Source organism: Arthrobacter sp. sptzw42 (genome assembly GCF_059089685.1).
In genome coordinates this window covers 1-113,003 of the sequence record NZ_JBNHEX010000002.1, presented here as the reverse complement: position 1 = coordinate 113,003, position 113,003 = coordinate 1, and the positions used below count along the sequence as shown (strand labels likewise).

General features: G+C 65.2%; 107 protein-coding genes (1 of these 107 running past the window's edge). 46 read left to right on the top strand and 61 right to left on the bottom strand.

The window, feature by feature from the left end; genetic code table 11:
• The 3 genes in view from AC5RT4_RS02590 to AC5RT4_RS02580 are tightly spaced (each overlapping or abutting the next) and all read left to right on the top strand, a layout consistent with a single transcriptional unit that may run on beyond the window.
• Positions 1 to 410 carry the 3' portion of a DUF3099 domain-containing protein gene (locus tag AC5RT4_RS02590; protein ID WP_494040133.1) on the top strand. It extends 28 nt beyond the left edge of the window, so the window shows 410 of its 438 coding nt (coding positions 29-438); the start codon falls outside the window, past its left edge; its stop codon occupies positions 408 to 410.
• Entirely contained in the window at positions 407 to 673 is a 267-nt protein-coding gene (locus tag AC5RT4_RS02585) for a hypothetical protein (protein ID WP_494039658.1), read from the top strand. Before AC5RT4_RS02590 ends, AC5RT4_RS02585 begins: the two co-directional genes overlap by 4 nt.
• Positions 674 to 1,546: an SURF1 family cytochrome oxidase biogenesis protein gene (locus AC5RT4_RS02580; protein ID WP_494104781.1), complete on the top strand. Its 873-nt coding sequence runs from the start codon at positions 674 to 676 to the stop codon at positions 1,544 to 1,546.
• Between the two features lie 11 nt (positions 1,547 to 1,557).
• Here AC5RT4_RS02580 and AC5RT4_RS02575 read toward each other — a convergent pair whose 3' ends face one another.
• Entirely contained in the window at positions 1,558 to 3,156 is a 1,599-nt protein-coding gene (locus AC5RT4_RS02575) for an ABC-F family ATP-binding cassette domain-containing protein (RefSeq protein ID WP_494039656.1), read from the bottom strand.
• Positions 3,157 to 3,370: 214 nt separating this feature from the next.
• Between AC5RT4_RS02575 and AC5RT4_RS02570 the strand changes: the two genes are divergently transcribed.
• The 4 genes from AC5RT4_RS02570 to AC5RT4_RS02555 all read left to right on the top strand — a co-directional run bounded on the left by AC5RT4_RS02570 (position 3,371) and on the right by AC5RT4_RS02555 (position 6,179).
• Positions 3,371 to 3,712: an SRPBCC family protein gene (locus AC5RT4_RS02570; protein ID WP_494104780.1), complete on the top strand. Its 342-nt coding sequence runs from the start codon at positions 3,371 to 3,373 to the stop codon at positions 3,710 to 3,712.
• 244 nt (positions 3,713 to 3,956) lie between these two features.
• The gene (locus tag AC5RT4_RS02565; protein ID WP_494104779.1) at positions 3,957 to 4,733 is read left to right on the top strand and encodes a hypothetical protein; all 777 of its coding nucleotides are present in this window, start codon (positions 3,957 to 3,959) and stop codon (positions 4,731 to 4,733) included.
• A gap of 23 nt (positions 4,734 to 4,756) precedes the next feature.
• Entirely contained in the window at positions 4,757 to 5,464 is a 708-nt protein-coding gene (locus tag AC5RT4_RS02560) for a class F sortase (RefSeq protein WP_494104778.1), read from the top strand.
• Between the two features lie 49 nt (positions 5,465 to 5,513).
• Positions 5,514 to 6,179 carry a hypothetical protein gene (locus tag AC5RT4_RS02555; protein WP_494104777.1) on the top strand — a complete coding sequence of 222 codons (666 nt, stop codon included), beginning with the start codon at positions 5,514 to 5,516 and terminating at the stop codon, positions 6,177 to 6,179.
• Positions 6,180 to 6,369: 190 nt separating this feature from the next.
• On the opposite strand, the gene AC5RT4_RS02550 is transcribed toward AC5RT4_RS02555, so the two are convergent.
• From AC5RT4_RS02550 to AC5RT4_RS02535, 4 genes are all read right to left on the bottom strand, one after another.
• Positions 6,370 to 6,939 carry a dihydrofolate reductase family protein gene (locus tag AC5RT4_RS02550; protein WP_494104776.1) on the bottom strand — a complete coding sequence of 190 codons (570 nt, stop codon included), beginning with the start codon at positions 6,937 to 6,939 and terminating at the stop codon, positions 6,370 to 6,372.
• Positions 6,940 to 7,062: 123 nt separating this feature from the next.
• A complete protein-coding gene (locus AC5RT4_RS02545) occupies positions 7,063 to 8,175 on the bottom strand; it encodes a phosphotransferase (RefSeq protein WP_494104775.1) in 1,113 nt (370 codons plus the stop codon).
• A 583-nt stretch (positions 8,176 to 8,758) separates the two neighbouring features.
• Entirely contained in the window at positions 8,759 to 9,187 is a 429-nt protein-coding gene (gene arr / locus AC5RT4_RS02540; RefSeq protein ID WP_494039649.1) for an NAD(+)--rifampin ADP-ribosyltransferase, read from the bottom strand.
• A 108-nt stretch (positions 9,188 to 9,295) separates the two neighbouring features.
• Positions 9,296 to 9,553 (bottom strand): hypothetical protein, encoded by a 258-nt coding sequence (locus tag AC5RT4_RS02535; RefSeq protein WP_494039648.1) that lies wholly within the window; start codon positions 9,551 to 9,553, stop codon positions 9,296 to 9,298.
• Positions 9,554 to 9,855: 302 nt separating this feature from the next.
• On the opposite strand from AC5RT4_RS02535, the gene AC5RT4_RS02530 reads away from it, so the two are divergent.
• The 9 genes from AC5RT4_RS02530 (at position 9,856) to AC5RT4_RS02490 (ending at position 17,310) form a co-directional block, all read left to right on the top strand.
• Positions 9,856 to 10,377 carry a TetR/AcrR family transcriptional regulator gene (locus AC5RT4_RS02530; protein WP_494104774.1) on the top strand — a complete coding sequence of 174 codons (522 nt, stop codon included), beginning with the start codon at positions 9,856 to 9,858 and terminating at the stop codon, positions 10,375 to 10,377.
• Positions 10,350 to 11,039, top strand: coding sequence for a GAP family protein (locus AC5RT4_RS02525; protein ID WP_494039646.1), 690 nt, complete (start codon positions 10,350 to 10,352; stop codon positions 11,037 to 11,039). Before AC5RT4_RS02530 ends, AC5RT4_RS02525 begins: the two co-directional genes overlap by 28 nt.
• A 252-nt stretch (positions 11,040 to 11,291) precedes the next feature.
• Complete coding sequence (locus tag AC5RT4_RS02520) at positions 11,292 to 11,573, top strand: hypothetical protein (RefSeq protein WP_494104773.1); 282 nt, start codon at positions 11,292 to 11,294, stop codon at positions 11,571 to 11,573.
• 138 nt (positions 11,574 to 11,711) lie between these two features.
• Entirely contained in the window at positions 11,712 to 13,646 is a 1,935-nt protein-coding gene (locus tag AC5RT4_RS02515; RefSeq protein WP_494104772.1) for a bifunctional copper resistance protein CopD/cytochrome c oxidase assembly protein, read from the top strand.
• Between the two features lie 55 nt (positions 13,647 to 13,701).
• Positions 13,702 to 14,766 carry a spore photoproduct lyase family protein gene (locus tag AC5RT4_RS02510; RefSeq protein ID WP_494104771.1) on the top strand — a complete coding sequence of 355 codons (1,065 nt, stop codon included), beginning with the start codon at positions 13,702 to 13,704 and terminating at the stop codon, positions 14,764 to 14,766.
• Between the two features lie 55 nt (positions 14,767 to 14,821).
• Positions 14,822 to 15,628, top strand: coding sequence for a hypothetical protein (locus tag AC5RT4_RS02505; RefSeq protein WP_494104770.1), 807 nt, complete (start codon positions 14,822 to 14,824; stop codon positions 15,626 to 15,628).
• 218 nt (positions 15,629 to 15,846) lie between these two features.
• Positions 15,847 to 16,383, top strand: a complete 537-nt coding sequence (locus AC5RT4_RS02500) for a hypothetical protein (RefSeq protein WP_494104769.1) — start codon at positions 15,847 to 15,849, stop codon at positions 16,381 to 16,383.
• A gap of 244 nt (positions 16,384 to 16,627) precedes the next feature.
• Positions 16,628 to 17,074 (top strand): DUF2975 domain-containing protein, encoded by a 447-nt coding sequence (locus AC5RT4_RS02495; protein WP_494039640.1) that lies wholly within the window; start codon positions 16,628 to 16,630, stop codon positions 17,072 to 17,074.
• Positions 17,074 to 17,310 carry a helix-turn-helix domain-containing protein gene (locus AC5RT4_RS02490; protein ID WP_494039639.1) on the top strand — a complete coding sequence of 79 codons (237 nt, stop codon included), beginning with the start codon at positions 17,074 to 17,076 and terminating at the stop codon, positions 17,308 to 17,310. The genes AC5RT4_RS02495 and AC5RT4_RS02490 overlap by 1 nt, the downstream gene beginning before the upstream one ends.
• A 48-nt stretch (positions 17,311 to 17,358) precedes the next feature.
• On the opposite strand, the gene AC5RT4_RS02485 is transcribed toward AC5RT4_RS02490, so the two are convergent.
• Together AC5RT4_RS02485 and AC5RT4_RS02480 are read right to left on the bottom strand one after the other, a co-directional pair.
• Positions 17,359 to 18,060, bottom strand: a complete 702-nt coding sequence (locus AC5RT4_RS02485) for an LmeA family phospholipid-binding protein (protein ID WP_494039638.1) — start codon at positions 18,058 to 18,060, stop codon at positions 17,359 to 17,361.
• A 20-nt stretch (positions 18,061 to 18,080) separates the two neighbouring features.
• Positions 18,081 to 19,016, bottom strand: coding sequence for a lipid kinase (locus AC5RT4_RS02480; RefSeq protein ID WP_494039637.1), 936 nt, complete (start codon positions 19,014 to 19,016; stop codon positions 18,081 to 18,083).
• Between the two features lie 144 nt (positions 19,017 to 19,160).
• Between AC5RT4_RS02480 and AC5RT4_RS02475 the strand changes: the two genes are divergently transcribed.
• The 4 genes from AC5RT4_RS02475 (at position 19,161) to AC5RT4_RS02460 (ending at position 22,335) form a co-directional block, all read left to right on the top strand.
• The gene (locus AC5RT4_RS02475) at positions 19,161 to 20,186 is read left to right on the top strand and encodes a DUF808 domain-containing protein (protein WP_494039636.1); all 1,026 of its coding nucleotides are present in this window, start codon (positions 19,161 to 19,163) and stop codon (positions 20,184 to 20,186) included.
• A gap of 141 nt (positions 20,187 to 20,327) precedes the next feature.
• Entirely contained in the window at positions 20,328 to 20,972 is a 645-nt protein-coding gene (locus tag AC5RT4_RS02470) for a biotin transporter BioY (protein ID WP_494039635.1), read from the top strand.
• An 11-nt stretch (positions 20,973 to 20,983) separates the two neighbouring features.
• Complete coding sequence (locus AC5RT4_RS02465; protein ID WP_494039634.1) at positions 20,984 to 21,715, top strand: energy-coupling factor ABC transporter ATP-binding protein; 732 nt, start codon at positions 20,984 to 20,986, stop codon at positions 21,713 to 21,715.
• Entirely contained in the window at positions 21,712 to 22,335 is a 624-nt protein-coding gene (locus AC5RT4_RS02460) for an energy-coupling factor transporter transmembrane component T family protein (RefSeq protein WP_494039633.1), read from the top strand. The genes AC5RT4_RS02465 and AC5RT4_RS02460 overlap by 4 nt, the downstream gene beginning before the upstream one ends.
• 11 nt (positions 22,336 to 22,346) lie before the next feature.
• Here the strand turns inward: AC5RT4_RS02460 and AC5RT4_RS02455 are convergent, their stop codons facing one another.
• A complete protein-coding gene (locus tag AC5RT4_RS02455; protein WP_494039632.1) occupies positions 22,347 to 23,525 on the bottom strand; it encodes a thiolase family protein in 1,179 nt (392 codons plus the stop codon).
• Positions 23,515 to 24,921, bottom strand: a complete 1,407-nt coding sequence (locus AC5RT4_RS02450; protein ID WP_494104768.1) for a class I adenylate-forming enzyme family protein — start codon at positions 24,919 to 24,921, stop codon at positions 23,515 to 23,517. The genes AC5RT4_RS02455 and AC5RT4_RS02450 overlap by 11 nt, the downstream gene beginning before the upstream one ends.
• Before the next feature lie 59 nt (positions 24,922 to 24,980).
• On the opposite strand from AC5RT4_RS02450, the gene ypfJ reads away from it, so the two are divergent.
• Positions 24,981 to 25,859: a KPN_02809 family neutral zinc metallopeptidase gene (gene ypfJ, locus AC5RT4_RS02445; protein WP_494039630.1), complete on the top strand. Its 879-nt coding sequence runs from the start codon at positions 24,981 to 24,983 to the stop codon at positions 25,857 to 25,859.
• Between the two features lie 81 nt (positions 25,860 to 25,940).
• Here the strand turns inward: ypfJ and AC5RT4_RS02440 are convergent, their stop codons facing one another.
• The 6 genes from AC5RT4_RS02440 to AC5RT4_RS02415 all read right to left on the bottom strand — a co-directional run bounded on the left by AC5RT4_RS02440 (position 25,941) and on the right by AC5RT4_RS02415 (position 31,119).
• A complete protein-coding gene (locus tag AC5RT4_RS02440; protein ID WP_458778629.1) occupies positions 25,941 to 26,273 on the bottom strand; it encodes a metal-sulfur cluster assembly factor in 333 nt (110 codons plus the stop codon).
• A gap of 9 nt (positions 26,274 to 26,282) precedes the next feature.
• Positions 26,283 to 27,074: a Fe-S cluster assembly ATPase SufC gene (gene sufC, locus AC5RT4_RS02435; RefSeq protein ID WP_494039629.1), complete on the bottom strand. Its 792-nt coding sequence runs from the start codon at positions 27,072 to 27,074 to the stop codon at positions 26,283 to 26,285.
• A gap of 80 nt (positions 27,075 to 27,154) precedes the next feature.
• Complete coding sequence (locus tag AC5RT4_RS02430) at positions 27,155 to 27,514, bottom strand: non-heme iron oxygenase ferredoxin subunit (RefSeq protein WP_494039628.1); 360 nt, start codon at positions 27,512 to 27,514, stop codon at positions 27,155 to 27,157.
• A gap of 22 nt (positions 27,515 to 27,536) precedes the next feature.
• A complete protein-coding gene (sufD, locus tag AC5RT4_RS02425) occupies positions 27,537 to 28,820 on the bottom strand; it encodes a Fe-S cluster assembly protein SufD (RefSeq protein WP_494039627.1) in 1,284 nt (427 codons plus the stop codon).
• Between the two features lie 2 nt (positions 28,821 to 28,822).
• Positions 28,823 to 30,286 (bottom strand): Fe-S cluster assembly protein SufB, encoded by a 1,464-nt coding sequence (gene sufB / locus AC5RT4_RS02420; RefSeq protein ID WP_050055331.1) that lies wholly within the window; start codon positions 30,284 to 30,286, stop codon positions 28,823 to 28,825.
• Positions 30,286 to 31,119, bottom strand: coding sequence for a helix-turn-helix transcriptional regulator (locus AC5RT4_RS02415; RefSeq protein WP_494104767.1), 834 nt, complete (start codon positions 31,117 to 31,119; stop codon positions 30,286 to 30,288). The genes sufB and AC5RT4_RS02415 overlap by 1 nt, the downstream gene beginning before the upstream one ends.
• Before the next feature lie 114 nt (positions 31,120 to 31,233).
• Between AC5RT4_RS02415 and AC5RT4_RS02410 the strand changes: the two genes are divergently transcribed.
• From AC5RT4_RS02410 to AC5RT4_RS02400, 3 genes are all read left to right on the top strand, one after another.
• Positions 31,234 to 32,202, top strand: coding sequence for an ABC transporter ATP-binding protein (locus tag AC5RT4_RS02410; RefSeq protein ID WP_494039625.1), 969 nt, complete (start codon positions 31,234 to 31,236; stop codon positions 32,200 to 32,202).
• Between the two features lie 65 nt (positions 32,203 to 32,267).
• Positions 32,268 to 33,011, top strand: a complete 744-nt coding sequence (locus tag AC5RT4_RS02405) for an ABC transporter permease (RefSeq protein WP_494039624.1) — start codon at positions 32,268 to 32,270, stop codon at positions 33,009 to 33,011.
• A gap of 7 nt (positions 33,012 to 33,018) precedes the next feature.
• On the top strand, positions 33,019 to 33,963 hold the full coding sequence (locus AC5RT4_RS02400; RefSeq protein ID WP_494039623.1) for a COX15/CtaA family protein: 945 nt from the start codon (positions 33,019 to 33,021) through the stop codon (positions 33,961 to 33,963).
• Positions 33,964 to 34,253: 290 nt separating this feature from the next.
• On the opposite strand, the gene AC5RT4_RS02395 is transcribed toward AC5RT4_RS02400, so the two are convergent.
• On the bottom strand, positions 34,254 to 35,213 hold the full coding sequence (locus AC5RT4_RS02395) for a heme o synthase (protein ID WP_494104900.1): 960 nt from the start codon (positions 35,211 to 35,213) through the stop codon (positions 34,254 to 34,256).
• A gap of 512 nt (positions 35,214 to 35,725) precedes the next feature.
• Here AC5RT4_RS02395 and tkt point away from each other — a divergent pair.
• From tkt to pgl, 6 genes are read left to right on the top strand one after another with little or no spacing between them, the layout of a single operon-like run.
• Positions 35,726 to 37,843, top strand: a complete 2,118-nt coding sequence (gene tkt, locus AC5RT4_RS02390) for a transketolase (RefSeq protein WP_494040130.1) — start codon at positions 35,726 to 35,728, stop codon at positions 37,841 to 37,843.
• Between the two features lie 25 nt (positions 37,844 to 37,868).
• A complete protein-coding gene (gene tal / locus AC5RT4_RS02385; protein ID WP_494039622.1) occupies positions 37,869 to 38,984 on the top strand; it encodes a transaldolase in 1,116 nt (371 codons plus the stop codon).
• Positions 38,985 to 38,990: 6 nt separating this feature from the next.
• Entirely contained in the window at positions 38,991 to 40,625 is a 1,635-nt protein-coding gene (locus tag AC5RT4_RS02380) for a glucose-6-phosphate isomerase (RefSeq protein ID WP_494104766.1), read from the top strand.
• Positions 40,626 to 40,639: 14 nt separating this feature from the next.
• On the top strand, positions 40,640 to 42,211 hold the full coding sequence (zwf, locus tag AC5RT4_RS02375; RefSeq protein ID WP_494104765.1) for a glucose-6-phosphate dehydrogenase: 1,572 nt from the start codon (positions 40,640 to 40,642) through the stop codon (positions 42,209 to 42,211).
• Positions 42,208 to 43,149, top strand: a complete 942-nt coding sequence (locus AC5RT4_RS02370; RefSeq protein WP_494104764.1) for a glucose-6-phosphate dehydrogenase assembly protein OpcA — start codon at positions 42,208 to 42,210, stop codon at positions 43,147 to 43,149. The genes zwf and AC5RT4_RS02370 overlap by 4 nt, the downstream gene beginning before the upstream one ends.
• Positions 43,139 to 43,957 (top strand): 6-phosphogluconolactonase, encoded by an 819-nt coding sequence (gene pgl, locus AC5RT4_RS02365; protein WP_494104763.1) that lies wholly within the window; start codon positions 43,139 to 43,141, stop codon positions 43,955 to 43,957. Before AC5RT4_RS02370 ends, pgl begins: the two co-directional genes overlap by 11 nt.
• Here pgl and AC5RT4_RS02360 read toward each other — a convergent pair.
• From AC5RT4_RS02360 to AC5RT4_RS02280, 17 genes are all read right to left on the bottom strand, one after another.
• A complete protein-coding gene (locus AC5RT4_RS02360) occupies positions 43,910 to 44,302 on the bottom strand; it encodes an RNA polymerase-binding protein RbpA (protein ID WP_494104762.1) in 393 nt (130 codons plus the stop codon). The two genes, pgl and AC5RT4_RS02360, sit on opposite strands and share 48 nt — an antisense overlap.
• Before the next feature lie 111 nt (positions 44,303 to 44,413).
• Positions 44,414 to 44,671, bottom strand: a complete 258-nt coding sequence (gene secG / locus AC5RT4_RS02355) for a preprotein translocase subunit SecG (protein WP_494039617.1) — start codon at positions 44,669 to 44,671, stop codon at positions 44,414 to 44,416.
• 49 nt (positions 44,672 to 44,720) lie between these two features.
• Positions 44,721 to 45,536, bottom strand: a complete 816-nt coding sequence (tpiA, locus tag AC5RT4_RS02350; protein ID WP_494104761.1) for a triose-phosphate isomerase — start codon at positions 45,534 to 45,536, stop codon at positions 44,721 to 44,723.
• Between the two features lie 112 nt (positions 45,537 to 45,648).
• Positions 45,649 to 46,875: a phosphoglycerate kinase gene (locus tag AC5RT4_RS02345; protein WP_494039615.1), complete on the bottom strand. Its 1,227-nt coding sequence runs from the start codon at positions 46,873 to 46,875 to the stop codon at positions 45,649 to 45,651.
• Positions 46,876 to 46,885: 10 nt separating this feature from the next.
• Entirely contained in the window at positions 46,886 to 47,896 is a 1,011-nt protein-coding gene (gene gap / locus AC5RT4_RS02340; RefSeq protein WP_494039614.1) for a type I glyceraldehyde-3-phosphate dehydrogenase, read from the bottom strand.
• A gap of 260 nt (positions 47,897 to 48,156) precedes the next feature.
• Positions 48,157 to 48,783, bottom strand: a complete 627-nt coding sequence (locus tag AC5RT4_RS02335; RefSeq protein ID WP_494104760.1) for a superoxide dismutase — start codon at positions 48,781 to 48,783, stop codon at positions 48,157 to 48,159.
• Between the two features lie 99 nt (positions 48,784 to 48,882).
• Positions 48,883 to 49,863, bottom strand: coding sequence for a DNA-binding protein WhiA (gene whiA / locus AC5RT4_RS02330; RefSeq protein WP_015937022.1), 981 nt, complete (start codon positions 49,861 to 49,863; stop codon positions 48,883 to 48,885).
• Between the two features lie 9 nt (positions 49,864 to 49,872).
• Entirely contained in the window at positions 49,873 to 50,889 is a 1,017-nt protein-coding gene (locus AC5RT4_RS02325) for a gluconeogenesis factor YvcK family protein (protein ID WP_494104759.1), read from the bottom strand.
• Complete coding sequence (gene rapZ / locus AC5RT4_RS02320) at positions 50,889 to 51,812, bottom strand: RNase adapter RapZ (RefSeq protein ID WP_494039612.1); 924 nt, start codon at positions 51,810 to 51,812, stop codon at positions 50,889 to 50,891. Before rapZ ends, AC5RT4_RS02325 begins: the two co-directional genes overlap by 1 nt.
• Before the next feature lie 111 nt (positions 51,813 to 51,923).
• A complete protein-coding gene (gene uvrC, locus AC5RT4_RS02315; RefSeq protein ID WP_494039611.1) occupies positions 51,924 to 53,954 on the bottom strand; it encodes an excinuclease ABC subunit UvrC in 2,031 nt (676 codons plus the stop codon).
• Between the two features lie 41 nt (positions 53,955 to 53,995).
• The gene (locus tag AC5RT4_RS02310) at positions 53,996 to 54,664 is read right to left on the bottom strand and encodes a lysophospholipid acyltransferase family protein (RefSeq protein WP_494104758.1); all 669 of its coding nucleotides are present in this window, start codon (positions 54,662 to 54,664) and stop codon (positions 53,996 to 53,998) included.
• A complete protein-coding gene (locus AC5RT4_RS02305) occupies positions 54,651 to 55,364 on the bottom strand; it encodes an HAD hydrolase-like protein (protein WP_494104757.1) in 714 nt (237 codons plus the stop codon). The genes AC5RT4_RS02310 and AC5RT4_RS02305 overlap by 14 nt, the downstream gene beginning before the upstream one ends.
• Positions 55,365 to 55,442: 78 nt before the next feature.
• A complete protein-coding gene (uvrA, locus tag AC5RT4_RS02300; RefSeq protein WP_494039608.1) occupies positions 55,443 to 58,367 on the bottom strand; it encodes an excinuclease ABC subunit UvrA in 2,925 nt (974 codons plus the stop codon).
• Between the two features lie 48 nt (positions 58,368 to 58,415).
• Positions 58,416 to 58,796, bottom strand: a complete 381-nt coding sequence (locus AC5RT4_RS02295; RefSeq protein ID WP_494104756.1) for a GntR family transcriptional regulator — start codon at positions 58,794 to 58,796, stop codon at positions 58,416 to 58,418.
• Positions 58,793 to 60,607: an ABC transporter ATP-binding protein gene (locus tag AC5RT4_RS02290; protein WP_494104755.1), complete on the bottom strand. Its 1,815-nt coding sequence runs from the start codon at positions 60,605 to 60,607 to the stop codon at positions 58,793 to 58,795. Before AC5RT4_RS02290 ends, AC5RT4_RS02295 begins: the two co-directional genes overlap by 4 nt.
• Complete coding sequence (locus tag AC5RT4_RS02285) at positions 60,604 to 62,367, bottom strand: ABC transporter ATP-binding protein (protein ID WP_494104899.1); 1,764 nt, start codon at positions 62,365 to 62,367, stop codon at positions 60,604 to 60,606. Before AC5RT4_RS02285 ends, AC5RT4_RS02290 begins: the two co-directional genes overlap by 4 nt.
• Before the next feature lie 161 nt (positions 62,368 to 62,528).
• Positions 62,529 to 63,308: a trans-aconitate 2-methyltransferase gene (locus AC5RT4_RS02280; RefSeq protein WP_494104754.1), complete on the bottom strand. Its 780-nt coding sequence runs from the start codon at positions 63,306 to 63,308 to the stop codon at positions 62,529 to 62,531.
• Positions 63,309 to 63,402: 94 nt separating this feature from the next.
• Here AC5RT4_RS02280 and AC5RT4_RS02275 point away from each other — a divergent pair, with 94 nt between their 5' ends.
• The 3 genes from AC5RT4_RS02275 (at position 63,403) to AC5RT4_RS02265 (ending at position 67,877) form a co-directional block, all read left to right on the top strand.
• The gene (locus tag AC5RT4_RS02275; RefSeq protein WP_494104753.1) at positions 63,403 to 65,949 is read left to right on the top strand and encodes a DEAD/DEAH box helicase; all 2,547 of its coding nucleotides are present in this window, start codon (positions 63,403 to 63,405) and stop codon (positions 65,947 to 65,949) included.
• Between the two features lie 97 nt (positions 65,950 to 66,046).
• A complete protein-coding gene (locus tag AC5RT4_RS02270) occupies positions 66,047 to 66,547 on the top strand; it encodes a GNAT family N-acetyltransferase (protein ID WP_494039603.1) in 501 nt (166 codons plus the stop codon).
• Positions 66,540 to 67,877 carry an alpha/beta fold hydrolase gene (locus AC5RT4_RS02265; RefSeq protein WP_494104752.1) on the top strand — a complete coding sequence of 446 codons (1,338 nt, stop codon included), beginning with the start codon at positions 66,540 to 66,542 and terminating at the stop codon, positions 67,875 to 67,877. The genes AC5RT4_RS02270 and AC5RT4_RS02265 overlap by 8 nt, the downstream gene beginning before the upstream one ends.
• Before the next feature lie 15 nt (positions 67,878 to 67,892).
• Here the strand turns inward: AC5RT4_RS02265 and AC5RT4_RS02260 are convergent, their stop codons facing one another.
• The 4 genes from AC5RT4_RS02260 to coaE all read right to left on the bottom strand — a co-directional run bounded on the left by AC5RT4_RS02260 (position 67,893) and on the right by coaE (position 74,001).
• A complete protein-coding gene (locus tag AC5RT4_RS02260; protein WP_494104751.1) occupies positions 67,893 to 69,242 on the bottom strand; it encodes an MFS transporter in 1,350 nt (449 codons plus the stop codon).
• A 106-nt stretch (positions 69,243 to 69,348) separates the two neighbouring features.
• Positions 69,349 to 70,377 carry a TerC family protein gene (locus AC5RT4_RS02255; RefSeq protein WP_494039600.1) on the bottom strand — a complete coding sequence of 343 codons (1,029 nt, stop codon included), beginning with the start codon at positions 70,375 to 70,377 and terminating at the stop codon, positions 69,349 to 69,351.
• A gap of 202 nt (positions 70,378 to 70,579) precedes the next feature.
• Positions 70,580 to 72,676, bottom strand: a complete 2,097-nt coding sequence (gene uvrB, locus AC5RT4_RS02250; RefSeq protein WP_494039599.1) for an excinuclease ABC subunit UvrB — start codon at positions 72,674 to 72,676, stop codon at positions 70,580 to 70,582.
• A gap of 104 nt (positions 72,677 to 72,780) precedes the next feature.
• The gene (gene coaE, locus AC5RT4_RS02245) at positions 72,781 to 74,001 is read right to left on the bottom strand and encodes a dephospho-CoA kinase (protein WP_494039598.1); all 1,221 of its coding nucleotides are present in this window, start codon (positions 73,999 to 74,001) and stop codon (positions 72,781 to 72,783) included.
• A gap of 320 nt (positions 74,002 to 74,321) precedes the next feature.
• On the opposite strand from coaE, the gene AC5RT4_RS02240 reads away from it, so the two are divergent.
• Both AC5RT4_RS02240 and AC5RT4_RS02235 read left to right on the top strand, forming a co-directional pair.
• Positions 74,322 to 75,011 carry an IMPACT family protein gene (locus AC5RT4_RS02240; protein ID WP_494104750.1) on the top strand — a complete coding sequence of 230 codons (690 nt, stop codon included), beginning with the start codon at positions 74,322 to 74,324 and terminating at the stop codon, positions 75,009 to 75,011.
• Positions 74,995 to 75,561, top strand: a complete 567-nt coding sequence (locus AC5RT4_RS02235) for a GNAT family N-acetyltransferase (RefSeq protein WP_494104749.1) — start codon at positions 74,995 to 74,997, stop codon at positions 75,559 to 75,561. Before AC5RT4_RS02240 ends, AC5RT4_RS02235 begins: the two co-directional genes overlap by 17 nt.
• 114 nt (positions 75,562 to 75,675) lie before the next feature.
• On the opposite strand, the gene rpsA is transcribed toward AC5RT4_RS02235, so the two are convergent.
• The 3 genes from rpsA to polA form a co-directional block, all read right to left on the bottom strand.
• Complete coding sequence (gene rpsA, locus AC5RT4_RS02230) at positions 75,676 to 77,154, bottom strand: 30S ribosomal protein S1 (protein WP_139029088.1); 1,479 nt, start codon at positions 77,152 to 77,154, stop codon at positions 75,676 to 75,678.
• Positions 77,155 to 77,369: 215 nt separating this feature from the next.
• The gene (locus AC5RT4_RS02225) at positions 77,370 to 78,656 is read right to left on the bottom strand and encodes a GNAT family N-acetyltransferase (protein ID WP_494104898.1); all 1,287 of its coding nucleotides are present in this window, start codon (positions 78,654 to 78,656) and stop codon (positions 77,370 to 77,372) included.
• A gap of 99 nt (positions 78,657 to 78,755) precedes the next feature.
• On the bottom strand, positions 78,756 to 81,398 hold the full coding sequence (gene polA / locus AC5RT4_RS02220) for a DNA polymerase I (RefSeq protein ID WP_494104897.1): 2,643 nt from the start codon (positions 81,396 to 81,398) through the stop codon (positions 78,756 to 78,758).
• 205 nt (positions 81,399 to 81,603) lie between these two features.
• Between polA and AC5RT4_RS02215 the strand changes: the two genes are divergently transcribed.
• Together AC5RT4_RS02215 and AC5RT4_RS02210 are read left to right on the top strand one after the other, a co-directional pair.
• Positions 81,604 to 82,080 carry a hotdog fold thioesterase gene (locus AC5RT4_RS02215; protein WP_494039595.1) on the top strand — a complete coding sequence of 159 codons (477 nt, stop codon included), beginning with the start codon at positions 81,604 to 81,606 and terminating at the stop codon, positions 82,078 to 82,080.
• Between the two features lie 56 nt (positions 82,081 to 82,136).
• A complete protein-coding gene (locus AC5RT4_RS02210; RefSeq protein WP_494104748.1) occupies positions 82,137 to 83,702 on the top strand; it encodes an HNH endonuclease signature motif containing protein in 1,566 nt (521 codons plus the stop codon).
• Between the two features lie 139 nt (positions 83,703 to 83,841).
• On the opposite strand, the gene AC5RT4_RS02205 is transcribed toward AC5RT4_RS02210, so the two are convergent.
• The 6 genes from AC5RT4_RS02205 to AC5RT4_RS02180 all read right to left on the bottom strand — a co-directional run bounded on the left by AC5RT4_RS02205 (position 83,842) and on the right by AC5RT4_RS02180 (position 87,911).
• The gene (locus tag AC5RT4_RS02205) at positions 83,842 to 84,408 is read right to left on the bottom strand and encodes a dihydrofolate reductase family protein (RefSeq protein ID WP_494039593.1); all 567 of its coding nucleotides are present in this window, start codon (positions 84,406 to 84,408) and stop codon (positions 83,842 to 83,844) included.
• Between the two features lie 85 nt (positions 84,409 to 84,493).
• Positions 84,494 to 84,715 carry a hypothetical protein gene (locus tag AC5RT4_RS02200; RefSeq protein WP_494039592.1) on the bottom strand — a complete coding sequence of 74 codons (222 nt, stop codon included), beginning with the start codon at positions 84,713 to 84,715 and terminating at the stop codon, positions 84,494 to 84,496.
• Positions 84,712 to 86,031, bottom strand: coding sequence for an inorganic phosphate transporter (locus AC5RT4_RS02195; RefSeq protein ID WP_494040125.1), 1,320 nt, complete (start codon positions 86,029 to 86,031; stop codon positions 84,712 to 84,714). Before AC5RT4_RS02195 ends, AC5RT4_RS02200 begins: the two co-directional genes overlap by 4 nt.
• Before the next feature lie 152 nt (positions 86,032 to 86,183).
• A complete protein-coding gene (locus tag AC5RT4_RS02190; RefSeq protein WP_494039591.1) occupies positions 86,184 to 86,693 on the bottom strand; it encodes an HAD domain-containing protein in 510 nt (169 codons plus the stop codon).
• A gap of 16 nt (positions 86,694 to 86,709) precedes the next feature.
• A complete protein-coding gene (locus AC5RT4_RS02185) occupies positions 86,710 to 87,393 on the bottom strand; it encodes a hypothetical protein (RefSeq protein ID WP_494039590.1) in 684 nt (227 codons plus the stop codon).
• A gap of 92 nt (positions 87,394 to 87,485) precedes the next feature.
• Complete coding sequence (locus AC5RT4_RS02180) at positions 87,486 to 87,911, bottom strand: VOC family protein (RefSeq protein ID WP_494039589.1); 426 nt, start codon at positions 87,909 to 87,911, stop codon at positions 87,486 to 87,488.
• A 163-nt stretch (positions 87,912 to 88,074) separates the two neighbouring features.
• Between AC5RT4_RS02180 and AC5RT4_RS02175 the strand changes: the two genes are divergently transcribed.
• Positions 88,075 to 88,695 (top strand): L-threonylcarbamoyladenylate synthase, encoded by a 621-nt coding sequence (locus tag AC5RT4_RS02175; protein ID WP_494104747.1) that lies wholly within the window; start codon positions 88,075 to 88,077, stop codon positions 88,693 to 88,695.
• 49 nt (positions 88,696 to 88,744) lie between these two features.
• Here the strand turns inward: AC5RT4_RS02175 and ligD are convergent, their stop codons facing one another.
• Positions 88,745 to 89,767, bottom strand: a complete 1,023-nt coding sequence (ligD, locus tag AC5RT4_RS02170; protein ID WP_494039587.1) for a non-homologous end-joining DNA ligase — start codon at positions 89,765 to 89,767, stop codon at positions 88,745 to 88,747.
• 69 nt (positions 89,768 to 89,836) lie between these two features.
• Here ligD and AC5RT4_RS02165 point away from each other — a divergent pair, with 69 nt between their 5' ends.
• Complete coding sequence (locus tag AC5RT4_RS02165; RefSeq protein ID WP_494039586.1) at positions 89,837 to 90,514, top strand: alpha/beta hydrolase family protein; 678 nt, start codon at positions 89,837 to 89,839, stop codon at positions 90,512 to 90,514.
• Between the two features lie 36 nt (positions 90,515 to 90,550).
• Here the strand turns inward: AC5RT4_RS02165 and AC5RT4_RS02160 are convergent, their stop codons facing one another.
• From AC5RT4_RS02160 to AC5RT4_RS02145, 4 genes are all read right to left on the bottom strand, one after another.
• Positions 90,551 to 90,703 carry a hypothetical protein gene (locus AC5RT4_RS02160; protein WP_494039585.1) on the bottom strand — a complete coding sequence of 51 codons (153 nt, stop codon included), beginning with the start codon at positions 90,701 to 90,703 and terminating at the stop codon, positions 90,551 to 90,553.
• A 151-nt stretch (positions 90,704 to 90,854) separates the two neighbouring features.
• Complete coding sequence (gene hrpB / locus AC5RT4_RS02155) at positions 90,855 to 93,503, bottom strand: ATP-dependent helicase HrpB (protein WP_494039584.1); 2,649 nt, start codon at positions 93,501 to 93,503, stop codon at positions 90,855 to 90,857.
• A 25-nt stretch (positions 93,504 to 93,528) separates the two neighbouring features.
• Positions 93,529 to 94,164: a hypothetical protein gene (locus AC5RT4_RS02150; protein WP_494039583.1), complete on the bottom strand. Its 636-nt coding sequence runs from the start codon at positions 94,162 to 94,164 to the stop codon at positions 93,529 to 93,531.
• A complete protein-coding gene (locus tag AC5RT4_RS02145) occupies positions 94,154 to 94,465 on the bottom strand; it encodes a hypothetical protein (protein ID WP_494039582.1) in 312 nt (103 codons plus the stop codon). Before AC5RT4_RS02145 ends, AC5RT4_RS02150 begins: the two co-directional genes overlap by 11 nt.
• 266 nt (positions 94,466 to 94,731) lie before the next feature.
• Between AC5RT4_RS02145 and AC5RT4_RS02140 the strand changes: the two genes are divergently transcribed.
• Positions 94,732 to 95,145: a CBS domain-containing protein gene (locus AC5RT4_RS02140; RefSeq protein ID WP_494039581.1), complete on the top strand. Its 414-nt coding sequence runs from the start codon at positions 94,732 to 94,734 to the stop codon at positions 95,143 to 95,145.
• A gap of 40 nt (positions 95,146 to 95,185) precedes the next feature.
• On the opposite strand, the gene AC5RT4_RS02135 is transcribed toward AC5RT4_RS02140, so the two are convergent.
• Positions 95,186 to 95,701, bottom strand: coding sequence for a flavin reductase family protein (locus AC5RT4_RS02135; protein ID WP_494039580.1), 516 nt, complete (start codon positions 95,699 to 95,701; stop codon positions 95,186 to 95,188).
• A 261-nt stretch (positions 95,702 to 95,962) separates the two neighbouring features.
• Between AC5RT4_RS02135 and AC5RT4_RS02130 the strand changes: the two genes are divergently transcribed.
• From AC5RT4_RS02130 to AC5RT4_RS02110, 5 genes are all read left to right on the top strand, one after another.
• Positions 95,963 to 96,787, top strand: a complete 825-nt coding sequence (locus AC5RT4_RS02130) for a DUF4397 domain-containing protein (protein WP_494039579.1) — start codon at positions 95,963 to 95,965, stop codon at positions 96,785 to 96,787.
• 160 nt (positions 96,788 to 96,947) lie between these two features.
• Entirely contained in the window at positions 96,948 to 97,691 is a 744-nt protein-coding gene (locus AC5RT4_RS02125) for a class F sortase (protein ID WP_494039578.1), read from the top strand.
• A 140-nt stretch (positions 97,692 to 97,831) separates the two neighbouring features.
• Entirely contained in the window at positions 97,832 to 98,368 is a 537-nt protein-coding gene (locus tag AC5RT4_RS02120) for an RNA polymerase sigma factor (RefSeq protein ID WP_494040124.1), read from the top strand.
• Positions 98,355 to 99,092 (top strand): anti-sigma factor domain-containing protein, encoded by a 738-nt coding sequence (locus tag AC5RT4_RS02115; RefSeq protein WP_494039577.1) that lies wholly within the window; start codon positions 98,355 to 98,357, stop codon positions 99,090 to 99,092. Before AC5RT4_RS02120 ends, AC5RT4_RS02115 begins: the two co-directional genes overlap by 14 nt.
• A 53-nt stretch (positions 99,093 to 99,145) precedes the next feature.
• Positions 99,146 to 100,843: an alkaline phosphatase D family protein gene (locus AC5RT4_RS02110; RefSeq protein ID WP_494039576.1), complete on the top strand. Its 1,698-nt coding sequence runs from the start codon at positions 99,146 to 99,148 to the stop codon at positions 100,841 to 100,843.
• A gap of 19 nt (positions 100,844 to 100,862) precedes the next feature.
• Here the strand turns inward: AC5RT4_RS02110 and AC5RT4_RS02105 are convergent, their stop codons facing one another.
• From AC5RT4_RS02105 to AC5RT4_RS02090, 4 genes are all read right to left on the bottom strand, one after another.
• Entirely contained in the window at positions 100,863 to 103,043 is a 2,181-nt protein-coding gene (locus AC5RT4_RS02105) for an elongation factor G-like protein EF-G2 (RefSeq protein WP_494104746.1), read from the bottom strand.
• Between the two features lie 33 nt (positions 103,044 to 103,076).
• Complete coding sequence (locus AC5RT4_RS02100) at positions 103,077 to 103,502, bottom strand: ChaB family protein (RefSeq protein ID WP_494039574.1); 426 nt, start codon at positions 103,500 to 103,502, stop codon at positions 103,077 to 103,079.
• Between the two features lie 117 nt (positions 103,503 to 103,619).
• Positions 103,620 to 103,793, bottom strand: a complete 174-nt coding sequence (locus tag AC5RT4_RS02095; RefSeq protein ID WP_494039573.1) for a hypothetical protein — start codon at positions 103,791 to 103,793, stop codon at positions 103,620 to 103,622.
• 157 nt (positions 103,794 to 103,950) lie between these two features.
• Positions 103,951 to 104,895, bottom strand: a complete 945-nt coding sequence (locus AC5RT4_RS02090; RefSeq protein WP_494039572.1) for a 5'-3' exonuclease — start codon at positions 104,893 to 104,895, stop codon at positions 103,951 to 103,953.
• 126 nt (positions 104,896 to 105,021) lie between these two features.
• On the opposite strand from AC5RT4_RS02090, the gene AC5RT4_RS02085 reads away from it, so the two are divergent.
• Positions 105,022 to 106,305 (top strand): MFS transporter, encoded by a 1,284-nt coding sequence (locus AC5RT4_RS02085; RefSeq protein ID WP_494104896.1) that lies wholly within the window; start codon positions 105,022 to 105,024, stop codon positions 106,303 to 106,305.
• A 33-nt stretch (positions 106,306 to 106,338) separates the two neighbouring features.
• Here the strand turns inward: AC5RT4_RS02085 and AC5RT4_RS02080 are convergent, their stop codons facing one another.
• The 5 genes from AC5RT4_RS02080 to AC5RT4_RS02060 form a co-directional block, all read right to left on the bottom strand.
• A complete protein-coding gene (locus AC5RT4_RS02080; RefSeq protein ID WP_494104745.1) occupies positions 106,339 to 108,345 on the bottom strand; it encodes a vWA domain-containing protein in 2,007 nt (668 codons plus the stop codon).
• Positions 108,346 to 108,380: 35 nt separating this feature from the next.
• A complete protein-coding gene (locus AC5RT4_RS02075) occupies positions 108,381 to 109,769 on the bottom strand; it encodes a sigma 54-interacting transcriptional regulator (RefSeq protein ID WP_494104744.1) in 1,389 nt (462 codons plus the stop codon).
• Between the two features lie 150 nt (positions 109,770 to 109,919).
• Complete coding sequence (locus AC5RT4_RS02070) at positions 109,920 to 110,615, bottom strand: cyclodeaminase/cyclohydrolase family protein (protein WP_494104743.1); 696 nt, start codon at positions 110,613 to 110,615, stop codon at positions 109,920 to 109,922.
• A gap of 377 nt (positions 110,616 to 110,992) precedes the next feature.
• Entirely contained in the window at positions 110,993 to 111,697 is a 705-nt protein-coding gene (locus AC5RT4_RS02065; protein ID WP_494104742.1) for an AfsR/SARP family transcriptional regulator, read from the bottom strand.
• 194 nt (positions 111,698 to 111,891) lie between these two features.
• A complete protein-coding gene (locus AC5RT4_RS02060) occupies positions 111,892 to 112,782 on the bottom strand; it encodes an SMP-30/gluconolactonase/LRE family protein (protein ID WP_494104741.1) in 891 nt (296 codons plus the stop codon).
• Positions 112,783 to 113,003: the final 221 nt, after the last annotated feature.

Sequence of the window (113,003 nt, the reverse complement as noted above, 5' to 3'; positions counted from 1 at the left end):
CCGTGCCCGGAGAACCGGAGAAGTTTTCCGGTGACGCGGAGGTCCACAGCATCACGGATGCCGGTGCGGCCCATTCTGCGGAGATGCGCCAGCGCATGATTAAGTACGCGCTGGCCATGGGAATTCGCATGGTGTGCCTTGTCATGATCTTTGTTGTGGACGGCTGGTTTAAAATCATCGCGGTGGCCGGGGCAGTGTTCCTCCCGTGGATTGCGGTTGTTATAGCCAACGGTGATGACAAAGCCGAGGCCCACAGTGATTTGCTGTTGGATTCAGCGCCATTGGCCGAGATCGAAAGCCCGCCCGTCCCGTTCGACGACGGTGACCCGGGCAGTGAGGTCCTGCAGGGTGAGCTGATAACCGACGACGACGACGAAGAAACATCCGGACAGGAGCGGAGGGCATCATGAGTATTTTTGACTTCGCTGCAGAATCAGGTCCCACAGCAATGGAAACCGCCGTCTGCTCCCGGAAAGCATGCCGTTCCCAGGCCTCCTGGCAACTTCTATGGAACAACCCCAAGATCCACTCCCCCGAGCGCCGCAAGATTTGGCTGGCCTGCGGAGAGCACCGGGAGTGGCTGGAGGACTACCTGCAGACCCGGGGGCTGTGGAAGGAAACGGTCATTTTCGAGGCTGTTTCCCCTCTCGACTCCCTGGAGCAGGACAACTGAATGTACCGCTTCCTGTTCTCCAGCAAGTGGCTGGGTTATCTTTTGCTGGCCGCCATCTTCGCCTCCGCCTGCGTCTTCCTGGGCCGCTGGCAGATGGACCGCCGGGCAGAGACCCTGGCCGAGATCAACCGTGTTGTCACCAACTACTCGGCAACGCCCATCCCCTTTGCTGATGCCCGTGAACAGTTCAACCGGCTGGACCCCGCGATGGAGTGGACCCAGGTGGAGCTGAAAGGCTCGTACCTCGCCGACGAGCAGCGCGTGGTGCGGAACCGCCCGCTGAATGGGCAGCCGGGATACGAAGTTGTGGTCCCGTTCCGCCTCGCCACGGGAGAAACAGTTGTGATTGACCGGGGGTGGCTTCCCATCGGCAACAGGAATCCCGGCAGCCCTGACTCGGTGCCTGAACCTCCGGCAGGCGAGGTCACCGCCGTCGTCCGCTTGAAGCATCCTGAGCCTGAACTGCAGCGGGGTGCGCCGGAGGGCCAGCTGGCCTCCATCGACCTCGCCGCCTACTCTGCGCAGCTCGGGTATCCCCTGCTCACCGGGGCGTACGGCCAGCTCGCTTCCGAGACGCCCCCCGCTGCGGAAATGCCCCTTCCGTTCCCGAAGCCGTCGACCGAGGAGGGCACGCACCTGTCCTACTCGCTCCAATGGTTTGCGTTTGGCGTGCTGATGTTTGTGGGTTTCGGCTACGCTGCCCGCCAGCAGGCCCGCAACGCCGCAATTGATGCAGAGGACGACGAGTTATCAGTGGGTGCACTCCATTCGGCGGCCGTGTCAGCCCGCCGTCGTCAGCCTGCCCCGCGGAAGCGGAAGAAGGCGACGGCGGAAGAAGAGGAAGACGCCCTGCTGGACGCGCAGGGGTACTGAGCTATCCGGGCCTAAGCCAGGGTTATCAGGTCCAGGTAGTCTTCGTTCCAGTGGTCCTCGATGCCGTCAGGCAGCAGGACAACGCGCTCGGGATTGAGCGCTTCAACCGCTCCCTCGTCGTGGCTGACCAGGACGACGGCGCCGCTGTAGTTCCTCAGGGCGCCCAGGATTTCGGCGCGGCTGGCGGGGTCGAGGTTGTTGGTCGGCTCGTCCAGGAGCAGGACGTTGGCGCTGGAAGCGACGATGGTGGCCAGGGCGAGGCGGGTCTTCTCACCGCCGGACAGGACGCCGGCGGGCTTGTCGACGTCGTCGCCCGAGAACAGGAAGGAGCCCAGGATGCCGCGCACCTCTGCGTCCTTCATGTCGGGAGCGGCGGAACGCATGTTCTCCAGGACGGTGCGGTTCACGTCCAGCGTCTCGTGTTCCTGGGCGTAGTAGCCCACCTTCAGGCCGTGCCCGGCAATCACGTCACCGGTGTCAGGCTGGTCCACGCCCGCCAGCATCCGCAAAAGGGTGGTCTTGCCGGCGCCGTTGAGGCCAAGGATGACCACCTTGGATCCGCGGTCGATGGCGAGGTCCACATCCGTAAAGATTTCCAGCGAACCATAGGACTTGCTAAGGCCCTCAGCCGTGAGCGGAGTCCGGCCGCAGGGCGAGGGATCCGGGAAGCGCAGTGCTGCCACGCGGTCCTGCTCGCGGACGGCCTCCAGGCCGCTGAGCAGCCGCTCCGCGCGCTTGGCCATGTTTTGTGCTGCGACGGCCTTGGTAGCCTTGGCGCGCATCTTGTTAGCCTGGTCAAACAGGACCTGGGCTTTTTTCTCAGCGTTGGCCCGCTCACGCTTGCGGGCGCGTTCGTCCGTTTCGCGCTGCGTGAGGTAACGCTTCCAGTCCATGTTGTAGAAGTCGATCTGCGCGCGGTTGGCGTCCAGCAGGAAGACCTTGTTGACGGTGGCTTCGAGCAGTTCGGTGTCGTGGCTGATCACGATCAGTCCGCCCTGGTGGTTTTTCAGGAAGTCCCGGAGCCAGGCGATGGAATCGGCATCGAGGTGGTTGGTGGGCTCGTCAAGGAGCATGGTCTCGGCGTCCGAGTAGAGGATCCGGGCCAGCTCCACACGGCGCCGCTGGCCACCGGAGAGGGTTTTCAGAGGCTGGTTCAGCAGGCGGTCAGGCAGAGCCAGGTTGGAGCAGATGGCCGCGGCTTCGGCTTCGGCGGCGTACCCGCCGGCTGCCAGGAACTCGGACTCGAGCCGGTCATACCGGTTCATCGCCTTGCGCTGGACCGCGGCGTCCTCGCTGGCCATCTCTTCGTGCGCCAGGCGGAGCTTGCCGACGGCGATGTCCAGGCCGCGCACGGACAGGATGCGGTCGCGTGCGAGCTGCTCCATGTCCGGGGTGCGGGGATCCTGGGGCAGGTAGCCGATCTCGCCGGTGCGCGTGACTTTGCCGGCGGCAGGCAGCCCCTCCCCCGCCAAGACCCGTGTCAGCGTCGTCTTCCCGGCACCATTGCGGCCCACCAGGCCGATCTTGTCTCCCTTGTCAATGCGGAAGCTCACCTGGTCCATCAGGAGCCGGGCGCCGGCGCGCAGTTCAAGATCCTGGACAGTAATCACAGCAGGTAAAGCCTTTCACAGCAGGGATAAGCCGCAGCCCAGAGCGTCTGTGGTGGGCATGGGCGGCAATGGCCGGAGAACGGCCTACTCAAGTCTACCGCCCGCGCCTTCCCCGCAGTACCGGGTACTGCCGGAAGTGCTCTGTCCCGGGTTAGCCAGACGATCAGCGCCAGCCCTGCGATGCGGCAACGAATAACTGGAATACGCTGGCCCAATGGCTGTCTACTTCGAATGCATCACGCGGAGCACGCTGGGCCGGCGGGAATTGTTTGATCTTGCGCGGAGCATCGACGTACACAAGGAATCGATGGCCAGGTCCCGCGAGAAGGCCGTTGCCGGCCTGACAACCGGCCACATCGGCATGGGCGGGGAAGTGACGTGGCGGGGGTGGCACTTCGGCCTTCCGCTCCGGATGACGACCCGGATCACGGAGTTCAATCCCCCCGATTACTTTGCTGATGAGCAGATCAAGGGTCCCTTCCGGCGCTTTCGGCACGAGCACGAGTTCACTGATGACGCCGCCAGGTCAGCGGGAACAGCTAGAGCTAGTCATTAACGCATCCACTTCCAAGACAAAGCGGCCGGCACCTCCTGGCAATCGTGCGCCATAGGGGATGAAGACGGAGAAGCATTACTGCAGTAGTTCGGCTTCGGTTTTGGCATCATCCGCATTTCACCAGGAGCAATGTGCTCCGAGACATATTCGTACCCATCCCGGCGTTGGTCTGCCTCGAAGTACCTGTGACCCCTTTCCCTTGGGGCGCCAACATCACACGCGCGTGTACGAGGAGATTTTTCGAATGAACAAGACACTCCGCTTCATGGCAGTACCTACCCTTGCTTTGGGCGCACTTGCCCTCTCCGGCACCGCAGCCGTTGCCCATGACGGGGCTGATCATTACCAGTCGACCCTGTCCCAGCTCAACGGCAGCGCCGGCTCAGGCACCATCACTGTTGACGTCACGGGAAACCAGGCCCACGTGGTCCTGAACGTTTCGGGTATGCCCGCGACTTTCATGGACGCCCCATACCCGCACGTCCAGCACATCCACGGCGGAGCACAGGGCACCTGCCCTGACCCGTCCGCGGATAAGGACGGTGACCAGGTCATCTCCACCACCGAGGGCGCACCCAACTACGGCGGCATCGTTACCACCCTCTCCACCAGCGGGGACACCAGCCCCGCAGCAGGCCTTGACCTGAAAGTCGCCGGCCAGGGCGCTGCCTACACCGTTGACCGCACGTTCGAACTGAACCCCGAGACCAAGGCAGCCCTAGAAGCCGGCACCGCCGTCGTCGTTGTTCACGGTCTTGACCCCGCCACCCTCAGCCCGGCCGGCGCGGCAGCCAAGTCCGACCTTGTCCCCGAACTTCCCCTGGCCGCTACCTCCCCCGCCCTGTGCGGGACGTTATCCGCCGGACAGATGAAGATGCCTGCGGGCGGGGCTGCTACCGGCGTCACCACCGAAACCGGTACCGACACCGGCGCCCTCGCTATCGGTTCCGGCCTGGCCCTCATGGCCATCGCCGGCGGAGCCTACGTTGTTCGCCGCCGGACCGCCGGCGCAGCAGCCTGACGAGCTGATCGGACCACTTGAACGTGACAAAGTTGAAGCCCGGCCGCCGTGGAGGTCTAGGGGCCTCTACGGCGGGCGGGGTTCTGCTCGCCGTAGCCCTCGCCGGTTGCGCGGGCGGGCCCACTGACACCCCCGGCGCCGGCTCAGCCCCTGCAACCTCCGCCTCATCCCCTGCGGCGCCCACCACTCCTGCAGTTCCGTCCACACCTGCGACAACCCCGGCACCTGCTGGCCCCGTGGCGGCCCCGCCCGCACGGCAGCTTCCCCCGGTCCTGGCCGCTTCGGCTCCGGTCACCCTGACCGTCCCATCCATCGGGGTCCGATCAGACCTTCTCCACCTGGGTCTGGAGGACAACGGCTCCCTGGAAGTACCGGAAGATAGCGGGAGCGGAACACCTGCCAGCTGGTACGACGGCTCACCCACCCCCGGGGAACGCGGCCCTTCAGTCATCCTGGGCCACGTCAACGCCCTGGGCGGGAACAAAGGCGTCTTCGCCGACCTGAGAAAACTCACCCCCGGCGCTGAAATCAACGTCTCCCGGGCCGACGGCAGCACCGCAGTGTTCACCGTGGACCGCGGAGCCCTCTACCCCAAAAACCAGTTCCCCACCCTCGAGGTCTACGGCAACACCGACGCCGCCGAGCTCCGGCTCATCACCTGCGACGGCTACGATGCCGCCACCGGCGAGTTTGATGACAACTACGTCATATACGCCACCCTCAAAGCCTGACCACGCACCGCGCACCGGCATCGCCCGTGACGGCAAGGACGGAAAGAGCATGAAACAGCACACACCTTTACTGGCCCTGCTTGCCCTGGCTGGCCTGCTGCTCTCCGGTTGCGCAACAGCAACAGCAACAGCTACCGGATCCGCTACTGCGCCGTCTGCTGTCTCGGCAGCGTCGGATACTTCACCCGAGGCCGGACCCACCGGCAGTAACGGCGGCGGGCACCATGGGGACGGGCACCACGGGGACGGGTCCTCGTCACCTCGCGCGAGTAAGGCTGACGGGCCCAGTGATGCGGCCCTCATGGTCTGCGGGGACCAGCCAAAGGATCGCCTCACATCCATCCTTGACCTGGACACCGAGCCACACACCATCAACGACTGGGCCGACAGCACCTTCACCTGCACCTACCACCTGGCCGAAGGGGACCTGGTCGTCTCGGTCAGGGAAGCAAAAGACCGGGCCACTGCCCTGAAATACTTTGATGCGATGGAGGCCCTGGCGAAAGACGCGACCCCCATCGAAGGCCTCGCAAACCTGGGATTCCCCGCCTACGAAGCCGCGGCTGGGTCAGCAGCTTTTCAAAAGGACAGCTTCGTACTCCAGGTAGACGCCACCGACCTTCCCTCGACCCTGGGCCCGGACAGTATTACCCGGAATGCGCTGGCTTACCAGCTCTCCACCACCATCCTCGCCTGCTGGATCGAACACCCCTAACCCCGCCTCAGGAACGCTCACCAGTCGCCTACAACCATCGCATTGAAGGATCCTTTCCTGAATCCACATCTCTAGCTGCAGTCTGCCTGCCGGCGCGGCCGCCACTAGGACGTCCTTCTCCTGCGGCGGCCGATGGCACCCAGGGCGTTGTTGCAGGGATCAGGCCAGCACCCACCATGGACCAATCACCTCAAGCTGTAACTCGCTTAGACCGGTATTTCAGCGCGACAGCCCCTGACCGTAACTCATAGCGGTCCACGAACTCGAGCTGGATTGGATCGCGCAGACCGGCGAGCAACGTCGGCCCACCTCCGGCAAGGACCGGTTGCACAAGGAACTTGTACTCGTCGATCAATCCAAGATCTGCCAACCCCAGAGGGAGCATCACACCACCCACCCACAGGCCCTCTCCTGACTCCTGCTTGAGCCGCTGAACCGCATGCCTCACGTCATTTCGCACCAACTCCGCATTCCAATCAACCCCGCTCAGCGTGCTCGACACGACGTACTTTTTCGCCCGGTCTATGGTCTCGGCGAACGGGATCTGCCACTCCTCCATCCAGTCAGGCCAGGTGCCGATGGCAGGCTTTCGCCACGCCGACTCCATCATTTCGTAGGTCACTCGGCCGAATAACAAGGCATCGGCTCGCTCCACCTCAGCAGTCCAGAAGCGCATCGACTCTTCGTCCGGGGGAAGTCCTGCCTCGTGATGACAGCAGCCGTCAAGCGTGACGTTGATCGAGTATCGAAGTGGTCTCATACCGCTGCTCTCCCTCTACGTGCGTCCAGTGTTTACCAGGCTGTACTTCCTGCCGGCGCCGTTTTTTATTGAAGCCCCGATCGCACCTACTCCAACACCGTCGTGGTTTGTGCCGGATTCCGGTTACGACCATGGGGCCGTTGCCGCGAGTAGGTTCAGCACGAAACGCACCATATCGAGTCGGCCCGCTATGAGGGACCGGACCTCAACTGTGTCCTCGTCCGTTAACCGGTCACTCACGACAGCAGTGAGACCGGAGAAAACGGCGATTGATACAGCCAGACCCCGGCGGACCTGGTTCCGCGGGACAGTGGTCCCCGCTTCGGCCAAGCCGTCGCAGTAAGCGCCGACACAAAGCGGTTCGAGGTGTTCCAACGCAGCCCCTGGCATTGTTCCCTCGTTGACCCGACCGGCGAGCAACTGTGCCAGGTCATACCCTGCACAGACCTGCCCGAACATCCCCCAGTCGACTACAGCAAATCTCGTAGAACCTGTGAGGGGGTCCTTCCCCTCGATCAAGAGGTTCTGCGGACACGCATCGCCGTGCGCCGGCAACACCGGCAAATTCATCATTTCCTCCACCAGTGAACCGGATTGATCCACGAAGGAGCGCAGCTCCGAGATAAGGGCAGTATCCGAATGGGCCGCTACAGCAGGATGAGCCCATAGCTGGTCGCCTTTGATGGCCGGTATCAACACGGCTTCCCCCACTCCAGCCAGGAAGTACTTCAACCGGTCCGGGCGCCTGATGTTTTCAATTACCTCGGTGCAATGCCTGACTGCGTCACTCCCCGCCAGGAAGCCAAGCATCTGGGCTGCGTCCATGAATTGCTTATCTGACCATTCGGCTTGAGCACTCCAGGCAACATCCTCCATCCAGACAGCTGCCCGATCCGTCCCCAGTTCCACGACGCCAAAGGTGTCGGGCAGGCGGCTGTTCAGCGGCATCGCTACGGACAACTCTGAGGCGTAAACCTCAGCCTCCGTCCGCCACGGATAATTCGCCACCAAGCCCGGCCGGAACTCCACCGGTACCCGATCAATACCGGACCACAACAATGGCGATTGCAGGAGCTTGACCACAACACTGAACTTCAGGGTCGATGAGGGAGAACCTGTTGGACGGGCCAAACCATAGACTTGCCACAATCCGCCGGTGGTCATGTTCAGAACAGGAGGACCAATGCTGGATACGCCAACAGAAAGAACTTCCACGCCGGGTTCGTTCAATGCCAAAGCAGCGACGCGGCTTAAAAACCCAGCGTCAGGGGCAGCTGGCCCCAAAGTCTCGAGCTCCGGCCACTGTTTAGGTTGCATGACTACGCTCCCAAGAGCCTCTCCCCCGGATGTAATTAGACATCAGGCAGCCCTGCCGGACAATAAGCACAGCGTTCTTAAACGCCCAGCACAAAGGGGTCTGAGCGGTCAGCGAGACTTACCTAAGCCTGTTCCTGTCCACGGCAGGGCGTCCTGGCCCCCGGCGGGTGTTGCCGGTGGGACACTGCGGAGAGTTCGCTTTGGTACCTTGCGCTTGTTCTTCTTATTGCCTGCCTTTGGCTGGGCGTGATTCACATAGTGCACGGTCGGACGAGGGACCACCGGCCTGGAGCTGTCGGCCGCGAAAACAGCGAACCGCTAGGGCGAACCTTCGTTGAGCAACCTCAGGCCAGCAGTTCGCTGTCTCAGTGACGTATCTTTGAAGCCCTGTCTGTGAATCGCAACGGTAAGTGGCACTACTTTCGCAACGTTGTGTGTCACTCCTCGCGCCATGAGCCGATCCCTCAGGGTGTAAATTCAGCCGAGAGGCCCCGGGACGCTGTTAGTCGTAAATGACAGCTTGGCCGCGGCGTTTCAGGTCGGCGAGGCCGTCGCGCATGGCCTGCAGCTGAGCGGGTGAGTGTCCAATCCAATCCTCCAGTTCACCGACGACCTCCACGGGCTCTCGGGTGCGGTAAGACCGGGTCGGATTACCGGGGAACCTCTTATCCGTCACGTTGGGGTCGTCTTCAAGGGTGCCCGTCGGTTTGACGATGTAGATACGTCCACGGCCTTCCCCTGCGGCCAGTTCAGCCCCCCACGCTGCGGCATCCAAGGTTGCCGTCACGTAGACGTGGTTCGATGTCCTTCCTTCTTCATAGTTCGAGCCGCGGCCGGGTATCAACAGGTCCCCCACGGCCAGATCCGCTTTCGTTCCATGAAACAGGGCACCCGACTCGTGGACTTCGAATGGTTTGGGCTCGTGCGTCATACATACCCCTACAAGTTGGATTCGAAATCCTAGACCCGGCCGACTCCTTGCACCAACAACGCTCGTGCGGTGACATAAACGCCTGTAAGCCGGTCCCCCAACGTGCGATCAGGCGGCGCTGGTGGGCAGCTCTTCGACGGCCCGATGCCCGCCCTGACACGTTTCGATGCTCCGGTCGGTGAGCAATGCCCGAATCTTTCCGTAGTCAAACACTCCCCGACCCCAGTCCACTTCTAGGGCGTGAAGGGCCTGGCGATTCCGGCGCTCGGCATCGCACTCAGGAACGGTAACTTCATTGGGCTCGTGCCCCAGCAGGAACAAGTCCGGCCGGGCCCCAGGTGCGTTAGCGATCATCTGTTCACTCATAGTAACTCCCCAATGCCGTTCCAATCCGGAAGCGTCAGCGCAGCCACCCGGGGCAAGAGTGTCGCAGCAACCGGACAGCCTGGTCAAGGGCTCGAGCCAACTATGTCGCAACTCAGAGGATCCTTTGGTGAAATACAAGACGACCGGGCAACACGTGATAGTTCGGCCCGTAGTCGGCTGGGTGATCGCATAGCGGGGCTGATCCAGACTTTGTCGTCGCCCAGGTCTGAAAAAAGACGCAGGAGCGGCGCTAGGTCAAGGGTTAGCAAAACCAACCCGACCGGTCGGTCTGTCCTAGTGGTATGGTCGCTTTTATGGGCAATAGGGAACACATTCTGCGAACCGTACGGCGTCTGGCGATCGAGACCGGGTCGGTTCCGTCCATGAATGCCATCGCTGAGCAAGCCGGGGTATCCAAGGGTGGGTTGATGCACCATTTCAGTTCTCGCGCTGCCCTGGTCGAGGCCATTGCGGTGCAGGCGATACAGGATATGGACCAAGCGCTGACCGCGGCCGCCGAACGCGGTGACGTGGTCGAAACGTGGCTCCGCCTGTCATTCTCCCGTGAAGAGGCCGCCCTCTACCGGGCGATGTCGATCCTGCTCACCGATCAGTCCTCGACGACCGACGCGCTTCTGCAGCAGGCGTCTGAGGCAACGCGGCGGTGGGAGCAACTCTTCGCCGCTGAAACAGGTGACCCGGCGGCAGCGTCAGTCATCCGCCTCCTGGGTGACGGGATAATTCTCAACAGCATCACCGACGACGGCGCTTCGCCCGGAATTGATGAAATCCTGACTTGGCTGCACGGCAGGTCTGCGAAGTGATTGGTGGTGCCCTTCTCGCCGGCATCGCCGGCCTGGCTCTGGCTGATTCGCTCAACCCCGCGACGATCGTCGTCATCACTTTGATCCTGCTCGCTGTCCCCCACCGGCCTGTCGGTTCTGCCTTGGCGTTCGTCTTGGGCGCGATGAGCACCGTCTTCGCGCTCGGCATGATCATTTTCCTCGGCGCCAATGCGGCCGCCGACGCCGTCAGCGAGGGCCTCACCTGGCTGCGCCGAGGCGTGTTCCTCATCGCAGCCGTCACTCTTACAGTCGCCGGCTTCCGCCGGTTCAGGGACCGGGAAAGAAAAAGCATCGACCTGCCGTCCTGGTTCGGGCTGTGGACCGCTTTCCCGCTCGGCGTTCTCACCACCGGAGCCGACCTGCCGAACGCGTTTCCGTACTTCATCGCCATCGAACGGATGATAGCCGCGGACGTCGATGCCCCCGTCGGCCTGTTCGTACTCGCCGGGTACGCCCTCGTGTACTGCATCCCATGCCTTATCCTGCTCGCCCTCGGCATGACACACCGCGACAAAGTCAGGACACTACTACGGAGAATCCTGGACCGGTTCTCCACCGGAACCGTCAAACGCTCCATCCCGGCAGCGACCGCCCTGTTCGTCCTCGCCGCCGCAGTCCTCACCATCGCCCTCTGGCAATGACTCCAACGCGAAAGAAATAACCCTAGCCATCTTCTCGCCCGTCCCATGGGCTTCATAGAATCCACTGCCTCGCTAACTGACCAGGCGCACGATGCGAAACTCCGCTGAATGAAGCTGCCTAGAGATGCGTGCGGGTTTTCGCCCTCAAAGATCCCCCGCCCTAATTTGAGCCCGACTTGAGGTCTGGCGGAAGGCGCCCAGTCCAAGGATGGCGAGGCGCTGGTGTTCATCGCTGACCTGCTTAGGACGGGTATGGTCCCTTCCGATCTCCGCGCCGCACTGTATAAGACTGCAGCACTCATTCCAGGCGTGACAATCACCGACGAGCAAGCCACCCTCGATGGAAGAAAGGGCATCGCCATCGGGCGTGTGGAGACAGCGTCCAATCGCCGTCGGGACATTATCATCGACCCCAGGACAGGTCTGCTGATCGGTGAACGTGAAGTACTGACGGAACCCTTGGGGTCTATTCCGGCAGGAACCGCTACGACCTGGACCGCGATCGAAACAACCATTTCGGATACCGCACCCTAACCGCTCCCATGGAAGAACCTCGTGGCGGATAAGTGCAGTGCCAAGAATTTCCCAAGTGGCGCAGGTCAAGCTGGCCTGACATCAGGGCCCCACGCAGAGACAACGTGATCAGGGCCGGCAGGCGGCGGAAGGGGCACGATGTCGCTCAGGACACGGGTAGTGGGATGCGTGGCGCTGTTGGCGGCCGGGATCCTGTCGCTGATGTGGGCCTACACCTACGGCGGCGGAGCTGACGCGGGATTGTTGGACAAGGCAGGACCGGCTGTGACCTGGGGCCTGGCGGCTGCAAAGTTGGTGTTCAATCTGGCCGGTGCCGGCACCATCGGGGCGCTGATGCTGGTGGTCTTCGCACTCCCCCGTGGTGGGCCCGCAGATGAACGGGCACATAGACTTGCTGGCTGCTCGGCGGTGGCGTGGGCGGGGGCGGGAGCGGCACACACTTACGCCAGCTTCCTGCTCCTGGCCAACAGGGCGCCGACGGTTGGATTGGATGAGGCCTTTCTGACGTATCTGACCAAGATAGACGCCGGCCGTGCCGGGGCCCTGAGCACGCTGCTGGCCGGCGCCGTGGCATTGCTGTGCTTCAGGCGTCGGGGCCCGCGTACTCTTGCCATCACCGTGGTTGCAGCGTTCGCCGCGCTGTTGCCGCTGGTCATGAAATCCCATGCCGCCGGCGGTACGGACCACGCCGACAGCACCACCGCACTGTTCGTTCATGCGGCCACGGCGGCAGTGTGGCTCGGTGGCCTGCTGGCCCTGGTGGCACTGCGGCCGGTGCTGCGGGACAGCCAGCTGGCCGTCACGGTCCGGCGGTACTCGACGTTGGCGTTGATCAGCTTCATCGCCCTCGCAGTCTCAGGCTTCCTGGGCGCTTTGACGAGAATTGGCACGCTCGAGGCCCTGCTGAGCCCCTATGGAATCATCATCCTGGCCAAGGGCGGAGTCTTCATTGTGCTCGGGCTGTTCGGGGCGCTGCACAGGCGCTGGTCGGTGAGCCGGATTGAAAAGAACCCGGCCAGTGGTGGCAGGCACTTTGCCGCTCTCGCAGCCGCCGAACTGGCAGTCATGGGAGTAGCTTCCGGTATGGCCGCGGCCCTTGCCCGGACCAAACCGCCGCAAGCAGCAGCGCCCAGAGACGTTACGGCCGCCGATGTAGCCGCTGGGGATCCCGTCGTCGTTCTTCCCGAGCCCGGCTTTTGGGAGTACCTGTCAGGATGGGCCCCTGACCCCTTATGGAGCCTGGTGTGTGGCTTCGCGGTCTTTGCGTACCTAGCCGGGGTGTGGCGGCTCCGGGCAGATGGCCGGCCCTGGCCAGTCCACCACACTGCGGCCTGGCTGACGGGAATAGCAGTGCTGTTCATAGTCACTAACGGAGGCGTACACCTCTACCAGGGCTACCTGTTCAACGCCCACGTATTGACTCAGATGATGCTCACCGCGGTCGTGCCGTTACTCCTCGTCCCGGCCTCGCCCCTGACCTTGGCCGCACTGGCAGTCAGGCCCAGGACGGACGGCAGTACCGGTGTCAAAGAGCTCCTCGAAGGATCCACACAACCTGTCCTCGCGGCACTGCGCCGGGACCCGTTCCTGGTCATTTCCCTTCTCGCTGTATCCCTTTTCGCCATCTACTACAGCCCCCTCCTCGAGTGGGCAGCGGTGGGCCAGATCGGCTACAGCACCATGACCCTGCTCGCTCTGCTAACCGGCTGCCTTGCCGTGGCTGCGCTCGCAGGGCTTCCTGACCCTGCCCGCAGCAACTCCGGCAGGCGGCTGCTTGTCCTCACGGGGTTGGCCGGTATCTACGCCTTCGGCGGGTGGAAACTCACCGAGCAGGCGCGAGCACTGGAACTGCCCTGGTTCACCTCCTTCGGCCACCCCTGGGGACTGTCAACGGCCGCTGCTCCTGAAACCGGCGGCATCATCATGTGGTCCATAGCAGCCGCATCGCTCGCCATTACCGCCGCGATGATCATCAGCCGCCGTGGCCCAGGTCAGCGCCACAGCGACCACACCACCCCCAACCGGAGCGCGGCGGTCTCCGACGCGGTGGCTGTCGCGGGCCAGCCAGGCTAGGACGCCGTGGGCTTAACTGCCCCCGGAACCATCCCCCTTTTGGGAGAATTAGCTGATGGAATTCAACCGGCTTTTGCAGATCCGGCGCATCTACGCGCAGCCTGCTGCCCTGGAACTTCCCAGGGGCAAGGAGATCGTGGCCCGCTGGCCGGACGCCGACGTCGTGCTTGTGGACAACCACTGGAACATCCCCGAGGTGCATGGCGATGAGACGAACGTTCCGCGCTGGTCACGGATCAAAACGGAATCACTGATTCTCGGGGTCAAGAAAGCCCTGACCGTGAAGCCAAACGGCCGGTCCGCGGACTTCATTGCGCCGTCAACCGCAAACGGCTGCGCGATGGCCTGCGCCTACTGCTACGTGCCCAGGCACAAGGGGTACAGCAACCCCGTAACGGTATTTGCAAACATCGACCAGATTGCCAGGACACTTGATCGGCACGTCACACGCCAGGGCATGAAGCTGGAGCCCAACCAGTGCGACCCGGAATTGTGGGTCTATGACATCGGTGAAAACAGCGACTGTTCCGTGGACGCGCTCATCAGCGACAATGTGGAGGATCTCGTCACGCTCTTCCGGGACTTGCCTACTGCCAAGCTGTCCTTCGCCACCAAGTACGTGAACCTTGCAATGCTGGACTGGGACCACGGCGGCCATACGCGGGTCCGCTTCTCGCTTATGCCGGCGGATCTGGCGAAGTCCATTGACGTTCGCACCTCACCGGTGGCAGAACGGATGGCTGCAATCAATGACTTCGTTGACGCCGGGTACGAGGTGCACGTGAACTTCTCCCCTGTCATCATCACTGACACCTGGCTCAGCGACTGGGAGGCGCTGCTCCGCGAACTCGATGCCACCCTTACGCCTGCCGCCAAGGCCCAGCTCGCGGCAGAAGTCATTTTCCTCACCCACAACGAACGGCTTCACGAGGTCAATCTTGGCTGGCACCCGCAGGCTGAGAACGTGCTGTGGCGCCCGGACCTGCAGGAGTCGAAGGTCTCGTCGAACGGCTTCAGCAACGTCCGCTACCGTTCCGGAACAAAGGGGCGGTACGTACGGCAACTGACCGCGCTCATTGAGGAATTCGCGCCCTACTGCCGCGTCCGCTACGCCTTCTGACCTGCTGGGAAGCTGGCCCTGCCAGGGGCCCTCCCAGCGCGCTAAACTTGCGACCATGATCGGTGCCCGTACCCGGCTTCTGGCGTGGCTCGTTGCCTTGGCGGCTTTCCTCGCCGGCTGCGTGCCCGCGACGGGCCTCGATACCGGCACCGACCGTCCAACTGAGGCAACCTCTGCCCCGCCGGCCGCGAGCGCCGTTACGGTTGCTCCCCAGGAGACACCCGCCCCCGCGCCGGTCTACACGCCTCCCCCTGCGCCCCAACCGTTCGCCCTCAACCTTTACCGGGAGGGTGACTTCGTGCCGCAGTACACGTTCGACTGGTGCGTTGCGGCGAGCATCCAGATCGCGCACAACCTCATCGATGACACCGGTGGCGGTACTTGGACGGATTCTGTCCAGCAGGGCGAACTGTGGGAAATGGCCCGGGCCCGGTCGTCCAATTCCTTCAACGGAGCCAACCCCCTGGGATGGGCGCAGACGCTAACCGAGGCCGGGATGGGGCCGTATTCGGTGGTGAGCATTGCCGACTACCACGACGCCCTCCGTACCGCAGCGCGGGCCATCGCCGAGACGGGCAGGCCGGTAGGGCTCGTGATGTGGAGCGGCCGCCACGCGTGGGTCATGAGCGGGTTCGAGTCGATTGGTGATCCAAGGCAGTTCCCCGAATTTTCCGTCACCGGCGTTCACGTCCAGGATCCCCTGTACCCTCACGGCAGCGGGCAGTGGGGGCCGTCGCCCGCGCCCAACAGCCTGCTCACTCCAGAGCAGCTGGCGACGCAGTTCGTGATCCGTGAGCCACGGCGGTGGAGCAGCGAGCTCCCCACCGGCTACCTGCTGGTTCTTCCGCTGGCCGGGAGCTGAAACCCCTACTACCCGCCCGTAGCGTAGCGCGGCGTCTTTGGCAGGATCATACTGGATACGCCGCTCAAGTCGGTGGACATTCATGCGTCCCAGCGGCCCATTCACCGGCAGTTCCCGGGGAGTTCTGCCGGCATCCTGGCGAAGGTGGGGAGGCTCCTTCCGACGCTTCGTATCCCTAATACAGACAATATCGGTCTCAGAGGGGCAGAAGATCAGCGATGAACCGCACCAAGACGGGGCTACTCTCCATGGCCACCGCTGCCGTGCTTGCCATGGGACTTGCTCCCGCTACTGCAGTTGCGCATGGAGGAAACGGGCACGGAGGCCCGGACCACAGCGACGACTGGCGGAACAATGACGACCAGCGCCGCCTGGTCAGGGTGCTGCGCCACGTTACTGACCACTACCGCTGGCTGGAGAACGCGGAGGCGGAGGGCTACAAGAAGATTACTGAATGCGTTGAGAAACCTGGCGTCGGAGCAATGGGCTTTCACTACGCGAAGCAGGAATTGATTGATGACAAGACCCAGGCCCGTAAGCCTGAGGTTCTTGTGTACATGCCGAACAAGTACGGGCGCTACAAGCTGGTAGCTGTTGAGTTCATATCGACGGCGGCACACCGGCCTTCAATCGCCGGAGTCACTTTCGAGGACGGGCCCTTCCCCGGCTCCTACGCCCTCCACGCATGGGTATGGAGGGACAATCCTAGCGGGATGTTCGCAGCCTACAACCCGGACCTGCGCTGCCCGAAGTAACGTCCTACAACCAGTTGAACCATCCGGTAGCTCAGCGCTGATTGGCGCCCTGCGATGAACCGCTCGACGCTCCTGGACCTTTGCGGCCAGGAGCGTCTTCTCGTGCCCGCCCTCCTCGCGGGTTGGCGCCGGACTCGCGGGTTGGCGCCGGAAATCATCTATTGACTTCCGATAGAAAACAACCGACAGTTGATAAATGCTTATCGCGCGGCAATTGGTCCTCCCGCTTAGGGTTCTGCTAGTAATGGTGTTTTTCGGGCTGCTGGTTGCCCAGGTCATGTCATTCCCCGGCGAATTTTTCTCCACAGAGGAGGGGCCCGGAGCCGACCCCTGGCGATGGCCCATGCTGCTGTTCTCGGAACTGGAAGCGCTGTGCCTGCAGGTGGTGATCGTGTGTGTCTGGCGGTTGCTGACCCTTGTCCAGCGCGGCAAAATCTTCACCACTGCTTCCCTGCGGTGGGTGGACGTGATCATGTGGGCGTTCGTCGTGGCCTGGCTGCTGCTGGCGGCAATGGCCGGTTCCCTCGTCGCATACATCTACTTCACCCCCGAACTGCGTGACCCTGGGACGCCTGCCGTGCTGATCGGCATCACGCTGATCGGTGCCGTGCTGGTTCTGCTGATCGTGGTGATGCGGGATCTGCTCCGGCAGGCGACGACACTTCAGGCTGACATGGAAGGGGTGATCTGATGGCGATAGTGGTACGCATCGACGTGGAACTGGCCAAGCGCAAGATGAGCGTAGGGGAGTTCGCGGAGCGGGTCGGAATCAGTCCCGCCAACGTCGCGGTACTGAAGAACGGCCGGGCCAAGGCCATCCGCTTCAGCACCCTTGACGCGATGTGCCGCGTCCTGGATTGCCGGGCGGGCGATCTGCTCGAGTGGGTCGACGACGGCCCTGGCGGCGACGGCACGGAGACGTCGTGAGGTGGCTGGTTGCCAAACCTGACAGTCCGGCCTTCGTGTTCCCGCGCCTTACGGCGCCTTCGGGGCGAGCTCGACGTCCTCACCGCGGAGATTGACACGGAAGCCATCACCCTGGACAGCGACGTCCCGGAGCACGAGACCATCGGGCAAGCCCTCGACATTGTGCTCAATCGTCACCAGCCCGCGCACGGCGGCAGCGGCAGCGTCCGAAAGGAAGCCCGGCCCCCCGAAGTCGATCGAGCGTGGCTCGACAACAACCTTGCCGGCCTCAACCCCGACCGTACCGGTGGCGTTCACCGCCAACTCGCGGCCCAGGGCTTCAACGGTGCGAATCACCACTACCTGGCCGCCGTCGCCGGCGCGGACCACCGTCCCACCACCCAGCTCGTTGGCGACCACATCGAACGGCACCGTAGCGTCTACGGTAAGCCGTTTAGCCACCAGTCCGCCCGGCCCCGTCACCACCTCCGACCCCACAGCCCGGACATCGGAAAGAGTAGAACCTGCTCCCACCACTGTTCCGGCATCCAGCACCACGTCCGCCAGCCACACATCCTCCCCGTTCAGGCCGGACGGAGGCCCTCCGCCAGGCGGGTGCTCCGGAGCAGCTGACGATGTCGGCACAGGCGCTGTGCCTTCCCCGCCGGCGGGGCCGCTTAGCGCCCACCACAGGACCACAACGGCGACGGCGGTGAGGAGGACCATCCCCGCGGCACCGATTAGCCAGTCCTTCACACGCGTCGATTCCATGAGGACAGTCTCTTCGAAACCTACGGTCCGTCAAATAATGCGCTGTTGCTGCTTTGCGGTACCACAACGTGCACGGCGTTGCGCTGGACACTGAAGTCGGCGGGCGTCCCCGTTGCGATTTCGCCGTCCAGGTTCACCGACAGCGGCGGGTCGGTGACCAGCCGGACACGCCGGCTGGTCAGGTGGTACACCCGGTCATGCTCAATAAAGCTTCCGTCCCTGAGCAACCGTGCGATCTTCACATGCTCCCGCAGCGGCGCTTTCAGGATTGCGTAGATGTCAAGAAGATGATCGTCGATCCCTGCCATTGGTGAGACTGTATTGCCACCGCCATAGTGCCGGCCGTTGCCGACAGCCACTTGAAGCAGGTCCTCAAGCTTCATCGACCCGTGGTCCCCATCCGGGAACTCAAGCCGGGCCTGGAACGGCACGTGCCGGGTATAGGCCCGCAAGGTGGCCACCCCGTACGCCAACGGGCCGATTTGCCGCTTCAGGCGGGGACTCAGAGCCTGGGTAACCCCCACCGACAGACCGGCTGAAGCGACATTGAGGAAGGGCTGGCCGTTCGCGCGGCCAAGATCGATGTCCACCACCTTGCCGTCCGCCACCGCAGCGCAGGCCCCTGCCAGGTCACTGGGGATCTCGAGTGTGCGGCCGAGGTCGTTGGCTGTGCCCAGCGGAAGAACGCCGAGTATGACATCGGTCCCGGCAACCCGGCCGGCAGCGCAGCTGACCGTCCCGTCACCACCGCCGACAACCACCAGGTCGTGCCCGTCGGCAAGCACCCGGTCAAGGGTCCCTGCCAGCTCCTCCCCCCGCTCCACGCGGTGCGCGGAAGTGACAGGTAAACCTGCATCGCGCAGCCTCTGTACTGCCAGTTCGTGTGCCGCCGCCCCCCGGCGTGATCCCGCATTTATCACCACAGCAACAGAGCGGACCTCTCGGACAGACTTCATGTGCAACATGCTAGATCGGGCAACCTGTGAAATGCCTGCGGACCGCGTTGCCGCCCTGCCATATACTCCGAGTATGCGAATCAAGCGCCTCCACGGAAGCAACAACGTCCAGCCGGCCTCGCCCAAGCAGCATGGGGGCGACCTGTGAGCGGGGGTCTTGTCGCCCTGCTCGACGACGTCGCAGCCCTCGCCCGCATCGCGGCAGCATCGGTGGATGACGTCGCTGCCGGGGCTGCAAAGGCGGGGGCCAAAGCCGCCGGCGTGGTGATCGACGACGCCGCTGTTACACCCCAGTACGTGTCCGGGGCGGACCCGTCCCGTGAGCTGCCCATGATCAAGAAGATTTTCTGGGGCTCGCTCCGGAACAAACTGCTGATTATCCTGCCGGCGTTGTTGCTGGTCAGCGCCTTCATTCCGTGGGCCATCCCGTTCATTCTGATGCTCGGCGGCACCTACCTTTGCTACGAGGGCGCCGAGAAGGTCTGGCACAAGCTCTTCGGCCACCACACGGCCGCCGAAGATGCGCCGGCAGTGGAGCGGGGCCCGGAGGCGGAAACCAAGGTCATTAAGGGCGCCATTACCACCGACTTCATTCTGTCCTGCGAGATCATGGTCATTGCGATGAACGAGGTGGCCGCTGAGAACCTGTGGGCCCGTGCGCTCATCCTGGTGGTCGTGGCGCTGGTGATCACGGTTGCTGTCTACGGTGCCGTGGCACTGATCGTCAAGATGGACGACATCGGACTGCACCTGGCCGCCAAGGACTCGGCAGGTACCCAGCGCGTCGGCGAGCTGCTCGTCAGGGGAATGCCCAAAGTGCTGGCCGCCATCACCTTTATCGGGACGATCGCCATGCTTTGGGTTGGTGGCCACATTATGCTGCAGGGCGCCCACGACCTCGGCTGGCATGCGCCGTACGATCTGGTCCACGTCCTCGAGAAACCTTTCGCCGGTATCGCCGTTGTGGGCTCCTTCCTGGCGTGGCTCGTGAACACCCTGTGCTCGGCCGTCATCGGACTCGTGTGGGGCCTCGTCATCATGGCCATTGTGGGCCCGCTGCTCAAAGTGCTGCCGTTCGGCAAGAAAAAGGGCGGTCACGAGGAAGGTGACGTCCGTGCCGCAGCCGCAGGCCATCCGCCGGCCAAACGTCACGGGGACTCCGCCTCTTAGCCGGGTGCCGCCTGCTTTTTGTTCTCAGCCTTCAGCGCCGGAACCAGGCTTTGGTAGGGCACCTACAAAATACCGGGCGTTCAGCGCCAGTAACGTCGGCAGTACAGCAGATTGCCTTTGTACAACACCGACAGGACCGCCATGACGAACACCCACACCACAGCCGAAAACCGCCTGAGCCCCGGGCGCAGCCGCTGGAATGCTACTGATCTCGGTTTAATCGCCGTCTTCGCCGCCCTCGTTGCCGGCGCGGCCCTGGTCCCCGGGCTGGCAGTGAACGGCTTCGGGGTCCCCATCACCTTCCAGACCCTCGCCGTGATGCTCACCGGCCTGGTGCTGGGCCCTGGAAGGGGACTCGCCGCCGTCGGGCTCTACGTCCTCCTCGGCCTCGCAGGCCTGCCGATTTTCAGCCAGGGCCGCAGCGGCCTGGGCATCCTCGCGGGCCCCTCAGCCGGCTACATCATCGCCTTCCCCATCGCCGCAGGCGTCGTCGGGTGGCTGGCCACCGTGGTGATCCGCCGCACAACCAAAGCGCGCGCTTTGTGGCTGTTCCTGGCCGCAACCGTCACCAGTGTGGTGTTCGTGCACTCACTGGGCGTCGCCGGCATCGTCCTGAACACCAAAGCCACCCTCGAACAGGCGTTCCTCAGCGACGTCGTCTTCTACCCGGGTGATGTGGTCAAGAACATCCTGGCTGCAGTCATCGCTGTCGCCCTGCACCGCGCCTTCCCGGACATCCTGGTGCGCCGTGTACGACGGAACGCCTACCGGCCCGTGAAGGCCTAGGACCTCCCGCCATGCCCGTCGTCACCTTCGACCACGTTACGGTCGCAGTAGAAACGGACCACAGCCCGGAGCCGAAGGTCCTCCTCGACGCTGTGAACCTTGAATTTCATGAACGCCGCGTCGGCGTTATCGGCGCCAACGGCTCCGGTAAGTCCACCCTGCTGCGCCTGGTCAACGGCCTCGTGCAGCCCACCGCGGGCAGTGTGACGGTCGACGGCGACGATACAGTCAGTGCCGTCCGGAAAGTCCGCCGGAACGTCGGCTTCGTTTTCACCGATCCGCTGTCCCAACTGGTGATGCCCACGGGCCGGGAGGACGTGGAACTGTCACTCCGCCGCTCCATCAGGAACGGCACCGAGCGGCGCGCCGCGGCCGAAGCCGCACTGGACCGGCTGGGGCTGCTGCCGCTGGCCGACCAGAGTATCTACGAACTGTCCGGCGGTGAGCGGCAGCTTATGGCGCTCGCCGCCGTGCTCGCAGTGGACCCCGCAGTTCTGGTGCTGGACGAGCCGTCCACCCTCCTGGACCTGCGCAACCGCGAACTCCTCCGCAGGACCGTTTCCGGGCTGGACCAGCAGATCATCATGTCCACCCACGACCTTGACCTTGCCCTGGAAATGGACCGGGTGCTGGTCATTGAAAAAGGCGAAGTTGCCTACGACGGCGGCCCGGCTGAGGCTGTTGCCGCGTACCGCGACCTGTGCCTGGGCAGCTTGCACGCTTCAGGGCCGGGCGCCCCATGAGGGGCCACGGCTTCCTCCTGGCCAACTACGTACCCGGAAACTCCCCCATCCATCGGTCACCCCTGGCGCTGAAGTTCCTCCTCGTCTTCGGTTGCGGCCTGGCCTCCTTTCTCATCCAGGACTGGGTCATTTCCGCCGCAGTGCTCGCAGGCCTCGTCTGCCTCTTCCTGCTAAGCGGCGCCGGCGTGAAACGGCTCTGGTCCGCCCTGCGCCCGCTTGCCGCCGTCCTGCTGGTCATCGGACTCTTCCAGTGGTGGCAGCTGGGGGCACCCACCGCCGCCCGGATCGTACTGAACATCCTCGTCTGCGTGGTGGCGGCATCTCTGCTCACCGCCACCACCCCGGTGCAGCGGCTCCTGGACGGAGTAGTCAAAGCGGCGGGCCCGTTCAGGAGGTTCGGCGCTGACCCGGAGCGGTTCGCCCTAACCATCGGCATCATGCTCCGGAGCATCCCCTACATAGCGGGCACGTTCGCCGACGTCCGGGACTCCGCGAGGGCCCGGGGCCTGGAGCGGAATCCGCGCGCACTGATCCTGCCAGTGTTCATCACCTCCGTGGCCTTCGCCCGGCAAACAGGCGAGGCACTCGCCGCCCGCGGCTTGGGTGAGGCCGAGGACTGACGTTCCGGGTCCTAAAGCTGCTCGTACTGGAGCAAAGCGGCGGTCCCCATTCCCCCGGCGATGCTGATCATGGCCAACGCCAGGCTTCCCGGCGTTCCGGTCCTCCGCGCCTGGGCCAGCAGCCGGGTCACCAGCACGGCCCCCGAGGCGCCGTACGCGTGGCCAAGAGCCAGCGCCCCGCCGTCGAGGTTCACCTGCTCCGGGTTGATGCCCAGCTCGTCAAGGCAGGCAAGGGTCTGCGACGCAAACGCCTCGTTGAATTCCACCAGGTCGAGTTCGCCGGCTGCCACGCCCGCGGAACGCAGCACGTTCCGGGCTGCGGCAGCAGCACCAATGCCCAACACCTCGGGGGCCACCCCCGCCGTACCGGTGCCCAGCACCAGCAAACCGTCCTGCGCCCCAAGGTCGCGGGCCCGCTGCACGGAAGTGATGACGACGGCGGAGGCTGCGTCCGCGTCGAAGCAGGAGTTTCCGGCGGTGACAGTTCCCCCGTCCACGAAGGCAGCGGGGAACCGTGCCATGACGGCGGCAGTCAGGCCCGGCCGCGGCCCGTCGTCCGCATCGACTGTCCCGGCACCGGTCACCAAGGGGACCAGTTCGCCGTCGAAACGCCCTTCCTCTGCGGCGGCAAGAGCCAGTCGGTGGCTGCGGAGGGCAAAAGCGTCCTGCCGGTGCCTGCCCACAGCGAAGTTCCGCGCCACGGTTTCAGCGGCCACTCCCATGTCCGGGTCGCCGAACCTGCCGGGCACAAACTGTGCGCGGGCGTAAAACTCCAGTCCGCCGTCGTCGTCCCGGTGCGCACGGAGGGGCGCGGTGCTGGTGCTTTCCACTCCCCCGGCCAGGTACAGGGGATTACCGCCGGCGGCAACCAGTCCGGAAGCGAGGACGATTGCGTCCAGGCCCGAACCGCACTGGCGGTCAACGGTGAGGCCGGGAACGCTGACCGGAAGCCCGGCTTCCAGCAGTGCAAGCCGGGCGACGTTTCCGCCCCCGCCCACGGCATTGCCGATCACCACATCGGTAACAGCCGCCGGCTCCATTCCCGGGCCCGCAGCGAGGTCCCGGAGCACGGGTGCCAGAACCTCGTGGGCGCGGAGCTTCCGCAATAAGCCGTTGGTCCGGCAGACGGGAGTGCGGCGTGCCGCGATGATGACGGGCTGGCGGTTCGGCGGAAGGAGCTCAGGCGCCAAGGTTCCGGATCCTCTGGTCTCCAGAGGTGATCCAGTCCAGCAGCACGTTGCGGCTGACTTTGCCGCGGTCCGTCGTGGGCAGTTCCGTGATGGCGAAGTACTGGAGCGGCCACTTGTCCCGCGCCAGGATGTTTTCCAGTCCTGATTTCAACTGGGTTGCGGTGACTGCCCCGGCGGACGGGACCACACCTGCCACTACCCTCTGGCCCCGGAGGTCGTCCGGCATGCCGGCAGCGACGGCAGCGGCGACACCGGGCACGGCAGCCAGGGCCAATTCCACCTCGTGCGGATAGACGTTCTTGCCGGCAGTAAGGATCATGTCCGCGCGGCGTCCCAGGATGTGAAGCTCTCCCGCCTCGAGGTAGCCCTGGTCCCCCACGGTGAACCAGCCGCCAAAGGACCTCAGGGCCTGGCCGTCGTCACCCCATAGGTAGCCCTTGCTGACCATCGCGCTGCGCACGCAAATATTGCCGGCGGCCCCGTCAGGAAGCCCTTCTCCCGAATCGTCCAGGATCCGCACGTCCACGCCGGGGAAAGCCCGGCCGATGCCTGTTCCGCCCGGCGCTGCAGGTTCACCGGGGGCCACGCCCGCCCCGGAAACAAAGCTCAGTTCCGAGGCGCCGTAGTACTCGTAGATAGTGGCGTTCGGGGCCCAGCGCCGGGCAGCTTCGAGGGTGCGGGCGTCCAGCTTCGACCCGGCGCAAATGATGGTGCGCACCCCGGAGGCGTCCACACACCCCGTCATGCCGCGCTCGCTCAGCATCCGCAGCATGGTGGGCACCAGCACCAGGCGGGTGACGCGGTCATGCGTGATGGCCGCGTGCACACTGCCGACATCGAATGTTTCCAGGGTCTGGAATTCCGAACCCGCGTAGAGGCATTCGGCCAGCGCGTAAAGGTTCAGGCTTGCTGCCAGCGGCCCCGGCGCAAGCGTCACGTCGTCCTGGCGGAGCCCGAAGAACTCGATGGAGGCGTCAAAGGATTGTTGCCAGGACCGCCGGGACCTGGAGAAGGCCTTGGGGACCGAGGTGGTACCGGAGGTCAGTCCAATGAGGAAGGTGGCCTCCGGCGGACCGTCGGCCAGGTCATCATCCGGCGACACCGGCGCGGGGTGGGCAGTTGCCTCCACGCGCCGGAGAATGTCCTCCCGCAGCGGTGCAGGCCAGGCGGGATCAAGGACCGCGCACTGACGCCCGCCTGCTACAGCGGCTGAAAATCCCACGGCGAAGTCCGCCGAGTTTGCCTCACACAGGGAAATGACGGCTTTGGTTTCCGGGACCAGGGCAGCAGCAGAGTTCCGGAGCTGGGCCCAGGTGAGGCGGCGACCGGCGACCACGACAGCGGTGTCGTGCGGCCGTTCTTCCGCCCAGCGCTGGATTCTGTTGAGGAAAGGCATCAAATCAACTTTACCGGCAGGCACGGATTGAGCTTCCGGTCCGTGGGTATTGTGACCTTATGAGTTTCAACGACAATGTGCAGCTGGATCCCTCGCAGGTCCAGGACAGGCGCGGCATGGGCCGCGGAGTTAAAGTAGGCGGCGGCATCGGCGGCGGGCTCATCCTGCTCATCGCCTCGCTCCTGGGCGTCAACCCCCAGCTCCTGGAGGGCCTGGCCGGGGCGGGGCAGGCACCCCAAAGCCAAGGAACAGCGCCGGCCTGCGAGACCGGCGCCGATGCCGACGCCCGCGTGGACTGCCGCATCACCGGCACCGTCAACAGCCTGAACGCGTTTTGGCCGGCCTACCTGCAGCAGTACAACGTGCAATACCCCCGGCCGAAGACGGTGATCTTCGAGCAGGGCGTTAACACCGGCTGCGGCGCCGCTTCCAGCGCCGTCGGTCCCTTCTACTGCCCGGCCGACACCACCGCGTACTTCGACCCCGGATTCTTCCAGGAGCTTGTGGACCGCTTCGGTTCCTCCGGCGGCCCGCTGGCCCAGGAGTACGTCGTGGCGCACGAGTTCGGACACCACATCCAAAACGTGCTGGGAAACCTGGACCGTGCCCAGCAGGATCCGCAGGGCCCTGAGTCCGGCGCCGTACGCGTTGAACTCCAGGCAGACTGCTACGCCGGACTGTGGGCGAAGCACGCATCCACCCAGCCCGGGCCGGCAGGCCAGCCGTTCCTGGAAGCGCTCACGCAGCAGGACCTGAACGACGCCCTGTCCGCGGCTTCCGCTGTGGGCGATGACCGGATCCAGGAGGCAGCCACCGGACGCGTTTCCCCCGAAGCCTGGACCCACGGCTCCAGCGAGCAGCGCCAGCGGTGGTTCTACAAGGGGTTTAACACGGGCGACATCAACCAGTGCGACACCTTCTCCGCACCGAGTCTTTAGCCTCGCTTTTCTGCAGGAACGACGACGGCAGGTCACCTTCCACTTGCAAGGTGACCTGCCGTCCTCGTACTTCTGGGACTCTTAGATGTTGAAGCCGAGGGCCCGCATCTGGTCCTTGCCGTCGTCGGTGATCCGCTCCGGACCCCAGGGCGGCATCCAGACCCAGTTGAGGCGCCAGTCGTCCACAACGCCGTCCAGGGCCTGGCCCACCTGCTCCTCGAGGACATCGGTGAGCGGGCACGCAGCAGTGGTCAGGGTCATGTCGATCAGCAGCGCGCCGTCGTCATCGGAGTACTTCAGGCCGTACAGCAGTCCGAGGTCCACAATGTTGACGCCGAGCTCAGGGTCGATGACATCCTTCAGCGCCTCTTCGACGTCCTCGAGACTCGTGCGGGACGCGTTGATTTCGGTCATGGAAAGTCCTTACTGGGCCTGCGCCACGGCGGGTGCAGCGGCAGCGCCGGCGCCCTTGGCGTAACGGTCGTAGCCTTCTTCTTCCAGGCGGTCGGCCAGCTCGGGGCCGCCTTCCTCAACAACCTGGCCGTCCACGAACACGTGTACGAAGTCCGGCTTGATGTAGCGCAGGATGCGGGTGTAGTGCGTGATCAGCAGGGTGCCCATGTTGCCGTCGGCGTGGGCGCGGTTGACGCCCTCGGAGACAACCTTCAGCGCGTCAACGTCCAGGCCGGAGTCGGTCTCGTCCAGGACGGCGAACTTGGGCTTGAAGAGTTCCAGCTGGAGGATTTCCACGCGCTTCTTCTCGCCGCCGGAGAAGCCTTCGTTGACGTTGCGCTGGGCGAAGTCGGCGTCGATGCGCAGCTGCTCCATGGCAGCCTTGACGTCCTTGGTCCAGGTGCGGAGCTTGGGGGCTTCGCCGTCAATGGCGGTCTTGGCGGTCCGCAGGAAGTTGGTCATGCTGACGCCGGGTACCTCCACCGGGTACTGCATGGCCAGGAAGACGCCGGCGCGGGCACGCTCGTCAACGCTCATCTCCAGGACATCTTCGCCGTCGAGGGTGATGGAGCCGCTGGTGACGTTGTAGCGCGGGTGGCCTGCGATGGTGGAGGCCAACGTGGACTTGCCGGAGCCGTTGGGGCCCATGATGGCGTGGGTTTCGCCGGTCCGGATGGTCAGGCTGACGCCCTTCAGGATTTCCTTGGTGCCCTGCTCAGTCTCAATGCTGACGTGCAGGTCCTTGATCTCAAGGGTAGACATGTGTCGTGTTCTCCTCTGCCCCGTGCCTGGCGGCCGCGGGGCGGTTTTCTGTCTGGAAGTTGGTTCGTTATTCGATGGTGCTAGCTGAAGTTGGGGGCTTGGGCGCCGTTGAGGATGTTGGTGAAGTCCACGTAGACCTCGTCCCCCTGGATCTCGACGGCGAACACCGGAACGGGATCGTAGGCCGGCAGCTGCAGCGGTTCACCGGTGCGGAGGTCGAACTGGGAGCCGTGGCCCCAGCACTCGATGGCGCAGCCCTCCACATCCCCTTCGGACAGTGAGATGTCCGCATGCGAGCAGGTGTCGCCGATTGCGTGGATCTCCCCCATGGAGTCCTTAACGATTGCCACAGGGTAGTCGTCAATCAGGATCCGCAGCGCCTGCTTCACCTGAATTTCATCCACCTTGCAGACGAGCTCGCCCTTTGGCTGTTCAGTCATCAGTAATCCGTGCCCGTACCTTCTAGTTATCCGTCAGTGCGAGTTCGCGCTCAACAGCGTCGGTCAGCCGCTCCTCGATGGAGGGGACCTTGATCTGCTGGATGATCTCGTTCAGGAAGCCGCGGACCACCAGGCGGCGTGCAACATCCTCCGGGATGCCGCGGGCCATCAGGTAGAACAGGTGCTCGTCATCCATCCGGCCGGTGGCGCTGGCGTGGCCGGCACCCTCGATCAGCCCGGTCTCGATTTCGAGGTTGGGCACGGAATCGGCGCGGGCGCCGTCAGTCAGCAGCAGGTTGCGGTTGGCTTCGTAGGTGTCGGTGCCTTCTGCTTCCTTGCGGATCAGGACGTCGCCAACCCAGACGGCGTGGGCATTGCGGCCCTGCAGCGCACCCTTGTAGAGGACGTTGGACTTGCAGTTGGGCACCGCGTGGTCCACGAAAAGGCGCTGCTCGAGGTGCTGCCCCGCATCTGCGAAGTACAGGCCGAAGAGCTCGGCCTCGCCGCCGGGGGCGGTGAAGCGGGCCGACGGCGTAACGCGGACGAGGTCGCCGCCCAGGCTCACCATGACGTGCTTGAGCTTGGCGTCACGGCCGATCCTGGCCTGCTGGGAGGAGGCGTGGACGGCGTCGTCGTTCCATTCCTGAAGCGAGATAACGGTGAGGCTGGCGCCATCCTCCACGATGATCTCGACATTCTCCGATACGACGGCGGAACCCCTGTGATTGAGGACCACAACTGCCTTGGAGAACTTCTCCGCCACGATCACCAGGTGCTGGGCGGCAGCCTCAAGGGAGGTGCCTTCGATGTCCACGGAGATCTCCGACAGGGCTTCGAACTCGGCGGGGATGGTCACCACGGTGGCCCCCGCGAAGTTTTCCCAGGCGTTGGCGGACACGCGGTCCTCCGGGACGCCGGCGGTACCAATCCGCTGGTCATCACGGGTGACGCTTTCCACGGTGACCTGCTCGGGACCGTTAACCACCACGGTGGGAGCCGCGCCGGACAGGACCTCGGAGTGCAGGCCGCGAAGGCGCTTGAGCGGGGTGAAGCGCCAGTCTTCCTCCATGCCGGTGAGGGGCTTGAAGTCGGCGAGCCTGTAGGACGTCAGGCGGCCCGCACGGGAGCTGTCCGGAACACCTTCGCCGCCCCCGTGGGAGTGGCTTTTGGCCGAAGCCCCCGCGAGCGGGGCCTTCGAGCCGGCATTGATGGGCGAGAGGCTTTCGCCTTCTTCGGTGAAGCCGTCGATGAACGGCTGGGCTGAGGGCGCGCCGATGCGCGCCTTTTCAGTAGTGATTTCAGTCATCGTTATCCGACGGACCCTTCCATCTGCAGTTCAATCAGGCGGTTCAGCTCAAGTGCGTACTCCATGGGGAGCTCGCGGGCGATGGGCTCGATGAAGCCGCGGACGATCATCGCCATGGCTTCGTCTTCGCGCATGCCGCGGGACATCAGGTAGAAGAGCTGTTCTTCGCTGACGCGGGAAACAGTTGCCTCGTGGCCCATAACAACGTCATCCTCGCGGATGTCGATGTACGGGTAGGTGTCCGAGCGGCTGATGGTGTCCACCAGCAGCGCGTCGCAGCGCACGGTGTTGGCCGAGTGCTTGGCGCCTTCCCGGACCTGCACCAGGCCGCGGTACGCAGCGCGCCCGCCACCGCGGGCCACCGACTTGGAGATGATGGAGCTCTTGGTGTTCGGCGCGATGTGCACCATCTTGGAGCCTGTGTCCTGGTGCTGGCCTTCGCCGGCGAAAGCGATGGACAGGGTCTCGCCCTTGGCGTGCTCGCCAACAAGGTAGACGGCCGGGTACTTCATGGTGACCTTCGAGCCGATGTTGCCGTCAACCCACTCCATGGTGGCGCCCTCTTCGCAGATGGCGCGCTTGGTCACAAGGTTGTACACGTTGTTGGACCAGTTCTGGATGGTGGTGTACCGGACGCGGGCGCCCTTCTTGACGATGATCTCCACCACGGCGGAGTGCAGGGAATCCGAGGTGTAGATCGGAGCAGTGCAGCCTTCGATGTAGTGGACGTAGGAGTCCTCGTCGGCGATGATCAGGGTCCGCTCGAACTGGCCCATGTTCTCGGTGTTGATGCGGAAGTACGCCTGCAGCGGGATGTCCACGTGGACGCCCTTGGGGACGTAGACAAAAGAACCGCCGGACCACACGGAGGTGTTCAGCGATGCGAACTTGTTGTCGCCTACCGGGATAACGGTGCCGAAGTACTCCTGGAAGATCTCCGGGTGTTCCTTCAGGGCGGTGTCGGTGTCCAGGAAGATGACACCCTGCCGCTCAAGGTCCTCCCGCAGCTGGTGGTAAACAACCTCGGACTCGTACTGGGCAGCGACACCGGAGACGAGGCGCTGCTTTTCGGCCTCGGGGATGCCCAGCTTGTCGTACGTGTTCTTGATGTCCTCGGGCAGGTCTTCCCAGGTGGCAGCCTGCTTCTCGGTGGACCGCACAAAGTACTTGATGTTGTCGAAGTCGATGCCCGACAGGTCCGCGCCCCAAGTGGGCATGGGCTTGCGGTCAAAGTACTTCAGGCCCTTGAGGCGCAGGTCAAGCATCCATTCCGGCTCGCTCTTCTTCGCCGAAATGTCCCGGACTACCTCTTCGTTGAGCCCACGGCGTGCGTTGGCGCCGGCGTCGTTCTTGTCAGCCCAGCCGTACTCGTAGGTGCCGATGCCGTGGAGCTCGGGATTCTTTTCCAGAATCTCCGAGATCACAGTGTTTTCGGCGACTGCTTTCTCTGATAGTTGGTCCGTCATCACGGCCTTTCTTGCTGATGGTTGTTTACTTCATTCAGGCTGGCGGGGGCTGCCGGGAACCGCGTGGGTGCCTGGGCAGACAGCCTGCCTGTAGGAATGTGGGTGGTGCAGACGTGCCCGCCGCGCGCCAGGGTGGAGAGCCGGCGGACATCCACGCCTACCAGCCTGGAAAACACTTCGGTTTCCACGTCGCAAAACACGGGGAACCGGGCCGCAAGCTGCTGGATGGGGCAGTGCCCCTGGCAAAGCTGGACGCTGGACAGGGCCGCCGGAAGCGGTGGCTTGGCGGCGATGGAAGCGGCGGAGGCCACGAAGTTGTCGCGGCTCAAAGCATCGGCCAGGGCTTTGGCGCGGTCTGCGATGTCCGGACCCGCCTGGTCAATCTCCGGCGCGTACCGGCGTTCCATCTCCGAGAAGCGTTCCACGGCGAATGCCCGCACCGCGTCGGGGCCCGCGACTTTCTGCAGCTCCTGGAGCGCCAGGGCGGCAATGCCCAGGTAATCATTGCCGAGACTCGACTGCCCCTGGGAACTGAGGACATAGCGCCGTGCGGGCCGCCCCGCCCCGGCACCGGACTTGGCCACGCGCTTGACTTCGATAACGCCTGCACGGGATAAATGGTCCAAGTGGCGCCGCACGGCCGCCGGCGTGAAGCCCAGCAGGTCGCCCAGTTCAGCGGCACTGACGGGACCATGTTCCAAAACGGCAGAGAGGACGCGGTCCCGCGTGCGCTCATCAGCGTCAGCCACCGGACCGGCGGCCACCGGCCCCCGGTCTGCGGGAGCCTGGGAGGCTCCGTGCCCGGTGAAAGGCACAGCAGTAGCATTGCTCATGGAATACACAACACAATAATGTCGTAATTTACTCCCCCGCTCCAGTAAGGGCAGGCTGGCCTTCGCAGCACTGCCAAGGCCGGCGAAAAATACTACATCCCGTAGAATACTGGGGTGCGATCCCCCCAATCCCCGGTTCTGTCCATCAGCGGGCTAGTTAAGGATGTTGGCCCGCTTGCAAGCCTGGACGGAAAGATGCTCCGGGTTGTGAGCGGGGTATCGCTTGTCGCCGAACGCGGACAGGTCACGGCCCTGCTGGGTGCCAACGGCGCCGGGAAAACCACCACACTCGAATGTGCACAGGGCCTCCAAAAGCGCAGCGGCGGCACCATCTCCCTGCTGGGCGAGGACCCGGCAACGGCAGGGGCTGCCCTGCGCTCCCGCGTAGGTGTAATGCTTCAGGACGGCGGGCTGCCGCCGTCGTCCAGGCCTACTCCCCTGCTGCGCCATATTGCCGGCCTTTACGCCCGCCCCTGGCCGGTGGATGACCTGATTGAGCGGCTGGGTATCGGCGCGTTCAGCCGCACCACCGTCAGGCGGCTCTCCGGCGGACAGAAACAACGCCTTGCCCTGGCCGCCGCCCTGATCGGCCGGCCCGAAGTCCTATTCCTGGACGAGCCCAGCGCGGGCCTCGACCCACAGTCCCGCCAACTGGTGTTCGGTCTCATCTCCGAACTGCGCGACGCCGGGATGGGCATCATCCTCACCACGCACCTGATGGATGACGCGCAGCGGCTGGCTGACTACGTCTACATCATCGACGGCGGCCGGAACGTCGCCGAGGGAACCGTCCAGGAACTGCTGCAGCGCAGCCCAGTCGTGGAGGCGGGGGCGGACCACATCCGGACGCTCGAGTTCGAGGCTGCTCCTGGGCTGGACCTCTCCGGCGTCCTGCCTGACAGCATTCGTGTTGCCGAGGCCCGCGCCGGAAGCTACTGCCTGACGGGCAACCTGACCCCGGCCCATCTGGCGGCACTCGCCCGCTGGTGGGAAGCGAATGACATCATGCCTGCTTCAATGAACCTGCAGGCGCGTAGCCTTGAAGACGTCTTTCTGGATATCTCGGGAAAGGACATCCGATGAACGGGACTGCGCCCGGCCCAGCCCGAGGAAACGGCAGACTTCTGCCGCTCGGCGGGGTTTCCGGCATGCAAGAGCCGGCCCCGCTGCTGCGGCGTGTCCTGCTGCAGGGCAAATACGAGGCCACGGCCATGCTCCGTAACGGCGAGCAGCTGATCCTGGCAATAGTCCTGCCCCTCCTGGCGCTCGTCGGCCTAACCGTGACACCGTTCCTTGACGGGCTGGGCGGAAGCCGCATCGACGTTGCCGTCCCCGGGATCCTGGCCCTCTGCGCCATGTCCACGGCGTTCACCGGCCAGGGCATCGCCACCGGCTTCGACCGGCGGTATGGCGTGCTCCGCTTCCTTTCCACCACTCCCCTGGGCCGCGGCGGGCTGATCGCCGGCAAGGCACTGTCGGTCCTGGCCGTCCTCTGCCTGCAGGTGGCCGCCGTCAGTGCCGTAGCCCTGTCCCTGGGATGGCGCCCTCAGGCAGGCGGCTGGATCCCCGGCCTGTTCCTTCTGGCGCTGGGCGCAGCCGCCTTTACCGCGCTGGGACTGCTGGTGGCCGGCACCGTCCGGCCCGAAGCCACCCTCGCCATCACCAACCTGCTATGGATCCTGCTGGGCGCCCTCGGCGGAATCGTACTGCCGGCCGGCCGCCTGCCTGCCGCCGCCCGGGACGCAGTGCAGTTCCTGCCCTCCGGGGCGCTTGGGGAATCCCTGCGCGAGGCTTTCCTGACCGGCACGCTGAACGGCGGCGCCACCCTCATCCTGCTCCTTTGGACTCTCATTGCCGGGGCAGCAGCCATCCGTTGGTTCAAGTGGAATTGAGATATCCGTGAGCACGGCCGCACGCCTCCCCCAGTTCGTTAACCGCCTGTCGTCACGGCTGCCCCGGGCCGTGGACGTCCGGGTGCGCCGCCTGGCAGTTGCCTCCCTGATCGGCCAGACCCTCCTGGTGGTCACCGGTGGTGCGGTGAGACTTACCGCCTCCGGCCTTGGCTGCCCCACCTGGCCGCGCTGTACGGATACCTCATTGGTGAACACCCCGGAGATGGGCATCCACGGTTTCATCGAGTTCGGCAACAGGCTCCTCACCTTCGCCCTGGCCGCCGTCGCAGCCCTGATGCTGGTGTACCTGTGGAACCTCCGCAAGGAGCGCCGGGACCTCTTCCTGCTGGCGCTGGGCCTTCTGGCCAGCATTCCGGCGCAGGCAGTCATCGGCGGCATCACCGTACTGACGAACCTCAACCCTTGGGTAGTGGGCCTGCACTTCCTGGTCTCCATGGCGCTGGTGGTGTTTGCCACACTGCTGGTGAACCGCGCCTTCGGCCGGACCGGCCGGTTCCGGACGATGTCCCACCCGGCCCTGCCGGGCGTTATGCGCCCGGTGACGGCCGCCGTCGCGCTCTTCTCCACCCTGGCCGTGATGCTCGGCGTGGTGGTGACCGGAGCCGGACCGCATGCCGGCGACGCCGATGCGCCGCGCAACGGGCTGGACTGGGACCTGTTCTCCCACATCCACGCCGTTCCGGCCTACCTGGTGACCGCCGGCACGGTGGTGGCACTCGCGCTGGTGTTCCTGCGCCGGATCAAGGGGCCCTTCCGCGCGGGCGTCCTGGGACTGCTCGGCGTGACGCTCCTTCAGGCCGCCATCGGCTTCACCCAGTATTACAACGGCATCCCGGCACTGCTGGTGGCAGCCCACATGCTCGGGGCAGCCCTGCTGATGGTGGCGGCAACGAATGCCTGGGACATCGCCCGGTCCAGCCCCGTGGAGTAGTCCTCGCCCGGCTGCGTCACTCAACGCCAAGCGCCCCGGTTCCTATGAACCGGGGCGCTTCTGTCCTTAACGACGCTCTCTCATTTGCTGCAGCGTTTCCCTGGACGCTCTCTCACCTAGCGCAGCGTTTCCCTGGACGCTCTTTCACCTAGGGGTGCAACAAACCTTCCACGATCAGCGTGAGGCAGGGTGCAGTAGCCCGGAAGAAGAGAGAGCGTCCGCCTGGAACGCGTAATAAGTGAGAGAGCGTCCGCCTGGAACCCGTAATAAGTGAGAGAGCGTCGCGGTTGTTAGCCGGCCATGACCGCCGGCCCGATGAACGGATCGACTGCCAGGGCAATAAAGAGCAGGGTGAGGTAGCTGATGGAGCCGTGGAAGACCTTCATGGCCCGCTTGTCTGTGATGTCCTCGCGCTGGGCCCGGCTGTAGAGGGAATGCGATTCGTACAAGAACCAGGTCCCGGCAAGGACTGCGGTGACCGTGTAGACCCAACCCGCTCCGCCGGCGGGAACCATCAGCAGCGAGCAGGCCACCATCGCCCATGCATACAGGACCACCTGGACGGAAACCACCTTGGCCCCGGCGATGGCCCCGAGCATGGGGACGTTGGCGTTGCGGTAGTCCTCGCCGTAGCGCATGGACAGCGGCCAGTAGTGGGGCGGGGTCCAGAGGAAAATCACCATAAAGAGAATGACGGCGGGCCATTCCACCGAGTTCGTCACGGCAGCCCAGGCAATCAGCACGGGGAAGCAGCCTGCTGCGCCGCCCCAGACGATGTTCTGCGCAGTCCGGCGCTTGAGGATGATGGTGTAAATCACCACGTAGAAGAAGATGGCGCCCAGCCCCAGCCAGGCGGACAGCGGGTTGGCGCCGAACCAGAGGATGGCGATCGCGGCGGCGCCCAACAGCCAGGAGAAGATCAGTGCTTCACGCGGCGTGACTTCACCCGTAACCAGCGGGCGGTTTTCGGTGCGGTGCATCAGTTTGTCGATGTCGCGGTCAATGTAGCAGTTGAAAGCCCCTGCACTGCCGGCGGCGAATGCACCGCCAACCAGGGTGGCCAGGATGAGCCCGATCGAAGGGAAGCCGCGCTCCGCATAGATCATGGTGGGCAGGGTGCTTACCAGGAGCAGTTCGATGACGCGTGGCTTGGTGAGGGCGAGATACGCCTTGGCCTTACGGGCAATCCCGGCTTTTGATGCCCGGGATGCTTTCAGCGGCGTATCTGTTGTGCTCACGGTGGCAGTCACCCGTTCTGTTGGCAGTTCTGTCTGGCTGTCCAGCTGTGTCATGCGGCCCGCCCATAGGGGCGCCGGCGGAACGGAATGGTGATCCGCGCCACGGCCTGGGGTTTGGAAGCTGGAATACGTCCACCGCCCGGCTTTGGCCTCCGAATATCATACCGCGCCGGCCTCCTCCCAACGGCCCGCTATTTGGCGCTGGTGATTGCGCGCGCAGTGCTTCGAGCAGATTAACTCAGCCTCACTTCAGACGCACTCACATAAGCCGAAATTGCGTCCACAACGTGAGATTTCGGCCGCCCGGGAAGTGGAATGGAGCTAAGCTGTCACCAGATCAGCACGCAGCAGGAAAGCGGCGGAAAACGCATTCCGAGTTGACGCGTGGCTGAATAAAAAGATCAACGTTTCGATGGTGAACGGCTGGTACACACCGCAGCGGACGCCATAAGGCGTGCCATTTACGCGGACCCGGTGTGCCGCCTGCCATCAGCACAGAGAGGGGCCCGGTTTTCGTGCCACATTTGGAAGAGCAACAACTGTCCTGGACCGAACTGGACCAGCGTGCGGTGGATACCATCCGCGTCCTGGCTGCCGACGCCGTGGAGAAGGTGGGCAACGGCCACCCCGGAACCGCCATGAGCCTGGCGCCGGCGGCGTATCTGCTGTTCCAGAAGCTGATGCGCCACGATCCCCGCAACCCTGACTGGCTGGGCCGTGACCGTTTCGTCCTTTCCCCGGGCCACACCTCACTGACCCTTTACATCCAGCTTTTCCTTTCGGGCTACGGCCTGGAACTGAAGGACCTGGAGGCGCTGCGCACCTGGGGTTCACTGACGCCCGGCCACCCTGAGTACAAGCACACTGCCGGGGTGGAGATCACCACCGGCCCCCTGGGCCAGGGTCTTGCGTCCTCGGTTGGCTTCGCTTACTCTCAGCGCCGGATGCGCGGCCTGTTCGACGCCGATGCTCCCGCCGCCGAGTCGCCCTTTGACCACACCATCTGGGTAATCGCCTCCGATGGTGACCTTCAGGAAGGTGTCACGGCCGAGGCTTCCTCCCTGGCCGGTCACCAGGAACTGGGCAACCTCGTTGTTGTTTACGATGAGAACCACATCTCCATCGAGGATGACACCGACATTGCCTTCACCGAGGATGTCCTGAAGCGCTACGAAGCCTACGGCTGGCACGTCCAGCGGGTGGACTGGACCAAGACCGGCGAATACAAGGAAGACGTCCAGGAGCTCTACTCTGCCCTCCTGGCTGCGAAAGCTGAGACGTCCAAGCCCTCCATCGTGTCGCTGCGGACCATCATCGGCTACCCGGCGCCCAAGAAGCAGAACACCGGCAAGATCCACGGTTCCGCACTCGGTGCCGAGGAAGTCGCAGCGCTGAAGGAAGTCCTGGGCTTTGACCCGGCCAAGTCCTTCGATGTGGACCAGGACGTCCTGGCCCACGCCCGCGCCGTGGTGGACCGCGGTGCTGCTGCCCGCAAGGAATGGGAAGAATCCTTCAACGCCTGGCAGGCTGCCAACCCCGAAGGCGCAGCCTTGCTGCAGCGCATCGAGGCCAAGGAGCTGCCCAACGATGTTGACGCCGCCCTCCCGGTCTTCCCCGCCGGCAAGGACGTCTCCACCCGTGCCGCGTCCGGCAAGGTTCTGAACGCGCTCGGTCCGGTGCTGCCCGAACTGTGGGGCGGCTCGGCAGACCTCGCCGAATCGAACAACACCACCATTGAGGGGTCGCCGTCGTTCGTGCCTGCTTCCAAGCAGACCGAGGCGTGGAAGGGCAACCCCTACGGCCGGGTCCTGCACTTCGGTATCCGCGAGCACGCCGCCGCCTCGATCGTGAACGGCATCAGCCTGCACGGCCGCACCCGTGCGTTCTCCGGCACCTTCCTGATCTTCAGCGACTACCAGCGCCCGGCCATCCGCCTCGGCGCGCTGATGGGTGTGCCGTCCCTGTACGTCTGGACGCACGACTCCATCGGCCTGGGCGAGGACGGCCCCACCCACCAGCCGGTGGAACAGCTCGCCTCGCTGCGCGCCATCGTGGGCTTGGACGTTGTCCGCCCCGGTGACGCCAACGAAGTCGCCGTTGCCTGGAAGACCATGCTGGAGAACCATTCCAACCCGGCCGGCATCGTGCTGACCCGCCAGAACATCCCCACCTGGGAGCGCGGTGAGGGAGCAGCCGACGGCGACACGTTCGGTTCGGTCGCCGGCGTCGCCAAGGGCGGCTACGTCCTGGCCGAGGCATCCAAGGACGGCGTCACCGTCCCCGCCGACGTCATCCTCATCGGCACCGGTTCCGAGGTCCAGCTGGCCGTCCAGGCCCGCGAAGCCCTTCAGGCCGAAGGCATTGCCGCCCGCGTCGTCTCCATGCCCTGCGTTGAGTGGTTCAACAAACAGGACGCCGCTTACCGCGAGTCCGTGCTGCCTGCCGCCGTGAAGGCCCGCGTCTCGGTCGAAGCAGGACTGTCCCTGGGCTGGAAGGAATTTGTCGGCGACGCCGGCCGTTCCATCAGCCTTGAGCACTACGGCGCTTCCGCCGACTACAAGCGCCTCTTCCAGGAGTTCGGCATCACCGCAGAAGCAGTTGCCGCGGCCGCCAAGGACTCCCTCGCTGGCCTCCAGGCCTAAACCGATTTTCCTAGGAGATACAACAATGACTACTCCCACCCAGCAGCTCTCGGACGCCGGAGTTTCCATCTGGCTCGATGACCTTTCCCGCGGACGCCTGGACACCGGCACCCTGGCCAAGCTCATTGAAGAGAAGAACGTGGTTGGCGTGACCACCAACCCGTCCATCTTCCACGCCGCCATCACGGCAGGCACCGACTACGACGCCACGATCGCCAAGCAGGCCGCAGCCGGCGCGTCCGTCGAAGACACCATCTTCGAAATCACCACCACCGACGTTGCCGACGCCTGCGACCTGTTCGCACCCGTGGCCGCAGCCACCAACGGCGTGGACGGCCGCGTTTCCATCGAGGTTGACCCCCGGCTTGCATGGGACACCGCAGGCACCATCGCCGAAGCCAAGCACCTGTATAAGAGGGTCAACAAGGACAACGTCCTGATCAAGATCCCGGCCACGCTCGAGGGCCTCGAAGCCATCACCGCCACCCTGGCCGAGGGCATCAGCGTCAACGTGACCCTGATCTTCTCCCTGGAGCGGTACCGTGCCGTCATCAACGCTTTCCAGTCAGGCCTGGAGCAGGCAAAGGAAAACGGCCACGATCTCTCGAAGATCCACTCCGTCGCGTCCTTCTTCGTCTCCCGCGTGGACTCCGAAATCGACAAGCGCCTGGACGCCCTGGGCACCGAGGAAGCCAAGGCACTCAAGGGCAAGGCCGGCCTGGCCAACGCCCGCCTCGCCTACCAGGTCTACGAGGAGCTCTTCGCCACCGAACGCTGGGCCCTGCTGGCCGACGCCGGCGCACTCCCCCAGCGTCCCCTGTGGGCTTCCACCGGCGTGAAGGACCCGGCCTACCCGGACACCCTGTACGTCACGGAGCTCGTCGCCCCCGGCGTCGTCAACACCATGCCCGAAAAGACGCTCGACGCCACCTTCGACCACGGCGTGGTCACGGGAGACACCGTAACAGGCACCTACGCCGAAGCGAACAACACCCTGGACGCGCTCGAAAAGCTCGGCATCTCCTACAACGAGGTCGTTGCACTCCTCGAATCCGAAGGCCTGGACAAGTTCGTCGCCAGCTGGAAGGAACTCCTCGGCGACGTCGAGGGCGCCCTCGCCTCAGCACGGAAGGCCTCCTAACCAACAATGAGCACACTCAGCTACGAAGCCACAGGTGCCGCGCAGCAGGCACTGGAACAGCACCTCCCCGCTTTGGTGGAGGACCGCATCGCCACCCGGATCTTCGCCAAGGACCACACTCTGTGGGGTCCCGACGCCGAAGCCGAGTCCGCCATCCGGCTCGGCTGGGTGGAGGCGGCCACCGTCTCACAGCCCTTGGTGAAGGAGATCGTCGAACTCCGCGAAGCACTGCGCGCCGAAGGCGTTACCCGCATCGTGCTGTGCGGCATGGGCGGATCATCGCTGGCTCCGGAGGTCATTGCCGGCACGGCCGGCGTCGAGCTGACTGTGCTGGACAGCACGGACCCGGACCAGGTCCGTGCTGCCCTGGCGGACCGGCTGGCGGAGACCGCCATCGTGGTTTCCTCCAAGTCCGGTTCCACCGTTGAGACGGATTCCCAGCGACGGGTCTTTGAGAAGGCGTTCAACGACGCCGGCATCAATGGCGGCAGCCGGATCATCATCGTCACTGATCCCGGTTCCCCGCTGGACAAGGCCTCCCGCGATGCCGGCTACCGCGCGGTCTTCAACGCCGACCCCAACGTCGGCGGACGCTTTTCTGCCCTCACCGCGTTCGGCCTGGTGCCCTCGGGCCTGGCCGGGGTGGACATCCAGGCGTTCCTCGACGAAGCCGAGGAAGGAGCCGAGATCCTTAACGAGGACGCTGCCGAGAACATCGGACTGTCCCTCGGTACGGCGCTGGGCGGTACCAGTCCCCTGCGCAACAAGATTGTCATAGCGGAGGACGGTTCGGGCATTGTAGGCTTCGCCGACTGGGCCGAGCAGCTTATCGCCGAGTCCACGGGCAAGCTCGGAACAGGTGTCCTGCCCGTAGTTGCCGGCCCGAACTCGCCGGAGGTGACGTCCAACGCGGACGATGTCCTGGTGGTCCGGCTGGTAGCAGCAGACGCCGACGTAGAACTGGGTGAGAACGAAGTTGCCATCGCCGGTGGCCTGGCAACCCAGATGATGGTCTGGGAGTTCGCCACTGCTGTGGCCGGGCGCCTGCTCGGCATCAACCCGTTCGACCAGCCCGATGTCGAGGCTGCCAAGGTGGCCGCCCGCGGTTTGCTGGACGCCCAGCCTGAGCCGACGCCCGCAGCATTTGTTGACGGCGCCATCGAGGTGCGTGGCGGGGACTGGCTCGCTGGTGCGTCCACCGCTGAAGGGTCGGTGCGCGCGTTGCTGGAAACGCTCCAGCCGGACAGCTACCTCAGCGTCCAGGCGTACTTCGACCGCCTCGCATTCGCTCAGCTCGAGGGCATCCGTGACGAACTGGCAGCCATTTCCGGCCGTCCCGTCACCTTTGGCTGGGGGCCGCGGTTCCTGCACTCCACGGGCCAGTTCCACAAGGGCGGCCCCGCCATCGGGGTATTCCTGCAGATAACTGCCGATGCAGCAGAAGATCTCGCTATCCCGGACCGTCCCTTCACGTTTGGGAAGCTGATCTCGGCGCAGGCCGCAGGTGACGCCCAGGTCCTGAGTGAGCACGGACGTCCAGTGCTTCGCCTGCACCTGACCGACCGGGCAGCCGGTGTGGCACAGTTGCAGGACATTATTGCTGCGCTGTCCGCCAGGTCAGCCTCCGTAACCGAAAGCTAAGGCCCAGAAGCAACATGCCAGAAACTGAATACGGCAGGACGTCCGGCACGCGTCCCGGGAAACCGGCGCGCAATCCGCTCCGGGACCCACGGGACCGCCGCCTGAGCCGGATCGCCGGTCCGTCGTCGCTGGTGCTCTTTGGAGTGACCGGTGACCTTGCCCGCAAGAAACTCATGCCGGCCGTGTACGACCTCGCCAACCGTGGGCTGCTGCCCCCCAGCTTCGCGCTGGTGGGGTTCGGCCGCCGGCCGTGGACGGACGAGGACTTCGCCGCCGAGGTGAAGGCGTCCGTGCAGGCTTATGCACGTACGGCTTTTGACGAGGCAGTGTGGAACCAGCTCTCCGAGGGCGTCCGTTTTGTCCAGGGCGAGTTCGACGACGACGGCGCCTTCGAGCGGCTCGGTGACACCATCAAGGAACTCGACGACGTCCGCGGCACCCGGGGAAACCACGCGTTCTACCTCTCGATTCCGCCCAAGGCCTTCGAACAGGTCTGCCGGCAGCTGTCCAAGCACGGCCTGGCCCAGTCCGAAGGCGACAAGTGGCGCCGCGTGGTGATTGAGAAGCCGTTTGGACACGACCTTGAGTCCGCCCGGCAGCTGAACGACATCGTTGAGTCGGTGTTCCCGGCGGACGCCGTATTCAGGATCGACCACTACCTGGGCAAGGAGACGGTCCAGAACATTCTGGCGCTGCGTTTCGCGAACCAGCTGTTCGAACCGTTGTGGAACGCCAACTACGTGGACCACGTCCAGATCACCATGGCCGAGGACATCGGCACCGGCGGCCGGGCAGGGTATTACGACGGCGTGGGCGCGGCCCGTGACGTGATCCAGAACCACCTGCTCCAGCTGCTGGCGCTGACCGCGATGGAAGAGCCTATCTCCTTCAACGCCGATGACCTGCGCGCGGAGAAGGAAAAGGTCCTGGCAGCGGTCAAGCTCCCCGATGACCTGTCCACGCATTCAGCGCGGGGACAGTTCACCGGCGGATGGCAGGGCGGCGAACAGGTCCAGGGCTACCTGGAGGAAGAGGGCATCCCGGCCGATTCCACCACCGAAACCTTCGCCGCGGTCCGGGTGGACATCCACACCCGCCGCTGGTCCGGTGTCCCGTTCTACCTGCGCGCCGGCAAGCGCCTGGGCCGGCGGGTGACCGAGATCGCCGTGGTGTTCAAGCGCGCACCCAACCTGCTGTTCCGCGACCACGGCGAGGATGACTTCGGCCAGAACGCGGTGGTGATCCGGGTGCAGCCCGACGAGGGCGTCACCATCCGGTTCGGCTCGAAGGTCCCGGGCACACAGATGGAAGTCCGTGATGTGACCATGGACTTCGGGTACGGGCACTCCTTCACCGAATCGAGCCCGGAGGCGTATGAGCGGCTGATCCTGGATGTGCTCCTCGGCGAGCCGCCGCTGTTCCCGCGGCACGAGGAAGTGGAGCTGTCCTGGAAGATCCTTGACCCGTTCGAGGAGTACTGGGCGCAGCTGAACGAACAGCCCGAACCCTACGCCCCGGGAAGCTGGGGCCCGGCCTCTGCCGATGAGCTGCTGGCCCGTGACGGACGAACCTGGAGAAGGCCATGATTGTAGACCTGCCGGACACCACCACCTCGAAGGTTTCCAAGAAACTCATGGCCCTGCGCGAGCAGGGCGGCGTGATCGCCCTGGGCCGGGTGCTCACCCTCGTGGTGGTTACCAAATCAGGGCTTGAGGAAGAGGCCATTGAGGCAGCCAACGATGCCAGTCGGGAACACCCGTGCCGGATCATCGTCCTGGCTGACGCCGGGGCCGACGCCGTAGACAAACTGGATGCGCAGATCCGCGTGGGCGGTGATGCCGGTGCGTCTGAGGTGATCGTGCTCCGCGGCTACGGCCAGCTTGCGCATGAGAGCGAATCGCTCGTGGCTGCGCTGCTGCTGCCGGACGCCCCGATCGTGGCATGGTGGCCGCACGGGGCCCCGGAAAGCGCGTGCGAAACGTCCATCGGCCGGATCGCGCACCGGCGCATCACAGATTCGGCAAACGAGCCGGACCCGCAGGTGGCGCTGGAAAACATCCACAAGACCTACCGGGCCGGGGACACGGACCTGGCCTGGACCCGCTTGACCAACTGGCGGATCCAGCTCGCCGCGGTCCTGGACCAGGTGGATTCCTCGCCGGTGACCGCCGTCGCGGTTGAAGGTGCCTCGGACTCCCCCAGCACCATCCTCCTCGCAGCCTGGCTCACCCTCACGTTGGACGCACCTGTGACCATTGTGGCCGATCCCGCCGGGACCGGTATCCGCCGTGTCCGGCTGACCCGGCCCGGCGGTGATGTGCAGCTCTTCCGCCCGGGACTCTCCGTTGCCGAACTGACCCAGCCGGGCCAGCCCGCGCAGCGCATTTCACTTCCGCGCCGCAGCCTCCGCGACTGCCTTGCCGAGGAGTTGCGCCGCCTGGACCCGGACGAAGTGTTCGGGGAAGTGATTACTATGGGACTGCCGCGTACCAATCTAAGGAGTGTCCGACCCAGTGAGCGTTGAGCCTAGAGTAAGCATTCATCCTGATTCGTCCGTGCTGATGGCGGCCATCGCGGCCCGCCTGATCACCAAGCTTGTTGATGTCCAGGACAAATACGGTGAGGCCACCGTCGTCCTGACCGGCGGCACGGTGGGCATCGGCACCCTGAAGGCTGTTGCTGACTCCCCGGCGGCTCCCGCTGTTGACTGGTCCAAGGTCAACTTCTGGTGGGGCGATGAGCGGTTCGTCGCCTCCGACGACGCCGACCGGAACACCAAGCAGGCGTTCAACGCTTTGCTGTCGCATATTCGGGTGGACCCGGACCGAATCCACGAACCCGGATCCTCGGATCAGTTCGATACTCCCGAAGAGGCGGCAGAGGATTACGCCCGCCAGCTTCGGGAAGCGGCCGCCACCGAGCACGCCGCCGACATGTCCGACGACCGGCCGGGTCAGCCCGCCGCTGTCCCACGCCTGGACGTTGTCCTGCTTGGTGTCGGACCGGACGCACACGTGGCGTCGCTCTTTCCCGAGCAGGCCGGCATCCGCGAGAAGGAGCGGACCGTGGTAGGGGTAAGGAATTCGCCCAAGCCGCCCCCGCTGCGCGTCTCCCTGACGCTGCCCACTATCAATACGGCCGCCGAAGTGTGGATGGTTGTTGCGGGCGAGGACAAAGCCGGCGCGGTGGGCCTGGCACTCGCGGGCGCCAACCCCGTGCAGGTGCCCGCCGCGGGTCCCCGGGGAACGTCCCGTACCCTCTGGCTCATCGATGAGAACGCAGCGTCACGCGTCCCGCAGCAGCTCGTCCGGAAGGACGCCGCGGGCGCGTAGCCGTTCCACCGCTCCAGCCAGGAGGTCCTCGGCGTCCTGGCTGGAGCGCCGCTCCTTAACGTATTCCAGGTGGCTTTTGTAGCCTTCCTCAGAGTCCGCGTCAGCCCGCTCCAGGCCGTCCTTCGAGGCCGGGCAGCCGCACCGCCGGCAGTCCCACACCACCGGCAGCTGATCCTCCGGCAGCTTGAGGAAGACCAGCTGGGTTTCGTGCCCCTTGGCACACCAGTAGGACACCCGGACGCGCGGAGGGGCCTTGCCCTGGTCCTCGTCGGCCTGGAGGCTCGGCCTTGTTCCTGCCGTCACACCCGCCCGGGTGCCCCGGAAACCTGACGTTGGATGCAGCATCGGGACTCCTGCCTCTTAAACAGAACTGTGGCTGCCGGACAACCGACAGCCACAGTTTAGTTCGCGGATCGTTGCGGCGGCAGTGCCCCGCACGAATCCTTCAGCAGTGCGTCAGGAGTCGCCGCCTCCGGTGAAGCGCATGATCAGCCCGAGGGCGATGATCACAATGCCCCAGGTGACGCCGAGGATAACGGTGAACCTGTTGAGGTTGCGCTCAGCCACGCCCGAGGAACTCAGGCCTGAACTCATGCCGCCACCGAACATGTCGGACAGTCCGCCGCCCCGTCCCTTGTGGAGGAGGATGAGCAACGTCAGCAGGAGGCTGGTGATGCCCAGGAGGATCTGCAGAATGACATGAAGAACGTCCACGACGGCCTTTCGGAAAGTTGGGATTGCCGGAGTCTGGCGGCGGGACGGACTAGTCCGTCACCAGGTGACTCTCGAACCTGACAATATTAGCAAACTCGGCCGGATCAAGGCTTGCGCCACCCACCAGCAGACCGTCAACGTCGCGTTCCTTCAGGATCGCGGCGGCATTGTTGGCTTTGACGGAACCGCCGTACAGCAGCCGGGTCTTGCCCGCTACCTCGGCTCCGAACAGGGACCCGAGCTCGGCGCGGATGGCCGCGCACATTTCCTGTGCATCTTCTGGTCCTGCTACTTCACCGGTGCCGATGGCCCAGACGGGCTCGTAGGCCACCACAAGTTCGCCCGCCTGCTCCGGTGTAAGGCCCGAGACCCCGGCGCGCAATTGGGCCAGGGTGTGGTCCACGTGCGTGCCGGCCTGTCGGATCTCCAGGCCCTCACCGACGCAAAGCACGGGAACCAAGTTGTGCTTGAACGCGGCCTTCACTTTGGCGTTGAGGACGTCGTCCGTCTCGTTGTGGATGGTCCGGCGTTCGCTGTGGCCCACCAGGACGTACCTGCAGCCGAGCTTGTTCAGGAACTGTCCGGAAATGTCGCCGGTGTAGGCGCCGGAATCGAACTGCGAGAGGTCCTGGCCGCCGTAGGCAATGTCCAGATTGTCGCCCTGCACCAGGGTCTGCACGCCGCGGAGGTCCGTGAACGGCGGGAACACTGCCACCTCAACCCTGTTGTAGTCATGCTTGGCGTCGGAAAGGGTCCAGGCCAGTTTTTGCAGGAGGGTGATGCCCTGCACGTGGTCCATGTTCATTTTCCAGTTGCCCGCGATAAAGGGCTTGCGGTCGAAGGCGCCGTTCGTTGACGTTGTCACGTATTCTCCAAAAGTCTCGATAAGTGTTCGGCCGGCAGGCTGCCGCGGGGCAACCTGCCGGCCGGAGGGTGGAAGGACCAGGAACTGCTGCCGGAGCTAACAGTGGCTGAAGCTAGCGCTCCAGGACGCTGAGCCCCGGGAGGTCCTTGCCTTCGAGGTATTCCAGGCTGGCACCGCCGCCGGTGGAAATGTGGCCGAACTGGTCATCAGAGAAACCGAGTGTACGGACGGCAGCGGCAGAGTCGCCGCCTCCCACCACTGTGAACGCCCCGGTTTCGGTCAGAGCCTGTGCGATGGCTCGGGTGCCCGCAGCGAAAGCTTCGAATTCGAAGACCCCCATGGGACCGTTCCAGAAAACGGTCTTGGCGCCTTTGATCCGGTCAGCGAAGGCAGCTGCAGAGTCCGGTCCAATGTCCAGACCAATGCCCTGGGCACCGAACCGGCTGCTTTCAATGGCGTCTGCCGCAACGGTTTCATGGGCAGCGTCGGCAGCGAACTTCTCCGCCACTACGACGTCTGTGGGCACCACAAATTCGGTGCCTGCGTCGGCGGCGCGCTTCAGGTAGTCCTGGACCACGGGGATCTGGTCCTCTTCAAGCAGGCTGGAGGCCACCTTATGGCCGGCTGCGGCGAGGAAGGTGAACAGCATGCCGCCGCCCACCAGGATCGTGTCAGCCTTGCCCAGCAGGTTGTCGATGACTGCGAGCTTGTCCGAGACTTTGGAGCCGCCGAGCACCACTACGTAAGGGCGCTGCGTGTCCGCGGTGAGCTTGCGGAGCACCTCCACCTCGGTGTGCACGAGATCGCCCAGGTAGGACGGGAGCCGGGTGGCGACGTCGTAGACGCTGGCGTGCTTGCGGTGGACGGCACCGAAGGCGTCGTCCACATACGCGCCGTTGCCGCCGGTCAGTGCCACCAGCTCGTCAGCGAAGGCGCCGCGCTCGGCGTCGTCCTTGCTGGTTTCGCGGGCATCGAAGCGGACGTTTTCCAGGACGAGCACTTCGCCGTCCTGGAGGGAGGCTGCAGCTTCCTTGGCGGAGCTGCCGACCGTGTCCCCGGCGAGGGTGACCTTGAAGTCCGCCAGTTCAGCCAGGCGGTTGACGGCGGGGCGAAGGGAGTACTTGTCCTCGGGGGCGCCCTTGGGGCGTCCGAGGTGGGCTGTTACCAGCACGCGGGCACCGGCGTCCGTGAGCTTTCCCAGGACTGGCAGTGAGGCCTTGATGCGGCCGTCGTCAGTCACTGTAGAGCCGTCGAGCGGCACATTCAGGTCACTTCGAACCAGAATGTACCGCCCGCGGACACCTTCAGCGATCAGTTCGTTGAGGGTGTGAGAAGTCATGTGTCTTACCCTAGCCCAGCTTGGCTGCCACAAGCTCCGTGAGGTCAACGAGGCGGTTTGAGTAGCCCCATTCGTTGTCATACCAGGAAACAACCTTGACCTGGTTGCCGATCACCTTGGTGAGGCCGGAGTCAAAGATCGAGGACGCGGGATCGCCGACGATGTCCGAGGAGACGATCGGCTCATCCGTGTAGGTCAGGAAGCCCTGCAGGTCTTCGGACTCTGCGGCACGCTTGAGGGCGGCGTTGACTTCCTCCACGGTGGTCTCGCGGGAGACGGTGACGGTGAGGTCGGTGGCGGAGCCGGTGGGGACGGGAACACGGATGGCGTACCCGTCCAGCTTGCCCTTGAGCTCCGGCAGGACCAGGCCGATAGCCTTGGCTGCACCGGTGGATGTGGGCACCATGTTCACGGCAGCAGCGCGGGCACGGCGCAGGTCCTTGTGCGGGCCGTCCTGCAGGTTCTGGTCCGCGGTGTAGGCGTGGACCGTGGTCATCAGGCCGCGCTCGATGCCGAACTCGTCATTGACCACCTTGGCCAGCGGGCCCAGGCAGTTGGTGGTGCAGGATGCGTTGGAGATGATGTGGTGCGTGGCGTTGTCGTAAAGGTTGTGGTTGACGCCCATCACGATGGTGATGTCCTCGTCCGAGGCAGGGGCGGAAATCAGGACCTTCTTGGCGCCGGCGTCGATGTGCTTCTGTGCATCGGCGGCCTTGGTGAAGAAGCCGGTGGATTCGATGACGATGTCCACACCCAGCTCGCCCCACGGGAGGTTGGAAGGATCGCGCTCAGCAAGGACCTTGACGACGTTGCCGTTGACGACGATGTTGCCGTCCTTGACCTCGATGGTTTCCTTCAGGCGGCCGCCGACGGAGTCGTACTTGAACAGGTGGGCCAGGGCCTCCGGGCTGGTGAGGTCGTTGACTGCAACGATCTCCAGGTCCGCGCCCTGTGCGAGTGCTGCGCGGAAGTAGTTGCGGCCGATACGGCCAAAGCCGTTGATACCAATACGGGTCGTCACTTTTTCAGTCTCCTTGGTGCTTTGGAAGCACAACTAGTTGAGCGGGCTATCAAGCCAACTAACAGATCCCGCACGCCATTGGGCAGAGATGTTTACAGACGGAGGGCGACCAGCCTCATTGCTGAAGGCTAACCGCCTTCCGTGACCTATCTTACGTTTAACTGGGTCCGCCCCCGCAAGTGCGGGGGCGGACGGTCCACATTCCGGCGGGTTTGCGCCGCGAATGTGAGCTTTGTTACAGGCGCGTTAAGCGCGGGTCACTACCGGAGGGTGATGAGCCCGGTGGCGTTGGTGCGGGCAGCCTCAAAGCGCTTGGCGACGTCGGCCCAGTTCACGATGTTCCAAAATGCCTTGACGTAGTCGGCCTTGACATTGACGTAGTCCAGGTAGAAGGCGTGCTCCCACATGTCCAGCATCAGCAGCGGAGTGGTGCCCAGCGCGGTGTTGCCCTGCTGGTCGTACAGCTGCTCGATGACAAGGTTCCCACCGATGGGCTCGTAGGCCAGGAAACCCCAGCCCGAACCCTGCAGGCCGAGTGCGGCCGCGGAGAACTGGGCACGGAAGGCATCGAAGGAACCGAAGGCGTCGTCGATGGCCGCTGCCAGTTCACCTTCCGGCTTGTCGCCGCCGTCCGGGGAGAGGTTGCTCCAGAACACGGAGTGGTTGACGTGTCCGCCGGTGTGGAACGCGAGGTCCTTGGAGAGCCGGTTAATGTTGGCGAAGTCGCCCTTTTCGCGCGCCTCGGCCAGCTGGGCCAGGGCGTTGTTTGCACCGGCAACGTACGTTGCATGGTGCTTGCTGTGGTGCAGCTCCATGATGCGCGCAGAGATGTGCGGCTCCAGGGCGGCGTAGTCGTAGCTGAGTTCGGGCAGTACGTACTCTGTCACAAAATCCTCCAATATCGTGGACACTCGGTCCGGTTGCTAACTCTCGGATTGTGCATCCGGGCGTCTGGCACCCGGAATCTTTTTGATTCTATGGGGCTCTTACTCGTCCAGCATTTCCGGCGTCACATTGGCATCCGTCCCCGGGATCCCCAAATCCAATGCCCGTTTGTCCGCCATGGCCAGCAGGCGGCGGATCCTTCCGGCGATGGCGTCCTTGGTCATGACGGGATCGGCAAGGCGGCCCAGTTCGTCCAGGCTGGCCTGCTTGTGCGCCACGCGCAGCTCGCCGGCGTACTTCAGGTGGTCCGGGACGTCGTCGCCGAGTATTTCCAGGGCACGGTCCACCCGGGCCCCCGCTGCCACCGCCGCCTGTGCCGAGCGCCGCAGGTTGGCGTCGTCGAAGTTCGCGAGCCGGTTGGCGGTGGCCCGGACTTCCTTGCGCATGCGGCGTTCTTCCCAGACCATCAGCGCGTCATGCGCGCCCATGCGGGTGAGGAGTGCGGCGATGGTGTCGCCGTCGCGGATGACTACCCGGTCCACTCCCCGGACTTCGCGCGCCTTTGCCTGGATGTCCAGCCGGCGCGCAGCGCCCACCAGTGCCAGCGCCGATTCCGGGCCCGGGCAGGTCACCTCCAGCGAGGAGGATCGTCCCGGCTCGGTGAGCGAGCCGTGCGCCAGGAACGCGCCGCGCCACACCGCTTCGGCATCTGCGGCGGAACCGTTGACGACGGCGGAGGGCAGCCCCCGCACGGGGCGGCCACGGCCGTCGAGGAGGCCTGTCTGGCGGGCCAGTGCCTCGCCGTCGCGTACTACGCGGACGACGTACCGGCTGGCGCGCCGCAGTCCCCCGGCGGAGACCACGATGATTTCGCTCTGGTGGCCGTAGACTTCCGCGATGGCTGCCCGGAGGCGGCGGGCAGTGGAGGCAAGATCCACTTCAGCTTCAATGACGATGCGGCCGGAGATGATGTGGAGCCCGCCGGCAAAGCGGAGCATGGCGGAAACTTCGGCCTTCCGGACTGATGACTTCTTGATGTCCAGACGGGACAGTTCTTCCTTGACTGATGCTGTCAGTGCCATGGCACCTTCCTAACTGTTCCCGAAAATGTCGTTGTACGCCGTGGCCAGACGCAGGGGGTCGTGGACGGGTCGGCGGCCCGACGCCCCTACTTTACCCAAGACCACCTCGGCGCCGATCATCGCGGCTGCCTTCTCGAACTCCTTCCGGTCGGGAACAGAGGCGGGATCGGCGAGGACAACATCAACACTGAACTCAGGGGCGTAGCGCCGCAGGACGTGCAGATGGTCGGCAGCGGTCATCCCGGACGTTTCCTTGGTGTCTGTGGCAAGGTTCATGGTGAGGCAGCGCTTGGCCGGGGTGTGGCACAGTGCCTGCCGCATCTCGGGGAGCAGCAGGTGCGGCAGCACGGATGTGTACCAGGAGCCCGGGCCCAGGACCACCCAGTCCGCCAGCTCGATGGCTGTCAGCGCTTCGGCGCAGGCCGGCGTGGCTTCCGGCAGGAGGCGGACCTGCTCCAGGGAACCGGCGACGGCGCACCGCGCCTGCCCGTAGATGGTCTGCAGTTGGGAGGAGCCGTCAGGAGCGGTGACCCGGACGTCGCCTTCGATAGTCAGCGGCTCGGTGGCCATGGGCAGGACCTGGCCGCGTGCGCCGAGCAGCGCCCCGGCCCACCGAAGTCCTGCGACGGCGTCGCCAAGCAGCTCCCACAGCGTGACGATCAGCAGGTTGCCCGTTGCGTGATCGTCCAGTGAGCCGCCGGGCCCCTTCCCCGGGCGGAAGCGGTGCTGCATCACGTCGCGCCATGTGCGTCCCCAGTCCGTGTCGTCGCACAGGGCGGACAGCGCCATCCGCAAATCTCCCGGCGGGAGGACGCCGTACTCGTCCCGCAGACGCCCGGAAGAGCCGCCGTCGTCCGCTACTGTGACGACGGCGGTGAGCTCCGAGGTGAGCAGGCGCAGTGCCGAGAGCGACGCGGAGAGGCCGTGGCCGCCGCCCAACGCAACAACATTCGGGCCCTTGTCCTGCTGGGTGGCCGCCGTACCGGCAGGCGGAACCAGCGGCAATGCCCCGGTAAACAGCGACATTACTCGCGGCCCAGGTCCCGGTGGGTGGTGGTCACCGTAACGCGGGGATATTGCGCCAGCTTCTTGGAGAGTTCGACGGCGACCGCCACCGAGCGGTGCTTGCCGCCGGTGCAGCCCACGGCGATGGTGGCATAGTGCTTGTTCTCGCGGCGGTAGCCGTCCAGGACCGGTTCGAGGGCCATGACGTAGCGGTCCACGAAGTTCTTGACACCCTCTGCTTCGAGCACGTAGTCGCTGACATCCTTGTCCAGCCCCGTGTGCGGACGCAGCTGCGGGACCCAGTGCGGGTTGGGGATAAACCGAACGTCGGCCACGTAGTTTGAGTCCACGGGCAGGCCGTACTTGAAACCGAAGCTCATCACGTTCAGGCGCAGGGCCACCGGGCCGGTTTCGCTGAAGAGTTCGGTGATGGCGGTGGCGAGGCCGTGGACGTTGTAGCCCGAGGTGTCCAGGACGACGTCGGAGCTGTCGCGCAGTTCCTGCAGCAGGTCGCGTTCGGCGGCGATGCCGTCGAGGATGCGGCCGCCGCCCTGCAGCGGATGCGGCCGGCGTCCCTGTTCAAAGCGGCGGACCAGGACGTCGTCGCTGGCATCGAGGAAAAGGACACGGAAGGTGACGCCGCTGGCGGCAAGCGCCCCGAGGGCCGCGCGGATGTCCGCGAACAGGCCCTTGCTGCGGACATCCACCACCACGGCAAGCCGTGGGATGGACTGGGGCGCGTGGGAGACGAGCTCGGCCAGGGTGCCCAGCATCTGCGGCGGCAGGTTCTCCACCACGTACCAGCCGTGGTCCTCCAAGGCGTCCGCCGCCGTGCTGCGCCCTGCCCCGGACATCCCGGTGACTACCAGCAGTTCCGCTTCGAGCGGCTTGACGGGCAGCATCCCGTCCTGCCCTGCTCCGGATTCCGCTGTTGTGTCTGCCATGAGGTCCGCCCCGTTTCTGCTGTTGTTTTCCGGGGTGGCCGCACCGGCTGATACCCCGCCCTCAACCCTAGCTAAGTTTCTTTGATCCCCGCCAAGTTTCGGCGCTGTCCGCTACGTTTCGATGACTTCGCCGGTGGTCATGTTGATGGCTGGTACGGTTACCGCCTCAGGCCCCGTGGCCGAGAAGTGGTTGACGATGGCACTGGCGAGGGCAGGTCCGATCCCCTTGGCTTCGGAGAGTTCCGCCACCGAAGCCGCCTTCACGCTCTTCACGGATCCGAAGTGCGCCAGGAGGGCCTTCCGCTTGGAGGCGCCGAGGCCCGGCACGCCGTCGAGGGCGGAGACGGTCATGGCCTTTCCGCGCTTCTGGCGGTGGAATGAGATGGCAAACCGGTGGGCTTCGTCGCGGATCCGCTGGAGCAGGTACAACCCCTGGGACGTCCGCGGCAGGATCACGGGGAAGTCGCTGTCCGGCAGCCACACTTCCTCCAGGCGTTTGGCCAGGCCCACCACGTACACATCATCGATGCCGAGATCCGCCAGTGCCCGCGCCGCGGCGTTGACCTGGGGCTTGCCGCCGTCCACCACCACGAGGTTGGGCGGGTAGGCGAACCTGGCCCGCGGTGCCGGTGTTGTTGTGTCCAGCAGGGCATCGTCCCCAACCGTTCCCTGCGGCGCCTGTTCCGGCCGGCCAGGTTCATCTCCGCCGGCGTTCAGGACAGCCTCGTCCACCTGCCCTGACTTGTCCTCCAGGTAATAGCGGAACCGCCTGGTCAGGACGTCGTGCATGGCAGCAGTGTCGTCGGAGGCCGCGGCACCGGTAATGGAGAACTTGCGGTAATCGGACTTTTTGGGCAGGCCGTCTTCCACCACCACCATCGACGCCACCACGTTGGTGCCCTGGACATGGGAAACGTCATAGCACTCGATGCGCAGCAGCGGCACCGGAAGGTCCAGCGCCTCCTGGAGTTCCTGCAGCGCCTGGGACCTGACGGTGAGGTCACCGGCGCGGCGGGTCTTGTGCAGCTTCAGCGCGTGCTCGGCGTTCTCCCGAACAGTGGACATCAGCGCAGCCTTGTCCCCCCGCTGGGGCACCCGGATGTCAACCTTTGCACCGCGCAGTCCCCCCAGCCATTCGGCCAGTTCAGCAGCGTTGCTGGGCGCCACCGGCACCAGAACTTCACGGGGCAGCCTGCCGTGGCTCTGCGCCTCTTCGCCGTAGACCTGCTGCAGGAGGTGCTCCACCAGGTCGGGTGTAGTGGAATCCTCCACCTTTTCCACCACCCAGCCGCGCTGGCCGCGGACCCGGCCGCCGCGGACGTGGAACACCTGCACCGCGGCTTCCAGTTCGTCCTCGTGCAGGGCGAAGACGTCGGCGTCCGTGTCTTCGGCCAGCACCACGGCGTTCCGCTCGAAGACTTTCCGCAATGCGGTGATGTCGTCGCGCAGCCGGGCTGCCCGCTCGTAATTGAGTTCCGCCACCGCTTCCGCCATCTGCTTCTCCAGCTTGGCAATGAAGCGTTTGGCCTCTCCGCCCATGAAGGAGCAGAAATCGTCGGCCAGGGCCCGGTGGTCTTCCGGGGAAATCCGGCCCACGCAGGGCGCCGAGCACTTGTCGATGTAGCCCAGCAGGCAGGGCCTGCCGCTGGCCTCGGCGCGCTTGAAGACACCGGCACTGCAGCTGCGCACCGGGAAGACGCGGAGCAGGGTGTCCATGGTCTCCCGGATGGCACCCGCGGTGTACGGCCCGAAGTAGCGCGTTCCCTTCCTCCTGTCACCGCGCATCACCTGCACGCGCGGGTATTTTTCTCCCAGGGTGACGGCGAGGTAGGGGTAGGTCTTGTCATCGCGGAAGACAACGTTGAACCGGGGCTTGAATTCCTTGATCCAGGTGTATTCCAGCTGCAGCGATTCCAGCTCGCTGCCCACCACGGTCCATTCCACACTGCTGGCCGCGTGGACCATCGCGTAGGTTTTCGGCAGGAGCCCGGCGGGATTGGCGAAGTACGAATTCAGCCGGGACCGGAGGCTTTTGGCTTTACCCACGTAGATGACCCGGCCGTTGGGGTCACGGAACCGGTACACCCCCGGGTTGGTGGGAATCTCCCCCGTTTGGGGCCGGTAACTTGCTGGATTTGCCACCTATCCATTCTACTGAGGCGTGCCGGGTGCCTCTGACATGCCTACTCGATGACCTTGCTTTGGTTGTAGCTGGTGGAGCGTTCCTGGCCGCTGAGTTCAGCGATGGCTTCCATGATGCGGTCCGTAACTTCCCTGCGCGCCGGGAGCGAGTGGTCAGGGCCCGTCTTGTCGAAGTACAGCGGCTCCCCCACCTTCATGATGAAGGGCTGGGGCCGGACGCCCTTTTCGCCTGCGCGCTGAAGGTTTTCCGTCCCGATCAGGCCCACCGGGATGACAGGAGCGCCGGTGGTCAGCGCCAGCCAGCCCACGCCGGTCCGCCCCCGGTAGAGGATGCCGTCACGGGAACGGGTGCCTTCGGGGTAGATCCCGATTCCTTTGCCCGACTCAAGGATGTCCAGAAGGGTCTTGAGCGCCTGGACGCTGGCGGCCTGTTCCCCGCGTTCCACGGGGATGGATCCGACGGATTCGAAAAATGCTTTCATCGCTTTGCCTTTGACGCCGCCGGTGGTGAAGTATTCGGCCTTTGCGAAGAAGGCAACCGGGCGGGGCATCAGTGCCTGGACAATGACGCTGTCAAAGAAGGACAGGTGGTTGGGTGCCACGATGAACGGACCTTCGGCGGGGACGTTTTCCAGTCCGACGACGGTGGGCCGGCATGAGCCCGAGATCAGGCTGCGGGTGGTCCAGCGGACAGCCTCAAACAGTGCCATCGTTCACCTCGGTCATCGCGGAGGCGTGGATGGCCTGCAGCCGTTCGATCGTGGCAGCCAGTTCCCCTGCGGTTTCCACCACGGCCACGGCTCCCGCCGCTTCAAGTTCCCCGTCAGGTGCGAAGCCCCATGCTACACCGATGCAATCCAGTCCGTTGGCGATCGCGCCTGACACGTCCTGGGCCCTGTCGCCGACCATGAGGGCGTGGTGGGTGCCCAGGTCTTTCAGGGCGGCGGAGATGATCTCCGTTTTTCCCAGCGGGACGCCGGCCACGGCGGATTCGTCATCTGACGATCCGTGGATTCCGTGGAACAGGCCGTCGATGCCATGGTGCTCCAGCACCGTGCGGGCCAGCCCCTGGGGTTTCTGGGTGGCCACGGCAAGGGGGCGCCCGGCGGCGACAAAGGACTCCAGGAGCTCGCCGACCCCAGGGTAGATCCGGCCCTGGCCGATGCCGGTAGCCACGTAGTACTCCCGGTAGCGGCGGATGACTTCGTCAAGCAGCCCGGCAGGAACCTGGGCCACGTTGAGCAGTGAGTCGCTCAGCTTGGGGCCGATCATCGCTTCAAGCAGGTCCTCGCCGGGAACCGGAAGCCCCACCCCGCGAAGGGCCGAAGCTATTCCATCTGTTATCCCACCGGCGGGGTCGACAAGAGTGCCGTCCAGGTCAAAGATCACGGGCACTGTTGTTTGAGTCACCGGGTTAGTTTCTCACGACAGCAGGGGTGCCTGAAACTCGCATACGCGCAGCGGAATACTTCTGGAAAAACTTCGGTCCTACGGCAGGATTTCGGCGAGGAACGCGGCCGTGTGGCTGGTCGTGGACTTGGCAAGCTGTTCGGGGGTTCCGGCAGCAACCACCTGGCCACCGCCCGAGCCCCCGTCAGGACCGAGGTCAACAATCCAGTCGGCACTCTTGATGACATCAAGGTTGTGTTCGATGGTGATCACCGTGTTGCCTTTGTCCACCAATCCCTGCAGGACCATCAGCAGCTTCCGGATGTCCTCAAAGTGGAGGCCCGTGGTGGGTTCGTCCAGGACGTACACGCTGCGGCCGTTTGACCGTTTCTGAAGTTCCGCCGCCAGCTTGACGCGCTGGGCTTCGCCTCCGGACAGTGTGGTGGCGGGCTGTCCGAGACGGACGTAGCCAAGGCCTACATCCACCAGGGTGTTCAGGTGCCGCGCAATTGGGGAGAATGCGGCGAAGAACTCCGCGCCCTCCTCGATTGGCATGTTGAGTACGTCCGCGATGGTCTTGCCCTTGTAGTGCACTTCCAGGGTTTCCCGGTTGTACCGCGCACCGTGGCACACCTCGCACGGAACATAGACGTCCGGCAGGAAGTTCATTTCAATCTTCAGCGTGCCGTCACCGGAGCAGGCTTCGCAGCGCCCGCCCTTGACGTTGAAGGAGAACCGGCCGGGGAGGTAGCCGCGGACCTTCGCCTCGGTGGTCTCGGCGAAGAGCTTGCGGATGTTGTCAAAAACACCCGTGTAGGTGGCCGGGTTGGAGCGCGGGGTGCGGCCGATGGGGCTCTGGTCCACGTGCACCACCTTGTCCAGGTGTTCCAGGCCCTGCACGGTTTTGTGCCGGCCGGCTACTTGCTTGGCGCCGTTGAGCTTGTTGGCCAGCACCTTGTACAGAATCTCGTTCACCAGGGTGGACTTGCCCGAACCGCTGACGCCGGTTACGGCAGTGAACAGTCCCAGCGGGAAGGCGGCGTCGACGTTGAGGAGGTTGTTTTCCCTCGCGCCCACCACCTTCAGTTCACGCTTCTTGTCGTACTTCCGGCGCTTTTGGGGGACCTCGATCTTCTTGCGCCCGGACAGGTAGTCGCCCGTCAGGGACGAGGTGTTTTCCAGCAGCTCCTTGTAGGAGCCGGAGTGGACCACTTGGCCGCCGTGCTCGCCGGCGCCGGGCCCGATATCCACCACCCAGTCGGCCACGTGGATGGTGTCCTCGTCATGCTCCACGACGATAAGCGTGTTGCCCATGTCCCGGAGCCGGGTAAGGGTGTCGATCAAGCGCCGGTTGTCGCGCTGGTGCAGTCCGATGGAGGGCTCGTCGAGGACATAGAGAACGCCCACGAGGCCGGAGCCGATCTGGGTAGCAAGGCGGATGCGCTGGGCCTCACCGCCGGAGAGCGTGGCTGAGGCCCGCTCGAGGTTCAGGTATTCCAGCCCGACGTCCAGCAGGAAGGTCAGCCGGGCCTGGATTTCCTTGAGCACCTGGTGCGCGATCTGGGCCTCACGGCCGGTGAGCACGAGGTTGTTCAGGAAATCGGCGCAGTCGCGCATGGGGAGGGCGGCGACGTCGGCGATGGACTTGCCGTTGATCAGCACCGAGAGGGACGCGGGATTCAGGCGCGCACCGTTGCAGGCGGGGCAGGGAATCTGCCGCATGTATTCTTCGTAGCGGTCCCGTGCCCAGTCGGAGTCGGTCTCGCCGTGCTTGCGGTGGACGTACTGGATGGCGCCTTCAAAGCCGGTGCTGTATTTGCGTTCCCGGCCGAAGCGGTTACGGTACTGCACCACCACTTTGTGGTCCTTGCCGTGCAGGACCGTCTGGCGCACGTCCTTGCCCAGCTTTTCCCACGGGGTGTCCATGGAAAAGCCCAGTTCCTTCGCCAAACCTTCCAGGAGCCTGTTCCAGTATTCGGTGGTGGCAGTTCCCAGGGACCACGGCGCGATGGCTCCTTCGGACAGTGAGAGCTCCGGATTGGGAACGATGAGTTCCTCGTCCACCTCCAGCTTGGTGCCAATGCCACTGCAGGCAGCGCAGGCGCCGAAGGGGTTGTTGAAGGAAAACGACCGCGGCTCGATTTCGTCAATGGCCAGCGGGTGTTCATTCGGGCAGGCAAGGTTCTCGGAGAATGCCCGGAGACGGTGCGGATCATCTGCGTCCAGGTCAACAAATTCGGCGAGGACCCGGCCCTCGGCAAGGCCAAGGGCGGTTTCGATGGAGTCTGTAAGCCGCTGGCTGATGCCTTCCTTGACTACCAGCCGGTCCACCACAACTTCAATGGTGTGCTTGAACTGCTTGCCCAGCTTCGGCGGATCGCTCAGCTGGACAAGGTTGCCGTCCACGCGGGCGCGGGAGTAGCCCTTGGCTGTGAGCTCCTTGAAGAGGTCAACAAACTCCCCCTTCCGGCCGCGGACCACCGGAGCGAGGACCTGGAAACGTGTGCCCTCATCCAGCTCCAACAACTGGTCAACAATTTGCTGCGGTGTCTGCTTGGCCACGGGCTCGCCGCACACGGGGCAGTGCGGGCGGCCCACACGCGCCCACAGCAGACGCATGTAGTCGTAAATCTCGGTGATGGTTCCCACGGTGGAGCGGGGGTTCTTGCTCGTGGACTTCTGGTCGATGGAGACGGCCGGTGAAAGCCCCTCGATGAAGTCGACGTCAGGCTTGTCCACCTGGCCGAGGAACTGCCTGGCGTAGGCGGAGAGCGATTCGACGTAGCGGCGCTGCCCCTCGGCGAAAATGGTGTCGAAGGCGAGGGAGGACTTGCCGGAGCCGGACAGCCCCGTAAAGACGATCATGGCGTCCCGCGGCAGGTCCAAATCCACATTGCGCAGGTTATGCTCACGGGCGCCCTTAACGACGAGGCGGGAAAGGTCGGGGCGCTTCGGCGGCGTGGAGGGCACTACTGTGACTTCAACGGATTCGATGGCAGATTCTTCAGCTACGGCTTTAGGCACCTACTAATGCTAATCGAAAACTTTTTCGAACACTGACGCCTCGGGCCGTCAGCCGCGGTCGTAGGCTGCCGCGAGCAGCTGGACCGCCTCGGCGAACGACGCGCCCTGGGCTTTGGCGGCGCCTGCGTAGGCTGCGGCGGCCTCTGAAAGTCCGCCGAGGCGTTCATCACGTGCGCACACCACCGTGCCGTTCCTCCCGCGGGTAGCCACCACGCCGGCAGCCTCGAGCTCCTTATACGCCCTGGCCACCGTATGCGGGGCAACATCCAACCGCGCGGCCAGCGCCCTGACAGCGGGAAGCCGCGTGCCCGGCGGCAGCTTCCCGCCGTCGGCAAGATGGATAACCCGGAGCCGCAGCTGCTCGAAGAGCGGCACCGAGCTGGCCGCGTTCGGCTTCCACGAACCCGGGAAGTCCGCTGCCGGGTTCAAATGCCGGCCTCAAGCACGCCGGTCCGCCCCGCCTGCCGGGAGAACTGCGCGTTGTACAGCCGGGTGTAGTAGCTGTTCGCGGCCAGGAGGTCCTGGTGGGTGCCCTGCTCGACGATGCGTCCGTGATCCATGACCACGATTAGATCAGCGTCGCGCACGGTGGACAAACGGTGCGCAATAACAAAGCTGGTCCTGCCGCGGCGCAGCCGCTGCATGGCCTTGCGGATCAGCAGCTCTGTCCTTGAGTCCACTGAACTGGTGGCTTCATCAAGGATCAGCACCGCCCGGCCCGCCAGCTGCGCCCTGGCGATGGTAATGAGCTGCCGCTGGCCCTGGCTCAAACCGTCACCGCCGTTCTCAAGCACTGTGTCGTACCCCTGCGGCAGGGACCTGACAAAGCGGTCCACGTAGCTGGCCTCCGCTGCCGCCAGGATGTCGGCTTCTGCGGGGTCCGGATGTCCATAGGCGATGTTTTCGCGGATGGTGCCCGCAAAAAGCCATGCGTCCTGGAGCACCACGCCGAATTGGGCCCGAAGGACGTCGCGTGGGAGCGCCGCGATGTCCGTCCCGTCGATAGTGATGCGGCCCGAATCCGGTTCGCAGAAGCGCAGCAGGAGGTTGATGACGGTGCTTTTGCCGGCGCCGGTATGACCGACAATTGCCACCGTCCGGCCAGGCTCCACGGCAAAGGCAAGGTCGCGGACCGCCGGCGCTGCCTTCGCATAACCAAACGTCACATTCTCGAAGACGATGCGTCCATGCAGCGGCACGGGCGCAGCCGCCGCCGGCGGGTCGCCGGGCTCTTCCTCTGCGTCAAGCAACGCAAAGACGCGGGCTGCAGAAGCCATGCAGGACTGCATGAGGTTGAGCATGCCTCCGATTTGCCCGACCGGCTGGGTGAAGAGTCTGCTGAACTGGATGAAGGCCTGGATGCCGCCGATTGTCATTGCTCCGGCGAGAACCTGAAGGGCGCCCACCACTGCCACGGCGATGTAGTTGAGGTTGGACATCAGGACCATCAGCGGCTGCACGATTCCGGCGGAATACTGCGCGCGGGCGGCAGCACGGGCATGCCGCTCATTGCTCCGGGCGAAGACGTCCGCGGCCTGCGACTGCTGCCCGAACGCCTTGATGACCTCGTGGCCTGTGACCAACTCCTCGACGTGCGCGTTCAACTGGCCGGTCTCGGTCCATTGGGCGGCGAACTGGGTTTGCGACTTCCTGGCCACCAGCACGGTAAGAAGGGTGGAAAGGGGAACGGTGGCAATGGCGATCCCAGCCAGCAGCGGCGAGATCCACAGCATCATGGCCAGCGAACCGCATAACATCAGGACGGACATGATCAGCTGTGTCAGGAGCTGGTTCAGCGCCTGCGTGATGTTGTCGATGTCGTTGGTGGCACGGCTGAGGATGTCTCCCCTGGAGCGCTCCCGGAAGTAATTCACGGGCAGCCGGTGCAGCTTGCCCTCCACCGACTCCCGCAGGCCGTACATCAGGCCCTGCACCGAGTGGGCGGTCAGCGCCCCCTGGATCCAGTTGAACAGGGAAGCGCACACGTACATCAGCGCCACTGCTGCCAGAAGGATCCCCAGTCCTTCCTGGTTCAGGGAACGGCGCATGACCCCGTCCACCACAACGTCGGTGGCGTCGCCGAGGAACTTGGGCGCTGCAACGTTCAGCCCGGCGAAGGCGCAGGTGGCAGCAACGGCACCGAGCATGCGGAGTCGAAAGGGCCCCAGCAGGGCAAGGAGCCGGCGTGCGGTGGGCCAGAACCTTACCGGGGCCGCATCGACGACGGTTGCATCACTCATGCGGGCCCGTCCAACGCCAGCTGGGAGTCGGCTATTTCGCGGTAGGTGCCGGATGTCTCCAGCAGTTCCTGGTGCGTTCCCTGCGCGACGAGGCGGCCGCCGTCGAGCACCAGGATCAGCCCCGCATCTTCCACCGCGGAGATACGCTCCGCGACCATTACTACTGTTGCTGCAGCGAGCGTGGTCTGCAGTGCCTGCCGCAACCGGGTGTCGGTGTCGTAGTCCAATGCTGAGAAGCTGTCGTCGAACAGATACAGGGACGTCTTGCGGAGCAGGGCGCGGGCAATGCACAACCGCTGCCGCTGCCCGCCCGAGAGGTTGGCGCCGCCCTGGCCCAGGGGCGTGGCCAGCCCCAGCGGAAGGTCGCGCATAAAGCGCATGGTCTGGGCTGTTTCAAGGGCTTCCCAGAGTTCCTCATCCGTTGCCTCCGGCGCAGCCATGCGCAGGTTGCTGGCGATGGTGCCGGTGAAAAGGTGGGAATGCTGCGGAACTACTGCCATCGCGGCGCGAAGGCTGTCGAGGGAAACGTCCTTGATGTCCACTCCCCCGAGGCTGATGGTCCCCGCCGTGGCATCGAGGAAACGAGGGATCAGGTTGAGGAGGGTCGACTTTCCGCTGCCGGTAGAGCCAATGATTGCCGTCGTAGTGCCCGGGCGGGCGGTGAAAGAGACCCCCGTTAGAACGGGCTCCTCGGCGCCGGGGTAGGAAAAGCCCACTCCCCGAAACTCCAAAGTCCCCGGCGGCACGGAGGGGAACTGCAGGCCGGCCGTGGCGGGACGGCGGGGCTCCTGGTCCAGCCCTTTCGGGTGCTGCGGTTCCCGTACCGAGGGCTTTGTGTCCAGGACCGCGCTGATCCGCTCCGCGCAGACCGCTGCCCGGGGTGCTGTCATGAGCACATACATTGACATCATGATGGCCAGCAGGATCTGCATGATGTAGGCAATGAATGCTGTCAGGGCTCCCAGGTTCATCAGGCCTGCCTGGATTCGGTCTCCGCCGAACCAGACCACAACCACCGAGGAAAGGTTCACGACCAGCATGACCAGGGGGAGCATCCCGGCGACGAGCAACGCGGATTGAAGGTTGTTGGCAGTCAGGCTGCCGTTGACCCGTGCGAAGCGGCGGACTTCATGGTCCTGGCGGACAAAGGCGCGGATGACGCCGGCGCCGATGATCTGCTCACGGAGGATCCCGCCTTCGCGGTCCAGCAGGTCCTGCCCTTCCCGGTACAGCGGGATCATCCTGCGGACAAGGAGGTACATGATCAGCAGGAGCAGCGGAACGATGACAATTACCACCGCAGACAGTGCTGCGTCCTGCTGCAGGGCCAGGATTACTCCGCCCACCCCCATGGCCGGTCCTGCCACCAGCAGGGTGAACACGAGTACAGCGAAAGCCTGGACCTGCTGGGTGTCATTGGTGGCCCGGGTGGTCAGGCTCTGTGTTCCGAAGGATCCAACGTCCTGGGAGGACAGGGACTGGATCTTGGCAAAGATCTCGCTTCGCAGCTGCTGCCCGATCTTCATTGCAACAACGGCACCCAGGTATCCGGCTGCGATGGCGGCCGCAGCCTGCAGAACGGCAATGACGGCCATGACTGCGCCCAGGCGGGTGATCACGGCGGTCTCACCCGCCACGATGCCGTCGTCGATAATCGCCGCATTGACCGTAGGCAACAGAAGGTTCGCCGCCGCCTGAACAAGCTGCAGGAGGACGACGGCAGCCACGGCAGGTTTGTGGTCCGCCAGCAGCCGCCTCATCAATGCGATCAGCACCATACCTCCACTGCGCTCAGGGAAGCCGCCAACGGCGGTAGTGGCCTCCCCCATCGGCCAACTCCGCAATTGTAAGCTACGTCACTGGCGTTTGCTGTCATATCGCATGACGGGCCTGTGGAGGTCCTCCAACGAATGGACTTTAGTCATCCGTCCTTGCGCCCCACTGCGAAGATCCTGCGGAAGGGAAAAACGGTGCCGTGCACGCCGGATGGATAGGCTTCCCTCAGCGCGGCTGCGTAGCCAGCCTCGAACTCAGCGCCCTCCGCCGGGGAAAGCGCCGCCAGCACGGGCCGCAAGGCGGTACCGCGCACCCACTCCAGTACCGGGTCGGGGCCGGGCAACACCTGCTGGTAGGTGGTCTCCCACGCGTCTGCGGTGAACCCGGCGTCCAACAGTATCCGGAGGTAGTCCGCCGGTTCGCCCACCGACTCTCCGCCCCGCAACACCCCCTGCAGTTTGGGCGCCCACCGGGAGGAGGCTGCAAGTTGACGCATCAGCGCGTGGGACGGGGCATTGAAGTTGCCCGGGACCTGCATCGCAAACCAGGATCCGGGACGCAGCGCTGCCAGCCAGGCCCTCATCATGTCCTGGTGGCCGGGCACCCATTGCAGGGCCGCATTGCTCACCACCACGCCGGTTTCCGCGGCAGGCATCCACTCCGCGATGTCCGTGAGCTCAAACCGCAGGGAAGGAGTGCCCGGGGTGACGTTGCGGGCTTTGCTGAGCATCTCGGCTGAGGAATCCACCCCCACGACGTCGGCCCCGGGCCATCGCTCGGCGAGGGTTGCGGTGAGGCTTCCCGGACCGCAGCCCAGATCCACCACCTGAACTGGCGACTCCGCATGGACCCTGCCCGTCAGATCGAAAAACGGCCGGTCCCGGTAATCGCCGAACTGGACGTACTTAACCGGATCCCATTTCATATCTGCCTCCACGTTCTGGTTCTGCAGGTATGGCGAAGCCTAACCCGATGGCGGCGGAATCCCGCGGAGCGTCAGGGCACTAAGCTGGAAATCAATGAAACTCGTTGACCAACTGCCCCTTCTGTCCGCCGGGGACCTGCCCGCTGCCGCCGTCGATGCCGATGCCCTTTACACCCGGTTCGTTGAATGGACGGAAAGCCGCGGGTTGGAGCTGTACCCTGCCCAGGACGAAGCGATCATGGAGCTGGCAACCGGGGCCAATGTCATCCTGGCCACGCCCACCGGTTCCGGGAAATCCCTGGTGGCCATCGCAGCACATTTCCAGGCCATGGCGCAGGGCAGGCGCAGCTACTACACCGCGCCCATCAAAGCACTGGTGTCGGAAAAGTTCTTTGCCCTCTGCGACATTTTCGGCGCGGAAAACGTGGGGATGATTACCGGCGATTCCGGAGTCAACCAGGACGCGCCCATCATCTGCTGCACTGCGGAAATCCTGGCCAACACCGCGCTCCGGGAAGGGGCGGCCGCCGAGCTGGGCTCGGTGATCATGGACGAGTTCCACTTCTACTCGGACCCGCAGCGCGGCTGGGCCTGGCAGGTGCCGCTGCTGGAGCTCCCGCAGGCGCAGTTCCTCCTGATGTCCGCCACGCTCGGCGACGTCAGCAGGTTCGAAGAGGGCCTGACCGGGCTGACCGGACGCGCCACCATCACGGTGAGCTCCGCGGAGCGGCCCATCCCGCTGCATTACTACTATCACGAGACCCCGGTGCACGAGACGCTGGAAGAACTGCTCTCCACCAAACAGGTGCCGGTGTATGTAGTTCATTTCAGCCAAATCGAGGCGATCGACCGCGCGCAGACGCTGATGAGCATCAATGTCTGCACCCGCGAGGAAAAGGACAGGATCGCGGAGCTGATTGCCAACTTCCGCTTCGCCGCCGGGTTCGGCAAGACCCTCAACCGCCTGGTCCGCCACGGAATCGGGGTGCACCACGCTGGCATGCTCCCCAAGTACCGCCGGCTGGTGGAGCAACTGGCACAGGCGGGGCTGCTGAAGGTCATCTGCGGCACGGACACACTGGGGGTGGGCATCAATGTGCCCATCCGCACTGTGCTCCTGACCGCTCTGAGCAAGTACGACGGCGTACGCACCCGGCAGCTTAACTCCCGAGAGTTCCACCAGATTGCCGGCCGGGCCGGACGTGCAGGCTACGACACTGCCGGGACCGTGGTGGTCCAGGCACCCGAGCACGTCACCGAGAACGTGAAGGCCATGGCCAAAGCCACCGCCAAGTTCGGGGACGACCAGAAGAAACTGCGCCAGGTGGTGAAGAAAAAGCCGCCGGAGGGTTTTGTGTCCTGGGGCGAGCCCACCTTCAAGCGCCTGGTTGAATCGGTGCCGGAGCCGCTCAGTTCGAGCTTCACGGTGACGCATGCGATGCTGATGAACCTGATGGAACGGCCGGGCGATCCCTTTGCTGCTGCCCGCCGCCTCCTCACCGAAAACCATGAGACCCGGTCCTCGCAGCTGCAGCTGATGAAGAAGGCGCTGGGCATTTACCGGGAACTGCTGGCCGCCGAGGTGGTGGAACGGATTCCGCCCGAGCAGCAGGGCCGGGACGGCCGCACCGTCCGCCTCACCGTGCACCTGCAGCCAAACTTCGCACTCAACCAGCCCCTGTCCCCCTTCGCGCTCGCTGCGCTGGAGCTCCTTGACCCGGAGTCGCCGTCGTACGCCCTCGACGTGGTGTCCGTGATCGAGGCGACGCTGGAAAAGCCGCGCCAGATCCTCTCTGCCCAGCAGAAAAAAGCCCGCGGCGAAGCGATAGCTGCCATGAAGGCCGACGGCATCGAGTACGACCAGCGGATGGCAATGCTGGAGGCAGTGACGTACCCGCAGCCCTTGGCAGAAATCCTGGGCGAAGCGTTTGAGGTGTACCGCAAGGCCGCCCCATGGGTGGGGGATTTCGAACTGGCACCCAAGTCCGTGGTGCGGGACATGTACGAGCGCGCGATGAATTTCGGCGAGTTTGTGCAGTTTTATGGCCTGGCCCGCTCGGAAGGCATCGTTCTGCGGTACCTGGCGGACGCCTTCAAGGCGCTGCGGCAGACAGTGCCGCAGGACATGTTGCGCGAAGACCTGGAGGATCTGACCGCCTGGCTGGGTGAGCTGGTCCGCCAGGTCGACTCCAGCCTGCTCGATGAGTGGGAGGAGTTGGCGTCCGGCGGAGCACCCACGCCGCACGATGCTCCGCCGCCTCCGCCGCCGTCGCTGACGTCCAACATCCGGGCCTTCCGCGTGATGGTGCGCAACGAGATGTTCCGGCGGGTGGAACTGTTTGCGGACGAGGACGCAGCAGCGCTCGGCGAACTGGACGGCAGTGCAGGCTGGGACGCCGACCGCTGGGAAGACGTGCTGGACGACTACTTCGACGAGCACAATGACATTGGTACCGGCCCTGACGCCCGCGGGCCGGGCCTGCTCATCATCACCGAGGAGCCCGGCGTGTGGAAGGTCAGGCAGATTTTTGACGACCCTGCCCGGAACCACGACTGGGGCATCTCCGCCGAGGTGGACCTGGAAGCCTCGGATGAAACCGGAACAGCAGTGCTGCGGGTGACGGACGTGAACCGGCTCTGATCTCCTGCGTGCCCGCGCTGTGGGGCGCCGCTCTTTTGGGGGCGCTTTAGGGGGCGGGCTGACTGCAGCGGCGGGGTCCCGGCGGTAAGCTCGAACAATGAGTGTAATCCGCCCGGCAACCCCTCACGACGTCCCCGCGATCCTCCGCATGATCCATGAACTGGCGCAGTACGAGAAGGAACCCGATGCAGTCCGGAACACCCCGGAACTGCTGGAGCAGGTTCTCTTTGGCAGCAATCCGCGGGTCTTCGCCGCCATGGCCGAGAACACTAACGGCGACGTCCGCGGCTTCGCCCTGTGGTTCCTGAACTACTCAACGTGGGAAGGCGTCCACGGGATCTATCTCGAGGACCTCTACGTCAGCCCGGAAGCGCGGGGCGAGGGGCACGGCAAGGCGCTGCTCCAGCACCTGGCCGGAATCGCGGTCGAGAAGGGCTACGCCAGGGTGGAGTGGAGCGTGCTGGACTGGAACGAGCCGTCCATCAACTTCTACCGCCGCCTGGGCGCCAGGCCCATGGACGGGTGGTCCACTTTTCGACTCACGGGTGACGCCCTCGAGCAGTTCGGCTCCGCCGTGCCGGCCGCCGCCAATGGCTGACGTGAAGACAGCCGCCGCACGCAGCCAAGCCCGGCACGAGGTCAGGGCGCGGCACGAGTTCCGCGGCATGCGCACCGTTGAACACTACTTTTCGGTTCCGTTGGACCACTTCTCCGCCAACCCGGAAACCATCACTGTCTTCGCACGCGAATATGTTTCGGCTTCACACAGCGAGGAAGAGGCCGCCAGGCTGCCCTGGCTGCTGTTCCTGCAGGGTGGTCCTGGCGGGCGGGGTAACCGGTTCGGTGCGCTGGGCGGCTGGAGCAAGGCTGCTGCCAAGGAATTCCGGATCCTGATGCTGGACCAGCGCGGCACCGGCCTTTCCACTCCCCTGGACCGTCATACCCTTCCCCTGCAAGGGACAGCGGACGGGCAGGCGTCGTACCTGGAGCACTTCCGGGCTGATTCAATAGTGGCCGACGCGGAACTGATCAGGGAGGCTCTGGGGGCACCGCCCTGGAGCATTTACGGACAGAGCTATGGCGGTTTCTGTGCGCTCACCTACCTTTCGTTTGCACCGGAGGGCCTGCGCGAGGCGCTTATCACCGGCGGCCTGGCCCCGCTGACAGGGCCGGCTGACGAGGTGTACCGGGCCACCTTCCAGCGCGTGGCCGCGCGGAACACTGAGTACTTTGGCTGGTACCCGGAGGACCGGACAACGGTGGACCGGATTGCGCGGCACCTCCGGAGAACCACAGAGTCCCTGCCCGACGGCAGCCCGCTCACCGTGGAGCGTTTCCAGATGGCCGGCGCCTTCCTGGGCGGCAACATCCGGGTGAACAGCCTGCACTACCTGCTGGAGGACGCCTTCACGGAAACCGCCCTCGGTGCCAGGCTTTCGGATCCTTTCCTCGAACAGATGCACGGGATTGTGTCCCGCCGTTCCAACCCCCTGTACGCCCTGATCCACGAGTCCATTTACGGCCAGGGTGAAGCCACTGGCTGGTCCGCCTGGCGCGTTCTGCGCGAGTATCCGGAGTTCGGGCCGGACGCTGACCCGCTGCTGCTCACCGGCGAAATGGTCTACCCGTGGTACTTCGACCAGGACCCCGCCCTGCAGCCCTTGCGTGAAGTGGCAGGCCTGCTGGCGGCCAAGGACGACTGGAAGCCCCTGTACGACGTTTCCCGGCTTGGTGTCAACACTGTGCCTGTAGCCGCCGCCGTTTACTCCGACGACATTTACGTGGACCGGGACCTGTCCCTGAAGACGGCCGCAGCTGTCCGCGGGCTGCAGGTCTGGGAGACACCGGACTTCCATCACGACGGGATCGCCGATGATGGCGAGGGGATCTTTACCCGCCTGCTGGGAATGGCACGCGCCGAAAGCTGAGGTGCGGTGGCTGCTCTACCGCGCCACTGTCCTCCGCCGCCGTGCCAGCACTGTGACCGCAGCAGCGGCGAGGACCACCGCCCCCACCAGCGCGCCTGCCATGTTCAATCCCAGGTAGCCGGCCTGGCTCAGGACCAGGCCGGACATCGCCCCGCCCACCGCGCCTGCGGCCCCCATCAGCATGTCCGAGACGCCCTGAACCACTACCCGGGAATCCTGGCCGACGCTCTCAGCCAGGAGCGTGGAACCAGAGATGGTGGACGCGGACCAGCCCATCCCCAGCAGGACCAGCCCCACCGCGACGGCCACGGTGGACTCCTGCCCGAACCCGGCAACGGCGACAGCGCAGATCAGCACGCCAAAACCGATCATGATGGTTTCGGTCCTGCCCGCCTTGTCCGTCAACCAGCCCATGACCGGCGACAGCGCGAACATGCCCGCGATGTGCAGGGAGATCGTGAACCCGATGATCACCAGGACATCTCCCGACGCCGTGTGGCCGGCATGGGAGGCGGCAGGACCTTCCACAAGATGCTGCAGGTGAAGGGGCGTCATGGACATCACGCCAACCATCACGGCATGGGCACCGACCACTGCGGACACGGAGAGCAGTGCCATGGGCGAACTGCGGATGGCACGGATTCCACGGGACAGGGAGCCCTGCCGCACCGAGGGGGCGGCCGCCGTCGGCGCCGGCACCGGTGCCTGGGCCGCAGGGTGCGCCGTGGACGCGAGGCTGCGCGCGAGCAGCAGGGGGTCGGGCCGTAGGCCGGCGAAAAGCAGCACCGTGGCCACGAGGAGTCCCGCCCCGGAGATCACGAACGGACCGGCGACGGGCGGCAGGGCAAGCGCCTCACCCACCACGGTGCCGGGCTGAATCAGGTTGGGTCCGGCCACGGCACCGACGGTCACTGCCCAGACGACGGCCGACAGGGCCCTTCCCCGGTGTTCGGCATCAGCAAGGTCGACGGCGGCGAAGCGCGCCTGCAGGCTCGCAGCGGTACCAACCCCGATACCGGCCGCACCGAGCACGAGTAGCACAAAAAGGCCCCAGACAACCGAAAGCACCATCAGCAGCGTGCCGAGCAGCGCAGCACTCAGCCCTGCGACCTGGCCAATGCGGCGCCCCCTGTGGTCGGCAAGGGCGGCGAGGGGCAGGGCAGCCAGCGCGGCGCCCAGCGTCATCACCGTGGCCACCGCGCCCGCCCAGGCGCTTGATCCGGAGAGTTCGACGGCGAGGATGGAACCTATGGAAACCGTGGCGCCGGTTCCGATTCCCCCGAACACCTGGGCTGCACTGAGCAGCATCACGGTGCGCCGCTGGACTTGGCGCACTTCGCTTTCCGTCATCAAAGTGCCGGCCATGATCAGAGCATAGTCCTTGGCGTGCAGGTCCTGAAGGTCCGCGTTAAAGCCGACAATCCCGGCCGCAGGGCGGCCGGGATTGCAGGTTTGTCAGGAGGGGAAGGAGCTACTCGACGTCGCTGTGGCTCTTCTTGACATCTTCCTCAAGGCGCGGATCCAGGTGGGCTTCCTTGGCTTTGGAGCTGAGGAGGCTTGCAATCACCGCGATGATGATGGTGCCGACGATGACCGCCAGGGACACAAACGTGGGGATCTCGGGAGCCCATTCGATGTGCTGGCCGCCATTGATGAACGGCAGTTCGTTGACGTGCATGGCGTGCAGCACGAGCTTGACACCGATGAACGCCAGGATGAAGGACAGCGCGTGCTTCAGGTAGATCAGGCGGTTCATGAGGCCGCCCAGCAGGAAGTACAGCTGCCGCAGGCCCATCAGGGCGAACAGGTTGGCCGTGAAAACGATGAACGGGCTCTGGGTCAGGCCGAAGATGGCGGGGATGGAGTCGACGGCGAAGAGCAGGTCGGTGAGGCCGATGGTGATGAACACGATCAGCATTGGGGTGAAGACCTTCTTGCCGTTCACCGTGGTGCGGAGCTTTCCGCCGTCGAACTTCTCCGACATGGGGATGACCTTGCGGATCTTGGCGATCAGCGGGTTCTCGCGGTCTTCTTCGTCTTCGCCCTCATCCTGGGCCTGCTTCCAGGCGGTCCACAGCAGGAAAGCGCCGAAGATGTAGAACACCCAGCTGAACTGCTCGATCACGATGGCACCGAGCAGGATGAAGATGCCGCGCAGGATCAGGGCGATGATGATGCCCACCATCAGCACTTCCTGCTGGTACTTCCGGGGCACGGAGAACCTGGCCATGATGATGATGAAGACAAACAGGTTGTCGATGCTGAGGCTGTATTCCGTTACCCAGCCGGCGACGAACTGACCGCCATATTCAGGACCGGTGAAGGCGAACATGGCGCCGGCGAACACCAGGGCGAGGCTGACGTAGAACGCCACCCACAGGCCTGCCTCCTTCATGGAGGGTTCGTGGGGGCGGCGGACCACCAGGAGAAGGTCGATCAGGAGGATCAGGCCGAGGACGACAAACGAGCCGACCTCAAACCACACGGGTAATTCGAGCACAGGGCAGCCTTTCGCAGGTACAGAGATGCAGTGTAAGTCTCTCCGGCCTGCCTGTGCACTTGGTGCTGATGTGGCGGCCCGCTACGCCCGGCGGGGCAACCATGCCCTGCGTGTTGACGATCGTAGCGCTTGGGATACTCCCCTACGTGCCATTAACTGTACCCCAGGCCGGTCCCCGGGCTTTCCAGCGTTGAGGATTGCGTCAGGCGTGCCCTGCCGCCTGCATCTGGCGCAGTTCCTTCTTCAGCTCGCTGACCTCGTCCCTGATCCGCGCTGCCACCTCGAACTGCAGCTCGGCGGCGGCCCCGTGCATCTGTTCCGTCAGCTGTTCGATCAAGCCCACCAGGTCCTCCGCCGGCGCCGCAGCGAGGCCGTCGGAGCGGACCTGGGCGGCACCCTTGGCCGCGGCCTTGCGCTTGCCGCCCTTGGCGAGCCGGTTGTTGTTGAGCAGCTCCTGGGTGTCGGCGTCTTCCTTGGCCAGCTGGTCGGTGATGTCGGCGATTTTCTTCCGCAGCGGCTGGGGATCGATGCCCTTTTCCTTGTTGTACGCCACCTGGATGGCGCGCCGACGGTTGGTTTCGTCGATGGCATGGGCCATCGAATCCGTAATGCGGTCAGCGTACATGTGCACCTGCCCGGAGACGTTGCGGGCGGCGCGGCCGATGGTCTGGATGAGCGACGTGGCGGACCGGAGGAAGCCTTCCTTGTCAGCGTCCAGGATGCTCACGAGGGAGACTTCGGGCAGGTCCAGGCCTTCCCGAAGCAGGTTGATGCCCACCAGCACGTCGAAGGTGCCCATCCGGAGCTCGCGGAGCAGTTCCACGCGCCGGAGGGTGTCCACGTCGGAGTGCAGGTACTCCACCTTCACGCCGTGGCCCATCAAGTAATCGGTCAGGTCCTCCGCCATGCGCTTGGTGAGCGTGGTGACCAGGACCCGCTCGTTCTTCTCCGTGCGCGTCCTGATTTCGCCCAGCAGGTCATCGATCTGGCCCTTGGTGGGCTTGACCACCACCTCGGGGTCGATCAGGCCGGTGGGCCGGATGATCTGCTGGACCGTGCCGTCCGCCTTGCCGAGCTCGTATTTGCCGGGGGTCGCGGAAAGGTAGACGGTCTGGCCGACGCGTTCGAGGAATTCGTCCCACTTGAGGGGGCGGTTGTCCATGGCGGACGGCAGCCGGAAGCCGAAGTCCACCAGGTTCCGTTTGCGGGACATGTCGCCTTCATACATGGCACCGATTTGGGGAATGGTCACATGGGACTCGTCCACCACCAGCAGGAAGTCATCGGGAAAGTAGTCAAGGAGGCAGTGCGGCGCGGTCCCCGGGGCACGGCCGTCAATGTGCGAGGAGTAGTTCTCGATGCCGTTGCAAAAACCCATCTGCTGCATCATCTCGAGATCGTATGTGGTGCGCATCCGCAGCCGCTGCGCCTCGACGAGTTTGTTCTGGCTTTCCAGGACCTTCAGGCGGTCCGCGAGTTCGTCTTCGATCCGCTTGATGGCCCTGGCCATCCGCTCGGGTCCGGCTACGTAGTGCGAGGCCGGGAAGACGTACATCTCTTCTTCGTCCCGGATCACTTCGCCGGTCAGCGGATGCAGCGTGTGGATGTTTTCAATCTCGTCGCCGAAAAACTCAATCCGGATGGCCAGTTCCTCGTACATGGGGATGATTTCGACGGTGTCGCCGCGGACCCGGAAGGTGCCGCGGTGGAAGTCCATGTCATTGCGCGTGTACTGCATGGAGACGAATTTCCGCAGCAGGTGGTCGCGGTTCATTTCCGCCCCCTTGCGGAGGGTCACCATGCCGGCGATGTATTCCTCAGGGGTGCCCAGGCCATAGATGCAGGACACCGTGGCCACCACAATGACGTCGCGGCGGGTCAGCAGCGCATTGGTGGCGGAGTGGCGAAGCCTCTCCACTTCCTCGTTGATGGAGGAGTCCTTCTCAATGAAGGTGTCCGTCTGGGCGACGTAGGCTTCGGGCTGGTAGTAGTCGTAGTAGGAGACGAAGTACTCCACCGCGTTGTTGGGCAGCAGTTCGCGGAATTCATTGGCCAGCTGCGCCGCGAGGGTCTTGTTCTGGACCATCACCAGGGTGGGCCTCTGGACCTGCTCGATCAGCCACGCCGTGGTGGCGCTTTTGCCCGTGCCGGTGGCACCAAGCAGCACCACGTCCTTTTCGCCGTTCTTGATGCGCTCCGTCAGCTCTGCGATGGCCGCGGGCTGGTCGCCGGCGGGCTTGAACTCGCTGATGACCTCGAAGGGCGCTACAACACGGTTGATATCCTGCGCAAGGCTCATGGTTCCAATTTACCGTGGAGCACCGACACCACGGGGCGAGTCCGTTGTGGGCGAACACCCCCGCCGGTACCGGCAGAACCACGGGGCTGCCGGGCCAGGACCGCTCAAGACCCGGACGACGGCGGCTGCCAGCCCGAGTGCGCGGCCCACCGTTCAAGGGATTCCTCAACGGCTGTGAACCAGTCTTCTTTGGCTTCCGCGTAAGCCGTGGTGGACGTGTCCCCGGCGTGGGCGGCAGCGAGTCTGCGCTTAAGGGCCAGGTACTCAGCCGCCGCTGCCGGTTCGGCCCGCAGCCAGTCACGGAAGCAGAAGGCAAAGCGCCAGCCGGGTGAGCCGGCGGCACGGATGTGCAGATTAACGGGGCGGCCCGGATCGGCGTTGGCGTGGATGCGCTTGGCCCAGTCATCCGGGCTGGGGTGGCTGGGCTTGGGGGTGTCGGCGGTAATACCGGGGACCGCCGGAAACCCGGCGGCGGCAAGGGCCGGTGCAAGGGCGTCGGCAACGCCGAGGTCAGGGACGGTCAGCTGCAGGTCGATGACGTCCTTGGCGTCCAGTCCGGGGACTGAGGTGGACCCGATGTGGTCGACTGCCACCGTGTCCTGCTGCGCGGCAGGAACAGCTTCGACAATTCTGTTCATCAAGCGCCGGGCGTCGTCCGCCCACCTGGCCCTCGCCGGAACCAGGACCGGTCCTCCGGTCCTGGCGGCCCTTTCTCCTGTCGAGAGGTTTCGGGCAAACGGCGCCAGCCGGTCATCCCAGAGGTGATCCACTTCCGCCACCAGCTGCTCCAAGGTGCCGGAGTTATCGAGGACAGCGTCAGCCTGGGCAAGGCGTTCCTCACGTGTGGCCTGCGCTGCCATCCGGGAGCGGGCGGCCTCAGCAGTCATACCCCGGTGCTCCAGCATGCGCTGCAGCCTCACCCCGTCCGGGGCGTCCACCACCAGGACCAGGTGGAAATTGCTGCCTTGGCCCGTCTCCACCAGCAGCGGGATGTCCTGCACCACCACGGCGTCCCGGGCAGCCGCTTCGACCATGGCAGTAGCGCGGGACCGGACCAGCGGGTGCACAATGTCGTTCAGTGCGGCGAGGCGCGCGGGATCTCCGAACACCAGCGCGCCGAGCTTCGGCCGGTCCAGGCGGCCATCAGCAGCCAGGACACCACCCCCGAACTCGGCCACGACGCGTTGCAGGCCTTCGGTGCCGGGTTCCACCACCTCCCGCGCCAGCACGTCAGCGTCCACCAGGACTGCTCCGCGTTCCTTCAGCCGCAAGGCAACTACTGACTTTCCCGAAGCGATACCGCCCGTCAAACCAATCTTCAGCACTCCCCTACAATAATCCCCGCCGCTACCCTGACCTCGCTTCGCTCGCCCGGGGAACCCTCGCGGCGTGGGCCCACCCGCCGCTACCCTGACCTCGCTTCGCTCGCCCGGGGAACCCTCACGGCGTGGGCCCACCCGCCGCTACCCTGACCTCGCTCCGCTCGCCCGGGGAACCCTCACGGCGTGGGCCCACCCGCCACTACCCTGACCTCGCACCGCTCGCCCAGGGAACCCTCACGGCGTGGGCCCACCCGCCGCTACCCTGACCTCGCTTCGCTCGCCCGGGGAACCCTCACGGCGTAGGCCCATCTAGACTGGGGCGGGTGCAAGAGCAAGCGAGCCGCGCCACCAGCTACACCACCCTGGCGGCAGGGCCGGACTTCCGCCACGAGCTGGAGATCAAGCGCTCCAGGTTCATCACGGTGTTGCGCCGGGCCGACAGCGAAGAAGCGGCGCGGGACCTGGTGGCAGGCCTTCGCCGCGAATTCCACGACGCCCGGCACCACTGCTCCGCTTTCATCCTCGGTCCTGACCGGGACATCCAGCGCTCCAGCGACGACGGCGAGCCCTCAGGAACCGCAGGCGTCCCCATGCTCGAGGCCTTGAGCAAAAGGGAAACGGCACCTGGTGTGGCTGACCTCAGCGATGTCAGTGCCGTCGTCGTCCGCTATTTTGGCGGCATCCTGCTGGGGGCGGGCGGGCTCGTGCGGGCGTACTCTGAGTCCGTGTCTTCGACGCTCTCCCTGGTGCCGTTGGTGCGCCGGAGCCGGTTGCGGATCTGCTCAGCGGAAGTGCCGCACGCTGCTGCCGGCAGGCTGGAGAACGATCTGCGGGCAGCGGGCTTCGTGATGGCAGAAACAAGCTATGCGGTGCAGCATACGGTTCTGCGCGTGGCGGTACCGGACGACGCGCAGTATATCGCAGATGCTGCGGACCGCCTGCAGTCGTTGACTTCGGGCGCCGCTGCCCTCATCCCCGAAGGAACGGAGTGGGTGGATGTCCCGTTCCCCTGAGGTGGTGTCCCTGGTGGACGTGGACGAAGCAGTGGTGGACCAGCTCCTGGCACTGGCCAAGCGCGACGCCTCACCGGACGAGGTGGCTCCTCCGCTCGGCGGTCCGGGGTGGAACCTGGAACGCACTGCGTGGTTCTTCAGTTACCACCGCGCCGCTGCCCAGGGCCTCGCCGGGGACGCCGGGGAGAAGGCGTGGGGCATAGTCGCGGACGGCAGCCTCGCCGGTTCCATCCGCCTCCGCATCGTCGAGCCCTCGGCTGCGGAAGCCGGCAGTGCCGGGCCAGGGAGTGCGAAGTCGGGGTGTGCTGAATCGGGCAATGATGCAGCTGTTGCCGAGACGGGCATCTGGCTGGGCAGGAGCTATCGGTCCCGCGGCATCGGGACCGCCGCACTTCGCCTGGTCCTCGTCGAGGCCCGCAAGGCCGGCATCACCCGGGTGACGGCCCGCACCCTCACCGGCAACCTTGGCGCCCAGCGTATCCTCGCCTCCGCGGGCGCGGTACTCACGCCCGACGACGACGGGACGGTCAGCGCCGTCGTCGTGCTCTAAGTGCCTCCTTGCCGTCAGCGCGATGGCCCACTACAGCGTTAAAGCAACAGGCCCCCTGCCTTGCGGGCAGGGGGCCTGTTGTGTCGGCCCGGAAAATTTCCGGACCGGTGGCAATTAGTTGCCGGTCAGCTTCTCGCGCAGTGCGGCGAGGGCTTCGTCGGATGCAAGCGTGCCTGCACCGGCGTTGGACTCAGCAGCCGGCTCCGAGGAGTAGCTGGTGGTGCCGGAATCGCTCTCACCGGACGTTGCAGCTGCAGCGTCGTCGGCAGCGTGCTGGGCGACCTGCTTCTTGTGGGCTTCCCAGCGGGTCTGGGCGTCAGCGTACTGCTGCTCCCAGGCGGCGCGCTGGTTCTCGTAGCCTTCAAGCCACTCGTTGGACTCGGGATCGAAGCCCTCGGGGTACTTGTAGTTGCCCTCTTCGTCGTACTCTGCAGCCATGCCGTACAGAGCCGGATCGAATTCGGTGCTGTCGGCGTCGACGCCCTCGTTGGCCTGCTTGAGGGAGAGGGAGATGCGGCGGCGCTCGAGGTCGATGTCGATGACCTTGACGAACAGCTCGTCGCCAACGGAGACAACCTGCTCTGCCAGCTCCACGTGGCGCACGGCCAGCTCGGAGATGTGGACCAGGCCTTCGATGCCGTCTTCGACGCGAACAAACGCACCGAACGGAACGAGCTTGGTGACCTTACCCGGAACAACCTGGCCGAGGGCGTGGGTGCGGGCGAAGGTCTGCCACGGATCTTCCTGCGTAGCCTTGAGCGACAGGGAAACGCGCTCGCGGTCCAGGTCCACCTCGAGAACCTCGACGGTGACTTCCTGGCCAACCTCGACAACCTCGGACGGGTGGTCGATGTGCTTCCAGGACAGCTCGGAAACGTGAACCAGGCCGTCTACGCCGCCCAGGTCCACGAATGCACCGAAGTTGACGATGGAGGAAACGACACCGGGACGGACCTGGCCCTTTTCCAGCTTGTTGAGGAACGTGGAGCGGACCTCGGACTGGGTCTGCTCGAGCCATGCACGGCGGGACAGCACAACGTTGTTGCGGTTCTTGTCCAGCTCGATGATTTTGGCTTCGATCTGCTGACCGATGTACGGAGCAAGGTCGCGCACACGGCGCATCTCGACGAGGGATGCGGGCAGGAAGCCGCGCAGGCCGATGTCGAGGATAAGACCACCCTTGACAACCTCGATGACGGTACCGGTGACAACACCGTCTTCTTCCTTGACCTTCTCGATGTCGCCCCAGGCACGCTCGTACTGAGCGCGCTTCTTGGAGAGGATCAGACGGCCTTCTTTGTCTTCCTTGGTGAGCACCAGGGCTTCGACCTGATCGCCAACGGAGACGACGTCTCCGGGATCAACATCGTGCTTGATGGACAGCTCGCGGGAGGGGATGACACCTTCGGTCTTGTAACCGATGTCGAGCAGGACTTCATCGCGGTCGACCTTGACGACGGTACCTTCGACGAGATCTCCGTCGTTGAAGTACTTGATGGTCGCGTCGACTGCTGCGAGGAAGTCCTCAGCGGTACCGATGTCGTTAATGGCGACTACGGGGGTACCGGGCTTCTCGGTGGAGGTGATGGTCATGTAGTAGGGGCTCCGTTGTGGATAGTTAGTCGGTCAGGCAAACCGGCGCGCCCGCGTTATGGAACGCAGGCGCGATGTGCGGCGAATCCGAACGGATCCTCCGGGTCATCCTGATTTGTGGATTTCAGAAATCGTGCACGTGGTACACGCCCGTTTAGTCTAGTCGCTGCCCGCAACACGGGTCAAAGCGGCCCGTAAAGCGTGAAGGTGTGCCCCTAGAAGTGCGTGAGGCAGTGCGTTGACCGCTCCACAGCGAACATTTGCCTAGCCTTCAGGGCCGCACCCGCCGTGTTCTCCCGGATCCTGCCGGCTGCAGCCAGGGTCACAGGGCATACTGCGCCCAGGTAGATCGAGGACAGGGCAGAGACATCCAGCACCAGGTCCGCTGCGGTTTCCGGCAGGCGTTCGACGGCGGCCCCGCCGCCGTCGACCTGCAGTGCGAAGGTTCCGGGCGTGAGGCCCAGGGGGTCATAAACTTCGAGAACCAGCCGCCCGTCCACAGGGTAGTGCCTCGCCTCCAGTGCCTTGGCGGCGTCCAGGACGCGGAGCCACAGCATGTCCCGGCTGTCCGACGAGTCAATGCAGCGGGGGTCCGTCAACGCCCAGGTCAAGGGATCGTCCAACGGCGCTTCGTCCCAGGACACGCGCTCCACCAGGTCGATTGCGCCGAGGAACTGCCAAAGTTCCAGGTAGGCGTCATTGCCGGCGGCCACCAGATCCACCACCTCCACGGTGTAGGGTTCCGTGTCCCAGCCGAGGAACTTGTACGAGACGTAGCCGTCCACGGCCCCGTCCGCCGAGTAGTGGAGCGCCACCTTGATGGCGGGATCCTCCTTGCCGTCGCGGCCGAGGGTCCCTGAAGCGAACTGCCGGTACATGTCCTGCCGGCCGAGGGACCCGGGGGTGAGGCCATGGACGCGATCGAAGACCTCCGGTGCCAGCTGCAGCAGGATCTTGGGATCGGCGATTTCCACGCTGCCCGTGGGCTGGTGCGCCAGAATGAACCGCGACGTGGTGTCCACCTTTACGGAGCGTTCGAAGCTTGCGACGCCGTAACCGAAGCGCCCGTAGATGGTTCCCTCCGAAGCGGTGAGGGCGGCCATGGCAATGCCGTCCTCCTTGGCCAGGTGCAGGTCCTCGCTCATCATCCGGCGCAGCAGCCCGCGGCGGCGGTGCGATGTCCGCACCGTCACAGACGTGACCAGCTGGCTTTCAAGTGAGCGGCCAAAACCGATGTTGAGATCCTTGCGGAACGTGGCGAACGTGGCCACCGGCACCTCCGCCGGAAGGGATCCCGGGGCCACCCCGCCCGTTTGGTACACGCCGGTCAGGACCCGGCCATCTGCTTCGTAGGTGGCAAGCGACTTTGCCACGTGCTCCGGGGTGCGCGTTGATTCGTGGAACCCGAACGCCACGGCCCTGGCCCAGGTCTCGGCCTCCGCATAGCCGTCACTGTTCCTGGACACCGCGCCAAAGCGCCGAATTTCATAGTTCCCGTTCAGGTCAGCCACCCTCCTGAGCCTAGCCAATAACTCCGGAGCCTGGCCAGGCACAACGCGCTTCTGCTGGGAAGCGCCCGGACACTGGTACCCCGTCTGCTCCTAGTGCCCGGCGTCGTACCAGCTGGGACCAACACCGATCTGGACCTCCAGCGGAACGGTGAGGTCCGCCGCGGCTCCCATCTGTTCGGTGACGAGCTTCTCCACGGCGTCCCGCTCCCCCGCCGCGACTTCGAGGACCAGTTCGTCGTGGACCTGCAGGAGCATCCGCGACTTCAGGCCCTGTGACTTGAGCTCTGCATGGACGCCCAGCATGGCGCGCTTGATGATGTCTGCGGCCGAACCCTGAATGGGGCTGTTCAGGGCGATGCGCTCCGCGTTCTCCCGGAGCTGCCGGTCGGTGCTCGTCAGGTCGGGCAGGTAACGGCGGCGGCCTTCGATGGTTGCCGTGTAGCCGTCCACCCGGGCTTGGTCCACCACGCCGCGGAGGTAATCGCGGACGGCACCGAACCGGTCGAAGTAGTCCTTCATGAGGGTGCGTGCCTCGTCCACGGAAATCTCCAGCTGCTTGGACAGGCCGAAGGAAGTGAGTCCATAGGCCAACCCGTAGGACATGGCCTTCACCTTGGAGCGCATGGCACTGGTGACTTCTTCGGTGGGCACATGGAAAATGTTGGAGCCGACAAACCGGTGCAGGTCCTCGCCGTCCTTATACGCCTGGATCAGGCCGGCATCGCCGGACAAGTGTGCCATGATTCGCATCTCGATCTGGGAGTAGTCCGCGGACAGCAGGCACTCGTAGCCGTCGCTGACGACGAAAATTCCGCGGACGCGGCGGCCTTCCTCGCTGCGGATGGGGATGTTCTGCAGGTTGGGATTGTTTGAGGAAATCCGGCCGGTCGCCGCCACGTTCTGGGCGTAGGTGGTGTGGATACGGCCGTCTTCGGCAACGGACTTCTTCAGCGATTCGAGCATCTGCCTCAGCTTGGCAGCTTCCCGGTGCGCCATGAGCTGCACCAGGAACTCGTGGCCGGTTTTGTCCAGCAGGTTCTTCAGGGACGCGGCATCAGTGGTGTAGCCGGACTTGATCTTTTTGGTCTTGGGCAGCTGAAGCTCCTCAAACAGCACTGTCTGCAGCTGTTTGGGCGACCCAAGGTTGACCTCGTGGCCGATCGCGGCGAAGGCCTGCTCCTGGGCGTTGTCGATGACCCGGGCGAGGTCGGCGAGCTGCTCGTCCATGCGGGCCATGTCGATCCCGATGCCGGCGAGTTCCATGTCGGCCAGGACACGGCTGACCGGAAGCTCGAGGCTGGACAGCAGTTCCTCCGCGCGGCGCTCCTTCAGTTCCGCCTCGAAGAAGCGGCTCAGTTCAAGGACGACGGCGGCCGCCTGCACCAGCGCGCCCGCGGCTGCTTCGTCGTCCCCGTCAAAGGAAAGCTCCAGCTGGCCGGCTTTGGCGGTGGCAGCCGGGATCCCCACGTTGAGGTGGTGCTGGGCGAGTTCGGCGAGTTCGTAGGTTCGCCGGTCCGGCTGGATGAGATATCCGGAAATCGAGGTATCGTCCACCACGCCGTCAAGCTCCAGGCCCCGGGAGGTCAGGGCTTTCAGCGCGGCCTTGAACCCGTGCATCACCTTCGGCGCTGCGGGGTCGCGCAACCACGCAGCCAGGACGTTTTCGGCCTCGGCGTCCTGGCCGGAGAGATCGACGTAGGCGGCGGCGCCGTCGCGGACGATCGCCAGCCCTGCAGCATCCTCGCCGATCCGGCCAGGCACCAGGTCCACCGCGACGGCGGAGCGCTGGCCGGCACCTGCCTTGAGGAAGCCGGCGAGCTCTGCAGCCCCCGACGGCGCGATGAAGTCAGGCGTTTCGATGCTGGCACGCTCAGGGGCGGGGGCGTCGTCGTCGCCGTACAGTGCGAAAAGCCGGCCGCGGATGGCCTTGAATTCGAGCTGGTCGAACAGGTCCTCAAGGGCTGCCTGGTCAGGACGTGGCTCATACAGGTCATCGAGCGTGACGGGCAATTCCAGGTCCGTGTGGAGCTGGTTCAAGCGGCGGTTACGCTTGACGGCTTCAACGTTCTCCCGAAGCGCGTCCCCTACCTTGCCGCCGATGGCATCCAGGTGTTCGAGGACGCCCTCAAGACCGCCATACTGATTGATCCATTTGGCCGCCGTTTTAGGGCCGACGCCGGGAACTCCCGGAAGGTTATCGGCCGTCTCCCCCACCAAGGCGGCGAGGTCTGAATACCGTGCGGGACTTACGAAATACTTGGCCTCGATGGCGGCGGCATCCATCCGCGGGATATCGCTGACGCCCTTCTTTGGGTAGAGCACAAAAACGTTGTCCGTGATCAACTGAAACGCGTCACGGTCACCGGAGACCAGCAGGACTTCGAAGCCGGCCTTCTCACCCATGGATGCAAGAGTGGCAAGAATGTCATCCGCCTCGTAGCCGGGCATTTTGATGGTCTTGATGCCCCAGGCTTCCATCACCTGGCCGATGAGGTCGATCTGGTTGTTCATTTCGCGGGGGGTTTCATTGCGGCCCCCCTTGTATTCGCTGTACTCGGTCTTTCGGTGGGTGGACTCGTCCGACACGTCGAAAGCCACGGCGATGTGGGTGGGCTGCTGTTCCTTGATGAGGTTGATCAGCATGGAGGTGAAACCGTGGATGGCGTTGGTGTGCTGCCCGTTTGCCGTGGAGAACTTGTCTGCCGGGAGGGCGAAAAAGGCGCGGAACGCCATCGAGTGGCCGTCCAGCACCAGCAGCCGCGGCTGGCCCGTCAGGGGAACAACGGGGGCGGCAGTCGCCGAAACCGATCCAGCCGTGTCCTTAACAGCAGCCTCAGCAAGGGCACTTGAACCTTGCGGAGCGTTGTCCTCCTCCAGGACATTGGACGGGAAAGGGGCCGGTTTGGTTGTTTCACTCACAGGTGCCAGCCTAGTTGCCATGATGGACAATTTCACGCCCGGCCCCTTCTCCGCTGAGCTCACTGCGGCCGGCGTCCCGGAGCATCTGCATGCCTGGCTGGGTCAGTTCGGGATCGGGGCCCTGGTAGTGAAGATGGGGATACGTTTTCTGGAGATGAGCCCGGAACGGACCGTAGCCACCATGCCGGTGGAAGGAAACACCCAGGTAGCCGGAATCCTTCACGGCGGCGCCCATGTTGTCCTGGCTGAAACGCTCGGATCGTTCGCATCAGGAATGCACGCAGGGCCTGGCCGGCATGCCGTGGGTATCGAGGTCAGCGCCACGCATCACCGGTCCATCGCAGCGGGCACGGTGACGGGTACCTGCTCCGCCATCCACCTCGGCCGGACCCTGGCGACGCACGAGATCGTCATGACGGACGAGCAGGGGCGCAGGCTGTCTACAGCACGCATCACCAACATGATCCGGGATAACGCCGCTCCGCAGCAGGGGTAGGGACCCCTCCCCTGGCACTTCCCTTAATTGTCTGACCCCCTTGCCATGATGAGTTCATGGGTAAAGCGGCGGTGGTGAAGGCGTTTGAGGACATCAACGCCGCCCTTGCCGTGCTTTATGCCGAAGCGGCGGCTCCGGGTTCCGGGGCGGTTGATGGTGCTGATCCGTTGGCTGCCCTGGCTGATGGTTGCCTGGACATCCTCTCCGGCGCGGCCACCGTGGAGGCCAGGGTCGCAGGGCTGAAGGCCCGGGCGGCGGTGACGTACGCGGACACGGTTCATGCTGTCGCGGCGCCGGGAACCCTGGTGCAGGCGCGAGAGATGGCGGTCGCCGCGGAAATCGGCAGCCTCTTGTCCCTTGGCGGCCGGGCCGCGGGTTCCTTCCTGGCCACCTCCCACGCCCTGGTGGCCACGTTGCCGCTGACCCTCTCGGCCCTGCGCGCTGGGACGGTTTCGTGGCGGCACGCCCAGGTCATGGTGGAGGAAACGGCCACCTTGGACTCTGCCGGCGCCGCCGCCCTCGAAGCCCACTTCCTGGGCCCGGATACACCCATACCATCCACGGCCGCGCCGATCGGGGACGTTCCGGCGTACCGGTTCAAAGCTAAAGCCCGGGTGTGGCGGGAACGCCACCACGCCGAGTCCATCGAACAGCGGCACACCAGGGGTGTGGTCGACCGGCGGATGGAATACCGTCCGGACCAGGACGGGATGGCCTGGCTCTCGGCCTACCTGCCCGCTGACCAGGCAGCGGCTATCTGGAACCGCACCACCGCCCTCGCCCGTGGACTCCAGGGCCCCGACGAGCCCCGCACCCTCACACAGTTGCGGGCCGACACCGCCGCCGGTTTGCTGCTCACGGCCCCGGGCGCAGGTACCGCGGACCGTGGGGATGGGGGCGCTGCAAGCGGGAGCGGGAAGGGGGACGGTGAAACTGCTTACATTGCGGGCATGGAAAAGGTTCCGGCCCCGAAGGCGGACGTGCTCGTCACCGTCCCGGTGTTCGCGTTGATGGGACTGACCGTGGAACCGGCCATGCTGGACGGTTACGGCCCTATCCCGGCGTCGATGGCACGCAAACTCGTCGCGGACGGCGCCAACTCGTTTCACCGGGTCCTCGTTGACCCCCGCGACGGCGCGCCACTGGAGATCGGCCGGACCAGCTACCGGATCACGGCAGCCATGAAGAAAGCCCTGCAACTCAGGGACGGCAAATGCACCTTCCCCGGGTGCAGCAACAACTGCCTGGACAACGAAGCCGATCACCTCACCGCCTGGCACCACGGCGGAACCACCGGAATCAGCAACCTCGGCCAGCTCTGCCCCAAGCACCACCGCCTCAAACACGCCACCGCCTGGAAACCCACCCCGGCCACCACAACCGCACCGCCCGGCTGGACCTCACCCACCGGCCGGCACTACAAACCCGAACACCACCACTGGGAACCACCACACTGGCCCCAGGAGTTGGCAGCGCAAACGAAGCCGAGCCACACATCGAGCAGGTGCTGGCCTCAGCGGGAGCCCGGCGATTTTCCGCGCGGCCACGTGGACCTTGTCCGCACCGGCTACTCCCTTGGAGAAGACGGCATCGAACGGTTCCTCCACGCCCGCGGCGGATGAGCTCAGCCGGTGCGGCATGGAAGCGGGCTCAGCCCAGCGATGGGTGTTGGCGCGGCTAAACCACCGGGTCACCAGGACTGCCGAGTCTTGCTCCCCAACTTCGCAAGGTCAGTGAGGGAATCCCGCAGCCCGCGCAGGGTTAACCACCAGAACCTGAAGCTGAATCGCCGTTCAGCGAGTACCGGAGCTCTACTATGCCCCTGCCCAGGGAGCGCGAGGCAGTCAACTCAAGTGGCGGCGTCGGGCCCGTCAAAGGAAGAAGCCGCTTGCCGTCGCCGAGAACCACCGGGATGACGGAGAGGATCAGCTCATCCAGCAGCCCGGCGTCGGCGAACTGGGCGGCGAGGTCCCCGCCGCCCACCACCCAAACGTTCTTGCCTCCCGCGTCCGCCTTGAAGTCTGCAACGAATTCCGAGACGCTGCCGCGAACGAAAGTGAGGTCCGCCCCGGGAGGCGCCTGGTACTCATGCCGCGTGAAGACGTAGCAGGGAGTCTCGGGGTATGGCCATGTCCCTGGCTCGTGCTCCATAAGCCAGGCGTACGTCCCGCCGCCCATCACGATGCAGCCGACACCCCCCATGAACGTCTCGTAGCTTTCCTTACCGCCCTCGAAACCGTCGAACTGCAGGAGCCAGCCAAGGTCATCTGTAGGCGTAGCAATGAAACCATCGAGGGACGCGGCTACAAAGTACTGGATCCGTGACATGGGTCCAGCCTAGTGATCGGACCCGGTCTGTCCAACGGCGATGGCTACCCTGTCAGCAGCCCCATCCGGGGCCTGGCGAGGGGATTTAGCCGGAGAAGTAAGGGATGATCAGGTACAGGCCAAAGAGGACGGCGAGTCCGCACAGCCCGAAGCAAACATACGCAAGGGACCGCTTCACGCCGGGCGAGGCTTGGCGTGCGTCACCTGCAATGGCGGTCAGCCGAACTCCCAGCGAGTAGAGAACCACCACGGTCACTGCGGCCGCCAGGGTGGCACCGGCCACGGTCAGCAGTTCCAACCACTTCATCGCTGGGCATCCTTCGTTGTAACGGCTTCGGCTTCGGTCTCGGCATCAGTATTGGTGTTGGCTTGGACGCTGGTGCTGGTTCCGGCAACGGATGTGGCTTCAGCGTCAGCCTTCGCGTGCGACTTCGCCTTGGCACGGGCACGGGCCATTGCCTTCTTCTTTGCGAAACGCACTGTCTGGCCTGCCTCTTCAACTTCGATGGCGTTGTGGTGGCCGACGGCGGACTTACGTGAATAGAAGAACATGAACAGCACTGCGGCGGTGCCGGCGACGGCCGCGATCAGCACGCCTATTACGCCGGTCTTGACCAGCAGTGCAGTCAGCGCTCCCACAATGCCGGCTGCGGGAAGGGTGAAGAGCCAACCCAGCGCGATCTTGCCCACCATGCTCCAGCGGACACTGGTTCCCCGCCGGCCCATTCCGGAGCCGATAACAGAACCGGAAGCCACCTGAGTGGTGGATAGTGCAAAACCGAGGTGGGACGAGGCAAGGATGGCCGACGCGGTGCTGGTTTCGGCAGCGAAGCCCTGGGCCGGCTTTACTTCGGTGAGCCCGGCGCCCATGGTGCGGATGATGCGCCACCCGCCGGCGTAGGTACCGATGGCAATGGCGAAGGCACAGGCGGCGATCACCCAGAACTGCGGGCCGGAGCCCGGCGTCTGGGTGCCGGCGGCAATCAGCACGAGCGTGATGATGCCCATGGTCTTTTGGGCGTCGTTGGTGCCGTGGGCCAGTGCCACCAGGCTGGAAGTGAAGATCTGCCCGGTACGGAATCCGCCGCGTTTCTGGGTGAGCTTGCTGCCGGTCTCGGGATCGTGCCGGGAGGTCAGGGCATAGGCCAGGCGCGTGCAGATGTAGGCCACGATGCCGGCGATGAGCGGCGCAAAGATCGCGGGCAGGATGACCTTCTGAAGCAGGCCCTCAAGATTAATGGAGTTAAATCCGATGCCGGCGATGGCGGCACCGATCAGCCCGCCAAACAGGGCGTGGGAGGAACTCGACGGCAGGCCCTTCAACCACGTGATCATGTTCCACAGAATTGCTCCCATAAGGCCGGCGAAGATGATCTCCGGCGTGATCTGTACACCGTCGGACCCTTCACGGATGATGCCGCCGGAGACCGTTTTAGCCACTTCCGTGGACAGGAAGGCACCCACCAGGTTCAGGATGGCTGCGAGGGTGACCGCAGTCTTCGGCTTGATGGCACCGGTTGCGATGGGCGTGGCCATGGCATTCGCTGTGTCGTGGAAGCCGTTCGTGAAGTCGAAAAATAGTGCCAGTGCGATGACCAGCGCCACCATGAAGGTGATATCCACCTGTTGCCCAATCTGCAGAGTCGACGTCAAGCAGTTTCTTTCCCCCGGCTGCCTTGCACAGCATAATTCACCAGCTGTTCGCTTGGAATGACTTGCGCTGTTAACACAACCGGCGTGAAACCCTATCGATCGTACGCGCCCCCGGCAGGAGGTCAAAACATCGGCGCCTTGAGGAAGGCTGCGACGGCGTCCAGCTCGGCAGGTGAAATTCCGCACCTGGGGTTCGGCGACAGTGCCAGCAAACGCCGGCCCATGACCCCCGCCCAGGCCTGCGCCTCGGCCTCGAAGGCGAGCTGATCATCCGCCCAGGCCACAGCCACGGGTCCGGTCTCCTCAACATCGGCCTGAATGGCCCGGAGCTTCCACCAATCCGGCCCGCTTCCGGAACCGAAAGCCGTTAGAAAGGGCCACCGGCTGCCCTCCAGGCCGATGGCCGGGCAAAGGTACTGCGGTGCCAGTTCCTCCCAACTGGTCAGCCAGACGCACCGCAACTCCGACGTTGCAGCAAGGCTGTTAAGTCCCTTCACCAACTCAGCGGCGAATGCCACCGGCAACAATCCCGCGGCCGCGCGCCGCCACGGCGTTCCCCAGCCGGTGCACCCGTCGGGTCCGAACGGACAGATGACACCGTCAACGTCCAGGTAGAGCGTGCGGACAGCCACAGTGTCTCCCGGATAATCAGCGGCGGGAATCGGAGGGCCGCGCGCCCCCGTCCAGCATGGGTGCGATTTTTTCCTCGAGGGCCGCCATTGCCGCATCCGGCAGGACGATAAGGCCGTCCAACTCGCGTCGGGCCCGCTTGTAGGCTGCCTGGCGTTCTGCCGGAGTGGCTGCATGGTTTTCCGCGATCCTCAGCAACTGCCGCGCGGTGGCAAGCCGTTCCCGTTCGGGCCCGGTGAACTTGCTGTCCCTGATGCGCCTGGCTTCGCGCTCGGCCACCTCCAGCGCCACGTTGAATCCATCCACCGCCCTACGGTACGCCTGGAGGCGGGAGGGCGACGTCACCTCTGCCGCTGATCCCGGCCGGAGTCCGTCGGCCTCACGTTTGGCCCGAAGGAAGGCCACCGTGAGGGGTTCCCGGACGTCTGTCATAAGCGGGAATTCAATCAGCTTGCCCACGTCAAGTTCATAATCCAGCCAGCGCCTGCTGGTGGCATCATGGGCTGCCAGCAGTGACTCAACCTCCGCGGCCGAGACTTTCTCAGCCTCATGGGCCTGGTTCTTGAGCTTGTACAGCTCCACCTTCCGCTGGTGCCTGCGGTCGCTGGCTTTGCGCCACGAATTCGCCCAGTGGCCGGCAAAGGCCAAGGCGGGGAAAACGAGCCACCATTTATCGTCAAGGATCTCGAAGAGGGACTCCACGCGTACATCGTCCCATTGCGTGGCGCCCTCCTCAAGGAAGCACTGTCGGACCGGTCAGCCGGCTCTCCAGCTGCCCTGCCCCGGCAGGTTGGTCAGCCGGCTGCCTGGGGGTTGTTGACGTTGACAAGCCAGGCCACGCCATAACGGTCCGTGCACATCCCGAAGACATCTCCCCACGGCGCCTGCTCCATGGGCACTGTTACCGTACCGCCGTTGCCGCTCAGCTTTTCGAAGTAGCCACGCAGTTCCGCTTCATCATCCCCGCTGAGTGAAATGGAGATGGACGACCCTCCGCTGAACTCCATGCCGTTTGGCGTGTCCGCTCCCATCAGCACCAGGCCTTGGGTGGTTGTCAGCATGGCATGCATGATTTTCTCCGCCTCTGCCGGATCCTCGCTGGCCTGGAACTCACCGAAGGTGCTCAGTGTCAGCTCCCCGCCAAAAACTGACTGGTAGAAGTTCATGGCCTCGCGGGCGTTGTCGCGGAAGCCGAGGTACGGGTTGAGGGTGGTGGGCATGGCTGGATCTCCTTGAGTTGTACCGAAAGAGGATGGAACCAGACAACATCCTGCCCCAAGGGGCTGCCCCGGGGTAGGGGCAGCTGCCCCTATTGAATGCGTTGGGGACGCCCCGGGCGGCCAAAGCGTGCGGCGTCAGGGCAGGGAACGTAGGCTCGGGTGCATGGCCAGATACTTTGACGTTCATCCGCAGGATCCTCAGCCACGTGCCATCACGCAGGCAGTGCGCATGGTGCTTGACGGCGGGCTGATCGCCTACCCCACGGACTCCTGCTATGCGCTGGGCGCGCAGTTGGGCAATAAAGACGCCCTGGACCGGATCAGGGCCATCCGCAGCCTGGACGACAAGCACCATTTCACGTTGGTGTGCAGGGATTTCGCCCAACTGGGCCAATTCGTGAACATCAGCAACGACGTTTTCCGCAGCATCAAATCTGTAACTCCCGGCAGCTACACCTTTATCCTGCCTGCCACCAAGGAGGTCCCCCGGCGCCTGCTGCACCCGAAGAAGAAAACCGTCGGCGTCAGGATCCCGGACAACCGGGTGGTGCAGGCGCTGCTCGCCGAACTCGGCGAGCCGCTGCTTTCAAGCACCCTGCTGATGCCGGACGATGAAGACCCGATGACCCAGGGCTGGGAAATCAAGGAGCGGCTGGACCACCAAGTGGATGCCGTGATCGACGCCGGCGACTGCGGTTCCGAGCCCACCACCGTAGTGGACTTTTCCGGCGGCGTGGCAGAGGTAGTCCGCCGCGGGATGGGTGACCCGTCCCGTTTCGAATAACCCTCAGGTCCTGCTGCCGCGTTTCCCGTCCTGCTGCCAGGCGTGCCTGCTAATCCTGCTTCCGGGCACGGCTGGGCTGCACCCGCGGCGGCTCCCCCGGCATCTTTGGGTAGTCCGGAGGAAACGGCATTTCCCCAAGACCGTTCCTGAGATCGCGGTCCCACCACTCCAGCAGCGTGTCGATGGTTCCCGGGTTGCTGTGCATGTCTGCCCAGGGGTCACCCACGGTTTTCAGCCGGTCCGGAACGGTGAGGATGGTGAAGTTCTTCGGATCCGCCGTCTCCAGCTCCGCCCAGGTGATGGGGCATGACACCGAGGCGTGTGGCAGCGCCCGCGGGCTGTAGGCGCCGGCAATGGTGCGGTCGCGGTTGGCCTGGTTGAAGTCGAGGAAAATTTTTTGGCCCCGTTCTTCCTTCCACCATGCAGTAGTGACCTTCTCCGGCATCCGGCGTTCCACTTCCCGGGCGGCGGCAATGACGGCATGGCGGACATCAAGGAACTCGCGGGTGGGCTCGATGGGCGCGTACACGTGCAGTCCCCTGTTACCGGAGGTCTTGACGAAGCAGGTGAGCCCTGCCTCAGCCAGGACCTCCTTAAGGACCAGCGCAGCCGGGACGGCATCGTCAAAATCAGTGCCCGGTTGGGGATCCAGGTCGATGCGCAGCTGGTCCGGGTTGTCGGTGTTGGCGGTACGGGAGGGCCAGGGGTGGAAAACGATGGTGTTCATTTGTACTGCCCAGATGGGCGCCGCGGGTTCGTCCAGCACCAGCATGGGATGGGAACGCGCGCTCGGAAAGACCACCTTCATGGTCCGGATGAACTCCGGCGTTCCCTTGGGCGGGTTTTTCGAGAAAAACATGTCGCCGTCAACGTTGTCCTTGTACCTCTGCAGCGCCACCGGCCTGTCCCCGTTCGCTGCGATAAAGGCCGCACCGATGTCCGCGAAGTAGCGGGCGAGGTCCAGTTTCGTGATTCCGAGGTCTGGCCAGAGGACCCTCCCGGGACTGGAGATGCGCATCTCCCGTTCGCCGTGGGGGCCTTGAACCGTGATGGTGGTCTGTTCGCTCGCCATGGGGACAACGTACACCCCGGCCGCGGACGGCGGACGAATTTGGGCTCCCGGGTCCGGCATGATGGAGGCATGTCCGTCTCAGAAACGCCCCTGACCCTCGCCGTCGGAGGCCTTAGTGTCACTGCTGCCTACTCCCGCCCGGATAATACGTCCGCGACCGTTGTGGTGGCCCACGGTGCCGGGGCCGGCATGGAGCACCCGTTTCTCCGCGGGTTCACCGCAGCCCTGAATGCGCTGGGAACAGCAACGCTGCGGTTCAACTTTCCCTACCGGGAAGCAGGCCGGAAATTCCCGGACCGGCCGCCCGTGGCCATCGCCGCATGGCATGCGGCCTTTGCCATGGCGGCGGAGCAGGCAGCGGCCCATAACGACGCCGGCCCTATCTGGGCGGCGGGTAAGTCCTTTGGCGGGCGGATGGCCTCCATGGCGGTGGCTGAAGGAATGGAAGCCGCCGGGCTTGTGTACCTGGGCTATCCCCTGCATCCGCCGGGCAAGCCGGACAAGCTGCGGGACGAGCACCTCTACGGGCTCACGACGCCCATGTTGTTTCTGCAGGGCAAACGGGACACCTTCGCCACACCTGAGATCCTGGCGGGCGTGGTGTCGCGGATCGGGCCCAACGCTCTCCTGCAGTGGGTAGAGGGCGGCGACCACTCATTCGGTGTCGCCGGCCGGAAACGTACTGCGGATGAGGTGGGTGCTTCCCTCGCCGCGCCGGTGGCTGACTTTATCCGCGGCCGTCCCTGATTCAGGCAGTCCGACAGTTGGCGGACTGCACAGCGGCTAGGCGGCGTCGTCCTGCCACCAGCCTTCCCAGGCGGCGGAGCTCAACTGGCCCTGGGAGGAATCCGACGTTCCGTCACTACCGCTGGCGGATCGGTTGTCGTCTTTGCGCTGGCCGTCGAGCAAGAGGTTGAGGCTGGTGATAAGAAACATCTGCACGTCCTTCGGGTTGAGGTGTGGACAACGGCGTCCAGGTGGGAACGAGCCTAGCCACCTGATGTTTCAGTGCATCGACCCCGGGTTTCAACTGTGTATCGGAGATCTCACGCCGCCTTCCCGCCGCAGCTGAGCCAAACGCGTAGCGCTATTTCCGGCGTTTGACGTGTGCGGTTGCCGGGGCGCTCCACGGGTCCTCGGGCCAGGGATGTTTGGGATAGCGGCCGCGCATTTCGGCCCGGACCTGCGCATAGGGGCCGGACCAGAAGGATGTGAGATCGTCCGTTACCGCCAGGGGGCGCCGCGCCGGCGACAGCAGGTGGAAGAGGACCGGCACCCGGCCGTCCAGCAGCCGGGGCGTTTCTGCCCATCCGAAGCACTCCTGCAGCTTGACGGCCACCACCGGCCGGGCGGTGTCGTCTGATACCACAGGGTACTCGATCCGGATCCGCGATCCGCTCGGAACTTCGAGCCACTCCGGGGCGAGGTCATCGAGCCGGGCGGCTTCAGGCCAGGGCAGCAGCCGGCGCAACGGATGGGCAAGGTCAATGGCGCGCGCTGCCGCTCCGCCGGCGAGTGCTTCCAGCTCCGGTCCGAGCCAGTCCTCCAACCGGAGCAGCAGCGCCTGGTCCGAGACGTCCGGCCACGGCACGCCCAGTCCGCGGTACAGGAAGGCCAGACGGCGGCGCAAAGCATCGGTCGCCGTCGACCAGTCAAGGACGCCAAGGCCCTCAGTCTGCAGTGCTTGCGCTACTGCCGCGCGCCCTTCGGCCGGTGAGGGGCGGACCGGCGTCGATGCCAGAACGATCGCCCCAAGGCGGCGCACCCTGCGGGCAAAGAGGCGGCCGGCCGTGAATTGCGCCTCGACAGTGTCCGCCAGGAGGTGTGATGCGGCAGCCTCGGCCAGGTCGGGAGAGAGGGGTGCCGCGGACCGGATCACCGCTCCGGTGCCGGCCGAGTCCCGCCCGTCCGCCCGGGTTACTTCGGCTACCGCCAGCCATTCCTGGCCGGAAAGGGGGCTGCCAGCGGGCAGCCCCGCGCGGGTCCCCGAGGACAGGAGGTAGCGGTTTGGGGTATCGCCATCCACCCTGCGTGCCACCCGGTCAGGGAAGGCGAGCGCGACGACGGCTCCCACCACCGCCGCGCCCGCGGCGCTAGCCGCGTGCGCCGGCGGCGTCGGGGAAGCAGGCAACGCTGCCTGCTTTGCCAAGGCAGCCAGGCGGCGGGATTCCTCCGCCCAGCGGCGCGCTTCCGGCCCTGTTTCGCTCCGCAACCCGGACAGCAGGCGGGTGAGGTCCGCGCCCGGTGCCCGGAGATCCCCCGTTACCAGCGCCACGGCTTCGGCGGCGGGCAGGTGTCCGGCAAACGCTGCGCCGTGAAGCAGGGCCCTGGCCAGGCGGGGATCAGCCGGAATGGTGGCCAGCAGTTTTCCCATGGGGGTGATGTGGCCATCGCCTGACACTGCGCCAAGTTCACGCAGGACCTCCATCGCATCGTCCATGGCCTGCCGGGGTGGCTGGTCGGGCAGTGCGAGTCCGGCTCCCCGCGGGGAGCCCCAGGATGACAGGATCAGGGCGGCCCCGGTCAAGTCGGCCACCCTTATCTCCGGGGTCACGTGGGCCGGGGCAGCTCCAAAGGCTTGCTGGTCATAGCAGCGGACCACACGCCCCGGACCCTGGCGGGCGGCCCGCCCGGCACGTTGATCGGCTGAGGCACGGGAGCAGGAAACGGTGACCAGTCCGCTCATGCCCCTTCCGGCGTCGCGCCGCGGTTCCCGGGTGAGGCCGGAATCGATCACCAGCCGGACACCGGGAATGGTGAGGGAGGACTCGGCGAGATCGGTGGACACGATGACCCTGGCGCTGCCGCCGGCAGCGCGGCCCGAAACTGCGCGGTCCTGTTCGGCCGGGCCCACCTGGCCGTGAAGCTCGAGGATCTCCACGCCGGAGCCGAGCCGGCTGCGAAGTCCCGCTGCCACCCGGGATACTTCCCTTGCTCCGGGAACGAAAACCAGGGTATCTGCCGAGCTGTCTTCACGGAGGGCATTGGTGACTTCCGCCGCGGCTGTCGCCGAAAGGTACTCGAGGTAGGCGGGCGTGACTCCCCTGCCGTCCAGGCGCGGTCCGCCGGCAGGGCGCCACTGCGTCTGCAGCGGGTGCACCACCGAGGGACACTCCACAACGGGGGCCAGAGTTCCGTCCTCGTTGTTGACGAGTAACGCGGCAAACCGGGGCGCGTCCAGCGTTGCGGACATGGCGACGACGGTAAGGTCACCGCGCAATTCCCGCACTTCCGCGAGCATGCCGATGAGCAGATCGGTCTCCAGACCCCGTTCGTGAACCTCGTCCAGTACCACCGCTGCCACCCCGTCCAGCCCTGGATCGGACAACAGGCGGCGCAGCAGGATTCCGGGCGTTACGAACTCGATGAGCGTCTCCGGACCGGCCTGCCGCTCTCCGCGCACCGTGTATCCGACCCGGCTGCCCAGGCGGCTGCAGTCCAGAACCGAGAGCCGGCGGGCGGCGGCACGGGCAGCGACCCGGCGCGGCTGGGTAACCACCACGCGTCCGGCGGCCAGCCCGGGCAGGTTTGCCAGCAGCGGCGGAACGAGTGTGGTCTTACCGGTTCCAGGCGGTGCCTGCACTACGGCTGCGCGTGGAGGTTCGCCGCTGCCACTGCCAGCGAGGGCGTGCGTCAGTGGCCGCGCCGAGTTGGCGAACGCCAGGCCGGCGCCAATGGCCCCGATGTCGAAGGGTGCGCCGGCGGTTGGCTGCTGCTGACGGGCCCGGGAAGTCATCAGTCCATTGTGCCCGGTCGTTGGCTTAGGGCTTTCCCGGCCCCTTGCCCTTTTCCTTGGCTTCCTTCGCCGGTGCCGGCAGGACAGGTTCTTCCTGGGCGGCAGCCGGAGCGGCAGCCGGAGCGGGAGCAGGAGCGGGAGCAGGAGCGGGAGCCGGCGCAGGAACGGGGGGCGGAACCACGACGGGCGGCTGGGCTTCAGCCTGGACCGCCGGCTGGGCCTCCGCCGGTCCGGGAGTGGCGGAGGTGGTCTCCGCGATGCTCCCCGTAGGGGCCACGGCAGCGGACGCCGCCGCAAGCTGGGTGGTGATGTCCGTACGGACCGACTCCACGGCTGCCTCAATTCCGCGGTACCGGGATAACGAAATCTGGCCCTGGGACGCGGCGTCGTTCAGGTCTTTTTCGAGCGCGTCCAGCGCGGCAAGTGCCCCGTCCAGCCGGTTTTCCGCTGCAGCCTGGCTGATGGTCAGGACTCGCACCTGCAGCCCGCGGAGCGTGCCCTGATCCGAATCAACGGGCCGCAGGATCGGAGTGGCAGTGAACAGTGCCACTGCAAGACCTGCTGCTGCCGCCAGCGCCGCGGCTGCCCGCCAGGAGCGGAGAGGCTTCAGGCGCGGCATACCGTCTTTGCCGTTATGCCGCGGCTGCGTTTCAGGCGGCATGCCTGCCCCGCAGCGGAACCATCACCGCGGGCCTGGCTGGCAATGCGGTGACTGTGGCCATATGTGCCGGAGTTGGCACGGCACCCGCTGTTTCCTTGCCGCCCGAACGTCCGGCTACAAAACGCCTGGTGGCGATCCGCAGCAGGATGGCGATGGTGTGGCCGAGGCCCAGCCCGAGCAGCACATGGCCGGCGAGATACTGGCCCCCGTTCCCGGCAGCGCCAAAGGGGGCACTGAGAGCCGCGGCTGCTCCGGCGACGGTAATGGCCAGAGCCGAGGCGGCAGCAATAACTGTGCCCATGGCGCTTCTCCTGTCCTCAATTAATCAGCAGGCTTACGAGTATTGATCAGCAAGCTTACTACTTGATTGCGGTATGGCAAGAACGGCGCCGTTGTGCACCGCACCCACCAGTGACGGCGTGACACTGCTCTGGACACTGATAATCAGCAGGCTTAGCATTTTTCCATCGGCTGGTTCTTCAGCGCTGTGAACCACGGGCAAATCGCCGAAGGGCCACCGGAACGGGCCGCAGAGACGGCAGGGCATCTTGGACGAAGGAGACCAACATGGCAACGGCACGGGAAATCATGACCGGCGGCGCGGAGTGTGTGGGAGAGAAAGAGACGCTCGAGGCAGCAGCCCGGAAGATGAAGGAACTCGACGTGGGATCACTGCCGATCTGCGGCGAGGACAACCGGCTCAAAGGCATGCTGACGGACCGGGACATTGTCGTCAAATGCCTGGCAGCGGGCGGGGATCCGCGTACGGCGACGGCCGGGGAATTTGGAGAAGGCAAACCCGTTACCATCGGCGCTGATGATTCGATTGAAGAAGCCATCCGGACGATGCAGGACCATCAGGTGCGGCGGCTGCCCGTAATCGATGGGCACGACCTGGTGGGGGTTGTGAGCCAGGCTGACATAGCCCGCAACTACCCGGAGGATCGTGTCGGGGAACTCGTAGCCTTCATTTCATACTGACCCCCAAGCGCGGCGCGGCACGACGGCGCCATCAGCAGGCTCAGCTGGCCGCTTCGAGGAGGCGGCCAGCTGGAGCAATCCCGGCATACCGGCCCTTGAAAAACAGCAATGGCTCCGCGTCCTGCCGCGCCCATAAGTGCCTCACGGCAGCCACCACTATGGTGTGGTCACCGCCGTCATACTCGGCGTGGAGCTCGCAATCGAACCAGGCAAGGGCGTCGTCCAGGACAGGGCAGCCCAGCGGTGAAGCCTGGTAGCCGACGCCGGCAAACTTGTCCGTCCCCGACTTGGCGAACTGCGCCGCGAGATGCTGGTGTTCGGCCGGGAGCACGTTAATAACAAAGGATCCCGCCTGCCGCAGCACCGGCCAGGTCCTGGAGCTCCTGGCGGGGCTGAAGGTCACCAGCGCCGGCTCGAGGGACAGCGACGCAAAAGACTGGCAGGTAAAGCCCGCCGGCCCCTCCTCCGTGGTGCCGGTGATCACTGTCAGACCGGTGGCGAAAGTTCCAAAAATGTCGCGAAGCCGGCGGGGAGCAAGATCTGATGTGGCTGTCATGGATGGCCCTCTCGTTGGATCGTTACCTCACCAGACCACCGGCCCCTCCTTCTGTTCAACCGCTGGTGCAACGTACCGACGCCGGCCGAAACGGAGGGTCATACCGGTACATCCGCCGTAATGGGCCAGGCGTGCCTTCAGGAGCGGGACCAAAAAGGTTTTTAAAGATTTTTCATGCATGTGCATCCAGATGACCTTCGCCGCCGGTAGTAGGGGTGTAAGCAAAAACCGCCCGCCCAGCGGGCCGCAGAAGGAGGAATCATGCGCACCAGCATTTTCGCATCAGGAGCAGTGGCAATCGCGGCGGCACTGGCTTTCGCCGGCCCGGCACAGGCCGCGGAAGGAGACGCCCAGCTGTCCGTCCTGCACGGAGTCCCGGGCCTGACAGTGGATGTCTGGGTCAATGGTGAACGGACCCTGGACGATTTCACGCCCGGCACCCTCGCCGGCCCGCTGGCCCTTCCGGCCGGAAGCTACGCCCTGGCTATCACCGCCGCCGACGCGGCAGACGCAACTGCCGCCGTCATCGGTCCTGTCAACGTGACCCTCGCCGCCAACGGCAACTACACGGCAGTGGCCAACCTTGATGCAGCCGGCAAGCCCACCGCAAACCTCTTCACCAACGACGTCTCCCAAATTGAAGCCGGCAAGGGCAAGCTGACCGTCAGGCACACCGCTGCCGCTCCCGCCGTCGACGTCCTGGCCGGCGGCAGCGCCGTCATCTCCAACCTGGCCAATCCGAACGAGCAGACCCTGACCCTCGACCCGGGCACCATCCCGGCAGCTGTGGCAGCGGCGGGAACCACCCAGCCCGTTATCGGCCCGGCTGACGTTACGGTCGCCGAGGGCACCCACACCATCGTGTACGCCTGGGGTAGCCTCACGGACCAGAACCTGCAGCTCGCCGTGCAGACCATCGAGGGCCTGCACTCAGCCCCGGGTGCTGTTCCGGGCGGGCGTTCCGGTGCTGCTGATGAGGGTGCCGGCCAGGTTATGGCGATTGCCGGATTCGGAGCCGCAGGCATCGCCCTCCTGCTGGGAGCCGCGGCAGTATCCCGTTCGGTGGCTTTGCGCAGGGCAAGCTAGCGCACCGCTTGCAGGAGCAGGGTGACCGCCCAAAGCTCCGGCACCGAGACCCCGGCCGACCGGCTATCCCCTCCGGTCGGCCGGCTCGGCACGTCCGCCCCTGGTGTTCCAACCCACCAGGCCGCGGAGCTCCCGCAGACTGGATAGAGGAGGCAGTCCCATGAAAAGCACGACGACGGAGGAGTCATTCCAAGTCGATGCCCGGGATCCGGCGGTGACGCGCATTGGACGCAAGGCAGCGGGGGCACGCGGGGCGGGAGCCGCCGTCGTCTTTGCCGCGGCGGTACTGCTGTCCGGTTGCGGCACTCCCGCAGCGCCGCCGCCGCCCGAAGCTGCTGCGCCCGCCGCAACAGCCGGCGCCGTTCCCTCCCCCACACCGCCACCGGCTCCCACCGGCACCCCCGCCCCGCTGCCCGACATTCCCGTCCGCCAGGTCACCCCCGCCCCGGCCGCTCCCCGGGACCCGGCACCCCGGTTCCTGACAGTCGAGGGCACCACCATCAGCCTGGACATCGTGGAAGTCAGCGTGTCTCCTGACGGGGCCATGGAGATCCCGGACGCCTTCGACCAGGCCGGCTGGTACCGGCACGGGCCGGCCCCCGGCGCAGCGGCGGGGGCAGCAGTGGTGGCGGGCCACGTGGACACCACTTCTGATCTGGCGCCGTTGTCGCAGCTGAAGGGCCTGGCGCCGGGCACGCGCGTCACTATCGAGCGCCACGGCGCACCCGCCCTCAACTACCGGGTTCGCTCCGTTGAACTGATGGCCAAGGACAAGTTCGACGGCGGCTCCCTCTTCCGCCGTGACGGGCCGCACCAGCTCAAGCTCGTGACCTGCGGAGGCCGTTGGCTGGACGAGAAACAGGACTACAGTGACAATGTCATTGTCACTGCGGAACCGGAATGATCGGCTCCGCAGCCTTGACACTCAACGCCGAGGGGAAGGAGGCCAATGTGGCACCTTCCGGCCCGGCGCCTTCCGGCGGAACCCAGCACGAAGGCGGAGCCGCAGAACGTCCACCCGGCCCCGGCGGCTGGGACCCCCAGCTGAGCCGCTTGTTTTCCGCCGGCGACGAGACAGCGCTCGCCGAAGCGTACCGCCAGTTCTCTCCCCTGGTGTACACACTGGCGCTCCGGGCTCTGAGGAACCGCACTGCAGCAGACGACGTCACGCAGGAAGTCTTCATCCGCGTCTGGAAATCACGGTCGGCGTTTGATCCCCGCAGGGCGGAATTGCCGGCGTGGATTGTGGGCATCACCCGTAACGCCGTCACCGATGCCCTGAGCGCGTCTGCCCGGGAAAACCGGAAAGTGTTTGCGGCCGCGGAACTCCAACCGGAGGCGGAGGACGCAGCGGCCTCCGCCTCCGCCGAAGTCCTGGCCGACCGGCTGCTGCTGGACGGGGAGCTTGACCGGCTCGGCGAACCGCAGGGTTCCATCATGCGTTTGGCGTTTTACGATGACCTGACCCATGACCAGATTTCACGGCAACTGAATCTTCCGCTTGGTACGGTCAAGAGTCACATCCGCCGCAGCCTTAGCCATTTGAGACACAGATTGGAGGTGGATCATGCAGCACCTTGACCCCGAAGTCCTGAGCCTGTTCGCCCTGGACGAGCCCGTGGACACCCGCAGCACCGACCACCTCCGGTCCTGCCCCGAATGCGCAGCCGAGTACGCCGCACTCCGGCGCGCCGTCAACGCGGTCCGGACCACCCCCGACGCCAGTTCCCTGGAGCGTCCGGGCGCGAATGTCTGGGAAGGAATACACCGCACGCTGGGACTCTCCGACACCGTCGCGGCCGACCCGCTTGGCCCGGCCCGCACTGCGGAGAAATCCGTTGCAGAACCGCAGCCGGTCCAAACACCGGCCAAGGTAACGTGGCTTCGCCGTCCGGCGACGTGGCTTGCAGCTGCTGCCGCCGCCGCAGTCATCACCACCGGAGTTGTTGTGGCCGTCAACCAGACGGTCGCCCCGGTTCCGCTTGCCTCGGCACGCCTGGAACCGCTGGACCGGTTTTCCGCCACGGGTTCAGCCACGGTGACCGAAACCAGCGACGGTTCGCGGACCATCGAGGTGCAGCTGGATAAGACCGAAGCCCGGGGTTACCAGGAAGTCTGGCTTATTGCCCCGGACCTTTCCCGGCTGGTCAGCCTGGGCATCATGAATTCCTCGTCCGGCCGCTTTGACGTTCCGGCAGGGCTGGACCTTTCCGGCTACCCCATCGTTGATATTTCCGATGAACCGCTGGACGGCAATCCGGCGCACTCCAGCGTGAGTATCGTCAGGGGCACCCTGAGCTCCTGACCGGCTGGTGTCAAGCCATGGCGCCGGCGCCGCCGAGCGGGTACAACTTATTCATGACGTCGCCCCTGGTGCTCGGCCCCATGATGCGGTTCGTGGATGAAAACTCGGCGAGTATCTGGGTGGAAACCCGCAGCGCCGCGGAGGTCACGGTCCGCGGTAACGGAACCAGGTGGGCCGCCCGTACCTTCGCCGTTCACGGGCACCACTACGCGCTGGTGGAGGTGACCGGGCTGGGGCCTGGAACTGTCACCCCCTACACCGTCGAAGTCGACGGGACCCAGGTGTGGCCTGATCCGGAATCCGACCTGCCGGCGTCGAAAATTGCCACCCTGGCTCCCGGCAGGCCCCTTCGCCTGGCCTTCGGCTCCTGCCGCACCAGCATCCCCCACGATGCCTCCGGAAACCGAAGCCACGGCGTCGACTCCCTGCGCGCCTACGCCCTGCAGATGGCCTCCGACGACGGCACCCCCTGGCCGGACCTGGTGGCCTTCCTGGGCGACCAGGTGTACGCGGACTCAACCAGCAAGCACATGCAGGAGTTTATCCGCTCCCGGCGGGACATCAAGGAAGCGCCGGGAAAGGAGCTCAAGGACTACGAAGAGTATGCCCACCTCTACTATCTGGCGTGGTCCGACCCCGCCAACCGGTGGCTGCTGTCCACCCTGCCCAGCAGCATGATTTTTGATGACCACGACATCCGTGACGACTGGAACGCATCCCTCACGTGGAAGCAGGACATGGCCGCCACCCCCTGGTGGCGGGAACGGGTGGTCTCCGGGCTGGCGTCGTACTGGGTCTACCAGCATTTGGGGAACCTGTCTCCGCAGGAACGATCCCGGGACGCCCTGTGGCAGCAGGTGGTTCACCATACCGGCGACGGCGAATTGGACATCAGTGCCGAACTGGACCAACTCGTGGAACGGGCTGACGCCGACCCCGGGACCTACCGGTGGAGCCTCTGCCGCGACTTCGGCGACACCCGGCTGATTGTGGTGGACTCCCGTGCGGCCCGGGACCTTTCGCCGGACCGAAGGGCACTGCTGGACGAGGTCGAAATGGGCTGGCTGGACGACAGCATGCGTGGCGGTTTCCGCCACCTCCTCATCGCCACGTCGCTGCCGTTCCTCCTGCCGATGGGATTGCACCACGTGGAATCCTGGAACGAGGCCATTGCCGAGGGCGCGTGGGGACGTCTGCCGGCCAAGGGCGCAGAAAAGCTGCGCCAGGCATTGGACCTGGAACACTGGGCGGCCTTCCAGAAAAGCTTCCAGCGCCTCGCCGCCCTGGCCAGCGAGGTGGCGGACGGCAAGCGCGGGGACGCGCCGGAGGCCGTGGTGTTCCTCTCGGGGGACGTCCACTTTTCCTACGTCTCCGAAGTGCAGCGGGCAACCGGGAGCAGGATCATCCAGGCTGTCTGCTCGCCGATCCGTAATCCGCTGCCCCGGCTGATGCGGTTTGTCACCGCCATCTCGTCCTACGGGCTTGCGGCATCGCTGGGGGCCCTCGCGGCGCACTCTGCCAAAGTCCCGGACCCGCCCTTCAACTGGTCCGGCATCAAGGGGCCTTGGTTCGACAACAACCTGGCCTGCCTTGAGGTCACGGCAAAAGGCCTGGACCTGTGGTGGCAGAAAGGCGTGGTGGAAGGCGGTGACCAGCTCCACCCTCGGCTGAAGCGTGTCGCGTCGCTCACCATTACGCCCAGAAGCACCACTCCCAGGAAAGCGGAACAGCACGCGCCGCAGGCGCCTTGAGCCCGCCGAAGTCCCAGGATCACCTGCCCGCCCCGGCAGCGGCCAGGTTGCCGGGCACGGGATCATGGCGGATGTACTGACGGCTGAAGGTGCCGGTCCCCGCCGTTAGGGCACGCAGTTCCACCGCATATTTCAGGAGTTCCTGGTCCGGCACTTCGGCCGTGATTTCGGTCCGGTCCCCGCCGGCGGAGGTGGTGCCGGTAAGGCGGCCGCGGCGCCCCGAAAGGTCACTCATCACGGTCCCCACATGTTCGTCAGGGACGCTGATCGCCACGGAGGAGACAGGTTCCAGTAGCTGGATTTTGCCCGCCGCTGCCGCTTCCCGCAGGGCAAGGGCACCGGCTGCCTGGAAGGCCGCGTCAGAGGAGTCGACGCTGTGCGCCTTGCCGCCCACCACCGTCACACGCACATCCACTACCGGGAAGCCGGACGCAACGCCTCTCTGCATCTGCGCACGCACGCCCTTCTCAACGGAAGAGATATAGGTGCCGGGAATCACGCCACCTACCGTTTTGTCCAGGAATTCGAAGCCGGATCCCCTCGGCAGGGGCTCAACTTCGATGTCGCAGACGGCATACTGGCCGTGGCCGCCGGATTGCTTGACGTGGCGCCCGTGCCCTGCGGCGCGGGTGGAAAAGGTTTCCCGCAGGGGCGTCACGACGTCCACGGTGTGCAGCTTGACGCCCTGGTCCCGCAGCCGGTCCAGCACCACTTCGGCGTGGGCCTCCCCCATGCACCAGAGGATCAGCTGGTGGGTTTCGGCGTTCCGGTCCACCCGCAGCGTTGGATCGCCGGCCGCTACCTTGCCCAGGCTGCGGGCCAGGGCATCCTCGTCACCATGGGAATCGGCTTCAACGGCCACCGGCATCAGCGGTTCCGGCATCTCCCAGGTGGCCAGCAGCAATGGCTGGTCCTTGGCCGAGATGGTGTCTCCGGTCTCGGCGCTGCCCAGCTTGGCTACCGCGGCGATGTCGCCGGCGATACAAAAGGGCACCGGCCGAAGCGTGGCTCCGAGGGGTGAGTAGAGGTGGGTGAGCCGTTCGTCGGTGTCGTGGTCCTGGTGCCCGCGGTCAGCCAGGCCGTGTCCGCTTACGTGTACCGGCGTGTCCCCCCGCAGGGTTCCGGAGAACACCCGGACCAGGCAGACGCGGCCCAGGAAAGCGTCCACGGTGGTGCGGACCACCTCGGCCGCCAGCGGCCCCTCCGGGTTGCAGGCAAGGGTCCGGACGGGCGCTCCGTTGAGGTCCGTCGCCCGCGGCAGCGGCCGCTCCGGTGGTGACGGAAACGCCTTGGTGAGCAGCTCCAGCAACTCCGCCGTGCCCAGCCCGGTAAGCGCGGAGGCCGGCACCGCCGGGAAGAAGGAGCCGCGGGCGACGGCGGTCTCCAGGTCTGCGATGAGCACGCCGGCGTCGATGTCCTCGCCCCCAAGGTAACGCTCCATCAGCGTTTCATCTTCGCTTTCCGCGATGATGCCCTCGATCAGCTCGGCACGGGCAGCGTCCGCTGCCGCGATCTCCTGCGGCTCCCCGGCACGCGCTGCGCCGCCCGGGGTCTCGGGGGCATACTCAAAGACCGTGCCGGACAGCAGGCCGAGGAGGCCGCTTACCTCCCCGCCGGCCCTGACGGGGACGTACAGCGGGAGCACGGTGTCGCCGAACGCTGCGCGGCAGGCGGCCAGGACGCCGTCGTAATCAGCGCGGGGGTGGTCCAGCCGGGTGATGACCACAGCGCGGGGCATTCCCAGGTACTGGCACTCCTGCCAGATCGCTGTGGTGCCCGCGTCCACGCCGTCAACGGCGGAAACGGCGAAAAGGACGGCGTCAGCAGCGCGAAGGCCGGCCCGTAGCTCACCGATGAAGTCCGGGTAGCCTGGAGTATCGAGGAGGTTGATTTTCATGCCTGCTACCGGCAGCGGGACCACCGACACTGCCACGGAGCGTTGCTGGTGGATGGCGGCGGGATCGGAATCGCTCACGGTGGTGCCGTCAACCACGGAGCCCTTCCGGGTGATCATGCCATTGGCCTCAAGCAGGGCCTCGACCAGGGTGGTTTTGCCGGCACCGGAGCGGCCCACGAGTGCTACGTTCCTGACCATGGCAGCGTCCCGCGGCGAGACCGCGGCGGAACCGTTGCCGGGCCGGCCTTCCGGCCCGCCCCGTCCTGCAGTACCTGCTGCGTCCTTGGTGCCTTTCACGGACATCGGAACCTCCTGGCGTCTTTGCCTGGTTGTTTGCTACTTTTCGCGGGCCTTACGGGTGGCGGCGTCGTTCGCCTTTTGCAGCGCTTTGACGAGTTCGTCCTTGTCCATTTTTGAGCGGCCGGCGATCTCCAGTTCCCGGGCCCGCTCCAGCAGGTGTTTCTTTGTGGCATTTGCGTCCACGCCGCCGGCGGTGGGCTCGGCTGAACCGGGTCCCTTTTCCGCCCGCTTGTCCGAGGGCCCGCGTTGCTCTTTGGGCTCCCAGTGGTCCCCCACTTTTTCGTAGCTGTGTTTCAGGGATGCGTAGGCGGTGCGGGCAGCGCGGCTTTCGTCCTGGTCGTAGGACTCCATTGCGGAATCGTAGGTTTTGGCGAACGTATCCTGCGCTTTGCGGTCCGAGCGCTGCAGGGTTGAGGGAAGCTCGTCCTTGCGGGCGTGGTGGTTTTTTCCCGTCTTCGGCATTGCACTCACCGCGCTTTCGTCAGCAGGCTGATGGTCCGGACACACCAAGCTTAGCCACGCCGTGGTTGGCTTGTCTGCTGCCGGTCCCGGCCTGCCGGGCCCGTCCGGGTTCCGGCATCAACCCAGCTCCGGCCAATGGTCGGGGTCGTAACCGTAGAGGCGCGGACGGCGGGGCTTATCTTCCGGCGCGGCAGCAGGAGCTTCTGCCTGCTGTTCCTCCTCTGCCTCGCTGGCAGCGTTCTTCTTCGCGTCCCCGTTGGAACTGTCGTGCCGGTCCTGGCTCTCAGCCATGAACACTCCATTCCCCCCAATGTTGCGGTCCGGCTGCTTGAACCACTGAAGCCCACCCTAACGGCCCCGAAGGCGGCAGAACATGTCACTTTTGCTCAAGAAATGGGCAGTTTCGGGCCGCCTGGCGGGAACACGGCCGCACCTGCACCGCCGCGTTTCAGCTTGGCCCGGTGCGGTCCAGCGCGTCGAGCAGGCGCCGGACCGAACCGCCGAGGTTCCATTCAGTGGCGAGGCTTTCGAGTTCTGCGCGGGCCTCCCCCGTGACGGGGTGCAGCCGTGCGCCTGCTTCCTCCAGCGAAGGCAGGGTGAGGTCCCGCACAAGGCGGACGACGGCGGGCGCGGCCATGAGGTAGTCAGCGGCAGCCTCCAGCTTGGCCCGGACGGGTGACGAGAGGCCGCTGTGCGGGTCCGCTGCAGCTTCGAGCAGGTTTTCGAGGGTGCCGTATTTCAGGAGCAATGATGCTGCCGTCTTCTCGCCGATCCCGGCCACACCCGGCAGGCCGTCCGATGCGTCACCGCGAAGCGTGGCGTAATCGGCGTACTGCTGGGGCAGCACGCGGTACTTCCCCACCACCACCGCTTCGGTCATGATCTCAAGGTTCCTCATGCCGCGTGCGGTGTAAATGACCCGGACCTGGCGGGCGTCGTCGCAAACCTGGAACAGGTCGCGGTCCCCGGTGACCACGTCGACAGGAAGCCCGGCCTGGGTGGCGTAGGTGCCCACAACGTCATCGGCCTCATGGTCGGCAGCACCGACGACGGCGATTCCGGCCAGGCCGAGTACGCGCCGGATCATGGGGAGCTGCGCCTCGAGTGCGTCCGGCACCACCTCAACGTCGGGGGCGTCCGTGTTGGTCTCGGCGACACGATGCGACTTATAGGTGGGAACCAGGTCCACCCGCCACTGCGGCCGCCAGTCATCATCCCAGCACGCAATGAGATGCGTGGCCCCGTAATCCGTCGTCAGCCGCGCGATCATGTCCAGGAGTCCCCGAACGGCGTTAACGGGTGTCCCGTCTGCCCGGCGGATCGAGTCGGGCAGGCCATAGAAGGCGCGAAAGTACAGCGAAGCGGTGTCGAGCAGCATCAGGCGGTCAGGCATACCCTGATCCTGACATGGATTGCGGCTGCTGTGGCGGCAGCGGCGCCGTTCCCACTGGCACAGGAGCATGAACAGGGCGACAATAACCTCGTGTTCCTTGCACGCAGGGGCCGGGCCGCCGAACCGATGAACTCCGCGGCCCGCAGGATCCAGCGCATCTACCTGACGCTGACGCTGGGCAATACGCTCGCGGCCTCGTTTATCTGGGGCGTTAACACGCTGTTCCTGCTGGATGCGGGCCTGAGCAATTTCGAGGCCTTCGCCGCCAACGCGTTCTTCACAGTGGGAATGGTGATTTTCGAGGTTCCCACCGGTGTGGTTGCGGACGGCTGGGGGCGCCGGGTTTCGTTCCTGCTCGGCACCGTGACGCTGGCGGGCTCCACCTACCTCTACTACCTGCTGTGGCAGTTCTCCGCCCCGTTCCCGTTGTGGGCGGTGGTATCGGTATTGCTTGGCCTGGGCTTCACGTTCTTCTCTGGCGCCGTTGAAGCCTGGCTCGTGGATGCGCTGCGCTATTCCGGGTATGAAGGCGGGCTGGAAGGCGTCTTCGGGCGCGGTCAGATGGTCTCCGGGGTGGCGATGCTGGCCGGTTCAGTTGCCGGCGGCATGATAGCCCAGGCCACGGATCTTGGCGTGCCGTTCCTGGTGCGCGTGGGGGTGCTGCTGGCCATGTTCGCGGTCGCCTTTTGGCTGATGCACGATGTCGGGTTCACCCCTGAGCGCTCCACCCACCCACTTCGGGCAACACAGGCAGTACTCTCCGCTTCCATAGAGAACGGCCTGAAAATCCCGTCCGTACGGTACGTCATGCTGGCCGCCCCCTTCAGTGCCGGCGTCGGGATTTATGTCTTTTACGCCCTGCAGCCCTACCTGCTGGAGCTCTTCGGCGACCCACGCGCTTATTCAGTAGCCGGACTGGCGGCGGCCATCGTGGCCGGTGCGGAGGTGGTGGGCGGCTGGCTTGCACCCTACGTGCGGGCCTGGTTCCGCAAGCGCACATCCGTGTTGATCCTCAGCGGCAGCATCAGTGCCGTCCTGCTTGTGGTGCTCGGCTTTACCCGGGTGTTCTGGGTGGCTTTGGCCCTGTTGACGTTGTGGGCCGTCATTGATTCCGCTGCCACCCCGGTCCGGCAGGCCTATGTCAACGACATGATCCCGTCCAAGCAGCGCGCCACCGTGCTCAGCTTCGACTCGCTGATGGGATCCAGCGGCGGCGTTGTGGTTCAGCCGGTGCTTGGCAGGAGCGCGGACCTGTACGGCTATCCGATGTCACTGGCTCTCGCTGGGTTCTTCCAGAGCCTCGCGGTTCCGTTCCTGGTGGCCAGCCGGCGGCAGGGTTCTCCCGCTGACCGTGCCACCGCCGCAACGGATCGTCCGGACAAGGGATCAGCTGGGGAACCCCTTCCCTGAAGCGTGGCGGGGACGTGCGCCCTCGCGCGGAAGCTAGGAAGCCCAGTCGGAGTCGCCGAAAACCCGGCCGCGGAAATGCGCCCGCAGGTACTCGCCCACAACAGCGGCCCCGAGTCCGCCGAGGTCGGGCGCGACCACCCGGCCGCCCACCCGCCGCGCCATCCGCTGGACGAACCGCTCTAGGCTGGGGTCATCACCGAGCCGGAAAAACGTGGCCTGCGTCCCCGCACGCCCAAGCCGGTCCAGCTCAGCGACCGTGACGCGGATGGTTTCCGGATCTGATGGCCAGCAGAACCACGGCTCACCCTCCGGCAGCAGATGCGCTGTCGGTTCGCCGTCGGTCACCACCAGGAGTACAGGCTGCATGGACGGGTGCCGGCGGAAGAAACGGCCGGCCAGCAGCAGCCCGTGATGCAGGTTGGTCCCCTGCTCCCGCCGGACAGGCAGGGCCGTCAGTTCACCGATATCCATCGACTGAGCCTGAAGGCCGAACGTGATGAGTTCCAGCCGGTCGCCGCGGAAGCGGGTAGAGACCAGGTGGTGCAGGGCCAGGGCGGTGCGTTTCATCGGCACCCACCTCCCCTCGGCCGCCATGGAGAAAGACACGTCGACGAGCAGGACGACGGCGGCCTGGGTCCGGGCCTCCGTCTCACTGACTTCGATGTCAGCCGCCGTGAGCTTGAGCCTGCTCCCGGGGTTGCCGCCGTCGGCTACGGTCCGGCTGATTGCGTTGGTGAGGGTACGGGTGACATCCCAGGGCTCCGCATCGCCGAACTCCCACAGACGGCTGGACCCGGTTGGTTCCCCGGCCGCTCCGGCCACGCGCGTGTCGCGCCGCCCCTGCCGGCCGAAGAGCTGCTTTGCGGTGTCACGCAGCAGTGACCTGCCGAGCCGCCGCATTGCCTGCGGTGACAGCCGGAGGTCCCCGTCGGGTCCCCGCTTCAGGTAGCCGCCGTCCTGCATGGCGCGTTCAATTTCTGCGAGCGTCCGGGCGGTCACGGCGGCGTTCTGCCCCAGTTGCCGGGCGAGGGCATCCAGATCCAGGTCGCCGAGGTTTGATCCGTTGTAGGACTGGGACAATTGTTCAGCCAGTCCGTCCAGTTCGGCGATGTCCTGCAGCACCCCGGTGCCGTCGCCCAGGCCCAGGCCTTCCTGGCCCTCGAAGCGTTCGGAGCCGGTCCAGTCCTCGCCGGGGCGCAGGGCGCGCAGGCTGGAGTCGAGTTGATCAAGCTGGGCCATCAGTTCGGGTGATCCGAAAGCCTGCGCGGACAGCCGCATCAGCTCATCGCGCTGCTCGGCGGACATGGACTGCAGGAGCCGCTGGGCCGCGGCCGCGCGTTTGGCGAGGGCGTCGATCAGTTCCTCGACTGACCGCGGGTTTTCCGGGAAAAAGCCGCCGTGCCGGGTCATAAACTGCTCGAAGTCGGCGTCCGTGTCCTCACCGCGCCGGTGTTTGTCCAGCAGGCCGTTGAGATCCCGCAGCATCTCGGCCACAACTGCCCGGTCTTCGTCCGTGGCGTTTTGAAGCGCCTGCTTCATCCCGGCGAACCGCTGGTCCAGGACCTCGCGGCCCAGCAGGTCCTTGATGTGTTCGTAGGCTTCGCGGGCGGTGCTGGACTGCCAGTCGTACGAGGCGAGCTCGTTGACGGCAGCCGCCGTGGATGCCGGCAGGTTTTGGAGCTCCATTTCCCGGAGGGCGCGGTCGGTGTTGTCCATCATGGCGTCGCGGGCCAGCTGCTTGCGTTCTTCCAGGACTGCCGTTTCCAGCAGCTTTTGCACCTCGTTTAGGGTGCCGTCCAGCCGATGCCTGCCCAGCAGCTCACTGCGGCGCTGCCGGACACGTCGGGCCAGATCGTCCAGGCCTTCCCGGTTACGGCCGCCGCGCCGCAGGAACTCCTGCAGCGCGTGGCGGGGCGAGTAACCGGCCATGACGTCCTCGGCGACAGCGTCGAGGGCCTCTGCGAGATCAACGGGCGGCGCGAGCGGATCGGGTCCGCCGGCGTACCTGCCATATCTGGCGGAGTGGTGGTGGATGGCCATGTCGCCTCCTGGTTCTGCTTCCAGCCGCGCTCAAGCTAGCCGTAAATGGTTTCCTCGTCGTCGGATTCCTTGGAAATCCGGCGGGCGAGGTAGAGCCCTTCCAGGGCGAGTTCGATGGCGGCCGCGCGCTGCCCCCGGTTTACCGCCCCGAGCCGCCCGCTGATCTGATCGTAAAGTCCCGATCCGTTGAGGGACGGCAGGTTTTCGAGGAACTCCTGCGCCGTGACGTGTTCGCCGGTTGTGACGGTGGTGTGGCCGTCCAGGGCGGCGACAAGCGGGCCCAGGTCGATGCCGTGATAATGCGCCCGCACCGTTTCGGCGGTGGCGGTACGCAGGAGGTGCTCCAGGACGTCCTGTTCCCGGCCTTCCTCTCCCGACTCGAACTCGATCTTGCCCGTGAGGACATCCACGGCTGCGCCCAGGTCGACGATCCGCGCCACTGCTTCTTCCTCCCCCCGGACACTGGCCCGGCGAAGTGCTGCCGCGGCCACGGTCTCGGCCCCTGCGATGCCGAAGCGCGCTGACACTCCCGAGCTCTGGTTGACCGCCGGGGACTGCCGGAGCGCGCGGGTGTAGCGGGCCAGGATCTCAAGGATGACCGGCGGAACATCGGCCACCAGCTGGCCCTCCTGCCGGATGATCGCTACTTCGTCGTCCACCTCTATCGGGTAGTGCGTCCGGATCTCCGCGCCGAACCGGTCCTTCAGCGGCGTGATGATCCGGCCGCGGTTGGTGTAGTCCTCCGGGTTGGCGGACGCGACGACGAGCACGTCCAGCGGCAGCCGCAGGACGTAGCCGCGGATCTGGATATCGCGTTCCTCCATCACGTTGAGCATTGCCACCTGGATCCGCTCGGCGAGGTCCGGCAGTTCGTTGATGGCGATGATTCCGCGGTTGGAGCGGGGGACCAAACCGTAGTGGATGGTTTCGGGGTCGCCCAGGCGGCGGCCCTCAGCCACGCGCATCGGGTCCACATCGCCGACAAGGTCGGCAACTGAGGTGTCCGGCGTCGCAAGCTTCTCCACGTACCGTTCGGAGCGGTGGCGCCACGCCACCCGCAGACGGTCCCCTTCAGTGAGCGCCCGGGCCCGGGACTGCTCCGTGATCGGCCCATACGGGTGCTCGTTCAGTTCCGAGTCCTCGATGACCGGGGACCACTCGTCCAGCAGTCCGGCCAACGTGCGCAGGAGCCGCGTCTTGCCCTGCCCGCGCTCCCCCAGCAGGACCACGTCGTGGCCGGCGATCAAGGCGCGCTCAAGCTGGGGAAGGACCGTCCGGCTGAAACCGTACAAGCCCGGCCAGGGGTCCTGGCCGGAGGCGAGCGCCGCGAGCAGGTTGTCGCGGATCTCGCGGCGCAGGTCCTTCTGGACGTGCCCGGCGGCACGCAGTTCCCCAAGGGTGAAAATGTCGGGTCGATCAGTCACCCCTCCACGGTAAGCCCCACCTGTGCCGCGAATCGAGGAAATTTTGTGATCGCTGCCTGCCACCTTCCTGTCCGGCTATTGTGAGGCTTGGCCGGAATTTCTCTCCGGCGACTGACTGCCCTGCCGCATAACCGTTACGAAACCGGTTTATCAGGCCTGACTCTGACTGCCCTGCTGGTCCGGGGCGTTGCCGGTGTCGGTGGGGGCGGCGCGGTGGTCCACGGCAGCTGTCAGTTCGTCGATCCGGTCCAGCGCCGCGTTCAGCTGCTGGACAGTGGCCCACAGGACGGGATGCTCTTCGCGGATCTGCTCAAGGGTGGCACCGGCGGACCGCAGCGTTGCCAGGTCGAAGCTGACGTTCGTACGCGCCCCGGTTACTGCTGCCCGAAGGGCGCCGAAAGCAACCACGACGTCGGCGATCAGCGCCGGGTTACCGCTGGCGGCAAGCCAGCCGAGGTCGTCGATGGCTTCAATAGCCCTTTCGCCCAGCACTGCGGAAGCTTTCGCGGCGTTCACGGACGCTTTGTGGATCGCGTCGTCGCGTTCCCGCCCCGGCTCCAGGCGGAAAGCTGCGCCGAATGCTTCGGAGGCGGCAGCGTCGTCGTCGGCCAGTTGCAGGGCGGTCTTCCGGAGGGAACGCGCCCGGGCGTGAATATCGGCCAGCTCCCCTGCCTGATCGTGGCTTGGTTCTGAGTAGCCGGCCACCATTGACGCCAGGGACGCGGCGATGGCAAGCATGACTCCTGTTCCTGCCCCTCCGCCCGGCGAACCTTTGGACTCTGCCAGCGCCTGTGTCCATTCCTCAACTGTGGAGCCTTGGGTTGTTACCGCTTCAGATTCAGCCATGGCACCTATTGTGCCCCTTGTTCCGGAGGATCTTGAGCAGATTTTGGGCGAACCCAAGCTTATTCCTGATTCTTGTTGAGCAGGATCAAGGCAGGTGCCCCCGACTAAATGAGAGTAAGGTGACATGTCATGACAACGGATGATCCTCTGTCAGGACCTCCTGGCGGAGACGAATCAGACCGGGCAACGCCGTCGATGGGTACTCTGGTGATCCGCACCTGGAACGAACCCGACCAGGCGCCGGGGTTTCGCGCAAGGTTGACTTTCAGCCAAGTCCCCACGGCTGACCCGGCCACCGTTTATGCGGTCGATCCGGAGGAAGTCCTCAGGTTGGTGCGTCAATGGGTTCTGTCCCAAGCCGAGCCCCCGCGGAAGGTTTAGGCAGTTTCCGGTTGGTTGGCCCGTGACGCAATTTCCCTTGCGATGCGCCGCAGATCCTCCGAAGGCACAAGACCCAGGTCCTCCTTCAACCGGCATTGGAACTTTTCATAGGCCCGAAGCGCGGCAGCGTTGTTTCCCTGGCGCCGTTCGGCCTCGATGAGCAGTCCAACCGCGCTCTCACGAAGCGGCTCAATGGCCAGCGCGGCCTCCGAAGCCTGCAGGGCCGCCTCATAATCGCAACGGACCAGCGACTGGCGGGCGATCAGGTGGTAGGCGTGGAGCCGGTCCTGCTGCAGCCTGTTCTGTTCGAAAAGCACCCAGTCCTCATACCAGCCGGGGAGCAGTTCCGCTTCCCGTAACTGCTGAAGAAGGAAGGTGGCATTCCCGTCGAGCCCGGCCTGCCCCAGTTCCCGGATCCGGGCCCGAAGCCTGTGCAGGTCCACGTCCACCCGTTCGCTCAAGGACAGTACTGAACCGCCGTTGACCAAAAGGCCCGGCACCTGCCGCGAGATGAGGTGTACGGCAACACGAACGCTTTCGAGTGCCTTTTGCTCGGCGATTTCCGGCCACAGCAGGCCAGCGAGAAAGCTTCGGGGACGGGGACCATGGATGGCCAGCGCGGTAATAAGCCGCTGTTGCCGCGTGGCGACATGCAGGACCTCGCCGTCCTGGCGAAGCTGCCACGACTGCAGCAGCCTCACGTGAAGACCATAGCCGTCATTGCCCATGGGTACCCCCGAACTCCAGCACAGGGCTGGAACAGATGCAACAACCACTTTCCGCAGTCCGCGCCGGGCTGTCAATGATCGACGCCTTCTGAGACCGGTTAAAGATTCCTTCACGTGTGCAAGCCCAGGGACTTCCCCGGCCTGTTCCCCGGGCAGAAGCGGGCGGTCTATGGACTTCCTGCTTGGGCCGGGGCGGCCGCGTCGCGGGTGGTGGTGCGGATCCGGTACAGGCTGCTGGTGGCGGTGATGTAAAGGTCCTCACCGTCCGGGCCTCCGAAACACACGTTCGATACCCCCTCGGGCACGTTAATGGTTCCGAGGAGCTCGAAGGACGGCGAATAGATCCGTACCTCCGGGCCGGCTGAGGTCCAAATCCTGCCTTCGACGTCAACCCTTAATCCGTCAGCGGCGTGGCCTTCTTCAAGCTCGAGAACGGCTCCGCGGGGGCTGCAGGCGGCACCGGCCACGTCGTAGGCTGCGATCCTCAGCGGAACGCCGAGACCCGGACCGGCCGTGTCCGCAACGTACAGGACCGATTCGTCCGGTGAAAAGGCCAGTCCGTTGGGGTACACGAGGTCTGTGACTGCAGCCGTAAGGGTCCGGGAGGCGGGCTCGAAGCGGAATACGTAGCAGCCTCCGTATTCCTGCTCTCCCTCGTGCCCTTCCCTGGTGCCCGGAAGAATCCCGTACGGGGGGTCCGTGAACCAGATGCTGGAGTCACGTGCGATAACCACGTCGTTCGGTGAGTTCAGCCGCCGGCCCTGGAAGGACTCGACGAGTCCTGTCACCGTGCCGTCGCGGTCCCGCTCAACCCGGCGGCGCCCGTGACTGCATTGCACCACGCTGCCGTCACCATCGAGGGTCCGGCCATTCGTGAACTCGACGCCGGCTGCGTATTCGCTGGTGATTCCCGTGGCGGGGTGGAACTCGAGGATGCGGTTATTGGGGATGTCGCTCCAGCGCAGGCTCTGGGACGCCGGTACCCAGAGAGGACCTTCCGCCCATGCCGACCCATTGGCCAGGCGCTCCAGCCGGCCTGTCGTCAGTTCATCACCCATCGGACCTCCTTTGCCTCCAGTTCTCCAACCATGCGTTGAAGATTGTTTCGCAGGCAGCACGTGGCGCGCCCGGAATATGGTAACGATAGCGCGGCAGGAGGTGTTGGCCGTCAAACACCGCAGCGGGGGGGGGGGGGGGGGGGGGGGGGGGGGGGGGGGGGGGGGGGGGGGGGGGGGGGGGGGGGGGGGGGGGGGGGGGGGGGGGGGGGGGGGGGGGGGGG

What these genes read in the sequence shown, in the direction of transcription:
- AC5RT4_RS02290 (WP_494104755.1), bottom strand. Translation starts at nt 60,607, where the DNA reads ATGAGTGATGCAACCGTCGTCGATGCGGCCCCGGTAAGGTTCTGGCCC.
- polA (WP_494104897.1), bottom strand. Translation starts at nt 81,398, where the DNA reads ATGGCGTTCCGCGCCTTTTTCGCCCTCCCGGCAGACAAGTTCTCCACG.
- AC5RT4_RS02415 (WP_494104767.1), bottom strand. Translation starts at nt 31,119, where the DNA reads ATGAGCAATGCTACTGCTGTGCCTTTCACCGGGCACGGAGCCTCCCAG.
- AC5RT4_RS02490 (WP_494039639.1), top strand. Translation starts at nt 17,074, where the DNA reads ATGGCGATAGTGGTACGCATCGACGTGGAACTGGCCAAGCGCAAGATG.
- AC5RT4_RS02215 (WP_494039595.1), top strand. Translation starts at nt 81,604, where the DNA reads ATGATGGACAATTTCACGCCCGGCCCCTTCTCCGCTGAGCTCACTGCG.
- AC5RT4_RS02325 (WP_494104759.1), bottom strand. Translation starts at nt 50,889, where the DNA reads ATGTCGCTGTTTACCGGGGCATTGCCGCTGGTTCCGCCTGCCGGTACG.
- AC5RT4_RS02130 (WP_494039579.1), top strand. Translation starts at nt 95,963, where the DNA reads ATGCGCACCAGCATTTTCGCATCAGGAGCAGTGGCAATCGCGGCGGCA.
- AC5RT4_RS02095 (WP_494039573.1), bottom strand. Translation starts at nt 103,793, where the DNA reads ATGGCTGAGAGCCAGGACCGGCACGACAGTTCCAACGGGGACGCGAAG.
- AC5RT4_RS02555 (WP_494104777.1), top strand. Translation starts at nt 5,514, where the DNA reads ATGAAACAGCACACACCTTTACTGGCCCTGCTTGCCCTGGCTGGCCTG.
- whiA (WP_015937022.1), bottom strand. Translation starts at nt 49,863, where the DNA reads ATGGCACTGACAGCATCAGTCAAGGAAGAACTGTCCCGTCTGGACATC.
- AC5RT4_RS02260 (WP_494104751.1), bottom strand. Translation starts at nt 69,242, where the DNA reads ATGGCCGGCACTTTGATGACGGAAAGCGAAGTGCGCCAAGTCCAGCGG.
- AC5RT4_RS02265 (WP_494104752.1), top strand. Translation starts at nt 66,540, where the DNA reads ATGGCTGACGTGAAGACAGCCGCCGCACGCAGCCAAGCCCGGCACGAG.
- AC5RT4_RS02505 (WP_494104770.1), top strand. Translation starts at nt 14,822, where the DNA reads ATGATCGGTGCCCGTACCCGGCTTCTGGCGTGGCTCGTTGCCTTGGCG.
- AC5RT4_RS02080 (WP_494104745.1), bottom strand. Translation starts at nt 108,345, where the DNA reads ATGGCCATCCACCACCACTCCGCCAGATATGGCAGGTACGCCGGCGGA.
- ypfJ (WP_494039630.1), top strand. Translation starts at nt 24,981, where the DNA reads ATGAGTTTCAACGACAATGTGCAGCTGGATCCCTCGCAGGTCCAGGAC.
- ligD (WP_494039587.1), bottom strand. Translation starts at nt 89,767, where the DNA reads ATGGCGAGCGAACAGACCACCATCACGGTTCAAGGCCCCCACGGCGAA.
- hrpB (WP_494039584.1), bottom strand. Translation starts at nt 93,503, where the DNA reads ATGACTTCCCGGGCCCGTCAGCAGCAGCCAACCGCCGGCGCACCCTTC.
- AC5RT4_RS02580 (WP_494104781.1), top strand. Translation starts at nt 674, where the DNA reads ATGTACCGCTTCCTGTTCTCCAGCAAGTGGCTGGGTTATCTTTTGCTG.
- AC5RT4_RS02405 (WP_494039624.1), top strand. Translation starts at nt 32,268, where the DNA reads ATGCAAGAGCCGGCCCCGCTGCTGCGGCGTGTCCTGCTGCAGGGCAAA.
- AC5RT4_RS02110 (WP_494039576.1), top strand. Translation starts at nt 99,146, where the DNA reads ATGACGTCGCCCCTGGTGCTCGGCCCCATGATGCGGTTCGTGGATGAA.
- AC5RT4_RS02470 (WP_494039635.1), top strand. Translation starts at nt 20,328, where the DNA reads ATGACGAACACCCACACCACAGCCGAAAACCGCCTGAGCCCCGGGCGC.
- AC5RT4_RS02530 (WP_494104774.1), top strand. Translation starts at nt 9,856, where the DNA reads ATGGTCGCTTTTATGGGCAATAGGGAACACATTCTGCGAACCGTACGG.
- rapZ (WP_494039612.1), bottom strand. Translation starts at nt 51,812, where the DNA reads ATGGCAGACACAACAGCGGAATCCGGAGCAGGGCAGGACGGGATGCTG.
- AC5RT4_RS02270 (WP_494039603.1), top strand. Translation starts at nt 66,047, where the DNA reads ATGAGTGTAATCCGCCCGGCAACCCCTCACGACGTCCCCGCGATCCTC.
- AC5RT4_RS02520 (WP_494104773.1), top strand. Translation starts at nt 11,292, where the DNA reads ATGGTCCCTTCCGATCTCCGCGCCGCACTGTATAAGACTGCAGCACTC.
- AC5RT4_RS02360 (WP_494104762.1), bottom strand. Translation starts at nt 44,302, where the DNA reads ATGCTGCATCCAACGTCAGGTTTCCGGGGCACCCGGGCGGGTGTGACG.
- AC5RT4_RS02485 (WP_494039638.1), bottom strand. Translation starts at nt 18,060, where the DNA reads ATGGAATCGACGCGTGTGAAGGACTGGCTAATCGGTGCCGCGGGGATG.
- AC5RT4_RS02100 (WP_494039574.1), bottom strand. Translation starts at nt 103,502, where the DNA reads ATGCCGAAGACGGGAAAAAACCACCACGCCCGCAAGGACGAGCTTCCC.
- AC5RT4_RS02430 (WP_494039628.1), bottom strand. Translation starts at nt 27,514, where the DNA reads ATGACTGAACAGCCAAAGGGCGAGCTCGTCTGCAAGGTGGATGAAATT.
- AC5RT4_RS02535 (WP_494039648.1), bottom strand. Translation starts at nt 9,553, where the DNA reads ATGAGTGAACAGATGATCGCTAACGCACCTGGGGCCCGGCCGGACTTG.
- AC5RT4_RS02145 (WP_494039582.1), bottom strand. Translation starts at nt 94,465, where the DNA reads ATGGGCACAGTTATTGCTGCCGCCTCGGCTCTGGCCATTACCGTCGCC.
- AC5RT4_RS02090 (WP_494039572.1), bottom strand. Translation starts at nt 104,895, where the DNA reads ATGCCTGACCGCCTGATGCTGCTCGACACCGCTTCGCTGTACTTTCGC.
- arr (WP_494039649.1), bottom strand. Translation starts at nt 9,187, where the DNA reads ATGACGCACGAGCCCAAACCATTCGAAGTCCACGAGTCGGGTGCCCTG.
- AC5RT4_RS02460 (WP_494039633.1), top strand. Translation starts at nt 21,712, where the DNA reads ATGAGGGGCCACGGCTTCCTCCTGGCCAACTACGTACCCGGAAACTCC.
- AC5RT4_RS02500 (WP_494104769.1), top strand. Translation starts at nt 15,847, where the DNA reads ATGAACCGCACCAAGACGGGGCTACTCTCCATGGCCACCGCTGCCGTG.
- sufB (WP_050055331.1), bottom strand. Translation starts at nt 30,286, where the DNA reads ATGACGGACCAACTATCAGAGAAAGCAGTCGCCGAAAACACTGTGATC.
- AC5RT4_RS02235 (WP_494104749.1), top strand. Translation starts at nt 74,995, where the DNA reads ATGTCCCGTTCCCCTGAGGTGGTGTCCCTGGTGGACGTGGACGAAGCA.
- AC5RT4_RS02570 (WP_494104780.1), top strand. Translation starts at nt 3,371, where the DNA reads ATGGCTGTCTACTTCGAATGCATCACGCGGAGCACGCTGGGCCGGCGG.
- AC5RT4_RS02180 (WP_494039589.1), bottom strand. Translation starts at nt 87,911, where the DNA reads ATGCCCACCACCCTCAACCCGTACCTCGGCTTCCGCGACAACGCCCGC.
- AC5RT4_RS02565 (WP_494104779.1), top strand. Translation starts at nt 3,957, where the DNA reads ATGAACAAGACACTCCGCTTCATGGCAGTACCTACCCTTGCTTTGGGC.
- sufC (WP_494039629.1), bottom strand. Translation starts at nt 27,074, where the DNA reads ATGTCTACCCTTGAGATCAAGGACCTGCACGTCAGCATTGAGACTGAG.
- zwf (WP_494104765.1), top strand. Translation starts at nt 40,640, where the DNA reads ATGCCAGAAACTGAATACGGCAGGACGTCCGGCACGCGTCCCGGGAAA.
- AC5RT4_RS02085 (WP_494104896.1), top strand. Translation starts at nt 105,022, where the DNA reads ATGAACTCCGCGGCCCGCAGGATCCAGCGCATCTACCTGACGCTGACG.
- AC5RT4_RS02345 (WP_494039615.1), bottom strand. Translation starts at nt 46,875, where the DNA reads ATGACTTCTCACACCCTCAACGAACTGATCGCTGAAGGTGTCCGCGGG.
- AC5RT4_RS02480 (WP_494039637.1), bottom strand. Translation starts at nt 19,016, where the DNA reads ATGAAGTCTGTCCGAGAGGTCCGCTCTGTTGCTGTGGTGATAAATGCG.
- AC5RT4_RS02060 (WP_494104741.1), bottom strand. Translation starts at nt 112,782, where the DNA reads ATGGGTGATGAACTGACGACAGGCCGGCTGGAGCGCCTGGCCAATGGG.
- AC5RT4_RS02515 (WP_494104772.1), top strand. Translation starts at nt 11,712, where the DNA reads ATGTCGCTCAGGACACGGGTAGTGGGATGCGTGGCGCTGTTGGCGGCC.
- uvrB (WP_494039599.1), bottom strand. Translation starts at nt 72,676, where the DNA reads ATGAGCCTTGCGCAGGATATCAACCGTGTTGTAGCGCCCTTCGAGGTC.
- AC5RT4_RS02175 (WP_494104747.1), top strand. Translation starts at nt 88,075, where the DNA reads ATGGCCAGATACTTTGACGTTCATCCGCAGGATCCTCAGCCACGTGCC.
- AC5RT4_RS02370 (WP_494104764.1), top strand. Translation starts at nt 42,208, where the DNA reads ATGATTGTAGACCTGCCGGACACCACCACCTCGAAGGTTTCCAAGAAA.
- AC5RT4_RS02495 (WP_494039640.1), top strand. Translation starts at nt 16,628, where the DNA reads ATGGTGTTTTTCGGGCTGCTGGTTGCCCAGGTCATGTCATTCCCCGGC.
- AC5RT4_RS02510 (WP_494104771.1), top strand. Translation starts at nt 13,702, where the DNA reads ATGGAATTCAACCGGCTTTTGCAGATCCGGCGCATCTACGCGCAGCCT.
- AC5RT4_RS02285 (WP_494104899.1), bottom strand. Translation starts at nt 62,367, where the DNA reads ATGAGGCGGCTGCTGGCGGACCACAAACCTGCCGTGGCTGCCGTCGTC.
- AC5RT4_RS02550 (WP_494104776.1), bottom strand. Translation starts at nt 6,939, where the DNA reads ATGAGACCACTTCGATACTCGATCAACGTCACGCTTGACGGCTGCTGT.
- AC5RT4_RS02450 (WP_494104768.1), bottom strand. Translation starts at nt 24,921, where the DNA reads ATGCCTTTCCTCAACAGAATCCAGCGCTGGGCGGAAGAACGGCCGCAC.
- rpsA (WP_139029088.1), bottom strand. Translation starts at nt 77,154, where the DNA reads ATGACCATCACCTCCACCGAGAAGCCCGGTACCCCCGTAGTCGCCATT.
- AC5RT4_RS02125 (WP_494039578.1), top strand. Translation starts at nt 96,948, where the DNA reads ATGAAAAGCACGACGACGGAGGAGTCATTCCAAGTCGATGCCCGGGAT.
- AC5RT4_RS02205 (WP_494039593.1), bottom strand. Translation starts at nt 84,408, where the DNA reads ATGTCACGGATCCAGTACTTTGTAGCCGCGTCCCTCGATGGTTTCATT.
- AC5RT4_RS02150 (WP_494039583.1), bottom strand. Translation starts at nt 94,164, where the DNA reads ATGCCGCCTGAAACGCAGCCGCGGCATAACGGCAAAGACGGTATGCCG.
- AC5RT4_RS02465 (WP_494039634.1), top strand. Translation starts at nt 20,984, where the DNA reads ATGCCCGTCGTCACCTTCGACCACGTTACGGTCGCAGTAGAAACGGAC.
- tal (WP_494039622.1), top strand. Translation starts at nt 37,869, where the DNA reads ATGACTACTCCCACCCAGCAGCTCTCGGACGCCGGAGTTTCCATCTGG.
- AC5RT4_RS02380 (WP_494104766.1), top strand. Translation starts at nt 38,991, where the DNA reads ATGAGCACACTCAGCTACGAAGCCACAGGTGCCGCGCAGCAGGCACTG.
- AC5RT4_RS02070 (WP_494104743.1), bottom strand. Translation starts at nt 110,615, where the DNA reads ATGGCTGAATCTGAAGCGGTAACAACCCAAGGCTCCACAGTTGAGGAA.
- AC5RT4_RS02210 (WP_494104748.1), top strand. Translation starts at nt 82,137, where the DNA reads ATGGGTAAAGCGGCGGTGGTGAAGGCGTTTGAGGACATCAACGCCGCC.
- AC5RT4_RS02160 (WP_494039585.1), bottom strand. Translation starts at nt 90,703, where the DNA reads ATGTTTCTTATCACCAGCCTCAACCTCTTGCTCGACGGCCAGCGCAAA.
- sufD (WP_494039627.1), bottom strand. Translation starts at nt 28,820, where the DNA reads ATGACTGAAATCACTACTGAAAAGGCGCGCATCGGCGCGCCCTCAGCC.
- AC5RT4_RS02115 (WP_494039577.1), top strand. Translation starts at nt 98,355, where the DNA reads ATGCAGCACCTTGACCCCGAAGTCCTGAGCCTGTTCGCCCTGGACGAG.
- AC5RT4_RS02140 (WP_494039581.1), top strand. Translation starts at nt 94,732, where the DNA reads ATGGCAACGGCACGGGAAATCATGACCGGCGGCGCGGAGTGTGTGGGA.
- AC5RT4_RS02200 (WP_494039592.1), bottom strand. Translation starts at nt 84,715, where the DNA reads ATGAAGTGGTTGGAACTGCTGACCGTGGCCGGTGCCACCCTGGCGGCC.
- AC5RT4_RS02440 (WP_458778629.1), bottom strand. Translation starts at nt 26,273, where the DNA reads ATGACCGAAATCAACGCGTCCCGCACGAGTCTCGAGGACGTCGAAGAG.
- AC5RT4_RS02105 (WP_494104746.1), bottom strand. Translation starts at nt 103,043, where the DNA reads ATGTCCGTGAAAGGCACCAAGGACGCAGCAGGTACTGCAGGACGGGGC.
- AC5RT4_RS02310 (WP_494104758.1), bottom strand. Translation starts at nt 54,664, where the DNA reads ATGGCACTGTTTGAGGCTGTCCGCTGGACCACCCGCAGCCTGATCTCG.
- AC5RT4_RS02275 (WP_494104753.1), top strand. Translation starts at nt 63,403, where the DNA reads ATGAAACTCGTTGACCAACTGCCCCTTCTGTCCGCCGGGGACCTGCCC.
- AC5RT4_RS02165 (WP_494039586.1), top strand. Translation starts at nt 89,837, where the DNA reads ATGTCCGTCTCAGAAACGCCCCTGACCCTCGCCGTCGGAGGCCTTAGT.
- AC5RT4_RS02585 (WP_494039658.1), top strand. Translation starts at nt 407, where the DNA reads ATGAGTATTTTTGACTTCGCTGCAGAATCAGGTCCCACAGCAATGGAA.
- AC5RT4_RS02280 (WP_494104754.1), bottom strand. Translation starts at nt 63,308, where the DNA reads ATGAAATGGGATCCGGTTAAGTACGTCCAGTTCGGCGATTACCGGGAC.
- AC5RT4_RS02135 (WP_494039580.1), bottom strand. Translation starts at nt 95,701, where the DNA reads ATGACAGCCACATCAGATCTTGCTCCCCGCCGGCTTCGCGACATTTTT.